This window comes from Pseudomonas sp. 57B-090624 (assembly GCF_003234055.1).
In the GTDB taxonomy this organism is placed as follows: Bacteria; Pseudomonadota; Gammaproteobacteria; order Pseudomonadales; family Pseudomonadaceae; genus Metapseudomonas; species Metapseudomonas tohonis.
Genome location: NZ_QKRU01000006.1, coordinates 1 through 114,591 on the forward strand (window position 1 = coordinate 1; position 114,591 = coordinate 114,591).

97 protein-coding genes, 3 tRNA genes and 1 pseudogene (1 of these 101 only partly in view) are annotated in these 114,591 nt (G+C 67.7%); 69 read left to right on the forward strand and 32 right to left on the reverse strand.

The features are described 5' to 3' along the window. The first annotated feature begins 36 nt into the window (after positions 1-36). Both DMX10_RS04060 and DMX10_RS04065 read left to right on the forward strand, forming a co-directional pair. Complete coding sequence (locus DMX10_RS04060) at positions 37-1,797, forward strand: terminase ATPase subunit family protein (RefSeq protein WP_111260002.1); 1,761 nt, start codon at positions 37-39, stop codon at positions 1,795-1,797. Further along, a complete protein-coding gene (locus DMX10_RS04065) occupies positions 1,794-2,774 on the forward strand; it encodes a phage portal protein (RefSeq protein WP_111259908.1) in 981 nt (326 codons plus the stop codon). Before DMX10_RS04060 ends, DMX10_RS04065 begins: the two co-directional genes overlap by 4 nt. A 15-nt stretch (positions 2,775-2,789) precedes the next feature. Here the strand turns inward: DMX10_RS04065 and DMX10_RS04070 are convergent, their stop codons facing one another. Then, positions 2,790-3,461 (reverse strand): hypothetical protein, encoded by a 672-nt coding sequence (locus DMX10_RS04070; RefSeq protein WP_111259909.1) that lies wholly within the window; start codon positions 3,459-3,461, stop codon positions 2,790-2,792. 24 nt (positions 3,462-3,485) lie between these two features. Then, complete coding sequence (locus tag DMX10_RS04075; RefSeq protein ID WP_158545567.1) at positions 3,486-3,845, reverse strand: energy transducer TonB; 360 nt, start codon at positions 3,843-3,845, stop codon at positions 3,486-3,488. Between the two features lie 1,229 nt (positions 3,846-5,074). Here DMX10_RS04075 and uvrY point away from each other — a divergent pair. The 8 genes from uvrY to DMX10_RS04115 all read left to right on the forward strand — a co-directional run bounded on the left by uvrY (position 5,075) and on the right by DMX10_RS04115 (position 10,145). Next, entirely contained in the window at positions 5,075-5,719 is a 645-nt protein-coding gene (uvrY, locus tag DMX10_RS04080; RefSeq protein WP_111259911.1) for a UvrY/SirA/GacA family response regulator transcription factor, read from the forward strand. 1 nt (position 5,720) lies between these two features. Further along, entirely contained in the window at positions 5,721-7,544 is a 1,824-nt protein-coding gene (gene uvrC, locus DMX10_RS04085; protein WP_111259912.1) for an excinuclease ABC subunit UvrC, read from the forward strand. A 32-nt stretch (positions 7,545-7,576) separates the two neighbouring features. Further along, on the forward strand, positions 7,577-8,137 hold the full coding sequence (pgsA, locus tag DMX10_RS04090; protein ID WP_111259913.1) for a CDP-diacylglycerol--glycerol-3-phosphate 3-phosphatidyltransferase: 561 nt from the start codon (positions 7,577-7,579) through the stop codon (positions 8,135-8,137). A 69-nt stretch (positions 8,138-8,206) separates the two neighbouring features. Then, positions 8,207-8,282: transfer RNA gene (locus DMX10_RS04095), tRNA-Gly, on the forward strand. Positions 8,283-8,325: 43 nt separating this feature from the next. Beyond that, a tRNA-Cys gene (locus DMX10_RS04100) sits at positions 8,326-8,399 on the forward strand. Positions 8,400-8,706: 307 nt separating this feature from the next. Then, a tRNA-Leu gene (locus DMX10_RS04105) sits at positions 8,707-8,793 on the forward strand. Between the two features lie 199 nt (positions 8,794-8,992). After that, positions 8,993-9,352 (forward strand): histone-like nucleoid-structuring protein, MvaT/MvaU family, encoded by a 360-nt coding sequence (locus DMX10_RS04110; protein ID WP_111259914.1) that lies wholly within the window; start codon positions 8,993-8,995, stop codon positions 9,350-9,352. A 331-nt stretch (positions 9,353-9,683) separates the two neighbouring features. Beyond that, positions 9,684-10,145, forward strand: coding sequence for a hypothetical protein (locus DMX10_RS04115; RefSeq protein WP_111259915.1), 462 nt, complete (start codon positions 9,684-9,686; stop codon positions 10,143-10,145). Between the two features lie 44 nt (positions 10,146-10,189). On the opposite strand, the gene DMX10_RS04120 is transcribed toward DMX10_RS04115, so the two are convergent. Next, entirely contained in the window at positions 10,190-10,381 is a 192-nt protein-coding gene (locus tag DMX10_RS04120; RefSeq protein WP_111259916.1) for a carbon storage regulator, read from the reverse strand. 343 nt (positions 10,382-10,724) lie between these two features. On the opposite strand from DMX10_RS04120, the gene DMX10_RS04125 reads away from it, so the two are divergent. The 3 genes from DMX10_RS04125 (at position 10,725) to galU (ending at position 13,347) form a co-directional block, all read left to right on the forward strand. Beyond that, complete coding sequence (locus DMX10_RS04125; RefSeq protein ID WP_111259917.1) at positions 10,725-11,009, forward strand: hypothetical protein; 285 nt, start codon at positions 10,725-10,727, stop codon at positions 11,007-11,009. 87 nt (positions 11,010-11,096) lie between these two features. Continuing rightward, positions 11,097-12,458, forward strand: coding sequence for a UDP-glucose/GDP-mannose dehydrogenase family protein (locus DMX10_RS04130; RefSeq protein ID WP_111259918.1), 1,362 nt, complete (start codon positions 11,097-11,099; stop codon positions 12,456-12,458). 49 nt (positions 12,459-12,507) lie between these two features. After that, positions 12,508-13,347 (forward strand): UTP--glucose-1-phosphate uridylyltransferase GalU, encoded by an 840-nt coding sequence (gene galU, locus DMX10_RS04135; RefSeq protein WP_074972625.1) that lies wholly within the window; start codon positions 12,508-12,510, stop codon positions 13,345-13,347. 104 nt (positions 13,348-13,451) lie between these two features. On the opposite strand, the gene DMX10_RS04140 is transcribed toward galU, so the two are convergent. After that, positions 13,452-13,874 (reverse strand): VOC family protein, encoded by a 423-nt coding sequence (locus DMX10_RS04140; protein ID WP_111259919.1) that lies wholly within the window; start codon positions 13,872-13,874, stop codon positions 13,452-13,454. Positions 13,875-13,969: 95 nt separating this feature from the next. Here DMX10_RS04140 and gorA point away from each other — a divergent pair, with 95 nt between their 5' ends. Both gorA and DMX10_RS04150 read left to right on the forward strand, forming a co-directional pair. Continuing rightward, a complete protein-coding gene (gorA, locus tag DMX10_RS04145; RefSeq protein WP_111259920.1) occupies positions 13,970-15,328 on the forward strand; it encodes a glutathione-disulfide reductase in 1,359 nt (452 codons plus the stop codon). A gap of 7 nt (positions 15,329-15,335) precedes the next feature. Continuing rightward, positions 15,336-15,959 (forward strand): trimeric intracellular cation channel family protein, encoded by a 624-nt coding sequence (locus tag DMX10_RS04150; protein ID WP_111259921.1) that lies wholly within the window; start codon positions 15,336-15,338, stop codon positions 15,957-15,959. Between the two features lie 15 nt (positions 15,960-15,974). Here DMX10_RS04150 and DMX10_RS04155 read toward each other — a convergent pair whose 3' ends face one another. Both DMX10_RS04155 and DMX10_RS04160 read right to left on the reverse strand, forming a co-directional pair. Next, the gene (locus DMX10_RS04155) at positions 15,975-16,445 is read right to left on the reverse strand and encodes a copper chaperone PCu(A)C (RefSeq protein WP_111259922.1); all 471 of its coding nucleotides are present in this window, start codon (positions 16,443-16,445) and stop codon (positions 15,975-15,977) included. 56 nt (positions 16,446-16,501) lie between these two features. Then, positions 16,502-17,515 carry a hypothetical protein gene (locus DMX10_RS04160; protein WP_236205244.1) on the reverse strand — a complete coding sequence of 338 codons (1,014 nt, stop codon included), beginning with the start codon at positions 17,513-17,515 and terminating at the stop codon, positions 16,502-16,504. 174 nt (positions 17,516-17,689) lie between these two features. On the opposite strand from DMX10_RS04160, the gene DMX10_RS04165 reads away from it, so the two are divergent. After that, a complete protein-coding gene (locus DMX10_RS04165) occupies positions 17,690-18,496 on the forward strand; it encodes a dienelactone hydrolase family protein (RefSeq protein ID WP_111259923.1) in 807 nt (268 codons plus the stop codon). Positions 18,497-18,515: 19 nt separating this feature from the next. Here DMX10_RS04165 and DMX10_RS32740 read toward each other — a convergent pair whose 3' ends face one another. After that, the gene (locus tag DMX10_RS32740; protein WP_158545568.1) at positions 18,516-18,680 is read right to left on the reverse strand and encodes a hypothetical protein; all 165 of its coding nucleotides are present in this window, start codon (positions 18,678-18,680) and stop codon (positions 18,516-18,518) included. A gap of 281 nt (positions 18,681-18,961) precedes the next feature. On the opposite strand from DMX10_RS32740, the gene edd reads away from it, so the two are divergent. From edd to DMX10_RS04185, 4 genes are all read left to right on the forward strand, one after another. Next, positions 18,962-20,788, forward strand: a complete 1,827-nt coding sequence (gene edd, locus DMX10_RS04170) for a phosphogluconate dehydratase (RefSeq protein WP_111259924.1) — start codon at positions 18,962-18,964, stop codon at positions 20,786-20,788. Further along, on the forward strand, positions 20,785-21,744 hold the full coding sequence (locus DMX10_RS04175) for a glucokinase (RefSeq protein WP_111259925.1): 960 nt from the start codon (positions 20,785-20,787) through the stop codon (positions 21,742-21,744). The genes edd and DMX10_RS04175 overlap by 4 nt, the downstream gene beginning before the upstream one ends. Before the next feature lie 146 nt (positions 21,745-21,890). Beyond that, on the forward strand, positions 21,891-22,622 hold the full coding sequence (locus DMX10_RS04180; RefSeq protein WP_111259926.1) for a response regulator: 732 nt from the start codon (positions 21,891-21,893) through the stop codon (positions 22,620-22,622). A 16-nt stretch (positions 22,623-22,638) separates the two neighbouring features. Continuing rightward, positions 22,639-24,057, forward strand: coding sequence for an ATP-binding protein (locus DMX10_RS04185; protein ID WP_111259927.1), 1,419 nt, complete (start codon positions 22,639-22,641; stop codon positions 24,055-24,057). A gap of 22 nt (positions 24,058-24,079) precedes the next feature. Here DMX10_RS04185 and DMX10_RS04190 read toward each other — a convergent pair whose 3' ends face one another. Next, the gene (locus DMX10_RS04190; RefSeq protein ID WP_111259928.1) at positions 24,080-25,033 is read right to left on the reverse strand and encodes a phytanoyl-CoA dioxygenase family protein; all 954 of its coding nucleotides are present in this window, start codon (positions 25,031-25,033) and stop codon (positions 24,080-24,082) included. Positions 25,034-25,170: 137 nt separating this feature from the next. Between DMX10_RS04190 and DMX10_RS04195 the strand changes: the two genes are divergently transcribed. From DMX10_RS04195 to DMX10_RS04225, 7 genes are all read left to right on the forward strand, one after another. Beyond that, positions 25,171-26,067, forward strand: a complete 897-nt coding sequence (locus DMX10_RS04195; protein ID WP_111259929.1) for an AraC family transcriptional regulator — start codon at positions 25,171-25,173, stop codon at positions 26,065-26,067. 148 nt (positions 26,068-26,215) lie between these two features. Next, on the forward strand, positions 26,216-27,469 hold the full coding sequence (locus DMX10_RS04200; protein WP_111259930.1) for an ABC transporter substrate-binding protein: 1,254 nt from the start codon (positions 26,216-26,218) through the stop codon (positions 27,467-27,469). Between the two features lie 128 nt (positions 27,470-27,597). Beyond that, complete coding sequence (locus DMX10_RS04205; protein ID WP_111259931.1) at positions 27,598-28,506, forward strand: carbohydrate ABC transporter permease; 909 nt, start codon at positions 27,598-27,600, stop codon at positions 28,504-28,506. After that, positions 28,499-29,344, forward strand: coding sequence for a carbohydrate ABC transporter permease (locus DMX10_RS04210; RefSeq protein ID WP_111259932.1), 846 nt, complete (start codon positions 28,499-28,501; stop codon positions 29,342-29,344). Before DMX10_RS04205 ends, DMX10_RS04210 begins: the two co-directional genes overlap by 8 nt. Before the next feature lie 46 nt (positions 29,345-29,390). Beyond that, positions 29,391-30,551 (forward strand): ABC transporter ATP-binding protein, encoded by a 1,161-nt coding sequence (locus DMX10_RS04215; RefSeq protein ID WP_021222509.1) that lies wholly within the window; start codon positions 29,391-29,393, stop codon positions 30,549-30,551. 83 nt (positions 30,552-30,634) lie between these two features. Then, a complete protein-coding gene (locus DMX10_RS04220) occupies positions 30,635-31,855 on the forward strand; it encodes a maltoporin (RefSeq protein ID WP_371921677.1) in 1,221 nt (406 codons plus the stop codon). Positions 31,856-31,877: 22 nt separating this feature from the next. Beyond that, a complete protein-coding gene (locus tag DMX10_RS04225; protein WP_111259933.1) occupies positions 31,878-32,774 on the forward strand; it encodes a D-hexose-6-phosphate mutarotase in 897 nt (298 codons plus the stop codon). A gap of 314 nt (positions 32,775-33,088) precedes the next feature. On the opposite strand, the gene DMX10_RS04230 is transcribed toward DMX10_RS04225, so the two are convergent. Beyond that, the gene (locus tag DMX10_RS04230) at positions 33,089-33,958 is read right to left on the reverse strand and encodes a MurR/RpiR family transcriptional regulator (RefSeq protein ID WP_111259934.1); all 870 of its coding nucleotides are present in this window, start codon (positions 33,956-33,958) and stop codon (positions 33,089-33,091) included. Positions 33,959-34,132: 174 nt separating this feature from the next. Here DMX10_RS04230 and zwf point away from each other — a divergent pair, with 174 nt between their 5' ends. The 5 genes from zwf to DMX10_RS04255 all read left to right on the forward strand — a co-directional run bounded on the left by zwf (position 34,133) and on the right by DMX10_RS04255 (position 39,164). Continuing rightward, positions 34,133-35,602: a glucose-6-phosphate dehydrogenase gene (zwf, locus tag DMX10_RS04235; RefSeq protein ID WP_111259935.1), complete on the forward strand. Its 1,470-nt coding sequence runs from the start codon at positions 34,133-34,135 to the stop codon at positions 35,600-35,602. Next, positions 35,589-36,305, forward strand: coding sequence for a 6-phosphogluconolactonase (gene pgl / locus DMX10_RS04240; protein ID WP_111259936.1), 717 nt, complete (start codon positions 35,589-35,591; stop codon positions 36,303-36,305). Before zwf ends, pgl begins: the two co-directional genes overlap by 14 nt. A gap of 16 nt (positions 36,306-36,321) precedes the next feature. Continuing rightward, positions 36,322-36,999 carry a bifunctional 4-hydroxy-2-oxoglutarate aldolase/2-dehydro-3-deoxy-phosphogluconate aldolase gene (locus DMX10_RS04245; protein ID WP_236206720.1) on the forward strand — a complete coding sequence of 226 codons (678 nt, stop codon included), beginning with the start codon at positions 36,322-36,324 and terminating at the stop codon, positions 36,997-36,999. 141 nt (positions 37,000-37,140) lie between these two features. Beyond that, positions 37,141-38,763: an NADP-dependent glyceraldehyde-3-phosphate dehydrogenase gene (locus tag DMX10_RS04250; RefSeq protein ID WP_111259937.1), complete on the forward strand. Its 1,623-nt coding sequence runs from the start codon at positions 37,141-37,143 to the stop codon at positions 38,761-38,763. Then, positions 38,763-39,164 (forward strand): DUF4952 domain-containing protein, encoded by a 402-nt coding sequence (locus tag DMX10_RS04255; protein WP_111259938.1) that lies wholly within the window; start codon positions 38,763-38,765, stop codon positions 39,162-39,164. Before DMX10_RS04250 ends, DMX10_RS04255 begins: the two co-directional genes overlap by 1 nt. Before the next feature lie 583 nt (positions 39,165-39,747). Here the strand turns inward: DMX10_RS04255 and cra are convergent. Next, positions 39,748-40,737 (reverse strand): catabolite repressor/activator, encoded by a 990-nt coding sequence (cra, locus tag DMX10_RS04260; protein WP_111259939.1) that lies wholly within the window; start codon positions 40,735-40,737, stop codon positions 39,748-39,750. A gap of 210 nt (positions 40,738-40,947) precedes the next feature. Between cra and ptsP the strand changes: the two genes are divergently transcribed. The 5 genes from ptsP (at position 40,948) to DMX10_RS04285 (ending at position 47,818) form a co-directional block, all read left to right on the forward strand. Continuing rightward, the gene (gene ptsP / locus DMX10_RS04265) at positions 40,948-43,809 is read left to right on the forward strand and encodes a phosphoenolpyruvate--protein phosphotransferase (RefSeq protein ID WP_111259940.1); all 2,862 of its coding nucleotides are present in this window, start codon (positions 40,948-40,950) and stop codon (positions 43,807-43,809) included. Further along, a complete protein-coding gene (gene pfkB / locus DMX10_RS04270) occupies positions 43,809-44,765 on the forward strand; it encodes a 1-phosphofructokinase (RefSeq protein WP_111259941.1) in 957 nt (318 codons plus the stop codon). The genes ptsP and pfkB overlap by 1 nt, the downstream gene beginning before the upstream one ends. Further along, complete coding sequence (locus tag DMX10_RS04275; protein WP_111259942.1) at positions 44,762-46,471, forward strand: PTS fructose-like transporter subunit IIB; 1,710 nt, start codon at positions 44,762-44,764, stop codon at positions 46,469-46,471. Before pfkB ends, DMX10_RS04275 begins: the two co-directional genes overlap by 4 nt. 109 nt (positions 46,472-46,580) lie before the next feature. Further along, the gene (locus tag DMX10_RS04280) at positions 46,581-47,399 is read left to right on the forward strand and encodes a shikimate 5-dehydrogenase (protein WP_111259943.1); all 819 of its coding nucleotides are present in this window, start codon (positions 46,581-46,583) and stop codon (positions 47,397-47,399) included. A 23-nt stretch (positions 47,400-47,422) separates the two neighbouring features. Further along, positions 47,423-47,818, forward strand: a complete 396-nt coding sequence (locus tag DMX10_RS04285) for a GFA family protein (RefSeq protein WP_111259944.1) — start codon at positions 47,423-47,425, stop codon at positions 47,816-47,818. 411 nt (positions 47,819-48,229) lie between these two features. Here the strand turns inward: DMX10_RS04285 and DMX10_RS04290 are convergent, their stop codons facing one another. After that, positions 48,230-49,129, reverse strand: a complete 900-nt coding sequence (locus tag DMX10_RS04290; protein WP_111259945.1) for a hypothetical protein — start codon at positions 49,127-49,129, stop codon at positions 48,230-48,232. Between the two features lie 208 nt (positions 49,130-49,337). Between DMX10_RS04290 and DMX10_RS04295 the strand changes: the two genes are divergently transcribed. Beyond that, positions 49,338-50,561: a hypothetical protein gene (locus tag DMX10_RS04295; RefSeq protein ID WP_111259946.1), complete on the forward strand. Its 1,224-nt coding sequence runs from the start codon at positions 49,338-49,340 to the stop codon at positions 50,559-50,561. A 454-nt stretch (positions 50,562-51,015) separates the two neighbouring features. Then, a complete protein-coding gene (locus tag DMX10_RS04300; RefSeq protein WP_111259947.1) occupies positions 51,016-51,345 on the forward strand; it encodes a hypothetical protein in 330 nt (109 codons plus the stop codon). Positions 51,346-51,447: 102 nt separating this feature from the next. Here the strand turns inward: DMX10_RS04300 and DMX10_RS04305 are convergent, their stop codons facing one another. The 3 genes from DMX10_RS04305 to DMX10_RS04315 all read right to left on the reverse strand — a co-directional run bounded on the left by DMX10_RS04305 (position 51,448) and on the right by DMX10_RS04315 (position 54,651). Beyond that, positions 51,448-52,077 carry a DUF2931 family protein gene (locus DMX10_RS04305; RefSeq protein ID WP_111259948.1) on the reverse strand — a complete coding sequence of 210 codons (630 nt, stop codon included), beginning with the start codon at positions 52,075-52,077 and terminating at the stop codon, positions 51,448-51,450. Between the two features lie 88 nt (positions 52,078-52,165). Continuing rightward, on the reverse strand, positions 52,166-52,795 hold the full coding sequence (locus DMX10_RS04310) for a DUF2931 family protein (RefSeq protein WP_111259949.1): 630 nt from the start codon (positions 52,793-52,795) through the stop codon (positions 52,166-52,168). After that, entirely contained in the window at positions 52,792-54,651 is a 1,860-nt protein-coding gene (locus DMX10_RS04315; protein ID WP_158545569.1) for a phospholipase effector Tle1 domain-containing protein, read from the reverse strand. The genes DMX10_RS04310 and DMX10_RS04315 overlap by 4 nt, the downstream gene beginning before the upstream one ends. 393 nt (positions 54,652-55,044) lie before the next feature. Between DMX10_RS04315 and DMX10_RS04320 the strand changes: the two genes are divergently transcribed. From DMX10_RS04320 to DMX10_RS04350, 8 genes are all read left to right on the forward strand, one after another. Continuing rightward, positions 55,045-55,749: an ABC transporter ATP-binding protein gene (locus DMX10_RS04320; RefSeq protein WP_111260006.1), complete on the forward strand. Its 705-nt coding sequence runs from the start codon at positions 55,045-55,047 to the stop codon at positions 55,747-55,749. Then, positions 55,746-56,957: an ABC transporter permease gene (locus DMX10_RS04325; protein WP_111259951.1), complete on the forward strand. Its 1,212-nt coding sequence runs from the start codon at positions 55,746-55,748 to the stop codon at positions 56,955-56,957. The genes DMX10_RS04320 and DMX10_RS04325 overlap by 4 nt, the downstream gene beginning before the upstream one ends. After that, positions 56,950-58,437 (forward strand): TolC family protein, encoded by a 1,488-nt coding sequence (locus tag DMX10_RS04330; RefSeq protein ID WP_111259952.1) that lies wholly within the window; start codon positions 56,950-56,952, stop codon positions 58,435-58,437. Before DMX10_RS04325 ends, DMX10_RS04330 begins: the two co-directional genes overlap by 8 nt. Next, positions 58,427-59,680, forward strand: coding sequence for an efflux RND transporter periplasmic adaptor subunit (locus DMX10_RS04335; RefSeq protein ID WP_111259953.1), 1,254 nt, complete (start codon positions 58,427-58,429; stop codon positions 59,678-59,680). The genes DMX10_RS04330 and DMX10_RS04335 overlap by 11 nt, the downstream gene beginning before the upstream one ends. A 972-nt stretch (positions 59,681-60,652) precedes the next feature. Continuing rightward, positions 60,653-60,829 (forward strand): hypothetical protein, encoded by a 177-nt coding sequence (locus tag DMX10_RS32745; protein ID WP_158545570.1) that lies wholly within the window; start codon positions 60,653-60,655, stop codon positions 60,827-60,829. Beyond that, positions 60,826-61,314: an alkane oxidation protein activator PraA gene (gene praA, locus DMX10_RS04340; RefSeq protein WP_111259954.1), complete on the forward strand. Its 489-nt coding sequence runs from the start codon at positions 60,826-60,828 to the stop codon at positions 61,312-61,314. The genes DMX10_RS32745 and praA overlap by 4 nt, the downstream gene beginning before the upstream one ends. A 195-nt stretch (positions 61,315-61,509) precedes the next feature. Further along, the gene (locus DMX10_RS04345; RefSeq protein WP_111259955.1) at positions 61,510-62,973 is read left to right on the forward strand and encodes an outer membrane protein transport protein; all 1,464 of its coding nucleotides are present in this window, start codon (positions 61,510-61,512) and stop codon (positions 62,971-62,973) included. A 297-nt stretch (positions 62,974-63,270) separates the two neighbouring features. Further along, positions 63,271-64,626: a sodium:proton antiporter gene (locus DMX10_RS04350; RefSeq protein WP_111259956.1), complete on the forward strand. Its 1,356-nt coding sequence runs from the start codon at positions 63,271-63,273 to the stop codon at positions 64,624-64,626. On the opposite strand, the gene DMX10_RS04355 is transcribed toward DMX10_RS04350, so the two are convergent. From DMX10_RS04355 to DMX10_RS04380, 6 genes are all read right to left on the reverse strand, one after another. Further along, positions 64,613-64,834, reverse strand: coding sequence for a DUF3203 family protein (locus DMX10_RS04355; protein WP_111259957.1), 222 nt, complete (start codon positions 64,832-64,834; stop codon positions 64,613-64,615). The two genes, DMX10_RS04350 and DMX10_RS04355, sit on opposite strands and share 14 nt — an antisense overlap. A gap of 78 nt (positions 64,835-64,912) precedes the next feature. Continuing rightward, positions 64,913-65,683, reverse strand: a complete 771-nt coding sequence (locus DMX10_RS04360; RefSeq protein ID WP_111259958.1) for a S9 family peptidase — start codon at positions 65,681-65,683, stop codon at positions 64,913-64,915. Continuing rightward, complete coding sequence (locus tag DMX10_RS04365; RefSeq protein ID WP_111259959.1) at positions 65,667-66,779, reverse strand: DUF3182 family protein; 1,113 nt, start codon at positions 66,777-66,779, stop codon at positions 65,667-65,669. The genes DMX10_RS04360 and DMX10_RS04365 overlap by 17 nt, the downstream gene beginning before the upstream one ends. A 33-nt stretch (positions 66,780-66,812) precedes the next feature. After that, on the reverse strand, positions 66,813-67,238 hold the full coding sequence (locus DMX10_RS04370; protein ID WP_111259960.1) for a hypothetical protein: 426 nt from the start codon (positions 67,236-67,238) through the stop codon (positions 66,813-66,815). A 41-nt stretch (positions 67,239-67,279) separates the two neighbouring features. Next, on the reverse strand, positions 67,280-67,540 hold the full coding sequence (locus DMX10_RS04375) for a hypothetical protein (RefSeq protein WP_111259961.1): 261 nt from the start codon (positions 67,538-67,540) through the stop codon (positions 67,280-67,282). 24 nt (positions 67,541-67,564) lie between these two features. Continuing rightward, a complete protein-coding gene (locus DMX10_RS04380) occupies positions 67,565-67,942 on the reverse strand; it encodes a termination factor Rho (RefSeq protein WP_111259962.1) in 378 nt (125 codons plus the stop codon). Between the two features lie 309 nt (positions 67,943-68,251). On the opposite strand from DMX10_RS04380, the gene DMX10_RS04385 reads away from it, so the two are divergent. Both DMX10_RS04385 and DMX10_RS04390 read left to right on the forward strand, forming a co-directional pair. Beyond that, on the forward strand, positions 68,252-68,647 hold the full coding sequence (locus DMX10_RS04385) for a DUF2513 domain-containing protein (protein WP_158545571.1): 396 nt from the start codon (positions 68,252-68,254) through the stop codon (positions 68,645-68,647). Positions 68,648-68,715: 68 nt separating this feature from the next. Continuing rightward, positions 68,716-71,184 (forward strand): glycogen/starch/alpha-glucan phosphorylase, encoded by a 2,469-nt coding sequence (locus tag DMX10_RS04390; RefSeq protein ID WP_111259964.1) that lies wholly within the window; start codon positions 68,716-68,718, stop codon positions 71,182-71,184. A gap of 391 nt (positions 71,185-71,575) precedes the next feature. Here DMX10_RS04390 and DMX10_RS04395 read toward each other — a convergent pair whose 3' ends face one another. After that, entirely contained in the window at positions 71,576-72,010 is a 435-nt protein-coding gene (locus tag DMX10_RS04395) for a hypothetical protein (RefSeq protein ID WP_111259965.1), read from the reverse strand. Positions 72,011-72,027: 17 nt separating this feature from the next. Further along, on the reverse strand, positions 72,028-72,264 hold the full coding sequence (locus DMX10_RS04400) for a hypothetical protein (RefSeq protein WP_146602982.1): 237 nt from the start codon (positions 72,262-72,264) through the stop codon (positions 72,028-72,030). A 380-nt stretch (positions 72,265-72,644) separates the two neighbouring features. On the opposite strand from DMX10_RS04400, the gene DMX10_RS04405 reads away from it, so the two are divergent. Both DMX10_RS04405 and katE read left to right on the forward strand, forming a co-directional pair. After that, positions 72,645-72,824: a general stress protein gene (locus DMX10_RS04405; RefSeq protein ID WP_111259967.1), complete on the forward strand. Its 180-nt coding sequence runs from the start codon at positions 72,645-72,647 to the stop codon at positions 72,822-72,824. Between the two features lie 21 nt (positions 72,825-72,845). Beyond that, positions 72,846-75,095 carry a catalase HPII gene (gene katE / locus DMX10_RS04410; protein ID WP_111259968.1) on the forward strand — a complete coding sequence of 750 codons (2,250 nt, stop codon included), beginning with the start codon at positions 72,846-72,848 and terminating at the stop codon, positions 75,093-75,095. A gap of 9 nt (positions 75,096-75,104) precedes the next feature. Here the strand turns inward: katE and DMX10_RS04415 are convergent, their stop codons facing one another. Then, positions 75,105-75,758 (reverse strand): NAD(P)-dependent oxidoreductase, encoded by a 654-nt coding sequence (locus tag DMX10_RS04415; protein WP_158545572.1) that lies wholly within the window; start codon positions 75,756-75,758, stop codon positions 75,105-75,107. 187 nt (positions 75,759-75,945) lie between these two features. On the opposite strand from DMX10_RS04415, the gene DMX10_RS04420 reads away from it, so the two are divergent. The 6 genes from DMX10_RS04420 (at position 75,946) to DMX10_RS04445 (ending at position 81,327) form a co-directional block, all read left to right on the forward strand. Continuing rightward, a complete protein-coding gene (locus DMX10_RS04420) occupies positions 75,946-76,098 on the forward strand; it encodes a PSPA7_2676 family Cys-rich small protein (RefSeq protein ID WP_111260007.1) in 153 nt (50 codons plus the stop codon). Beyond that, on the forward strand, positions 76,095-76,586 hold the full coding sequence (locus tag DMX10_RS04425) for an MgtC/SapB family protein (protein ID WP_111259970.1): 492 nt from the start codon (positions 76,095-76,097) through the stop codon (positions 76,584-76,586). Before DMX10_RS04420 ends, DMX10_RS04425 begins: the two co-directional genes overlap by 4 nt. Positions 76,587-76,654: 68 nt before the next feature. After that, positions 76,655-76,897, forward strand: coding sequence for a hypothetical protein (locus DMX10_RS04430; RefSeq protein WP_111259971.1), 243 nt, complete (start codon positions 76,655-76,657; stop codon positions 76,895-76,897). Positions 76,898-76,917: 20 nt separating this feature from the next. Beyond that, on the forward strand, positions 76,918-77,799 hold the full coding sequence (locus DMX10_RS04435; RefSeq protein ID WP_111259972.1) for a Ku protein: 882 nt from the start codon (positions 76,918-76,920) through the stop codon (positions 77,797-77,799). Between the two features lie 27 nt (positions 77,800-77,826). Beyond that, positions 77,827-80,388, forward strand: a complete 2,562-nt coding sequence (gene ligD, locus DMX10_RS04440) for a DNA ligase D (RefSeq protein WP_111259973.1) — start codon at positions 77,827-77,829, stop codon at positions 80,386-80,388. Between the two features lie 81 nt (positions 80,389-80,469). Next, positions 80,470-81,327, forward strand: a complete 858-nt coding sequence (locus tag DMX10_RS04445) for an SDR family oxidoreductase (protein WP_111259974.1) — start codon at positions 80,470-80,472, stop codon at positions 81,325-81,327. A gap of 560 nt (positions 81,328-81,887) precedes the next feature. Here the strand turns inward: DMX10_RS04445 and DMX10_RS04450 are convergent. The 5 genes from DMX10_RS04450 to DMX10_RS04470 form a co-directional block, all read right to left on the reverse strand. Continuing rightward, the gene (locus tag DMX10_RS04450; RefSeq protein WP_111259975.1) at positions 81,888-82,115 is read right to left on the reverse strand and encodes a hypothetical protein; all 228 of its coding nucleotides are present in this window, start codon (positions 82,113-82,115) and stop codon (positions 81,888-81,890) included. A gap of 586 nt (positions 82,116-82,701) precedes the next feature. Further along, a complete protein-coding gene (locus DMX10_RS04455; RefSeq protein WP_111259976.1) occupies positions 82,702-82,941 on the reverse strand; it encodes a hypothetical protein in 240 nt (79 codons plus the stop codon). Between the two features lie 150 nt (positions 82,942-83,091). Beyond that, positions 83,092-84,075 carry an MDR family oxidoreductase gene (locus tag DMX10_RS04460; protein ID WP_111259977.1) on the reverse strand — a complete coding sequence of 328 codons (984 nt, stop codon included), beginning with the start codon at positions 84,073-84,075 and terminating at the stop codon, positions 83,092-83,094. A 39-nt stretch (positions 84,076-84,114) separates the two neighbouring features. Next, the gene (locus DMX10_RS04465) at positions 84,115-84,747 is read right to left on the reverse strand and encodes a TetR/AcrR family transcriptional regulator (protein WP_111259978.1); all 633 of its coding nucleotides are present in this window, start codon (positions 84,745-84,747) and stop codon (positions 84,115-84,117) included. An 80-nt stretch (positions 84,748-84,827) separates the two neighbouring features. After that, complete coding sequence (locus DMX10_RS04470; protein WP_111259979.1) at positions 84,828-85,475, reverse strand: DsbA family oxidoreductase; 648 nt, start codon at positions 85,473-85,475, stop codon at positions 84,828-84,830. Positions 85,476-85,719: 244 nt separating this feature from the next. On the opposite strand from DMX10_RS04470, the gene fusA reads away from it, so the two are divergent. Together fusA and DMX10_RS04480 are read left to right on the forward strand one after the other, a co-directional pair. Beyond that, positions 85,720-87,822, forward strand: coding sequence for an elongation factor G (gene fusA / locus DMX10_RS04475; RefSeq protein WP_111259980.1), 2,103 nt, complete (start codon positions 85,720-85,722; stop codon positions 87,820-87,822). Positions 87,823-87,997: 175 nt separating this feature from the next. Then, on the forward strand, positions 87,998-88,996 hold the full coding sequence (locus tag DMX10_RS04480) for a GNAT family N-acetyltransferase (protein WP_111259981.1): 999 nt from the start codon (positions 87,998-88,000) through the stop codon (positions 88,994-88,996). 154 nt (positions 88,997-89,150) lie between these two features. Here DMX10_RS04480 and DMX10_RS04485 read toward each other — a convergent pair whose 3' ends face one another. After that, positions 89,151-89,729, reverse strand: a complete 579-nt coding sequence (locus DMX10_RS04485) for an RNA polymerase factor sigma-70 (protein WP_111259982.1) — start codon at positions 89,727-89,729, stop codon at positions 89,151-89,153. Between the two features lie 312 nt (positions 89,730-90,041). On the opposite strand from DMX10_RS04485, the gene DMX10_RS04490 reads away from it, so the two are divergent. The 5 genes and pseudogenes from DMX10_RS04490 (at position 90,042) to DMX10_RS33535 (ending at position 106,261) form a co-directional block, all read left to right on the forward strand. Beyond that, positions 90,042-90,260 (forward strand): MbtH family protein, encoded by a 219-nt coding sequence (locus DMX10_RS04490; RefSeq protein WP_044404743.1) that lies wholly within the window; start codon positions 90,042-90,044, stop codon positions 90,258-90,260. A 1-nt stretch (position 90,261) separates the two neighbouring features. Further along, positions 90,262-91,020, forward strand: a complete 759-nt coding sequence (locus DMX10_RS04495; protein WP_111259983.1) for a thioesterase II family protein — start codon at positions 90,262-90,264, stop codon at positions 91,018-91,020. An 84-nt stretch (positions 91,021-91,104) separates the two neighbouring features. Continuing rightward, on the forward strand, positions 91,105-104,127 hold the full coding sequence (locus tag DMX10_RS04500; protein WP_111259984.1) for a non-ribosomal peptide synthase/polyketide synthase: 13,023 nt from the start codon (positions 91,105-91,107) through the stop codon (positions 104,125-104,127). Between the two features lie 271 nt (positions 104,128-104,398). After that, positions 104,399-105,403 (forward strand): annotated as a pseudogene (locus tag DMX10_RS33530) (cache domain-containing protein); the annotation flags it as partial. 93 nt (positions 105,404-105,496) lie between these two features. Beyond that, the gene (locus DMX10_RS33535; RefSeq protein ID WP_371850563.1) at positions 105,497-106,261 is read left to right on the forward strand and encodes a methyl-accepting chemotaxis protein; all 765 of its coding nucleotides are present in this window, start codon (positions 105,497-105,499) and stop codon (positions 106,259-106,261) included. Positions 106,262-106,475: 214 nt separating this feature from the next. Here DMX10_RS33535 and DMX10_RS04510 read toward each other — a convergent pair whose 3' ends face one another. The 3 genes from DMX10_RS04510 to DMX10_RS04515 are packed head-to-tail and all read right to left on the reverse strand — an operon-like array spanning position 106,476 to position 108,171. Further along, positions 106,476-107,213, reverse strand: coding sequence for an ABC transporter substrate-binding protein (locus DMX10_RS04510; protein ID WP_111259986.1), 738 nt, complete (start codon positions 107,211-107,213; stop codon positions 106,476-106,478). Continuing rightward, complete coding sequence (locus DMX10_RS32750; protein ID WP_158545573.1) at positions 107,210-107,383, reverse strand: hypothetical protein; 174 nt, start codon at positions 107,381-107,383, stop codon at positions 107,210-107,212. Before DMX10_RS32750 ends, DMX10_RS04510 begins: the two co-directional genes overlap by 4 nt. Positions 107,384-107,391: 8 nt before the next feature. Next, entirely contained in the window at positions 107,392-108,171 is a 780-nt protein-coding gene (locus DMX10_RS04515) for an AraC family transcriptional regulator (RefSeq protein ID WP_111259987.1), read from the reverse strand. Between the two features lie 276 nt (positions 108,172-108,447). On the opposite strand from DMX10_RS04515, the gene DMX10_RS04520 reads away from it, so the two are divergent. The 5 genes in view from DMX10_RS04520 to DMX10_RS04540 are tightly spaced (at most 57 nt apart) and all read left to right on the forward strand, a layout consistent with a single transcriptional unit that may run on beyond the window. After that, positions 108,448-110,070: an APC family permease gene (locus DMX10_RS04520; protein ID WP_111259988.1), complete on the forward strand. Its 1,623-nt coding sequence runs from the start codon at positions 108,448-108,450 to the stop codon at positions 110,068-110,070. A gap of 39 nt (positions 110,071-110,109) precedes the next feature. Beyond that, complete coding sequence (locus DMX10_RS04525; protein ID WP_111259989.1) at positions 110,110-111,141, forward strand: Ldh family oxidoreductase; 1,032 nt, start codon at positions 110,110-110,112, stop codon at positions 111,139-111,141. A 12-nt stretch (positions 111,142-111,153) separates the two neighbouring features. Continuing rightward, complete coding sequence (locus DMX10_RS04530; protein WP_111259990.1) at positions 111,154-112,080, forward strand: 4-hydroxyproline epimerase; 927 nt, start codon at positions 111,154-111,156, stop codon at positions 112,078-112,080. A 45-nt stretch (positions 112,081-112,125) separates the two neighbouring features. Next, positions 112,126-113,073 (forward strand): dihydrodipicolinate synthase family protein, encoded by a 948-nt coding sequence (locus tag DMX10_RS04535; protein ID WP_111259991.1) that lies wholly within the window; start codon positions 112,126-112,128, stop codon positions 113,071-113,073. Positions 113,074-113,130: 57 nt separating this feature from the next. Beyond that, positions 113,131-114,591, forward strand: the 5' portion of a protein-coding gene (locus DMX10_RS04540; protein ID WP_111259992.1) for an aldehyde dehydrogenase (NADP(+)). It continues 117 nt past the right edge of the window; the window shows 1,461 of its 1,578 coding nt (coding positions 1-1,461); it begins with the start codon at positions 113,131-113,133; its stop codon lies beyond the right edge, outside the window.

Here is a 114,591-nt window from a genome sequence, read left to right on the forward strand (position 1 = left end):
TACTGATGGGACGGGGTGGGCGGCAGCATCGGGGCCATGAATGCTGCTGTTGAACTCCCGCTCGATAACCGCCGGCGTGCCCGCTTCCTGTATTGGCAGGGGTGGCGCATTACCGAGATCGCCGAGTTTCTGGGCGAGAACGATAAGACCGTTCACAGCTGGAAGAGCCGGGACGGTTGGGACCGTGCGGACAATGTAGAGCGGATCGGGGGCGCGCTGGAAGCTCGCCTGGTGCAGCTGATCCTGAAGGATGTGAAGAGCGGTGGCGATTTCAAGGAGATCGACCTGTTGCACCGCCAGCTGGAGCGGCAGGCGCGCATCCAGCGCTTCCAGGGCGGCGGTACCGAGACGGAGCTGAACCCGGAGCTGGCCAAGCGCAACGCGGGCCCGAAGCGCAAGCCACGGCGCAACGAGATCGACGAGGCGCAGGCTGAGACGCTGGTTTCGGCCTTCCTGGAGGGCTGCTTCGATTACCAGCGGGACTGGTACCGGGCGGGCGACCAGCGTACCCGGGCCATTCTGAAGTCGCGGCAGATAGGGGCGACGTATTACTTCGCGCGGGAGGCGCTGGTGGATGCGCTGCTGACCGGGCGCAACCAGATTTTCCTCTCGGCTTCGAAGAACCAGGCGCACATCTTCAAGGCGTACATCCAGGCGTTCGCGCGGGAGGTGGTGGGCGTCGAGCTGACGGGCGACCCGATCATTCTTTCCAACGGGGCGGAGTTGCATTTCCTGGGTACCAACGCGCGGACGGCGCAGGGCTTCCACGGGAATTTCTATTTCGACGAGTTCTTCTGGACCTACCAGTTCCGCGAGCTGAACAAGGTGGCCAGTGCGATGGCGATGCAGAGGCGCTATCGCCGCACCTATTTCTCGACGCCGAGTTCGATGGCCCATGAGGCGTTCAGCTTCTGGACCGGGGGGCGCTTCAACCGGGGCAAGCCGGCGAGCCAGCACTTCAAGATCGATGTTTCCCACGATGCATTGCAGCAGGGGCGGTTGTGCGAGGACCGCATCTGGCGGCAGATCGTCAACATCCTGGATGCGGAGGCGGGCGGCTGCGACCTGTTCGACCTGGAGGAGCTGCGCCTGGAGTACGACGCGGAGGCCTACGCGAACCTGCTGATGTGCGAGTTCGTGGACGATGGGGCTTCGGTCTTCCCGCTGGCGGTGCTGCAGCCGTGCATGGTGGACAGCTGGGTGGAGTGGGAGGGCGATTTCAAGCCCTTTGCGATGCGCCCCTATGCGGATTGGCAGGTGTGGGTGGGCTACGACCCGGCCGAAACGGGGGATTCCGCCGGCCTGGTGGTGGTGGCACCGCCGAAGGTGCCGGGCGGGAAGTTCCGGGTGCTGGAGCGGCACCAGTTCAGGGGCATGGACTTCGCCGCGCAGGCCGAGGCCATCCGCCGGGTCACTCAACGCTATTGGGTGACCTACATCGGCATCGATACGACGGGCATGGGCTCGGGCGTTGCCCAACTGGTGAAACAGTTCTTCCCGAACCTGACGACCTTCAGCTATTCGCCGGAGGTGAAGACGCGCCTGGTGCTGAAGGCTTACGACGTGATCTACAAGAGCCGGCTGGAGTTCGATGCCGGCTGGACGGACCTGGCGCAGTCGCTGATGGCCATCCGCAAGACGATGACGGCCAGCGGCAGGCATATGACCTACACCGCTGGGCGTACCGAATCCACGGGGCACGCCGACCTGGCTTGGGCCCTGTTCCACGCCCTGCAGAACGAGCCGCTCGAGGGGCAGACGCGGGCGAACACCGGTTTCATGGAGATCCAGCAATGAGCAGTGACGACAAGGCCATCAGCCCGCCGGGCATCGAGGCGTTCACCTTTGGCGAGCCGACGCCGGTATTGAGTGGGCGGGAGGTGTTCGATTACCTGGAGTGCTGGTTCAACGGGCGCTGGTACGAGCCGCCGCTTTCCCTGGATGGACTGTCGCGTTCGATCGGGTCGAGCGTGTATTTGCAGTCGGGCCTGACCTTCAAGCGCAACATGCTGTCGCGGGCGTTCATCCCGCACAGGCTGCTGACGCGCCAGGCCTTCGAGCAGTTCGCCCTGGATTGGTTGTGGTCGGGCAATGCGTACCTGGAGCGGCGGCGTTCGATGCTGGGCTCGGCCCGCACGCTGCAGCCGTGCCTGGCGAAGTACATGCGCCGGGGCGAGGACCTGGAGCGCTACTACCTGGTGCGCGGCTGGAAGGATGAGCACGCCTTCGAGGCGGGGACGGTGTGCCACTTGCGCGAGGCGGACATCCACCAGGAGGTGTACGGGATGCCGGAGTGGCTGGCGGCGTTGCAGTCGGCGCTGTTGAACGAGTCGGCCACGCTGTTCCGCCGCAAGTACTACAACAACGGCTCGCACGCGGGCTTCATCCTCTACATGACCGACGCGGCGCAGAAGGAGGAGGACATCGACGCGCTGCGCGAGGCCCTGCGCAACGCGAAGGGGCCGGGCAACTTCCGCAACCTGTTCGTCTACGCACCCAACGGCAAGAAGGAGGGGCTGCAGCTGATTCCGGTGAGCGAGGTGGCGGCGAAGGATGAGTTCGGCTCGATCAAGAACATCACCCGCGACGACATGCTGGCCGGCCTGCGCATACCGCCCCAACTGATGGGCATCGTGCCGGTGAACGCGGGTGGTTTCGGCTCGATCAAGGATGCGACGGAGGTGTGGGTGCAGAACGAGCTGGAGCCGTTACAGGCGCGGCTCCGGCAGGTGAACGAGTGGGTGGGGGAGGAGGTGGTGAGGTTTGAGGCCTGAATGGGTTGGCCTTCTTTACTCGTAGTGGGTCGTTGATCGCAGGCGCTCTTCCAGCAGGATGACTACGCCTGGGAAATATCTGTTGTCATGCTCGTAATGAGGCTTCCCGAGAGTTGGGAATACATAGGCCATATGGATAGGCCTGCCTCGTTTCGTCGCGATCTCGTGAACTTTGCTGAGCCAGCCTTCCAGATGGTCCCGCAATCGGGTGTTTTCATCATCCAGTAGTTTCGAGGAGATCGAAGGGACTACGAATGTAACGGCGAACCGGCGGTCATAGTGGTGGGACAGCAGGTAGTTACTGTCTTTCCAGGCCGCGTCCATACCATCGATCACGTACTGGTAGCCGCCCACTGGCTGCAGAGCCTGCTTGGCCTCGATGGCGATCTGGGTTCTTTTCGAACTGACAAGCACCAGATCCACTCGCCCTTTCCTCAGCGTGCCATGGTCGACGCCTTCGATCGCAATCTTCAGGCGTTTGACGCTGACATATTCTTCCAGGGCGCTCCAGCCCATCGTCCAGGCTGCACCGGCCAACGTGCTCAGCGTTGCCCGCTCGTTGTACCACCAAGGGTTATCGCGGGCTTGAATGCAGTAGCGCTCTACCGCTGCAATCCAGCTTTTCAGAAGCGCGCGAATCTCAGGATCGCTGCCTGCGACCTTTACTTTGGAGAGGGTTTCGCTCATTTGCCGTCCTTAGGCTTGGTGGTGCTACTTGATTTGCACCTTCGAGGATTTGGGGGAGAACTTGAAAGGCAGGACGGCAGCCTGGGTGTAGCTTTTCCCGTCGCAGATCGTTGGCTGATTGAATACCAGGCCACGTGCGATCTGAAGCGCGGTTTCGTCCAAACGAGGGTCGTCCGTGGCGACGACCCTTGCTCTCTTCACCGTTGCGTCCCTATCAATCAGGATTTCAACCCTGACGGTGCCGTCGATGCCTGGTATGTGCTTCACCTCATCGTGACGAGTCCAGCTAGACGGACGGGTGCATGTTGCGCCTTCGGGTGGAGAGGTGCTGCAACCGGCGATTGCGGAAAGGACTAATAGAACTGCTGCTTTGGGGGCTTTCACCACTGCTCCTTATGGTGTGCTTGTTCGAGGAATGAGACCGTTTATCACTGCCAGAATCATACCTGAGCACGCATCCCCTGGCGCGCAGTCGTCCCCCCGCCACGCCTGCGGGCTAAATGGAGCGATTTTTCTTCAGCGATGCATCCAGCTGCGAACTATTGGGCAACACGCTTGGGCTGTGATTTCAGCGCCGCGAAACTCCCTGCGTATCCCTGCGCTGGTTCTACGAGGGGGAGGCTGGAAATCAGGTTCGATCTTGAAGAACGGTAATTTCGGTCATTCAACCAAGCAGGGTGGCTTGAGGCCCCGAATTCAGTGGGGTTGAGCGATTACCGTGGAGCGGTCGGATGAGGTCATCTCGAAGGTAATTTTTTATAACTATATGATTTTAAAGGTTTTTATTTTTGTCCGTAGTGACGGTGTCAGGGGTCAGGCCATGACCTCGAAATTACCTTGAAATGACTATGAGGTAAATTAAATAAGCTATTGATATGTATAGATATTTTTTTGATTTCAGAGCCGTATGACCGAAATTACCGTGGAATTTTGGGTCAACCGAAAACGGCAGATTCACTGTTCTGGGGCCAGCTTCTGGACTCCATGCAACTTTCGGGCTGGGAACAAACTGGGAACAAAAACTAGAAAAACGCTCCTCTGTAAGCCACGTAGAATGCGGCCTCCGGAGGAGGTGGCCCGATTTTGATGAGTTCGAATCTCACCGCTTCCGCCATATTCCTGCGCAGCAAAGCCCCGTTATGCGGGGCTTTGGCGTTTCTGGTACATGGGGATCTCCGAGTGCTCGCTCGTCAAGCTCATCCATATAACGGTCATACCTTCTGGGTTTGGAGCCTCCTCGGTCGATGGAGAGGCGACGAACTGCCGATAACTGCGTAGGGATCGCTCGACTGCTTGTCGGCGCCACGTGGTTTGGCGAGGCCGGCAGTGCTTTAACTACAACTCATGTCTCAGTCGCTGCGCCGTGGTTGTACGCGGCTTTCGTTCCAGCCATTGGCGTGCCATACCTTTAGATCGGTCCTGTGATGCGGGCTTAGGCGCAGGCGTCTCCTTACCCGGTGCTCGATTGTCAGTCCTCATGGTCTGTGTTTTGCTGGCGCTTGCTATTTGACGGTTATGAATCAAGCTAGGTCTTGTGAACCAGTCTTGATAATGTATCTGCCTTTCCACAATCCAGCCGCCCAGGCGGTCTGCGATGCACTGTGAGGTGTCGCTTGATTAGGGTACTGGTGGTCGATGACCACGATCTGGTTCGAACGGGTATTACGCGCATGTTGGCCGACATCGACGGCCTGCAGGTGATCGGGCAGGCCGACAGCGGCGAGGAGGCCCTGAAGAAGGCGCGCGAGCTCAAGCCGGATGTCGTACTCATGGACGTGAAGATGCCCGGCATCGGCGGTCTGGAGGCCACCCGGAAGTTGTTGCGCAGCCAACCCGATCTGAAGGTCGTAGCCGTTACCGTGTGTGAAGAGGACCCGTTTCCTACACGCCTGCTTCAGGCAGGTGCTGCCGGGTACCTGACCAAGGGCGCGGCGCTGGAAGAGATGGTCCAGGCCATCCGCCAGGTCTTTGGTGGGCAGCGCTACATCAGTCCGCAGATCGCTCAGCAGTTGGCACTCAAGTCATTCCAGCCGCAGACCAGCGGTTCCCCCTTCGATCTTCTTTCGGAGCGTGAGATCCAGATCGCCCTGATGATCGCCAACTGCCAGAAGGTGCAGACCATTTCCGACAAGCTCTGCCTGTCGCCGAAGACCGTGAATACCTACCGCTACCGGATCTTCGACAAGCTTTCCATCTCCAGTGACGTCGAGCTGGCCCTGCTGGCCGTGCGGCACGGCATGGTGGACGCCGTCAGCTAAGATGTCCGACATTTTCGACGCAAGTGATTTCCTTGCCGCCTGCAGTGGGCGTCCGGGTGTTTACCGGATGTTCGACGAGGGCGGCAAGCTGCTCTATGTCGGCAAGGCAAAGAACCTCAAGAAGCGCCTCGCCAGCTACTTCCGCAAGACCGGGTTGGCGCCCAAGACTGCCGCCCTGGTTGCAAAGATCGCGCAGATCGAGACTACCGTCACCGCCAACGAGACCGAGGCGCTGCTGCTCGAGCAGACCCTGATCAAGGAGTGGCGACCGCCTTACAACATCCTCCTGCGTGATGACAAATCCTACCCCTACGTGCATCTCTCGGATGGCCCCTATCCGCGCCTGAGCATTCACCGCGGTGCGAAGAAGCAGAAGGGGCGCTATTTCGGCCCCTATCCTAGTGCGGGGGCGATCCGCGAGAGTCTTGCGTTGCTGCAGAAGGCGTTCCTGGTGCGCCAGTGCGAGGACAGCTATTTCCGTAACCGTACCCGTCCTTGTCTGCAGTACCAGATCAAGCGCTGCAAGGGCCCTTGCGTGGAGCTCGTGGAGCCTGCCGAGTACGCCGAGGACGTTCGCCACTCGGTGATGTTCCTCGAGGGACGCAGCAATGCATTGGCGGCGGAGCTGTCTGCCAGCATGGAGCAGGCTTCCATGCGCCTGGAGTTCGAGCGTGCCGCCGAACTGCGTGATCAGGTCGCGATACTGCGTCGCGTACAGGACCAGCAAAGCATCGAGGGCGGCACCGGCGATGTCGATGTGGTCGCTGCCATCGTCAACCCGGGCGGCGCCTGCGTGCACATGATCAGCGTGCGGGGCGGGCGGGTGCTCGGCAGCAAGAACTTCTTCCCTCAGGTGGCGATAGAAGAGGAGGTGGGTGACGTGCTGGCTGCCTTCGTCGCGCAGTACTACCTCGGCAATCTGGAGCGCGATCTGCCTCAGGAACTGATCGTCAACACCGCCCACGAAGACTTCCCGACGCTGATTGAGGCCATCGCCGAGTTGCGTGGACGCGAGCTGAGCATCAGCCATCGGGTGCGGACCAACCGTGCGCGCTGGCAACAATTGGCCGTCACCAATGCCGAGCTGGCCCTGGCTGCGCGCCTCGCCAATCGTCAGCACATGGCCAACAAGTTCGAGGCACTGGCCGAAGTGCTGGAGCTGGAAGAGCCACCGCAACGGCTGGAGTGCTACGACATCAGCCACTCCAGTGGCGAGGCGACAGTCGCATCCTGCGTGGTCTTCGGCCCCGAGGGCGCTCTCAAGTCGGATTACCGCCGTTACAACATCGAAGGTGTCACGGCGGGGGATGACTACGCCGCCATGCACCAGGCACTCACTCGGCGATTCAGCAAGCTCAAGGACGGGGAGGGCAAGCTGCCTGACATCCTTCTGGTGGACGGCGGCAAGGGGCAGATGGCTATGGCGCAGGAAGTGCTCCAGGAGCTGGCGGTGCCGGACCTGATTCTTCTAGGCGTGGCCAAGGGGGTGACCCGTAAGCCCGGTTTCGAAACCCTCTACCTGAACGACGCCGCCCATGAATTTACGCTGCCTGCGGATTCACCGGCGCTGCACCTCATCCAGCAGATCCGCGACGAGGCTCATCGCTTCGCCATCACCGGCCACCGTGCTCGTCGTGGCAAGGCGAGACGGACCTCGAGTCTCGAAGAGGTAGCTGGTGTCGGTCCGAAGCGCCGTCGCGACCTGCTCAAGCATTTCGGTGGGCTGCAGGAACTGGGGCGTGCCAGCGTCGAGGAGATCGCCAAGGCGCCTGGTATCAGTAAAAAGCTCGCGGAGTCGATTTATGCGGCTCTGCACAGCGAGTAGAATGCCCGCTCATTTCCGGTTCAGCTGTCACGATGAATATTCCAAATCTCCTCACCGTTCTGCGCGTTCTGCTGATTCCCGTCTTCATCCTGCTGTTCTACATGCCGTTCTCCTGGAGCTATCTGGCAGCCAGTGCGGTATTCGCCATCGCAGCGGTGACCGACTGGTTCGACGGCTACCTGGCTCGCCGCTGGGAGCAGAGCACGCCCTTCGGCGCCTTCCTCGATCCGGTCGCGGACAAGTTGATGGTCGCCGTCGCTCTGGTGCTGCTGGTAGAGGAGCACCACAACCTGTGGTTGAGCCTGCCTGCCGCAATCATCATCGGCCGCGAGATCGTCGTGTCCGCTTTGCGGGAATGGATGGCCGAGATCGGCGCCCGTGCGCATGTGGCGGTATCCAACCTCGGCAAGTGGAAGACCGCCGCGCAGATGCTGGCGTTGGTCATCCTGCTGGCCAATCCGCCGCATTTCACCTTCTGGGTGCTGGTGGGCTACGTGCTCTTGATCGTCGCTGCCGGGCTGACCCTGTGGTCCATGCTGCACTACCTGTTGGCTGCCTGGCCGCATCTCAGCACCGAGCCGAAAAAGAAATAAACTATTTTTGAATCAAGGGGTTGACGGGCGCTAATGAATCTATAGAATGGCGCCCGTCACCAAGACAAAGCGGGAATAGCTCAGTTGGTAGAGCACGACCTTGCCAAGGTCGGGGTCGCGAGTTCGAGTCTCGTTTCCCGCTCCAGATTGTCGCGATAGACGCCGCCCAAAGCGGCGTCTTCGTTTGAGGCCGGATGGCAGAGTGGTCATGCAGCGGATTGCAAATCCGTGTACGCCGGTTCGATTCCGACTCTGGCCTCCAATATAAAACCCCGCAGGTTCACGCCTGCGGGGTTTTTTCTTTGGTGCTGTCATGCATCGTTGTGTAACTTCCGGACTCGTTTCCGCAAGACGCCATCAAGTGGTTGGATTCACGACCGCGCCCTGGTGTCGGTAGTTGCGCTTGGTTATCTTCGCTGCTTCGACCAGTCGGTTGAATGTAGATAGCTGATCTGCGTGGTTTTTTTCGGTGCGCTCGGTTTTTTCGTCAGCTTGCGCGAGCGGTGGGGGGTGTATATAGTCCTGCCCTCGCGAATGGAGGGGCTTCCTTTCCAGTGCGCCGCGCTACCGCCCGAATGGCGAAATCGGTAGACGCAAGGGACTTAAAATCCCTCGGGGGAAACCCCGTGCCGGTTCGACCCCGGCTTCGGGCACCATATGAATCAAGGGCTTGCGTGCATCCTGTACGCAGGCCCTTGTTGTTTTTGGTAGGCAATTCAGCGAGTTGGGATGAGCTGGTGTTCGCAATCGGAGTGGGCACTTCCAGGGGTGTTGCGATATAAAATCCGGTGTCTCGTAAACTCCGCTGGTTCCTGTTGGTCAGATTCATCGAAACAACTCAAATAAAGGCCTTACATGTCCAAACTCGCAGAATTCAAAGCCCTCGAAGCCAAACTCGCCGAGCAACTTGCCCAGCTCGATGCCTTGAAGAACGATAAAGAACTCAAGCGTGAAATCGAATTCGAGCAGAAGTTGCGAGCGCTGCTCGGTGAATACGATTACTCCCTGCGCAATATAATCGCGATCCTCGAACCGTCGGCTTCGCGCAGCCCCGCGTCGGTCAAGGCGCGCGGCCAACGCCGTGAGCGTGCCATCAAGATTTACATCAATCCCAAGACCCAGGAGCGTGTGGAAACCAAGGGTGGCAACCATGCCGTGTTGAAAGCGTGGAAAGCCGAGCATGGCGCTGAGGTCGTGGAGTCCTGGCTGCAGTAAAGGACTTCCTCTGTTTCGCAATGAGCCCGCTTCGGCGGGCTTTTTGTCATCTGTGGCGGAAGGCTCTGGCAGCTGTTGACTGTCACGCTGTCAGTCCACGCAGAGCACCTTGAGTAACACCTCTCTTATATTTCCGCGATTGTGGAGCGAGGCCTTATCGCTGCGGTGGATAGGCCGCGCCGAAAGTGTGTATGCACTTCACAGGTTCGATTTTCAAACTCTTGTCCCCCCTTCTTTGGGTCGGTGGCCCCGAAGGTGCGGGTAACTAGCCTCCAGATGCCGATATCCAGGCGCGCGTCGATAAAGACCCGGGATGAGAGGAGTCAAGGAAATGATCAGATATGCCCTAGTTGTCCTGCTGCTGTTCGCTGGCCAGATCGCCCAGGCCGCGACCATCAATGCCAACCTGCAGTTCTACTTCTTCGGGACGCTGGCCCTGAAGCCGAGTGGTCTGGGCACCACCATCACCTGCAATGTGGAGCTCACCGGTATCGCCAACCCGTCGATTGCGACGATCGTGAACGCCAAGTTCACCGGATTGGGCCTGTGCCCGGCCCTGAGCGCCGCCGGGCTGCCCTGGTCCTGGACGCCCACCAGCGTGACGAGTGCCTACTTGGCGGGAGTGAAGCTCTCGCTGGCAGGTACTGCTTGCAGTACATCCCCAGTCACCCTCAACGGTGCCTGGAGCAATTCGAGCACCGCCTTCACCGCATCGCCCTATCAGCCGCTGGGAGGCTGCATCGTGCAGTCGCTGTTCCTGTCTCCGACGCCGTCCTTCACCATCAGCCCGTGACATCCTTGCCCGGCGGCGCGAGTCTCCAGCGCGCCCCGGGCTGGTCAGGCGCTGAGTTTCTTGGGGTGTGGCACGCCCGCCTGGATGCGCTCGTAGACTTCCTTGCGATGCACCGCGACATTCCTCGGCGCGATGATGCCGAACTTCACCTGGTGTCCGTGGATGCTGATCACTTCCACAGTGATGCCGCCTTCAATGACGAAGCGTTCGCCGACCGAATTGATGAGGAGCTGCATGTCGGGTCTCCCTGCAGGGTTGTCGTGAGGCGTTGTGGCAGCACTCCCCGGGACGTTGCCATGGCTCCGTGACTGGCGTGGATTGCAGCTGCCTGATCACCTGACCCATCGCCCGGTTTCGAAGTTCCCGCTATCTCCATGCATGGCCATGCCGTTGCGCTTTCCCGACCAAGGATGGGGGCGGCTCCGCTTGTCCGATTCCCTGTGTGCTGCGTGAACCGCTTCGCCGGGGCGGTGCCAAAGTTGAAATTTTTCTTGCAGTGGCCCGTCTCGCCCGTGCCTCGCGGCACTTTTCAGCTAGCCTCAGTGCTGCCTGAAGGAGTCAGGTTCAAGAGGTCGATGAATGGAATCCAAGGAACAGCAACTGGTTCGCCTGCTCAGTCTCACCACCCGCAGCCTTACCCACCTCACTGCCGCGATGACCGAGATGTCGTTCGAGATGATGCGCAGCGACGACCAGGCCATCAAACAGGCCGGGCAGCGCATGATCGACCACCTGGCGGCCATCGGTGCCGGTCTCGACCAGCATTGGGAAACCCTCGGCACCTACGCTGGCGAGCCCGTGGTCCACGAGGCCACGGAAACCCTGGTCGAGGTCGAACTCAACTTGCCCGCCGACGAGCGCTGAGCGCCATCACGGCGCGGTCATCCCGCTGTCACCGTTCTGCCACCGGAGTCCGCTGCAATCCCCGTATCCATACGGGGAGGGTGAGCCATGCAACTGTGCGTCGTCGGGGCGGGTTATGTCGGGCTGGTGGCGGCGGCCTGCTTTGCCGAAATGGGCAACCGGGTCGTCTGTGTGGAGCGTGATCCCTGGCGCCTCGCGCGCCTGCAGCGTGGCGAACCGACCATCTACGAGCCCGGCCTGGAAGCCATGCTGAAGATGCACCTCGCCAGCGGCCAGTTGAGCTTCAGTGCGCAGTTGGAGGAGGGGATCGACCGGGCGGAGATCATCTTCATCGCCGTCGGCACCCCCAGCGGCGAGGACGGTTCCGCCGACCTTTCCCACGTGCTGGCGGTGGCCGACCAGCTGGGTGCCGCGCTGCGCCGCCCTTGCCTGGTGGTGAACAAATCCACGGTGCCGGTGGGCACGGCGGAGCGGGTGGCCGATCGCATCCAGATGGCGCTCGCGCGGCGCGAGCTGGCGTTCACCGTTCCGGTGGCGAGCAACCCCGAGTTCCTCAAGGAAGGCTCGGCGATCGACGACTTCATGCGCCCGGACCGCATCATCATCGGCTGTGACGACCCGGCCTCGGGCGAGCTGTTGCGGCGCCTCTATGCGCCGTTCTCGCGCAACCACGACCGGGTGCTGGTCATGGCCACCCGCGCCGCCGAGTTCAGCAAGTACGCCGCCAATGCCTTCCTCGCCACGCGCATCTCCTTCATGAACGAGATGGCCGGTCTCTGCGCGCGCCTGGGCGTCGATGTGGAGGAGGTGCGCCGTGGCATCGGCAGCGACCGGCGCATCGGCACCCACTTCATCTATGCCGGTTGCGGTTATGGCGGCTCGTGCTTCCCCAAGGATGTGCGCGCGCTGATCCGCAGTGCCGAGCAGGAGGGCATCGAGCCCGGCATCCTGCGGGCGGTCGAGGCGCGCAACGCGCTGCAGAAGACCCTGCTGTTCCAGTCCGTGCGCGAGCACTTCAACGGCTTCGTGCGGGGCCGCACCGTTGCGATATGGGGGCTTGCCTTCAAGCCTGGCACCGATGACCTGCGCGAAGCGCCGAGCCTGGTCCTGCTCGATGCGCTGCTGGCTGCCGGCGCCCGCGTCCGTGCCTGCGATCCGGTGGCCGCGCCAGCCGTGGCGGCGCGCTACCCGGAGCAGCTCGCCAGTGGCCAGCTACACTTGGGCGACTCGCCGTACCAGGCCGTGGAAAATGCAGACGCCCTGGTGCTGGTGACCGAATGGAAGCAGTTTCGCCAGCCGAACTTCGAGCGGATTCGCGGTCTGATGAAAATGCCGGTCATCTTCGATGGCAGGAATCTCTATGACCCGGCGCAACTGGCCGATCTGGGGTTTCTTTATCGCGGCATCGGACGCCCAGCAGCTGGGCATTGTAAGGCGACTGCGGCCTGATTAGACTGCGCGGCAGTTCGCCCAACACCCCACCTTTTCAAGGTTAAACATGATCAAGAAATGCCTGTTCCCGGCCGCTGGTTACGGTACCCGTTTTCTGCCCGCCACCAAGGCCATGCCCAAGGAAATGCTGCCGGTGGTGAACAAGCCACTGATCCAGTACGGCGTTGAAGAGGCCCTGGATGCGGGTCTCAGCGAGATCTCCATCGTCACCGGCCGCGGCAAGCGCGCCCTGGAAGACCACTTCGACATCAGCTACGAGCTGGAGCACCAGATCAAGGGCACCGACAAGGAGAAATACCTGGTCGGCATCCGTCGCCTGATCGACCAGTGCAGCTTCTCCTACACCCGCCAGGTGGAAATGAAAGGCCTCGGCCACGCCATCCTCAGCGGCCGCCCGCTGATCGGCGACGAACCTTTCGCCGTGGTCCTGGCGGACGACCTCTGCCTCAACCTCGACGGCGACGGCGTGCTGACCCAGATGGTCAAGCTGTACAACCAGTTCCGCTGCTCCATCGTCGCCATCCAGGAAGTGCCGCCGGAGGAAACCTCCAAGTACGGCGTGATCGCCGGCGAGATGATCCGTGACGACATCTACCGCGTGAACAGCATGGTCGAGAAGCCCAAGCCGGAAGACGCCCCGTCCAACCTGGCGATCATCGGCCGCTACATCCTGACCCCGGACATCTTCAAGCTGATCGAAGAGACCGAGCCGGGCAAGGGTGGCGAGATCCAGATCACCGACGCCCTGATGAAGCAGGCCCAGGACGGTTGCGTACTGGCGTACAAGTTCAAGGGCAAGCGTTTCGACTGCGGTGGCGCCGAAGGCTATATCGACGCGACCAACTACTGCTTCGAAAACCTCTACAAGACCGGCAAGGCCTACTGATCAGGCCGCGCTCGTCGCACCCACAAGGCCGCCTCCGGGCGGCCTTGTCGTTTCCGGCATCCACGCGTAGCCCGGGCTTCAGCGGGAGGCGATGTCATCGCGGCTCAGGGAATCACCATCTCCTCCGAGCCCGGTCCCAGCGGCTGACCGTAGCTGAACTCCACGTAGTTGCCCGCCGGGTCCCGCAGCCCGCAGTAGTAGCCCACCGGGTAGGGCTCGTCCCGGGGCGCCCAGACCAGGCAGCCCTCGGTTTCGGCGCGGGCGGCGATGGCGTCCACCGCCTCGCGGCTGTCCAGGGCGAAGCCGAAGTGGCTGTAGTCGTCCGGCGCCAGGTCGCGCGGGCGGCCGCCCGGCATGATCACGAAGATGAAGCGGTGCTCCTGCCCAGGCTCGGCCATCCAGACGATCCTCGAGCCCTTGCCGGCGCGCTCGTGGATCACCCGCATGCCACAGAACTGTTCATAGAAGCGGATGCACGGCTCCAGGTCGGGAACGTGCAGGGCGAGATGGGTGAGGGCAGGGCGCATGACGATTCCTCCTTCGCTGGGTCAAGCATAGGCCTGGCAACTGGTCAGCGGCGTGCGTTCAGGTATGCTGGCCGCCTGTTTCTGGAGACCCTGCCATGGCCTACGATTTCGACCTCTTCGTCATAGGAGCCGGTTCCGCCGGCGTTCGTGCCTCGCGCTTCGCCGCCGGTTTCGGTGCCCGCGTCGCGGTAGCGGAAAGCCGCTACCTGGGCGGCACCTGCGTCAACGTCGGCTGCGTGCCGAAGAAGATGCTGGTCTATGGCGCCCACTTCTCCGAAGACTTCGAGCAGGCCGAAGGCTATGGCTGGAACCTGGGCGAGGCGGGCTTCGACTGGGCCACCCTGATCGCCAACAAGAACCGCGAGATCCAGCGCCTCAACGGCATCTACCGCAACCTCTTGGTCAACAGCGGCGTCACCCTGCTGGAGGGCCACGCGCGCCTGGTGGACGCCCACACCGTGCAGGTGGGCGAACAGCGCTTCAGCGCCGAGCACATCCTCGTCGCCACCGGCGGCTGGCCGCAGATCCCGGAACTCCCCGGCCGCGAACACGCCATCAGCTCCAACGAAGCCTTCTTCCTCGAAGAACTGCCCCGGCGCGTGCTGGTGGTCGGCGGCGGCTACATCGCCGTCGAGTTCGCCTCCATCTTCCACGGCCTGGGCGCCAAGACCACGCTGCTCTACCGCCAGGAGCTGTTCCTGCGCGGCTTCGATGGCGCCGTGCGTACCCACCTGCGTGACGAGCTGACCCGCAAGGGCCTCGACCTGCAGTTCAACGCCGACATCGCACGCATCGACAAGCAAGCCGACGGCAGCCTGCTGGCCACCCTCAAGGACGGCCGCACCCTGGAAGCCGACTGCGTGTTCTACGCCACCGGTCGGCGCCCGATGCTGGATGGCCTGGGCCTGGAGAACACCGGCGTCGAGCTGGATGAGCGCGGCTTCATCAAGGTGGACGACGAGTACCGCACCGCCGAGCCCTCGATCCTCGCCCTGGGCGACGTCATCGGCCGCGTGCAGCTCACCCCGGTCGCGCTGGCCGAAGGCATGGCCGTCGCCCGTCGCCTGTTCAAGCCTGCCGAGTACCGCCCGGTGGACTACGACCACATCCCCACCGCCGTCTTCAGCCTGCCCAACATCGGCACCGTCGGCCTCAGCGAGGAAGATGCCCGTGCGCGCGGCCACAAGGTCAAGGTCTTCGAGAGCCGCTTCCGCCCCATGAAGCTGACCCTCACCGAGAACCAGGAGCGCACCCTGGTGAAGCTGGTGGTCGACGCGGAGAGCGATCGCGTGCTTGGCTGCCACATGGTCGGCCCCGAGGCGGGCGAGATCATCCAGGGCCTCGCCGTGGCCCTCAAGGCCGGCGCCACCAAACGCATCTTCGACGAGACCATCGGCGTGCACCCGACGGCCGCCGAGGAGTTCGTGACCCTGCGCACCCCGGTCGGGAACTGACGGGGCGATGGAGCGGCTCTTCTACCTGGCGGACCTGTTCGGCGTCGCCGTCTTCGCCATCACCGGCGCGCTCATGGCCGGGCGCAAGTCCATGGACCTGTTCGGCGTGCTGGTGATCGCCATCATCACCGCGCTGGGTGGCGGCACGCTGCGCGATGTCATCCTCGGCAACCACCCGGTGAGCTGGATACGCGACGACACCTACATCCTCGTCGCCTCCCTGGCGGCCGTGGGCACGGTGCTCTGGGTCCGCCTGACCCGCCCCATCAACGAAACCGGCCTGCTGGTGGCGGACGCCTTCGGCCTGGCGGTGTTCACCGTCTACGGCACCGAAGTGGCCCTGCAGCACCAGGTGCCGCTGAGCACCGCGGTGATCATGGGTGTGATCACCGGCGTCGCCGGCGGCGTGATGCGCGACGTGATCTGCAACGAGATCCCGCTGATCTTCCAGAAAGAGATCTACGCCATCGCCTGCGTGGCCGGCTCCCTGGTGTTCATCGGCCTGCTGCATTTGGGCCTGCCGCGCTGGTTCGACACCGGCGTGGCCATGCTGGTGGTGCTCGGCACGCGCCTGGCGGCGATCCGCTGGGGGCTGTCGTTGCCACGCTTCCACCTGCTGGACCGGGACTGAGCCCGCCCGGGCTCGCTACCGCGCCTGCTCCGTGGCGGGCCGTTCGGCCCGTACTTCGATCGTCACCTCGCCACCCCGCGCGAAGCGCAGCGTCAGCGGAAAGCGCTCGCCATCCTCCAGGGCACCCTTCAGGCCCACCAGCGTCAGGTGGCTGCCCATAGGCGCCAGCTTCAGCACGCCGCCGGGCGGCACGCCGAAGGACACCAGCGTCATCACCCGCCGTGCCTCGCCGATGCGCACCGTAGTCTGCAGGTCCACCCGCCAGGCGCGAGGCGTACTGGCACCCACCAGGCGATCGCCCTGGGCGCCCGTGTCGGTGATGTCCAGGACGACCACGGCAGCGGTGGCATCCCAGTCGGAGGGCTGCGCCCGCGCATCACCGAGCGACAGCTCGGCGGCCTGGGCGGCGGCCCCGGCCAGCAGCATCAGCACGGCCAGGGCGTGGCGTTTCCAGGGCAGCGAAGTGGGCAGGAGGAGAGGGCGCATGGAGAGGTCCGGAAGGCGGTGGATCGCTGCGTACGATACCACCGCTGGGGGCGCCCTCAGTCCGCCGCCGGCAGGGCGACTTCCGAGAGCGGCACCGGCATCACCACCGGGGTGCCTTGGGGCAGCGCGGCGCGGGTGCGGGCGACCATGCCCTGTTCATCCAGCAGGCGGATGGTCTGCGGCCGCTCGGGGTCGTTGCCGAAGAAATCCTCCCAGTGGCCGAGCACCACGAGGCGCGGTCGGCTGACCTTGAGCAGCGCGTCGGGGTAGTGCTGCACCTGGTTCCACGAGCCGACGCAGAGAATCTCCACGTCGATGCCCTTGCCGTCGGCGAGGATCGGCGGGAAGCCGTAGGGCGGCGTGCTGGCCGAGTCCTGGTAATGGATGCGGTACACCGGCTTGCCGGTCTCATCCAGCAGGTCGACCAGCCAGGCCAGGGTCTGGCCTTCCTTCCAGTTCCATACGGCTGTCGGCAGCTCCGTCAGGTCCTGGTCGTAGCTGCCGCGCAGGAAGGTCATCCCGGCGAAGTGCGGGGCGTGCATGCTCTGGATCGGCATGGCGCGGAAACGTCGGTCCCTGGAGTAGAACCACGTCCCCGGCTGCGCCGTCGTGCCGGGCTCGCCGGCTTCCTTGATGTTGGCCATGGCCGGCTCGGCATTGACGATGCGTGCCGCCGGCAGCGCTGCCCGCAGGATGTGCCCGGCGGTGGCCGAGCCATAGGCGATGGCATTGGGCGCCTGCTTCTGCATCACCCGTGGCACGTCGAGCAGGTGGTCGTAATGGGCGTGGCCGATCAGCAGCATGCTGACGTCATCGGCAGGCGGCATGCGCGCATCGATGGCCGCTTCGTCGGCCTTCACCCGCAGGGGCGGCAGGCCGAGGAAGGCGGGATTGCTGAAGGAGGGGGCGAACAGCAAACCTTCGCCACGCCAGTGCAGCAGGTAACCGCCGACACCCAGGTATTGCAGCTTCGGCGGGGGCGCATCGCGCTCGAACGTAAGCGGCAGGTTCACCGGGTCGCGGGCGCACCCGGCCAGGCTGAGCAGGAGCAAAAAGGCGTATCGGCGCACGTGGGTCCCTCCGGTTGGCATGGTCCGAGTGCACGAGTATGGCGTGCCGCCGCTGCGCTTTCACCCGTCGTTCGGGCGGTTGCCCGGGCGCGCGATTGGCGATTGGCGAATGCCCGGAAAACCGCGACACTGCACGCTGTTTTTGCGCCTCGCTTCATCCAGGGAGAGATCGAAATGCCCAGATTGCCGCTTCTTTTCGCCTTGCTGGCCTGCGCGGGTATCGCCCAGGCGGAAATCAAGACCCAGGAAATCCCCTACAAGGCCGCCGACGGCACTGCGCTGGTGGGCTACTACGCCTACGACGATGCCATCGAAGGCAAGCGTCCCGGCATCGTCGTGGTGCACGAATGGTGGGGGCTGAACGACTACGCCAAGCGCCGCGCGCGCGACCTTGCCGAGCTGGGCTACAGCGCCCTGGCCATCGACATGTACGGCGAAGGCAAGAACACCGAGCACCCCGCCGATGCGCTGGCCTTCATGCAGGCCGCGCTGAAGGATGGCCCCGCCGCCAAGGCGCGCTTCCTCGCCGGGCTCGACCTGCTGAAGAAGCAACCGCAGACCGACGCCACCAAGCTCGCCGCCATCGGCTACTGCTTCGGCGGCAAGGTGGTGCTGGACGCCGCCCGCCAGGGCGTTCCGCTCGCCGGCGTGGTCAGCTTCCACGGCGCCCTGGCCACCGCCACCCCGGCCACCAAGGGCAGCGTCAAGGCCAAGGTGCTGGTCGAGCATGGCGGCCAGGACAGCATGGTCACCAAGGCCGACGTCGCCGCCTTCAAGGAGGAGATGGACAAGGCCGAGGTCGACTACCGCTTCGTGCTCCAGGCCAAGGCCAAGCACGGCTTCACCAACCCGGATGCGGATCGCCTCAGCCACGCCGGCCACGGCAGCGAGAAAGGCCCGGACATCGGCTACAGCCAGGTTGCCGATGAGAATTCCTGGGCCGACATGCAGGGCTTCTTCAAGGACCTCTTCCCCCGCTGACCCCGTTTCCGCGCCGCCCTCAGCGTGACGGGCGGCGCAGGCGCGGCGCATGCCCCTGGCTGTCGTTGCGCTGCCCGGTACGGGCCTGGTCGCGACGCGCTTCCTCCACCAGCACCTGGTGATCGGCGATTTCCGCCGGCGTCTGTTGCGGGTCGTTCAGGTTGTTGCGCTTGCGCTGTGTCATCGACGTGTCCTCGTCATGCCTGGCACGCCCCCCGTGAGTCGGTCGCGGGGGTCCTGTGCATGCCGGTGGAGTACAAGGAGCGGGCCCCGGTTCAACCTATGCTTGAGCGCGGGGCCGATGTGACGCACCTTCGGCCCGGGTGCCTGTCAAAAGCAGAGCCCACACGTCGATATCGCTTAATGTTGTTCTAATAACAAAATAGCGCTTATGAAATGGCGTGATTCCATGATTCTGAGTTATCTTGATGCGATTAAAACAAGATATCGCCTGGAGCCGCTGATATGCATCCCCGCATTATCGAAGTAACCGAACGCCTCATCGCCCGCAGCCGACCCACCCGCGAGCGCTACCTGGCGATGATCCGCGAGGCCGCCGGCAAGGGGCCGCAGCGCGGCAAGCTGCAATGCGCCAACTTCGCCCACGGCGTCGCCGGCTGTGGCGGCGAGGACAAGCAGCGCCTGCGCCTGATGGACGCCGCCAACGTCGCCATCGTGACCGCCTACAACGACATGCTCTCCGCCCACCAGCCCTACGAACACTACCCCGAACGCATCCGCCAGGCGCTGCGTGAAGTCGGCTCCGTCGGCCAGGTCGCCGGTGGCGTACCCGCCATGTGCGACGGTGTCACCCAGGGCGAGCCCGGCATGGAGCTGGGCATCGCCAGCCGCGAGGTGATCGCCATGTCCACGGCCGTGGCGCTGTCGCACAACATGTTCGACGCGGCGGTATTCCTCGGCGTCTGCGACAAGATCGTCCCCGGCCTGATGATGGGCGCGCTGCGCTTCGGCCACCTGCCCACCCTGTTCATCCCCGCCGGGCCCATGCCCTCGGGGCTGTCGAACAAGGAGAAGGCCGACGTCCGCCAGCGCTACGCCGAAGGCAAGGCGACCCGCGACGAGCTGCTGGAATCCGAGATGGCGGCCTACCACGCCCCCGGCACCTGCACCTTCTACGGCACGGCCAACACCAACCAGATGCTGATGGAGATGATGGGCCTGCACCTGCCGGGTGCCTCCTTCGTCAACCCCGGTACGCCGCTGCGCGATGCCCTCACCGAGGAGGCCGCGCGCCAGGTCACCCGGCTCACCCGGCAGGCCGGCGCCTTCACGCCCATCGGAGAGCTGATCGACGAGCGTGTGCTGGTCAACTCCATCGTCGCCCTGCATGCCACCGGTGGCTCCACCAACCACACCCTGCACATGCCGGCCATCGCCCAGGCCGCTGGCATCCAGCTCACCTGGCAGGACATGGCCGACCTCTCCGAGGTGGTGCCGACCCTGGCCCACGTCTATCCGAACGGCAAGGCCGACATCAATCACTTCCACGCGGCGGGCGGCGTGGCCTTCCTGGTGCGCGAGCTGCTCGATGCCGGGCTGATGCACGAGGACGTCAACACCGTCGCCGGTCGCGGCCTGCGCCGCTACACCCGGGAACCCTTCCTCGAGGACGGCCGCATCGCCTGGCGCGACGGCCCGGCGAAGAGCCTGGACGAGAGCATCCTGCGTCCCGTCTCCAACCCCTTCTCGCCGGAAGGCGGGCTGCGGGTGATGGAGGGCAACCTCGGGCGCGGCGTGATGAAGGTCTCCGCCGTGGCGGCCGAGCACCAGGTGGTGGAAGCCCCAGCGCGGGTGTTCCATGACCAGCAGGCCCTCGCCGACGCCTTCGCCGCCGGCGAGCTGGAGCGCGACATGGTGGCGGTGATGCGCTTCCAGGGTCCGCGCTGCAACGGCATGCCCGAGCTGCACAAGATGACCCCCTTCCTCGGTGTGCTGCAGGACCGCGGCTTCAAGGTGGCGCTGGTCACCGACGGGCGCATGTCCGGCGCCTCCGGCAAGATCCCGGCGGCCATCCACGTCTGCCCCGAGGCCTACGACGGAGGTCCACTGGCGCGCGTGCGCGACGGTGACATCATCCGCGTCGATGGCCAGGCCGGGACCCTGCGGGTGCTGGTGGACGCCGACGCGTTCGCCGCCCGCGAACCGGCGCCGATCCAGCACAACGCCGAGGTCGGTTGTGGCCGCGAGATGTTTGCCTTCATGCGGGCCGCGTTCAGCACGGCGGAGCAGGGGGCGAGCGCCTTTACATCCAGCCTGGAGAACCTGAAGTGAAGCTGGCGCTGGTCGGCGACATCGGAGGCACCAACGCGCGTTTCGCCCTGTGGCGCGATGAGCGGCTGGAAGCGGTCAAGGTCCTGGCGACGGCGGATTTCGCCACCCCGGAGCTGGCCATCCAGCATTACCTGGCGGGCCTCGGCCTGGCACCGGGCGCCATCGCCGCCGTCTGCCTGGCCTGTGCCGGGCCGGTGGGCGGCGAGGATTTCCGCTTCACCAACAACCACTGGCGCCTCAACCGCCGCACCTTCTGCGAAGCGCTGGGCGTCGAGCGGCTGCTGCTGATCAACGACTTCTCCGCCATGGCCCTGGGCATGACCCGCCTGCACCCCGGTGAGCGCATGACCATCTGCGAAGGCGAGGCCGAAACGGATCGCCCGGCGGTGGTCATCGGCGCCGGCACCGGCCTTGGCGTCGGCACCCTGCTGCCCCTTGGCGAGGGGCGCTGGGCCGCATTGCCGGGGGAGGGCGGGCATGTCGACCTGCCCATCGGCAGCGTCCGCGAAGCCGAGCTGTGGCGCTACCTGCACGAGCGCCAGGGCCACGTCAGCGCCGAGAACATCCTCAGCGGCGGCGGCCTCCTGCAGCTGTACCGCGCCAGTTGCGCCCTCGACGGCGTCGAGCCGCACCTGGACAGCCCGGCCGCCATCACCTCGGCGGCACTGGCCGGCGACAGCGAGGCGAAGGCGGTGCTGGAGCAGTTCTGCGTCTGGCTCGGCCGCGTCGCCGGCAACAACGTGCTGACCCTCGGGGCCCGTGGCGGGGTCTATGTGGTCGGTGGCGTGGTGCCGCGTTTCGCCGAGTTCTTCAAGGCCAGCGGCTTCGCCCGCGCCTTTGCCAGCAAGGGCTGCATGAGCGATTACTTCAGTGGTGTGCCGGTCTGGCTGGTCACCGCCCAATACCCGGGCCTGGAAGGCGCGGGCGTGGCGCTCCAGCAGGCCTTGCAGGCCTGAGGCGCAAACACGGGAAGCAGACGCGTTGCACGTTCCCGGCACGGCGCCTGATGTAGGGTGGGCCACGCTTCACCGGTCCACCGATGGCGCTCGCCGGGTGCGCGACCCCGAACGGACATGACCCATAACAACAAGGGAAGGCCCACGTGAGCCAAGCCGGTAAAACCATCCTCCTGGTCGATGACGACGAGGAAATCCGCGACCTGCTGCACACCTACCTGAGCCGCGCCGGCTTCCAGGTGCGCACCGTGGGCGACGGCGCTGCCTTCCGCCAGGCGATGGGCGAAGTGGCCGCCGACCTGGTGATCCTCGACGTGATGCTGCCCGACGAAGACGGCTTCAGCCTGTGCCGCTGGGTGCGCGAGCACCAACGCCTGGCCCATGTGCCGATCATCATGCTCACCGCCAGCTCCGACGAGGCCGACAGGGTGATCGGCCTGGAACTGGGCGCCGACGACTACCTCGGCAAGCCCTTCAGCCCCCGCGAGCTGCAGGCGCGCATCAAGGCGCTGCTGCGCCGTGTCGGCTTCGCCCAGGAGCGCGGTGCCGGCGAGGCCCAGGTGCTGGCCTTCGACGAGTGGCGCCTGGACATGGTCAGCCACCGCCTGTTCCACATCGATGGCGAGGAGGTGATCCTCTCCGGCGCCGACTTCGCCCTGCTCAAGCTGTTCCTCGACCACCCGCAGCAGATCCTCGATCGCGACACCATCGCCAACGCCACCCGTGGTCGCGAGGTGATGCCCCTGGAGCGCATCGTCGACATGGCCGTGAGTCGCCTGCGCCAGCGCCTGCGCGACACCGGCAAGGCGCCGCGGCTGATCCGCACCGTGCGCGGCTCGGGCTACCTGCTGGCGGCCCAGGTCTCGCCCCATGCCTGAGCGCCGCTGGAACCCGATGCCGCGTTCGCTGCTCGGGCGCATGCTGTTCCTCACGCTGCTGGTGGTGCTCCTGGCCCAGGCGCTGTCCAGCGTCATCTGGGTCTCGCAACTGCGTGCCAGCCAGATGGAGGGCCTGCTCACCAGTGCGCGCAGCCTGGCCCACTCCATGGCCGCCAGCGTCGCCTACTTCCGCTCGCTGCCGCTGGGCTACCGGCCACTGGTGCTGGACCAGCTGCGCAGCATGGGCGGCACGCGCTTCTTCGTCTCGCTCAACGACAAGCCGCTGAACATGCAGGTGCTCCCCGCCACCCCGCGCAAGGCGGCCGTGCTGGACGTGGTGGACGCCGTCCTGCGTGAGCGCCTGGGCAAGCAGGTGGACCTCTCCGTGCAGTTCGTCAGCCCGGACGACCTGCGCATCTTCAATGGCGAGCTCAAGCTCGACGAACTGCCGCGCTCCTGGGCCCACTACGCGCTGAGCCTGGAGCCGCTGAACCCGCCGGTGCTGGTGACCCAGATCCAGATCGCCCCCAATGAGTGGCTGTACCTCGCCTCGCTGATGCCGGCGCCCTACGTCAGCCTCGAGGACCAGGGCCTGCCGGCGCAGCAGCTGTGGTTCATCATCCTCACCAGCAGCTTCCTGCTGCTGTTCATCGGCCTGCTGGTGCATTGGCAGAGCCGGCCGCTCAAGCGCCTGGCCGCCGCCGCACGGGACATGTCCCTGGGCGCCGACGTGGAGCCGCTGGCGGAGGCGGGGGGCAGCGAGGTGGTGGAGGTGAGCCGTGCCTTCAACAGCATGCGCGAGCGCATCAGCCGCTACCTCAACGAGCGCAGCCAGCTGTTCAGCGCCATCTCCCACGACCTGCGCACCCCCATCACCCGGCTGCGCCTGCGCGTCGAGCTGCTGGAGGACGAAGCGCTGCAAGCCAAGTTCGGCCGCGACCTCGACGACCTGGAGCTGCTGGTCAAGGGCGCCCTGCAATGCGTGAAGGACACCGACATCCACGAGAACATCGAGCCGGTGGACCTCAACCACCTGCTGCACTGCCTGGTGGACCCCTACCTGGGCAACGGCCGCGTCACCCTCGAAGGCACCGCGCGCCGGCCCTTCCCGGGCAAGCCCCTGGCGTTGCGGCGCTGCATCGGCAACCTGGTGGACAACGCCCTGAAGTACGGCCAGCGTGCCCACCTGCACATCGAGGACGGCCGCGACGCCTTCGTGCTGCACGTGGATGACGAAGGCCCCGGCGTACCCGAGCAGCGCCTGGAGCAGGTCTTCGAGCCGCACTTCCGCCTCTCCGGCCAGCAGCAGGGCTACGGCCTGGGCCTGGGCATCGCGCGCAACATCGCCCACAGCCATGGCGGCGAGGTCAGCCTGCGCAACCTGCGCGAGGGCGGCCTGCGGGTGACCCTGGAGCTGCCCCGCGTCGCCGACTGAGCCCCGCTCGCACCCGCGCCCATCAGGGCCAGGGCTCCAGTCCCAGCAGCCGGCGCCCGTGCTGGCTGAGTTCGGCGCGGGCGAAGTGGCGGCGCTCGTACTCCCTCGGGTCGCCAGGGAAAGGGTCGCCCAGCGGGTGGGTCTGCGCAGCCCAGGTGTGGATGCGCGCCTGGCGCAGCGGTTGATTGTCGAAGTCCGCCGGGAACATCGAGATGTACTGCGCCAGGCGCACGCGGTCCTCCGAGCGGTTGGGGCGCACGCCGTGGGCCAGCAGGCTGTTGAAGATCAACAGGTCGCCTTTCTCCAGGCTGACGTTCTCGATGCGGTGCTCGCCGATATCCGGCTTGAACGGGTTGGCGCCTTCGGGCTGGCGTGCCCACCACTGCTCGATCTCCGCGAAGATCCCGGGCACGCACTGGAAGCCGCCGACCTCGTCGTCCTGCGCCGCCAGCGACAGCACGCCCTGGGCCGCGATGGGCAAGGGCCGCTGGGACACGTCGACGTCGAAGTGGATGAAGCCGTCCTTCCTGCCCGCCGCGCGAGCCGCCTTGTTCGGCGGGTTGAGGTTGGCGCGGTCGATGGCCACCCACAGGTCCTCGCGGTCCCAGATGTCGACGAAGGCGTCGTAGATGCGCCGGTTCTGACGGGTGTCCCATAGGCTCTGGTGGTTGTAGACCTCGACCATGCCGGTGTTGTTGAGCTCGGTCATGCGGTGCTCGCGCAACTGCGGGCGGTACCAGGTGGCCGGGTCGTGCGGGTCCATCTCCTGGAAGCGCCAGAGCATCTCCACCACCGCATCGGCCTCGGCGGCACTGACCGCGTTGCGCACGATCACATAGCCCTTGCGGGTCCAGTGCTGCCAGTCGGCCTCGCTCAGCACCCGCAGCGGGCGGCGCTTGTCGATGGCCTGCAGCGGCGTGGCGGAGCTGCCCGCACCAGGGTGGTTGCCGTGCCCGTCGGTGTAGAGGGTCGCCATGTCGGTCTCCTGCGTCGTCGTTATGGGAACGGTTCGCAGGCTACCCAGCGGTGCAGGGCGACGCTGCCGCGGTTAAAGGCCAAAACCGATACTTTTATGGCGTGATGCCAGGCCCGGGTTCGGCTATCGTGCCGTTCATGCGCGCATTCCTCGAAACCATCACCCCCGACGACGGAGCCTCCTGGGCCCTGCTGAACCGTCGCCTGGAGGAGGGCATCCCGTTCGAATGGCACCACCACCCGGAGTACGAGCTGACCCTCACCCTCAACAGCCGTGGCCATCGCTACATCGGCGACGACATCGAGCCCTACGACGATGGCGACCTGGTGCTGGTCGGCCCCGGCGTGCCCCACAGCTGGTGCTCAAGCGAGAAGGTCGATGCCGCCCGGCCCCACGTGGCGCTGGTCATCTGGTTCCACCGCGACTGGGCCAACGGCCTGCTGGCCATGTTCCCCGAGCTGCGAGATATCGGCGTGCTGCTGGCGGGTGCCGAGCAGGGGCTGGGCTTCGGTGCGGCGACCCGCGCCGGCGTGCGCCCGCTGATCGAGGCGATGCCGGGGGCGGAGCCGGGCCGGCGCCTGATGCTGCTGCTGGACGTCCTGTTGCTGCTCTGCCGCGACCCGGAGATGCAGCCGCTGGCCAACGCCCCGGCCACGCCCGCCAGCCTGCCCACCGCCGACCCGCGCATCCAGCGGGTGCTGGACCGGCTGCACCAGGGCTTCGCCGCGCCGGTTTCCATTCCCGAACTGGCCGAGCTCGCCTGCGTCAGCGTCTCGGCTTTCCATAGGATGTTTCGCCGCCACACGCGGATGACCGCCGTGCAGTACGTCACGCGGCTGCGCATCGGTCGCGCCTGTTCGCTGCTCATCGCCACCGACCTGCCGGTGGTGCGCATCGCCGAGCAGGTGGGCTACGCCAACCTCTCGCTGTTCAACCGGCAGTTCCTCGCGCTCAAGGCCAGCACCCCGAGGGACTTCCGCCGCGTCCACCGCAAGGCAGCGAACCGGCCCCCGTCGAGGTCGGCAGTGGAGTGAGCCCCGTGACGTGTTTTCCGCCCTGTGTAACCGAACCGTGACCTTCGGACATCCCTTTGTTACCCGGCGCCCCGACCATCCTGTTTAGACTTCCGGCAAGCGCAAGCACCGACTTGCACAGCCATAAAAACAAAAAGGTGATCCCCTCATGAATGCTCTCTCTCGCCTGGCCGTTGTCGTATCCCTCGCTTCGCTCTTCCCCCTTTCCGCCCTCGCCGGTGAAGTGGAGGTCCTGCACTGGTGGACCTCCGGTGGCGAGAAGCGCGCCGCCGAAACCCTCAAGGAACTGGTCGAGAAGAAGGGCCACACCTGGAAGGACTTCGCCGTCGCCGGCGGTGGCGGCGAGGCCGCGATGACCGTGCTCAAGACCCGCGCCGTTTCCGGCAATCCGCCTTCGGCCGCACAGATCAAGGGGCCGGACATCCAGGAATGGGGCGAGCTCGGCCTGCTCACCGAGATGGACAACGTGGCCGAGGAGGGCAAGTGGGACGCGCTGCTGCCCAAGCAGGTCGCCAGCATCATGAAATACGAGGATCACTACGTCGCCGTGCCGGTCAACGTGCACCGGGTCAACTGGCTGTGGATCAACCCCGAGGTGTTCAAGAAGGCCGGCGCCACGCCGCCCACCACCCTCGATGAATTCTTCGTCGCCGCCGACAAGCTCAAGGCCGCCGGCTTCATCCCCGTCGCCCACGGTGGCCAGCCCTGGCAGGACGGCACCACCTTCGAGAACATCGCCCTCAGCATTCTCGGCCCGCAGGACTACCACAAGGCCTTCGTCGAGCTCGACCCGGCGACCCTTTCCGGCGAGAAGATGGTCAAGGTCTTCGCCACCCTGCAGAAGCTCCATGGCTACATCGACGCCAACGCCGCCGGCCGCGACTGGAACTCCGCCGCCGCGCTGGTCATCAACGGCAAGGCCGGCATGCAGATCATGGGCGACTGGGCCAAGGGCGAATGGACCGCCGCCGGCAAGGTGGCGGGCAAGGACTACGTCTGCGTGCCGTTCCCCGGCACCCAGGGCAGCTTCGACTACAACATCGATTCGCTGACCCTGTTCAAGCTCAAGGACGACGCCAACCGCAGCGCCCAGGAAGACCTGGCGCGCATCGTCATGGGCACCGAGTTCCAGACCCTGTTCAGCCAGAACAAGGGCTCCATCCCGGTGCGCCAGGACGTCGACATGAGCGGCTTCGACAGCTGCGCCCAGGCCTCCATGAAGGACTTCAAGGAGGCCGTCGGCAACGGCGGGCTGCAGCCGAGCATGGCGCACCTGATGGCCTCCTCGGGCTACGTCCAGGGCGCGGTGTTCGATGTGGTCACCAACTTCTTCAACTCGCCCTCGGCGGACCCGAAGAAGGCCGCCCAGCAACTGGCGGCCGCCATCCAGGCCGTGCAGTAAGCACCCGGGCCGCCCCGGCGGCCCGCTCCTTTCCCTGATTCGCAACGGTGCCGGCAGGCGCCACGGCTTCCTGCTGCCCGGTTTTGCCTTCCCGGGGCGTCCGGGCGACCTGCCATACGGAGTGATCCATGAGTTCGACCGCCGTCTTCGCCAAGGCTTCACCGCTGGATGCGCTGCAGCGCTGGCTTCCCAAGCTGGTCCTGGCGCCGAGCATGCTCATCGTGCTGGTGGGCTTCTACGGCTACATCCTCTGGACCTTCCTGCTGTCGTTCACCAACTCGCGCTTCATGCCCAGCTACAAGTGGGTGGGCCTGCAGCAGTACGAGCGCCTGTGGGACAACGACCGCTGGTGGGTCGCCAGCCACAACCTGCTGGTCTATGGCGGGCTGTTCATCAGCATCAGCCTGGTGATAGGCGTATTCCTCGCCGTGCTGCTGGACCAGCGCATCCGCCGCGAGGGCTTCATCCGCACCGTCTACCTGTACCCCATGGCGCTGTCGATGATCGTCACCGGCACCGCCTGGAAGTGGCTGCTCAACCCCGGCCTGGGGCTGGACAAGCTGCTGCGCGACTGGGGCTGGGAGGGCTTCCGTCTCGACTGGCTGGTGGACCCGGACCGCGTCGTCTACTGCCTGGTGATCGCCGCCGTGTGGCAATCCTCCGGCTTCGTCATGGCGCTGTTCCTCGCCGGCCTGCGCGGGGTCGACCAATCCATCGTCCGCGCCGCCCAGGTGGACGGCGCCAGCCTGCCGACCATCTACCTGCGCATCGTCCTGCCGAGCCTGCGCCCGGTGTTCTTCAGCGCGCTGATGATCCTCGCCCACATCGCCATCAAGAGCTTCGACCTGGTGGCGGCGATGACCGCCGGCGGCCCCGGCTACTCCTCCGACCTGCCGGCGATGTTCATGTACGCCAGCACCTTCACCCGTGGGCAGATGGGCCTGGGCGCTGCCAGCGCCATGCTCATGCTCGGCGCCGTGCTGGCGATCATCGTGCCCTACCTGTATTCCGAACTGAGGAACAAGCGCCATGACTAGCCTGGCCGGAAAACCCCCGTTCAGCCTCAGCCGCCTGGCCATCCACGCGACCCTGATCGTCGCCTGCGCCCTGTACCTGGTGCCGCTGGTGGTGATGCTGCTGACCAGCTTCAAGACCCCCGACGACATACGCACCGGCAACCTGCTGTCGCTGCCGGACGTGTTCACCCTGATCGGCTGGGCCAAGGCCTGGACCCAGGTCGGCGGCTACTTCTGGAACTCGGTGATGATCACCGTGCCGGCGGTGCTGATCTCCACGCTGCTCGGTGCGCTCAACGGCTATGTGCTGTCCATGTGGCGCTTCCGGGGCTCGCAGCTGTTCTTCGGCGCGCTGCTGTTCGGCTGCTTCCTGCCGTTCCAGGTGGTGCTGCTGCCGGCGTCCTTCACCCTCGGCAAGTTCGGCCTGGCCAACACCACCGCCGGCCTGGTGCTGGTGCACGTGGTCTACGGCCTGGCCTTCACCACGCTGTTCTTCCGCAACTTCTACGTCAGCATCCCCGATGCCCTGGTGCGTGCGGCGCGGCTCGACGGCGCAGGGTTCTTCACCATCTTCGGGCGCATCCTGCTGCCCATGTCGGTGCCCACCGTCATGGTCTGCCTGATCTGGCAGTTCACCCAGATCTGGAACGACTTCCTCTTTGGCGTGGTGTTCGCCAGCGGCGACAGCCAGCCCATCACCGTGGCCCTCAACAACCTGGTCAACACCAGCACCGGGGCCAAGGAATACAACGTCGACATGGCCGCCGCGATGATCGCCGGCCTGCCGACCCTGCTCGTCTACGTATTCGCCGGCAAGTACTTCCTCCGGGGTTTGACCGCCGGCGCGGTCAAGGGCTGAACGCCGTTGCGCGTGCCCGCGACGCTACTCATTTGTGGAGATTGATATGGCAACCCTCGAACTGCGCAACGTCAACAAACGCTACGGCAGCGGCCTGGCCGACACCCTCCGGGACATCGAACTGTCCATCGACTCGGGCGAATTCCTGATCCTCGTCGGCCCCTCGGGCTGCGGCAAATCCACCCTGATGAACTGCATCGCCGGGCTGGAAGACATCACCGGTGGCGCCATCCTCGTCGACGGCGCCGACATCAGCGGCATGAGCCCCAAGGACCGCGACATCGCCATGGTGTTCCAGTCCTACGCCCTGTACCCGACCATGAGCGTGCGCCAGAACATCGCCTTCGGCCTGAAGATCCGCAAGCTGCCTGCCGCCGAGATCGAGGCCGAAGTCAGTCGCGTGGCCAAGCTGCTGCAGATCGAGCACCTGCTCGAACGCAAGCCCGGCCAGCTCTCCGGCGGCCAGCAGCAGCGCGTGGCCATGGGCCGGGCCCTGGCGCGGCGGCCGAAGATCTACCTGTTCGACGAGCCGCTCTCCAACCTCGACGCCAAGCTGCGGGTGGAGATGCGCACCGAAATCAAGCTCATGCACCAGCGCCTCAAGACCACCACCGTCTACGTCACCCACGACCAGATCGAGGCCATGACCCTGGGCGACAAGGTGGCGGTGATGAAGGACGGTGTCATCCAGCAGTTCGGCACCCCGCAGCAGATCTACAACGACCCGGCCAATCTCTTCGTCGCCGGCTTCATGGGCTCGCCGCCGATGAACTTCATCCCCCTGCGCCTGCAGCGCCGCGACGGCCAGCTGTGGGCCCTGCTGGACAGCGGCCAGGCCCGCTGCGAGCTGCCCCTGGGCGAGCTGGGGGAGGGCATCGAAGGGCGCGAGGTGATTCTCGGCGTGCGCCCCGAGCAGATCCTCGCCAGCGCGCCGGCCGACGCCAGCCTGCCGAGCATCCGCGCCGAGATCGAAGTCACCGAGCCCACCGGCCCCGACACCCTGGTGTTCACCAGCCTCAACCAGACCAAGGTCTGCTGCCGCCTGGCGCCGGACGCCGCGCCGCAGATAGGTGAAACCCTCTCGCTGTATTTCGATCCCAGCAAGGTATTGCTCTTCGACGCGCAGAGCGGTGAACGGCTGGGTGGGCTGGGAAAGTCACGAACCGTTGAGCGCGCGGGCAATGTCGCGCAGTTCAAGGGGCGTTGAAAGGAAGGCCGCCCCGGCTGCCATCCGAGCCCAGGGACGGCCCTGATATCCAAGGCAATACAACAATAAAAACTGGAGTGGATATGAACGTGAAGAAGAGTTGGTGGATGCTGCCCTGCGCCATGCTGGCGCTGCCCGGAGCGGCCAATGCACTGGAATTCACCGGCTACATGCGCAGTGGCGCCGGCAGCTCCACCGACGGCGGCACCCAGTCGTGCTTCCAGCTGCCGGGGGCGCAGTCCAAGTACCGCCTCGGCAACGAGTGCGAGCAGTACATCGAGCTGGACCTGCGCCAGGACGTGTTCAAGCTCGACGACGGTTCGGTGATCAGCCTCGAAGGCATGGCCCAGCTGTACAACCAGTACGGCCATACGCCCAAGTTCACCGGCGACTACGGCTTCGCGCGGATGAACCAGATGTACGCCGAGTGGAGCAACATGCCCGCGCTCAATGGCGGCTCCTTCTGGGCGGGGCGTCGTTTCTACAAGCGTAACGACATCCACATCTCCGACTTCTACTACTGGAACCAGAGCGCCACCGGCTTCGGCTTCGACGAAGTGGCCATCGGCGACCTGAAGTACAGCTACGTCTTCTCGCGCAAGGACAACTACGACCAGAAGCCCTACATCAACCGCCACGACTTCAACGTCGGCGGCTTCCAGACCAACCCCGGCGGCGAGATGGAAGTGGGCTTCAGCTACATCGACAAGCCCGACAGCACCGACGCCCACAGTGGCTGGGCGGTGACCGCGCAGCACAAGCAGAAGCCCTTCGCCGGCGGCGCCAACACCTTCGCCCTGCAATACGGCCGCGGCCCGGGCACCGGCCTGGGCTACACCGGCGACCCGACCCTGGACAACAGCGCCTCCAGCTGGCGCGCCGTGGAGTTCTTCGACTGGCAAATCACCCCGCGCTTCGGTGGCCAGTTCGAGGTCGTCTACCAGAAGGACAAGCGCCCCGACGGCGCCGACCAGAACTGGCTGTCGGTCGGCGTGCGCCCGGTCTACGCCATCACCGAGCAGTTCAAGCTGGTCACCGAGCTGGGTCGCGACCAGGTGGAAGCCCCCGGCGGCACCCGCAAGCTGACCAAGTTCACCATCGCCCCTACCTGGTCGCCTGCCGGCCCGGGCTTCTGGGAGCGCCCGGAAATCCGCCTCTACTACACCTACGCCAGCTGGAACGAAGCGGCGCAGCGTTCGGCCAGCCTGCTGGCGGCCGGCTCGGCGCTCTCCGACACCGGCGCCTACGGCACCGACCTGCACGGCTCCAACGTCGGCGTGCAGATCGAGTACTGGTGGAAGTGAGCCTGCGCGGCGCGGCCCTGCGATGAGTCGTGGCGAACCGCGCCGCCATGGCCTGGAACTGGCGACCGAGCCCGTGGAGCATCCGCTCGCCGGGCTCTTCGTCCCCGGTGTGCGCCAGGTCTTCCGCTGGGGCAGCGAGCAGGGGCGCGAGCTGCTGCTGATCGATCACCCGCGCTGCCGCGCCATCTTCGCCCGCCAGGGCGGCCAGCTGCTGCACTTCCAGCCGCGCGGCGAACGCCCGCTGCTCTGGTGCGCCGCGCGCTGGCCCAGGCTCGGCGCCATACGCGGCGGCGTGCCGGTGTGCTGGCCCTGGTTCGGTCGCCACCCGCAGGAAAGCGGCTGGCCCCACCACGGCTGGGCACGCCTCACCGACTGGCGCCTGCAGGAGCGCGAAAGCTCGGACGCCGGCGTGCGCCTGCGCTGGCGCCTGGCCCTGCATGACTGGGAGGTGGAGCTGCAGGCGGAGCTGGGCGATGAACTGGCGCTGACCCTGACCACCCGCCATGGCGACCAGGAACCCTGCGTGCTCAGCCAGGCGCTGCATGCCTATTGGCGCATCAGCGACATCGCCCGGGTCGCCGTGCTGGGGCTGGAGGGTGCCAGCGGGCAGGACCTGCTCAACCGCCAGCGCTTCACTCAGCAGGGCGAATTGCGGCCGATGGAAGGCTGCCACCGCGTCTTCGACCACACCGGCCCGCTGCACCTGCAGGACGCTGGCTGGCAGCGCCGTTTGCGCATCGACACCGGCGGCTCGCCCAATACCGTGGTCTGGCACCCCGGCGGCCGCCCCCTGGCCGACGTTGGTTGGAAGGAAGGCCTCGGCTTCGCCAGCATCGAAGCCGCCGCCTGCGGCACCGGCAGCCAGGTCCTCGCGCCCGGGGAAGAAGCGCGCATCCAACTGCGAGCAAGGGTGGAGTGAATCGGCAGGTAGCCCGGGCTTCAGCCCGGGAGCGGGCATTCCCGGGCTACGAAACTCGACAGGATGAACGCGTGCCGTAGGGTGTGCCGTGCGCACCTCCGCTCGGTGCTTCCGGCGAGTCCGAGGTGCGCGCAGCACACCCTACGTCCGGAGTGAACGGCGGCTGCATGCTCCGAGGCCTGGCTGTGCTCACTCCTGGGGGGCAAAAGCAACGCCATGCTCCAGGAACGTGGATGTTTACTCGCGAACGCGCCATCCCCCGACCACCGGCCCCGAATCAATCCCGCCACCCTGGGTCTGCCTTTTAAAGGGCCTCAGCCCGGCTCTTCGTCCGATGGGTAGCGGCTGGCGTTGAGGCTTTCCTTGATCTTGCGCAGGTGCGGCTGGAAGTCGACGCCGCGGCGCAGGGTCACGCCGGTGGCCAGCACGTCGAGCACGGTGAGCTGGATGATGCGCGAGGTCATCGGCATGTAGATGTCGGTGTCCTCCGGCAGGGGGATGTCCAGGCTCAGGGTGCTGGCGCGGGCCAGCGGCGAGCCGGCGGCGGTCAGGCCGAGCACCGAGGCGCCGTTCTGCCGCGCCAGGCGCGCCACTTCCACCAGCTCGCGGGTGCGGCCGGTGTAGGAAATGATCACGAACAGGTCGCCGGTGTGGGCTACCGAAGCCAGCATGCGCTGCATCAGCACATCGGCATGGGCCGACACGGCGAGGTTGAAGCGGAAGAACTTGTGCTGGGCGTCCAGGGCCACCGGTGCCGAGGCACCCAGGCCAAAGAAATGGATCTGCCGGGCCTGGATCAGCAGGTCCACGGCGCGGCTGATCAACTGTGGGTCGAGGGCGTTGCAGGCGCTGTCCAGGGAGGCGATGGCGCTGCCGAAGATCTTGCGCGTGTAGGCCTCGGGGCCGTCGTCCGCCTCTACCGCGCGGCTGACGTAGGCGGCGCCGCTGGCCAGGCTCTGCGCCAGCTGCATCTTCAGCTCCGGGTAACCGTTGACGCCGAAGGAGCGGCAGAAGCGGTTCACCGTCGGCTCGCTGACGCTGGCGGCCTGGGCGAGGGCGGCGATGCTGAAGCGCGTCGCCTGCTGTGGGTCCTGGAGAATGACTTCGGCGACCTTGCGTTCGGCCTTGTTGAGGTCTTCGAGTCGTCCCTGGATCTGCTCCAGAAGATTGCGTACGCGGTCCATGTAGGTTCCTTGCAAGGGGCCTGCAAAATCGGTGGCCTATCGTAATGAGGGGCACCGGCCAGAGCCAGAGGTAACAGGAGGGTGACAAAATGTTGTTCTTATTACTACATTTATTCTTGATATGGCCATTATCACCGTGTATTTCTAGTTCAACCTCGTAAAAGAACAATCATTATGGCTTCCTTATCCGTAGAACCCTGCACCTTCGCCCTGTTCGGCGCCCTCGGCGACCTGGCCTTGCGCAAGCTGTTCCCGGCGCTCTACCAACTGGACCGCGCCGGCCTGCTGCATGGCGACACGCGCATCCTCGCCCTGGCCCGCGAAAGCGAGGAGGGCGGCGCCCGCCTCGTATCCATCGAGGAACACCTGCGTGGCTACGTGCCGGAGCGGGAGATCGACGCAGCCGTGCTGCAGCGCTTCATGGCGCGGCTGAGCTACCTGCCCATGGACTTCCTCCACGCCGAGGGCTACCAGGTGCTGGCCGAGCGCGTCGGCCCCGAGGAACGGCTGATCGCCTACTTCGCCACGCCGGCTTCGGTCTATGGCACCATCTGCGAGGGCCTGGCCCGCGTCGAGCGCGCCCGCCACACCCGCGTGGTGCTGGAGAAACCCATCGGCCACGACCTCGAATCCTCGCGCCGGGTCAACGACGCGGTGGCCGTGCATTTCCCCGAGAACCGCATCTACCGGATCGACCACTACCTGGGCAAGGAGACGGTGCAGAACCTCATCGCCCTGCGCTTCGCCAACAGCCTGTTCGAAACCCAGTGGAACCAGCACCACATCTCCCACGTGGAAATCACCGTGGCCGAACAGGTGGGCATCGAGGGCCGCTGGGGCTACTTCGACGAAGCCGGCCAGTTGCGCGACATGATCCAGAACCACCTGCTGCAGCTGCTCTGCCTGATCGCCATGGACCCGCCCAGCGACCTTTCCGCCGACAGCATCCGTGACGAGAAGGTCAAGGTGCTCAAGGCCCTGGCGCCCATCACCGCTGCCCAAGTGGCGCAGCAGGTGGTACGCGGCCAGTACATCGCCGGCAGCAGCCAGGGCAAGGCGGTGCCGGGCTACCTGGAAGAGGAGAACTCCAACACCCAGAGCGACACCGAGACCTTCGTCGCCCTGCGTGCCGACATCCGCAACTGGCGCTGGAACGGCGTGCCCTTCTACCTGCGCACCGGCAAGCGCATGCCGCAGAAGCTGTCGCAGATCGTCATCCACTTCAAGGAGCCGCCGCACTACATCTTCGCCCCCGAGCAGCGCCCGCTGATCAGCAACCGGCTGATCATCCGCCTGCAGCCCGACGAGGGCATTTCCCTGCAGGTGATGACCAAGGACCAGGGCCTGGACAAGGGCATGCAGCTACGCAGCGGCCCGCTGCAGCTGAGCTTCTCCGACACCTACCGCAGCGCGCGGATCCCCGATGCCTACGAACGCCTCCTGCTGGAGGTGATGCAGGGCAACCAGAACCTCTTCGTGCGCAAGGACGAAATCGAGTACGCCTGGCAATGGTGCGACCAGCTGATCGACGGCTGGAAGCAACTGGGCGACTCCCCCAAACCCTACGCGGCCGGCACCTGGGGGCCGGTCGCATCCATCGCATTGATCACCCGTGACGGCAGGAGCTGGTATGGCGATCTGTAATCTCGACCTGCCCACGCAGGTCACCGGGGTCAGCCTCGGCAGCCCCGAACAACTGGCCGGCGAACTGGCCCTGCACGTGGCCGGCGCCTTGCGCTCGGCCATCGAATCCCACGGCGTGGCCTCCCTGGTGGTTTCCGGCGGGCGCAGCCCCATCGCCTTCCTCGAGCGGTTGTCCGCCCAGGAGCTGGACTGGTCCCGCGTCGCCGTCAGCCTCGCCGACGAGCGCTGGGTGCCGGTGGGCCACGCCGACAGCAACGAAGGCCTGGTGCGTCGCCACCTGCTGCGCGGCCCGGCGGCCAAGGCACGCTTCATCGGTCTCTATCACTCCGCCGCCAGCCTGGACGAGGCGGCGCGCCTGGCCGATGCCGCGCTTGCCGAGTTGCCGCAGCCCATCGACGTGCTGGTGCTGGGCATGGGCGAGGACGGCCACACTGCCTCGCTGTTCCCCAGGAGCCCCGGCCTGGACGACGCCTTGAGCCACGCCTGCACCCGGCGCTGCGTGCCCATGCAGGCGCCGAGCGTGCCGCGCCAGCGCCTGTCCATGCCGTTGCCGCTGCTGGCCGGCGCGCGCCTCACGCTGCTGGCGGTGCAGGGCCAGGCCAAGCTCGACACCCTGGCCGCCGCGCTGGCCGGTGAAGACGTGGCGGCGATGCCCATCCGCGCCTTCCTGCGCCAGCCCCTCGAGATCTACTGGTGCCCCTGAGCCCGAAGGACCTGTCATGACCGCGAATCCCTCCCCAGCGCGCAGCGTGCCGAGCATGGCCGAGAAGGTCGAGATGATCGACCGGCTCTGCGCCGAAGCCCGCATCCTCCCGGTGATCACCATCGAGCGCGAGGAACACATCCTGCCCCTGGCCGATGCCCTGGCCGCCGGCGGCCTGCGCGCCCTGGAAATCACCCTGCGATCCGAGCACGGCCTCACCGCGATCCGCCTGCTGCGTGAACAGCGCCCGGACCTGCTGATCGGTGCCGGCACCGTGCTGGATGAACAGATGCTCGCCGACGCCGAGGCCGCAGGCGCGCAGTTCATCGTCACCCCCGGCTGCACCGCCGAGCTGCTGGATGCCGGCCGGCAAAGCCCGTTGCCGCTGCTGCCGGGTGTCGGCAGCGCCTCGGAAATCATGCTCGGCCACGCCCGCGGCTACCGGCGCTTCAAGCTGTTCCCGGCGGAAGTGGTGGGCGGTGCGGCGGCCCTCAAGGCATTCGCCGGGCCCTTCCCGGGCATCCGCTTCTGCCCCACGGGCGGCGTCAAGCCGGACAACGTGCGTAATTACATGGCCCTGCCCAACGTCATGTGCGTGGGCGGCACCTGGATGATGGAAAGCGCCTGGGTGCGCGCCGGCGACTGGGCGCGCATCGAAGCCACCACCGCCGAAGCGCTCAGGCTGCTGCAGTGATGCCGCGTTTCGCGCGGGTGTCGGTGGTGTCCACCGTCATTCCCGCGAACGCGGGAACCCACTGAACGAGCGGAACCCACTGAAAAGCACAGTGCAGCGACGCCCCCAACAAGCAACACAGACCCCAGCGAGGATCGCCCCATGTCCCGTTTCGCCCCCGAAACCCTGTTCCCCCACGCCGACGACATCCCCGAAGCCTGGCGCCTCGGCGCGCCGGTGGAACAGCGCGAATACCTGGTGGACGGCGAGCTGCGTCGCTGGGACGGCCCGCTGGCCACGGTGCGCAGCCCGATCTTCCTCAAGGGCGAGCGGGGCGAGGAACAGGTCATCCTCGGCAGCACGCCGCTGCTCGATGCCGATGCCGCGCTGCAGGCGCTCGACGCCGCCGTGCGTGCCTACGACAACGGCCAGGGCGCCTGGCCCAACCTGCGTGTAGGCGAGCGCATCCACCATGTCGAGCTGTTCCTGGCGCGCATGCGCGAGCGGCGCCACGAGGTGGTGCGCCTGCTGATGTGGGAGATCGGCAAGAACCTCAAGGATTCCGAAAAGGAGTTCGACCGCACCTGCGACTACATGGTCGACACCATCAACGCCCTGAAGGAGCTCGATCGCCGCTCCAGCCGCTTCGAACTGGAGCAGGGCACCCTCGGCCAGATCCGCCGCGTGCCCCTGGGCGTGGCGCTGTGCATGGGCCCCTACAACTACCCGCTGAACGAGACCTTCACCACGCTGATCCCGGCGCTGATCATGGGCAACACCGTGGTCTTCAAGCCGGCCAAGTTCGGCGTGCTGCTCATGCGCCCGCTGCTGGAAGCCTTCCGCGACAGCTTCCCGGCCGGCGTCATCAACATCATCTATGGCCGTGGCCGCGAGACCGTCAGCGCGCTGATGGCCAGCGGCAAGGTCGACGTCTTCGCCTTCATCGGCACCAACAAGGGCGCCAGCGACCTGAAGAAGCTGCACCCGCGCCCGCACCGCCTGCGCGCCGCCCTGGGGCTGGACGCCAAGAACCCCGGCATCGTCCTGCCGCAGGTGGACCTGGACAACGCCGTCAACGAGGCCGTCACCGGTGCGCTGTCGTTCAACGGCCAGCGCTGCACCGCGCTGAAGATCCTCTTCGTCCACGAGGACGTGCTCGAACCCTTCCTCGCGCGCTTCAGCGCCAAGCTTGCCGCGCTCAAGCCGGGCATGCCCTGGGAAGACGGCGTGGCGCTGACACCGCTGCCGGAACCGGGCAAGGTCGACTACCTCGCCACCCTGCTGCAGGACGCCACCGCCAAGGGCGCCCAGGTGGTCAACGACGGCGGCGGCCAGAGCCGCGAGAGCTTCTTCTACCCGGCGCTGCTGTGCCCGGTGAGCCCGGACATGCGCATCTACCAGGAAGAGCAGTTCGGCCCGCTGGTGCCGGTGGTGCCCTACCGCGACGTGCAGGTCGCCATCGACTATGTGCTGGATTCCGACTACGGCCAGCAGCTGTCGATCTTCGGCAACGACCCCGCCGAGGTCGGCCGCCTGGTGGACGCCTTCGCCAATCAGGTGGGGCGCATCAACATCAACGCCCAGTGCCAGCGCGGGCCGGACACCTTCCCCTTCAACGGGCGCAAGAACTCCGCCGAGGGCACCCTGTCCGTGCATGACGCGCTGCGCACCTTCTCCATCCGCACCCTGGTGGCCACGCGCTTCCAGGAAGACAACAAGACGCTGATCAGCGAGATCATCCGCAATCGCGAATCCAGCTTCATCAGCACCGACTACATCTTCTGATGCGCCTGGCCCCGATCCTCGCGCTGCTGCTCCTGGCCGGCACCGCACACGCGGCGGAACCGGCCTGCGGGGACTTCCTCGAACAGCTCGGGGTCGAGTCGCCCGGGCTGCACTTCGAGGGCTGCAAGCTGGAGGAGGGTGGCCAGCTGCGCCAGCTGGTGGCCGAGTACCTGGTGCCCGGCCCCCAGGCCCATGGCGTTGAAAAGTTGCTGCACCAGCGCTTCGGCCTGCAGCCGCTGCGCTTCATGTGTTGCGGCTGGGACACCCGGCCCGCCAGCGCGCCCCACGCCAGCGGCCGGCCCTACGAAATCCGCATGAGCTCAGGGGAAACCCTGGAGAAGGACTGGGCGCGCATCGACCGCTTCCACGTCAGCGTCACCCTCTACCTCGAAGACCCATAGTCAGCCGCCGAGCATCGCTGCGTTGGGCTTCGCAACGCTCGGCGCCAACCTCCGGAGCAGATCCGTGCGTAGGGTGGATGACGCTTTTTTCATCCACCAGCGGTGTTGGTTTGTGACACCGAGTTGGGGCAGCCCTGCGGTCTGTTTGGCGACTGAAGTCGCCCCTACGTCGCCCCTACAAGGTCGTGCCAAGGGGATTTCTTGTGGGAGCGAATTCATTCGCGATGGGGCGTTTGGGCAGCCGCAGCCACGTGCCGGCTGCGGGTCTTCGCGGCTGAAGCCGCTCCCACAAGGAGAGCCCGCTGCGACGCCAACCTCGGGAGGTGGTCCGGGCGTAGGGTGGATGACGCTCTTTTCATCCACCGGCGGTGTGGTCGGGAAGCGCGGAGTCAAGGCAGTCCTGCGGCCTGCTTGGCGACTGAAGTCGCCCCTACGTCGCCCCTACGAGGTCGTACCACGGTGGGCGGTTTCTTGTGTGCGAATTCATTCGCGATGGCCCCGTCCCGGGCTGAAGCCCGGGCTACGGCAATCGTGCAGGGCGGATGAGCCCCGCGACACCACACCGGGTAACGCGATGCGTCCTTCAGTTTCCGCGCCGCACCTGCAACCGTCGCGGTATCGCCAGCACCCCTGGCTGGTAGTCCCCGGCGATGGCCTGCAGCGCCCGATCCAGCACCTGCTCGGCGATCAGCTCGTGCTGCTGGCGCATGGAGTTCACCGGCAGCGGCAGGAAGTCCAGCAACTGGGTGTCGCCGAAGGTGCCGAGCTGCAGGTGCTGCGGCCAGGCGCCGTTCTCGCGCAGCACATCCAGCACGCCGGCCAGCAGCACGTAGGCGGTGGTCACCAGTGCATCCGGCAGGCGGCCCTGGCGCTCCAGCAGTTCCTGCATCATGCGCCGCCCGCACTCACGGCTGAATTCGGCGCCGCATTGCACGAGTGTCTCGCCGCCAAAGCCGGCCAGCGCGGCTCGGAAGCCCGCCTCGCGGTCGCGGCTGATGGGCAGCTCCGGCCGCGCGCCGAGCAGCGCCACCTGGCGCGGCAGCGGGTTCAGCAGGCTGCGGGTGAGCAAGTGGGCGGCCTGGTGGTCATCGCTCACCACCGAGCAGAAGCGCGCCGGGTCCAGCTCGCGGTCGACGGCGATCACCGGCAGCCCGGCGTCCAGCAACGCGCCCAGGCCCGGGTCCTGGGGCGGCAGGCAGCTGGCGACGATCAGCGCATCGCAACGCCGCGCGCTGAAGAGCTCCAGCAACTGGCGCTCGCTCTGCGGCTCGTCGTCGGAGCTGGCGATCAGCAACTGGTAGCCCCGCGCCCGCGCCTGCTGCTCCAGCAGCTTGGCCAGGCGCGCGTAGCTGGGGTTCTCCAGGTCCGGGAGGATGAAGGCCAGGGTGCGGGTCTGCCCACGGCGCAAGCCGGCGGCATGGGGATCGGGGCGGTAGCCGTGGGCATCGACCACCGCGCGCACCCGCTCCACGGTGGCGGGGGAGATGCGTTTCTCCTCGGCCTTGCCGTTGACCACGTAGCTGGCGGTGGTGACCGAAACCCCGGCCAGCCGGGCGATGTCACTGAGTTTCAAGGGGCGACTCCTCGTGGGGTGCGCGTTTCATCGGTCGGGCTTCAAGCGGCGAAGAATATCGAGTAACGTGCCGCCCTGGATTAGTGAAACGATTCAGCACGGCTTTTGTCCAGATAGCAACCACCCTCTGCCAAGGGTTGGGCAGCGCCTAAGCTGAAGATTCATCGCACAACGACAACAGGGCCTGAAGGCCCGCGTGGAGGAAACGGCATGCTCGAACTCACCCCGGCATTGGTGTCCATGGGCCTGGCGGCGGCGGACAAGGGCGCCGCCCTGCAACGGGTGGCCGACCGGCTGGTTGGGGATGGGCTCGCCGCCGAGGGCTACCTGGCCGCGCTGCAAGCGCGTGAAGCGCAGGGCTCCACCTACCTGGGCCAGGGCCTGGCCATTCCCCACGGCACGCCGGAAACCCGGCATATGGTCCATGCCACCGGCGTGCGCCTGCTGCACTTTCCCGACGGGGTGGACTGGGGCGATGGCCAGCGCGTGTACCTGGCCATCGGCATCGCCGCGAAATCCGACGAGCACCTGCGCCTGCTGCAACTGCTCACCCGCGCCCTGGGCGAAGGCGACCTGGGGGACGCACTGCGCCGCGCCGAATCCGCCGATGCCATCATCGCGCTGCTCCAGGGTGGCCCTGGCGAGCTGGCGCTGGATGAGCAACTGGTGGCGCTGGGCAGCACCGCCGAAGACTTCGACGAACTGGCCCTGGAAGGCGCGCGCCTGCTGCGTCGCGCCGGCTGTGTCGACAAGGGTTACGCCAACCAGCTGTTGCAGGGCGAAGCGCTGCCCCTGGGCGAAGGCCTTTGGTGGCTGGACAGCGATCAGGCGGTGAGCCGCCCCGGGCTCGCCTTCGTGGCGCCGCGCACGCCCCTGCGCCATGAGGGCCAGCCCCTGGCCGGGCTGTTCTGCCTCGCCAGCCGGGGCGATGCCCATGTGGCGCTGCTGGAGCGTCTCTGCGCGCTGCTGATCGAAGGCCGTGGCGCCGAGCTGGCCCGTGCCGCCGATCGCCGCCGGGTGCTGGAGACCCTGGCGGGCGACGCCACGGCCGACTGGCCGAGCCTGCGCGTGCCCCTGGCCAACGCCCACGGCCTGCATGCCCGCCCGGCCAAGGAGCTGGCACAGCTGGCCAAGGGCTTCGCCGGGGAGGTCCGCGTGCGCGTCGCCGACAGCGGCCTGCCGGCTGTCAGCGCGCGCAGCCTGAGCAAACTGCTGGGCCTGGGCATCCGCCGCGGCCAGGTGCTGGAGCTGCTGGCCGAGCCGGGCATCGCCGACCTGGCCCTGCCGGTGCTGCGCCAGGCGGTGGAGCAGGGCCTGGGCGAGGAGGTGGAGCCCCTGGCGGACGGTGCCCCCGAACAGCCCGAAGCCGAGCAGCCGGAAGCCGCCCCCGCCGCGCCGCCGCCCGGCAGCCTGCTCAACGCCGTGCCAGCCGCGCCCGGCATCGCCATCGGCCCGGCCCATGTGCGGGTGGTGCGGGCGTTCGACTACCCCGCCCGGGGCGAGACGCCCGCCAGCGAGCGCAAGCAGCTGCACCAGGCACTGGCCCAGGTGCGCGCGGAGATCGAGGTGCTGGTGCAGCGCAGCGAGGTGAAGGCCATCCGCGAAATCTTCGTCACCCACCTGGAAATGCTCGCCGATCCGGGCCTGGGCGATGAGGTGGAGGCCCGGCTGCAACGCGGCGAAAGTGCCGCTGCCGCCTGGGCCGGCGTGATCGCCGCCGCCGCCGCCCAGCAGGAATCCCTGCAGGATGCGCTGCTGGCCGAGCGCGCCGCCGACCTGCGCGACGTCGGCCGCCGCGTACTGGCCAAGCTCTGCGGCGTCGAGGAGCAGGCCGAGCCCGAACGCCCCTACGTGCTGGTGTTGGACGAAATGGCGCCCTCCGACGTCGCGCGGCTGGACCGTACCCGCGTGGCCGGCATCCTCACCGCACGCGGCGGCGCCACCTCCCACAGCGCCATCGTCGCCCGTGCCCTTGGCATTCCCGCCCTGGTCGGCGCCGGTGCCGGGGTGCTGGCCCTGGAGCCGGGCACGCCGCTGCTGCTGGACGGCGGCCGTGGGCGCCTGGTGGTGGCACCCGAACAGGCGCTGCTGGAGCGCGCCCGTGCCGAGCACCAGGACCGCGAGCGCCTGCTGCGCGAGGCCGAGGCGCACAAGCTGGAGCCGGCCCGGACCCGTGACGGCCACAGCGTCGAGGTCTGCGCCAACCTGGGCGACGCCGCCGGCGCCGTGGCGGCGGTGGAGCAGGGCGCCGAGGGCGTCGGCCTGCTGCGCACCGAATTCATCTTCATGGCCCATTCCCAGGCGCCCGACCTGGCGACCCAAGAGGCCGACTACCGCAAGGTGTTCGACGCCCTCGACGGCCGCCCGCTGGTGGCGCGCACCCTCGATGTGGGCGGCGACAAGCCCTTGCCCTATTGGCCCATCGCCCACGAGGAGAACCCCTTCCTCGGCCTGCGTGGCGTGCGCCTGACCCTGCAGCGGCCCAAGGTGATGGAAACCCAGTTGCGCGCCTTGCTGCGTGCCTCCGAAGGCCGGCCGCTGCGCATCATGTTCCCCATGGTCGGCAGCGTCGGCGAGTGGCGCCAGGCCCGCGACATGGCCCTGCGCCTGGCCGAGGAGATCCCCCAGGCCGACCTGCAGCTGGGGATCATGGTCGAGGTGCCGTCCGCCGCGTTGCTGGCGCCGGTGCTGGCGCGCGAGGTGGACTTCTTCAGCATCGGCACCAATGACCTGACCCAGTACGCCCTGGCCATCGACCGTGGCCACCCGACGCTCTCGGCCCAGGCCGATGGCCTGCACCCGGCCGTGCTGCAACTGATCGAACTCACCGTGCGCGCCGCCCACGCGCGGGGCAAATGGGTGGGCGTGTGCGGCGAACTGGCCGCCGACCCGCTGGCGGTGCCGCTGCTGGTGGGGCTGGGGGTGGACGAGCTCAGCGTCGCGGCACGCAGCGTGCCCGAGGTCAAGGCGCGCATCCGCGAGCTCAGCCTGGCCGACGCCCAGGAACTGGCGGGCGTGGCGCTGGCGGCGGAAAGCGCCGAAGCGGTGCGGGCCCTGGCGGAGAAATTCTGATGGCGCGCATCCTCACGCTCACCCTCAACCCGGCGCTGGACCTCACCCTGCGCCTGCCGCGTCTTGAGCCCGGCGCGGTGAATCGCGGCCAGGCGCTTGTCAGCCACGCCGCCGGCAAGGGCCTCAACGTCGCCCAGGTGCTGGCCGACCTGGGCCACTCCCTCAGCGTCAGCGGCTTCCTCGGCGCCGGCAATGCCCAGCCCTTCGAGGCGCTGTTCGCCCGGCGCGGTTTCCACGATGCCTTCGTCCGTGTCGAGGGCGAGACCCGCAGCAACCTCAAGCTGGCCGAAGACGACGGCCGCATCACCGACATCAACGGCCCCGGCCCGGACGTGGACGCCGCCGCGCGGGACGAACTGCTGCGCCGCCTCGACGCCCTGGTGCCCGGGCACGACCTGGTGGTGGTGGCCGGCAGCCTGCCACGGGGCGTGGACGCCGACTGGTTCGCCACGCTGCTGCAGCGCCTGCATGGGCTGGGCGCACGGGTGGCGCTGGACAGCAGCGGGGCGGCCCTGCGCGCCGGGCTCGCCAGCGCGCCCTGGCTGGTCAAGCCCAACGCCGAGGAGCTGGCCGACGCCTGTGGCCGCCCCCTCGACGAGTTGGCCGAACAGGCCGAGGAGGCCGCGCGCCTGCAGGCCGCCGGCATCGAGCACCTGGTGCTGTCCATGGGCGCCGAGGGCGTGCGCTGGTTCAACCGGGGGCAGGCCCTGCAGGCGCGCCCGCCCAGGGTGAAGGTGGCCAGCACCGTAGGCGCCGGCGATTCGCTGCTGGCGGGCATGGTCCACGGCCTGCTGGCCGGCTGGCCCGCCGAGCGCACCCTGGCCCATGCCACCGCCATCGCCGCCCAGGCGGTGACCCAGATCGGTTTCGGCATCAATGACCGGGCGCAACTGGCGTCGCTGGAAAGCGGCGTCGTCGTGCAGCCCGCAGAAGAACGACACGAGGTTCCCCGATGAGATTCGTCCTTGTCACCGCCTGCCCCAATGGCGCGGTCAGCAGCCTGATCAGCGCGCGCCTGCTGGAGGCCGCCGCCCGCCGCCTGGGCTGGACACCCGGGGTGGAAATGCCCGGCGGCGAGCCCCTGTCCGCCGAGGCCGTGGCCGATGCCGACTGGGTGCTGGTGGTGAAGACCGGCCCGCTGGACCTCGCGCGTTTCGCCGGCAAGCGCCTGTACCTGGCGACGCCGGCCGAGGCCCTGCACGAGCCGCAAGCCTTCCTCCAGCGTGCCGAGCGCGAAGCGCAGGTGCAGGACACCGCGCCGGCAGCGGCCGTGGCCAGTGAGCGACCGCGCCTGGTGGCCGTCACCGCCTGCCCCACCGGCGTCGCCCACACCTTCATGGCCGCCGAGGCGCTGAAGCAGGCCGCCGCGCGCCTGGGCATGGAACTGCAGGTGGAAACCCAGGGCTCGGTGGGCGCCCGCGACCCGCTGTCGACGGAGGCCATCGCCGCCGCTGACGTGGTGTTGCTGGCCACCGATATCGAGGTGGACACCGCCCGCTTCGCCGGCAAGCGCGTCTACCGCTGCGGCACCGGCGTCGCCCTCAAGCAGGCCGACGCCACCCTGCGCAAGGCCCTGGCCGATGCCCAGGTGCAGCAGGCCGGCAAGCCCGGCAGCACCCAGGCCGAGGGCCAGGGCGAAGCGAAAGGCGTGTACAAGCACCTGCTCACCGGTGTGTCGTTCATGCTGCCGATGGTGGTGGCGGGCGGCCTGCTGATCGCACTGTCCTTCGTCTTCGGCATCGAGGCCTTCAAGGAGCAGGGCACCCTGGCGGCCGCGCTGATGCAGATCGGCGGCGACACGGCCTTCAAGCTGATGGTGCCGCTGCTGGCCGGCTACATCGCCTATTCCATCGCCGACCGCCCGGGCCTGGCGCCGGGGATGATCGGCGGGCTGCTGGCCGCCACACTGGGCGCAGGCTTCATCGGCGGCATCATCGCGGGCTTCCTCGCCGGCTACTCGGCCAAGGCCATCAGCCGCTGGGTGAGGCTGCCGCAGAGCCTGGAGGCGCTCAAACCCATCCTCATCATCCCGCTGCTGGCCAGCCTGATCACCGGCCTGGTGATGATCTACGTGGTCGGCAAGCCGGTGGCCGGCATGCTCGCCGCGCTGACCCAGTTCCTCGACGGCATGGGCAGCACCAACGCCATCCTCCTCGGCGTGCTGCTGGGCGGGATGATGTGCGTCGACCTCGGCGGGCCGATCAACAAGGCCGCCTACGCCTTCTCCGTCGGCCTGCTGGCCTCCCACAGCTACGCGCCCATGGCCGCCACTATGGCGGCCGGCATGGTGCCGCCCATCGGCCTGGGCATCGCCTGCCTGCTGGCCCGGCGCAAGTTCGCCCAGAGCGAGCGCGAGGCCGGCAAGGCGGCGCTGGTGCTGGGGCTGTGCTTCATCTCCGAGGGCGCCATCCCCTTCGCCGCCAAGGACCCGCTGCGGGTTATCCCCGCCAGCATCGCCGGCGGCGCGCTCACCGGTGCGCTGTCGATGTACTTCGGCTGCAAGCTCATGGCGCCCCACGGCGGGCTGTTCGTGATGCTCATCCCCAACGCCATCAACCACGTGCTCGCCTACCTGCTGGCCATCGTCGCCGGCAGCCTGGTCACCGGCCTGCTCTATGCCGCGCTCAAGCGCGGCGATAGCCAGGAGTTAGTGCCCTCGTAGGATGGGTAGATCGGAGTGAAACCCATGGGGTGGTGCCTCGCACCCGATGGGTTTCGCCGGGCTCTACCCATCCTACGGACTCGCCCACCTTCCCCAACGGAGCCACGCAATGCCCCGCACCCTGAACAAGGACACCCGCCTGTGCATGTCGCTGTCGGGCCGCCCCGGCAATTTCGGTACGCGCTTCCACAACTCGCTCTACGAGCAACTGGGCCTGGACTACGTCTACAAGGCCTTCACCACCACCGACCTGCCGGCGGCCATCGGCGGCATCCGCGCGCTGGGCATCCGGGGTTGCGCGGTGTCGATGCCGTTCAAGGAAGCCTGCATCGCCCATCTCGACGAGCTGGATGCCTCGGCGGCGGTGATCCAGTCGGTCAACACCCTCGTCAACGACGACGGCCACCTCAAGGGCTACAACACCGACTACCTGGCGGTGGCCAGCCTGCTGCGCAGCCACGGCGTCGACCCGCAGGCGGACTTCGCCCTGCGCGGCAGCGGCGGTATGGGCAAGGCGGTGGCCTTCGCCCTGCGTGACAGCGGTTTCGCCAACGGCACCCTGGTGGCACGCAACGAGGCCCGTGGCCAGGCCCTGGCCGCGACGTGCGGCTACGAATGGCAGGCGGAGCAGGGCGAGCTGCGCCCGCGCCTGCTGGTGAACGTCACCCCCATCGGCATGGACGGCGGCCCCGAGGCCGGGCAGCTGGCCTTCGACGAGGCCGCCATCGAGGCCGCCGAGGTGATCTTCGACGTGGTCGCCATCCCCGTGGAAACCCCGCTGATCCGCGCCGCCCGCGCCCTTGGCAAGCGGGTGATCACCGGTGGCGAAGTCATCGTGTTGCAAGCGGTGGAGCAGTTCGTGCTCTATACCGGCATCCGCCCCAGCGCCGAACAGATCGCCCAAGCGGCGGCCTTCGCGCGCAGCTGAGGGCATCCTCCAGGAGCACACCGATGATCAAGCAGGTAGGCGACACCCCGATCCTTCCCCTTCACCGCGCCAGCTGCCACTGCGGCGCGGTGGTGCTGGAACTGACCCTGCCCGACGGGCTGGTGAACCCGCGTCGCTGCGACTGTTCCCTGTGCCGGCGCAAGGGCGCCATCGTCGCCAGCGTGCCGCTCGCCGGGCTGCGTGTGGTGCAGGGCGCCGAACTGCTTAGCCTCTACCAGTTCAACACCCGCACCGCGCGGCACTACTTCTGCTCGCGCTGCGGCATCCACACCCACCACCAGCGCCGCTCCAGCCCGGACCAGTACGGCTTCAACGTCGGCTGCCTGGACGGGGTCAACCCCTTCGACCTGGGCGAGGTGCCCACCAGCGACGGGGTCAACCATCCGGCCGATCGCTGAATGGGACCGTCGGCTGTGCCTGCGATGATTCGAGCTGAGGGCTCGGCAGGATGAGCTCGTGCCGTAGGGTGTGCCGTGCGCACCTCCGCTCGGTGCCCCCGGTGAGTCTGTACACCGGCATCCGCCCCAGCGCCGAACAGATCGCCGAGGCCGCCGCCTACGCGCGCAGCTGAGGTAGGACGTCCCCGCAAGCGCGAACCGTAGGATGGCGTAGAGCGCAGCGAAACCCATCACCACGGCGTATCCGGCGCACACCCCGCCCCACGCACAAAACACAAAGGCCGCTGTCCTCCCGGAGCAGCGGCCTTTTCGTTTCATCCCGGCTCAGGTGAGCAGGGCGATGAGGATGATGATCGGGATCGGTACACCCAGGAACCAAAGCAGCAGCGAACGCATGGTCAATCTCCTCGTTCAGCGAAGGGGGGCGGTGCGGTGGTAGGCGAGGCCGTCGGTCACCGTGTCGCGGCTGCGACCGCCACGGGTGGCGGCGAAGCTGGCGGTGAAGGCACCGATGAGCAGGGCGACGAACATCCACAGCGAGGCATGGATGCCGGCCTTGCGGGCCGCGTCGGCGGCCTGGCGGGCATCGTTCACGGCCTGCTGCGCCATGGCGTGGACCTGTTCGACGCGGGCCTGGGCTTCGGCCTGGGTCAGGTTGGTGCGTTGGGCCACCAGGCGCACCAGGTAGTCGTGGTCCTCGGGGCTCAGCTGGCCACCGTCGGCCAGGCTGCGCACGAAGATGCGCGCCACCACGCCGTGGGCGGCATCGTCGACGGTGGGGGCCGGCCGGTCGTCACGGAACAGCGTGTCGATGTAGTAGCCGTAGGGGTTCTGGGCATCGTCGCTGGCGCCGGGCGCGGTTCCGGCGCTGGCACCGGCGGCGATCGCCGCACCGGCCTGCACGCCACCGCCCACCAGGTTGCCGACGGTGCCCACCAGCAGCGCGGCGGTGACCAGCGTGGCGACGGCCCAGGCGAGGAAGCCATGGGCGGTGTCGCGGAAGAACACCTCGTCGCCGTGCAGGCGGCTCCAGCGCAACCTCAGGCGCCCGGCGAGGTAACCGCCGAGGCCCGCAGCGGCCAGCTGGGTGAAGGCCAGCCAGGCGATGCCGGCGAAGCCCAGGCCCTCGGCACCGATGCCCTCGTGCTGCCAGGGCGAGATGGCCGCGAAGCCGAGGCCGAAGCCCAGCAGCACGAGGATCAGGGACAGCGCGGCGGCGGCCGCCGCGCCAGCGAATACCGCGCTCCAGGAGACGCCCGAAGCGTCGGTGACGTCCAGGGCGGTTGCGTAGGCATCAGAAGTGGTGTTCATCATCGTGTCCTTGTTCGGAGGCTCAACGCCGTGACCGCCAGGGGCAGCGGTCGCCGTACCTTTTTGTATGGCACTCATGGCGTTGGGTGCCGGAAGGCGAACAAAGGTTCAGGGATTATCTTGCGTGCGCCCCGTGCACCGGCGCGCTGGTGCGGCGGCATCCGCTCCTCTAAAGTTCGGCGACGCGTTTTCATCGTTTGGTATCGCCATGGGATTTCTGGATTTCCTGTTCAACCGCAAGCCCTCCCCGGATGACTTCGCCGTGCTCTTCGAGTCCGCTGCGCGCAAGGCCGGCTTCAAGGGCGAACTGACCTACCGCCCCCGGGAATTCCGCCTGGTGTATGGCGACAGCGCCTTCTTCAACCTGCACAACGCCTACCGTGAATACTGCGGGCAGCGCGGCGCCAAGCGCCGGCAGGCGTTGCAGAGCTACATCACGGCGCTGTGCGAGAACCAGCGCAGCCTGGCGTTGCCGCTGGACGAGGCGCGACCGTTGCTGTTGCCGGTGGTGCGCAGCCGCGGAATGATCGAGGACCTGCGCCTGCACCACCTGCGCACCGAGGGCAACGACCTCGAATTCGATCCGGTCTACCTGCCCATGGGCGAGGACGCCGTGGTGCTGCTGGCCATCGACCACCCCGAGTCCACCGCCACCCTGGTGCAGGGCCCCGACAAGAGCTGGGGCATCACCCTCGAAGAGGGGATGGCCATCGCCCTGACCAACCTGCGCGACAGCACCGGCGACAGCTTCGTCGAGGTGGTGCCGGGGCTGTTCCGGGGCAACTGGAACGACAGCTACGACATCAGCCGCATCCTCCTGCCCGACGTGCTCGAGCGCCTGCCGCTCAAGGGCCGGCCGCTGTTCATGGTGCCCAGCCGCGAGACCCTGCTGGTGACCGGCGACCGTGACGGCCACGGCCTCGCGGCGATGGTCGAGCTGAGCCTGGAGGCCGCGACCGAGGGTCGCGCGATCTCCTCCGGGCTGTACTGCTACCAGGACGGCAAGGTGGCGCCCTACACCGTGCACAATCCGCTGCTGCAAGCCCGCCTGGAGCGCATGCGTCGTCTCGCCACCAAGGCCGAGTACGACACCCAGAAGCACGCGCTGGACCTGATCCACGAAGAGAACAGCACCGACATCTTCGTCGCCAACTACCAGCTGTACGCCGCCCAGGAAGATCCCGACCTGCTGTTCTCCGTCGCCAGCTGGACCGAGGGCGTGGACAGCCTGTTGCCCCGTGTCGACCGCCTGGTGCTGGTGCGCCCCAACGAAGACTGCAGCGACGCCGAGACCCGCGCCGTCTCCTGGGATCAGGCCATGGCGCTGCTGGGCGACCTGCTCGAAGAAGCCCCCGGTTTCTACCCGCCGCGCTACCGCACCCTGGGCTTCCCCGAACCCAGCCGCGCCGAGCTGCTGGATGAGGTGAACTAGCCGGCCTGGCCCAACACTGCTGCGCTCGATGTGGGGGCGCGCCGCGGCTGGCGGCTTTCGTAGGATGGTGTAGAGCGAAGCGAAACCCATGCGGCGGCGGCAGAAACCCCAGGGCGACCGAACAGCACCGTGCTTGAGGGCAGGCGTCACAACCAACAGCGAACGCAGAAAGCGCCTTATGGAAAACGCCTACAAGGCAACGCTGTTGCGAGCCTACAAGGGGCTTGGATAGGGTTCCGCCGCTGCTTTCCACAGAAAGCGGTCGGGTGTGGAAGCCCGGTGTTCTTCGAAGTCCACACGCCATAGCGACGCCTCGCGTCGGCAGTCTATGGCGGACCGTGTGAGTGGGCTCGCGCCCAGCCGGTTTTGTGTGACTTCCCGGTACTTCCACCTCGCACGGTCCGCCACCCTTCATGCAGTGGGTGGCGGCTCTATCACAGGATGGAGTACTGCCATGACCCTTCCCGAGATCACCCCTCGCACCTTCCTGCGTCACCAGCGTCAACTGCGCGCTTTCCTGATGGGCCACGAAGCCTGGTTTTCCACCCGCGACCTGCGCCGCCTGCTCAACACCGATATCAACCGCCGGACCCTGTTCCGCCTCTGTGACGACCAACACCGCCGCGTGCGCCTGCGCACCGCCAACGGCTGGTTCGAGGAGGAAGCTGTGGTAAGCGAATCCGGCCTGCATGATCTGCTCAGCGTCTACTGCTTCCACCCGGAAAACCGCCTGTTGCGGCGCTGGGTCAGCCAGGAGGTGGTGGCGGTGTTGCGCGTCGGTTGAGGGCCTCCCGGGCAACGCACCCACCGGTGCGTTGCCAGGCCTGCCCCGGGCTGAAGCCCGGGCTACGTCGCTGCCAGCCGGCCCCCTGCCCAGGCGTGACGATTACCAGGACTCATAAGGGATGCCGTGTTGCTTGATATAGGCCTGCGCGGCATCAGTGGGTGGGCGGTAGTAGCGCCCATTGGAGTGGCCCTCGTAGGGGCCCCTCGTATCGACCTTGGCCCGGTAGCGCCCGATCTCGATATTCGACAGGCATGGCCCACCCACCCAGGCCTTGGCGATGCCACCGGGGGCCATGCCGATGGAGACGATCTTGCGGTAGTCGGTCTCCCAGCTTTTGGAGCCTTGGCAGTAGGTGCGCTGCGGCTGGAGCATCTCGTCACGCACCCACTGCGGGATATCGATGCGAAGCTTGTAGGTCTGGGGTTCCACCAGGGACTGCCAGCGCACGAACAGGGTTTCGGGCAAGTCGACATTGCTGACCGGCATCATCTTCCCGCCACCGTCGTACCAGCCGGGCGTCTTGTCGTTGTAGGCCACTACACCGCCGTGGATATCGAAGTACGCATAACCACGGCGATCGATGACATCCACGCTTTCCACCCAGACCTCCATGAAGCGGGGGGCGCCTATCCCGACATACCAGTAGTCATAGGGCAGCCTCGGCCGGCCGGAGCCTGCCGCGCAACCGGCCAGGGCAAGGATGACAAGGGCCAGCAACAGGCGCTTCATTGCGGGTACCCCGCTTGCGGTTTGTTGTCGAGGATGAAGCGGGCGTCGGGGAGCCGGTCTGCCAGCCGGCCCCCTGCCCAGGCAGCGATTACCAGGACTCATAAGGGATGCCGTGTTGCTTGATATAGGCCTGCGCGGCATCAGTGGGTGGGCGGTAGTAGCGCCCATTGGAGTGGCCCTCGTAGGGGCCCCTCGTATCGACCTTGGCCCGGTAGCGCCCGATCTCGATATTCGACAGGCATGGCCCACCCACCCAGGCCTTGGCGATGCCACCGGGTGCCATGCCGATGGAGACGATCTTGCGGTAGTCGGTCTCCCAGCTTTTGGAGCCTTGGCAGTAGGTGCGCTGTGGCTGGAGCATCTCGTCACGCACCCACTGCGGGATATCGATGCGCAGCTTGTAGGTCTGGGGTTCCACCAGGGACTGCCAGCGCACGAACAGCGTTTCGGGCAAGTCGACATTGGATGCCTGCTTCATGGCACCGCCGCCGTTGTGCCAGCCAACCGGGTTGCCGGTGTAGCTGACGACTCCACCGTGGATATGGAAGTACGCCAGTCCTCGGCGATCGATGACATCCACGCTTTCCACCCAGACCTCCATGAATCGTGGCGCGGCAAGACCGACGTACCAGTAGTCATAGGGCAGCCTCGGTCGGCCGGAGCCTGCCGCGCAACCGGCCAGGGCGAGGATGACGAGGGCCAGCAACAGGCGCTTCATTGCGGGTACCCCGCTTGCGGTCGGTTGTTGAAGACCAGCCGCTGGTTGGGTGCGGGTTTGCTGATCAGCAGCCCCTTGCTCGGTGTCCAGTGGGCTGACAGGTGGATATAGCGCGCCCACAGGTGGCGCAGGTCGTCCGGGCTCAGCTTGGACGGGGCGCCTTGTACATAGGCGAGGATTTTTTCGGCAATTGGGCGTAGATCGGCAGGCAGTCCAAAACGCGGGTCATTGTCGTTGATCACATCGAACGGCACGCCATGCTTCGTCCCTAGCTCACGCATGGTGCGCAATGCCACCCGCGATAACTCGCCACGCACCTTTCGCTGTAGCACGACACCGACCAGGGCTTGCATGCCGGTTCGCTCCTGAATGGGGTGGGTGCCCTGGACCGGCCAGGCATTGATCCGGATTTCGCCATCGCCGGGCAGGCCGAGGGACTGGAGGCGGCTGACTTCGTGCTGGGCCTCCAGCCACGCCGGGGTGGCGTCCAGCGGCTGGCCGGGGCGTTCCGTTGCCGTGCGCGGTTGGGAGGCCAGCAGGCGCTCTTCCATCAGCGGCGGGTAGCCGCCACCGATATCCGAATGAACGCCTGGCAGGCTGATTTCCTGGTGGTGCGGGGCCACGCTGTTGAGCGCGAAGTTCCAGCGCCGCTCGGAGCCTGCCACCAACTGGACTACCTTGCGCGCGCAACCGGGAGGCAAGTAGAGATTGATGCCGGGGTTGTCGGCGTTGGCCGGGCTCCAGTCGCCCCGCAGCGGGTCGACCGTCGCCGCCACGGTATCGAACAGGCCGATGAAGTTGAGGCGGCTATCGCGCCGCCAGTCGAAGCTTGAGGCCAAGCCGAACCGGCCGCCCCGGAGCACCTCGGCGAGCAGGCCTCCATCGGGTTTGAGCACTTCGTTGGCGAAGTGCCGAGCTGCCGCCGCGCCGCGACTGAAACCGAAGAGGTCGAACTCCAGCGTACGTATCTGTATGCCTGGGTGGGTTTGAATGAACAGGTTCAGTTGGTCTTTGATCTTGTCCGGGCTCTGTGCCACCCGATACAGGATGCCGGTATCGCCCCGCCCGCTGGCCTGGGCCGGCAGTACGGAGTCCGAGCCGCCACTGGTTGTGCCGATGCCTTCAAAATAAAGGCGTGCGAAGCCTGTGGCGCTGTCTGCAGAAGCAGGTGTGGCGGTGTTGTCCGGATACAGCGCATAGAGATACGCCACATTGCTCGGCGCATTGCCGTAGCTGTTGTCAGGCACTTGGCGGAAGAGGCCACCCTCGTCCGGGTCACGGTAACCGTAGCGGGCGCAGTGGCTGATGAGGGCGCTCAGTGCTTCTTCGTCGAACTGCTGGCGATCCTCGCGCCGGCACTGTTCGGTGAGTGCCGAGTTGGCCTGGTTGTTACCGGTGCCATCGAAGAACAGGCCCAGGCGCAGCGTGATGCCGATGTCCTCTTTCTTCTCTTCCTCGCTTTTCTGCCCATGCCCTTGCAGGTTGTTCCTGGTGGGCTCTGATGTGTGTGCGGGGCGTGTGGCGGCAAATGGTGTTGCGGTGGCTGTGGGGGCCGCGTTGGCGGTGGTGGCGCTTCGATTGGAGTTGTACGTTGCGCTGGATAGCGAGTGGATCAAGAGCGAGCCGCAGGGGCAGCTGCTGGCGCTGTCCAGCGTACCTGCCATCTTTCGTCCTCGGCTGCGCATGTGCGCGATGCCGCCGACGATCAGGTAGACCTTGCCATCCTTGCCACAGGTGACACGGTCGCCCTCCCGGGCGTGGACGACTCCGCGCCATTTGACCTGGTTGTCGCCCTCCAAAACCGTTCCCCCGCAGGTGGTTTTGTCGCCTGCGTGAATGAAATGCCCAATAGCCATGTCGATTCCCCATCCCCTGTCGTTGAGCGGAGCCCAAGCGCCTGGAGCGCCCGGCCGTGAACCGCGCCAGCAGCCCGCAATCAGGGCAGGGCGCGAGGCCTCAAGGCTCGGGATGTGGCAAGGGAAAGGAAATCGGAAAGGGCTGAAGGTGGGGCGTGTCCTGTCCGTAAAGGCTCGACGCATCCGGCCGGGCCTGGAAGGCACGCAATGCGCTGAAGGGTTGGCTGTCACGCGGCGTGGGGCAAGTGAGACCCTTCGCCAAACTAAAGATTGGCTATACCTGCTGTGGGTTCCTGGCCTTACTGGCGGGTGTTAATTATCTGACTCACGGCTTCCCGATTTCGGGGCCGGGTATCGGTCCGCTAAAGGATGCAGGTCAGCGGAAACATGGACATGTTGAACAACAATAACGAGCGGCTCATCCGCCTGCGGGACATCGACAAGCGCTATCGGCTCGCCGAGCAGGAGCTGCGCATCCTCGGCGGCGTCTCCCTGGAGATCGCCCGGGGCGAGAGCTGCGCCATTCTTGGCAGTTCCGGCTCGGGCAAGAGCACGCTGCTGAACATTCTCGGCCTGCTCGACCTGCCCACCAGCGGCTTCTACCACCTCGCTGGGCACGATGTGTTCACGGCCAGCCCGGATGACCTGGCGGCGCTGCGCAACCGCCTGATCGGCTTCGTCTTCCAGAGCTTCAACCTGCTGCCCCGGCTCAGCGCGCTGGACAATGTCGCGCTGCCGCTCAGCTACCGCGGCGTGGCCCTGCGCGAGTCCCGCGAGCGGGCTCACGCCATGCTCGAACGGGTGGGGCTCGCGGCCCGCGCCGGGCACTTGCCGGCGGACCTTTCCGGCGGCCAGCGGCAGCGGGTGGCCATCGCCCGCGCGTTGGTGGGCGAGCCGGCGCTGATCCTCGCCGACGAGCCCACCGGCAACCTCGACGCCGCCACCGCCGAAGACATCATGCAGCTGCTGCTGGAGCTCAACCGCGCCAGCGGCGTGACCCTGGTGATCGTCACCCACGACCCCGGCATCGCCGCGCGGCTGGAACGGCGCATCCGCGTGCGCGAGGGCAGGGTGGTGGACGAGGCGGTCCCGGCATGACGCTGCTGGACGCCGCTCCGGCCCCATCGCTGTCGCAGCTGCTGCACGAGGCGCTGGGCAGCCTGCGCAACCTCGGGCGGCGCTCGTTGCTGGCGCTGCTGGGGATCGTCATGGGCAGTTGCTCGGTCATCGCCCTGCTGAACATCGGGCAGAACGCCGCCGACCAGGCCATGAGCGTGTTCCGCGAGATGGGCACCGAGGCGGTGGTGGTGCAGCTGCCTTCATCCCCCCGGGGCGCCGATGGCCTGCCGCTGGCGCTGGACGGCCCGACGCTGGAGGCGGACGTACCCGGCATCGAGCACGCCAGCCCGCTGGTGCTCTACAGCAGCCAGGTGGTGTTCCACGGGCGTACCCGCAACCTGGCGCTGGTCGGTGCCGACGCGTCGCTGGGCGAGGCCGCGCGGTTGCGGGTGGCGCAGGGACGCTACCTGTCGGTTTTCGATGCCCGCCAGACTTTCGTTGTGGTCGGTGCCGAAGCGGCCCTAGCGCTGGGGGTTTCCGGTGATCCGCTGGAGGTGGGCGATAGCCTGCGCATCGACGACTACCAGTTCCAGGTGATCGGCATCCTCAAGCCCCAGGGCGCGGGCGGCATCATCCCCTTCACTGCCGATGAGTCGCTGTTCCTGCCGTTGGCGGGGATGGTGCGGGTCAACCCGGCGCCGAACATCGGCACGCTGATCGCGCGGGTGGTGCCGGGGCGGGACGTGCCCAGCACCGGCGAGCGGCTGCTGCAGCGGATCAATCGCGAGATCGCCGGCGAACAGAAGGGCACGCTGCAGGTGGCCCAGCAGATGATCGATGCCATGCAGCAGCAGACCCGCACCTTCACCTACCTGCTGGCGGCCCTGGGCGGCATCTCCCTGGTGGGTGGCGGGGTGGGGGTGATGAACGTGATGCTGATGAACGTCAGCGAGCGCCGCCGCGAGATCGGTGTGCGCATGGCGCTCGGCGCGCGGCGGCGGGACATCCGCAACCTGTTCCTGGTGGAGGCGGTGGCACTGACCGCCGCCGGCGCGGTATCCGGGGCGCTGCTCGGCGTGGCCGCCGCCTGGGGCTATGCGCGTATCTCCGGCTGGGAGTTCGCCATGGCGGCCTCGGCGTTGCCGCTGGGCATGGGCAGCACGCTGCTGGTGGGGCTGTTCTTCGGCCTGTACCCGGCCATCTCGGCGGCGCGCCTGCAACCGGTGGAGGCGTTGCGCGATGCCTAGTCGCCTGTTCGCCGCGATCCTCCTGGCCCTGGTCCTGCCCGCCCAGGCCAAGCCCTGGGGCGAGGAGCGCCTGGACCCTTCCGCGCCGACCATGGAGCGCCAGGGCAACGGCCCGTTGCTCAGCGAGCAGATGGCCGACCTGACGCTGCTGGACGCCGTGTTCCTCGGCCTGCGCAACAACCGCAGCATCCAGAGCGGCTACCTGCGGCGCATCGCCGAGAAGTTCGACCTGCGCGTCGCCGAGGACGTGTTCAACCCCAAGCTCTACATCACCGGCAGCTACCGGGCCAACCGCAACCACCAGGACCGCTACCGTGATGGCCGCATCGGCCCCACCGCGACCGTCCTCAACGAATACGGCACCCAGTTCGCCCTGGGCTGGAGCAAGGGCTACAACGATGCCGACCGGGCAGGGCGCACGCGCAACGACGGCGTCGACCTGAGCATCATCCAGCCGCTGCTGCGTGGCGCCGGGCGCGAGGTGAACACCGCGCCGGTGCGCCTGGCCCAGCTGTCGGAGCAGGCCAACCGGCTCAACCTCAAATCCAGCGTGTCGCAGACGGTCACCGCCATCATCAGCGCCTACCGCAACCTGCTGCGCGCCCAGGAGCAGCAGCGCATCGCCCGCGCCGCGCTGGAGCGCACCCAGCAGCTGGTCTCGGTCAACCGCTCGATGATCGAGGCCGGGCGCATGGCCGAATTCGAGATCGTGCAGACCGAGGCCGACCTCGCCACCCAGGAGCTGAGTGTGGAGGAGGCCGCCAACCAGCTGGACTCCGCGCGCCTGGAGCTGCTGCGCCTGCTGGCCCTGGACCTGTCCTCGCAGGTGCGCGCCAGCGACGCCCTGGAAGCCGAGCGCATCGAGGTCAACCGTGAACAGGCGGTGCGGCTCGCCGAGCAGCAGCAACCGGACTACCTGCGCCAGCTGATCAACCGCCAGCAGGCGGACATCAACCTGGTGGTGGCGAAGAACCAGCGGCTCTGGGATGTGTCTCTGGAAGTGGGTGGCAGCCAGACGCGGGACCGCTACGACTACCCGTACAGCAGCGGCAGCGACCGCTCCTGGGACAGCTACGCCGGGGTGCGCGTGGACATCCCCATCGGCGACCTGACGCGGCGCCAGGGCGAGGTGCAGGCACGGGTCAACGTCGAGGACCAGGAGCTGCAGGTGGCCGATGCGCGCCAGGCCCTGGAGCGCAACGTCACCGATGTGGTGCGCGACGTGGGCACGCGCTGGCGCCAGCTGGAGATCGCCAACCGTGCGCTGGAGCTGTCGCGGCGCAAGCTGGACATCGAGCGTGACAAGCTCAACGCCGGGCGCTCCAGCAACTTCCAGGTGCTCAGCTTCGAGAGTGACCTGCGCAACGCCGAGAACGCCCGCCTCAATGCGCTGATCGCCTACCTCGAGGCGCAGACGCAACTGGACCTGGCCCTGGGCATGACGCTCGACAGATGGGACATCTCGCTCAATGACTACTGACCGCTCCCCGCTGGCCCGCCGTGGCCTGCTGCTCGCCGTCGCCGTGCTGGTCATCGCCGGCATCACCTGGGGCCTGCGCGAGGCGCCCGGGGCGGCGCCGACGGCCATGCACTGGCAGCGCGTGGACCCGGCGCCGCTGGAGCACAGCATCGGCCTGGTGGGGCGCATCGAACCGGACAGGACCCTGGCGCTGGGCGCGCCTTTCGCCGGCATCGTGGCCGAATCCCTGGTGGAGCCGGGGCAGCGGGTCCAGGCCGGGCAGTTGCTGCTGCGCATGGACGCGGCCGAGACCGAGGTGCAGCAGCGCGATGCGCTGTCGGCCCTGCTCAAGGCGCGGCGCGCGGTGCAGGAGCTCAAGGACTGGGACAGCGGCGAGGAAATGTCCCGCGCCCGCCGTACCCTGCGCAGCGCCCAGCTGGCCCTGGCCAGCACCGAGAAGAAGCTCGGCCAGACCCGCGCGCTGTTCGACCGCGGCATCATCCCGCGCAACGAGCTGGAGGACCTGGAGCAGCAGGCGCGCCTGCAACGCATGGACCTGAGCGCCGCCGAGCGCGACCTGGCCCGCTCCCAGGCGCGCGGCGGTGGCGAGTACCTGCAGATCGCCGAAATGGAGCTGGCCAACGCGGAGGTCAAGCACGATGCGCTGCGCAAGCTGCTGGAGGCACGGGAGATCAGGGCGCCCTTCGCCGGCATCGTGGTGCCGGCCCCGGGGTTGAGCCTGGATGACGCCGCGCGCGGGCCGGTGCAGGCCGGCTCCCAGGTGACCCAGGGCGCGCCGCTGTTCGGCCTGGCCAGCATCGAGCGGCTGAAGATCGTGGCACGGGTTTCCGAGCTGGACGTCAACCAGCTGCGCGAAGGCATGGCGGTGGACGTGCAGGGCGACGGCTTCGAGGGCGAGGCGCTGCACGGGACGGTCAGCGTGGTGGGCGGCCAGGCGCTGCCGAGCACCCAGGGTGGCGCGCAGTTCGAAGTGATGGTCGCCATCCCCGACCTCAACGAGGAGCAGATGCGCCGTGTACGGCTGGGCATGAGTGCACGCCTGTCGATCCTCGCCTACCGCAACGAGTCCGCCATGGTCGTGCCCCCCGGCGCCCTGCGCAGCGTGGATGGGCGCTGGCTGCTGGACTATCGCCCCAGCCTGGAGCAGCCCGCGCGGGAAGTGCAGGTCCGCACAGGCCGTGCGACGCCGGCGGGTGTCGAGGTATTCGGGCTGGAGCCCGGGTTCGTCGGCATCTCCGGCTGAGCCTCCGCGTTTCGCCATCCGCGCCGGGTTCACCCGGCCTGTGCTGCATCCCCCGCAATCCCCGTAGGTTGGCGCCGAGCGTAGCGAGGCCCAACGCCGTGCGGCCCATTGAGACGCCGATGCGTTGGGCTTGGTGCCTAGGCCCAACCTGCGGCGTGCAGCGGTTTTCTGCTTCCAGTTCGCACGATCGCGCGCATTACCCGGCTTTCTGCCGGCAGATTCGCCGTGGATGGGCGCGGATTAATTTTTCGAACAATCAATTCATGCACCAGAACGATGCGCGTGGAGGAGGGGTGTCCGTTATGGAAACACCCGTCAAGCCCCGAGTTGTCGGGACAGTCAGCTATATGGCGAACGACCTTTGACGCAGGTGTGTAGGAAGTTCACGTTTTTGCGGCTCCGCTGGCAGGCTCTGGGGCGGGGGTGCCCAACCTTTTGCTAGGTATGAAATGCGGTCCAGCGACCTAATCTCGTTCCCGGCGCTACCCACTGGGAAGTCACCCACGAACGGCACGAGCCCGGGTCCCACAGGTAAGACGCCGATGAGTAACAACCCCTGGCGAGTCGGTAAAGATCGCTACGCATTGGAACGCAGCAGGGAGGTGGCAACGGATGCTCCATTTTTCGCCTGTTTCAGGCATCGCCCCTATCACTTGCCGGGAATCTGCCGCCCGGCTCCCTCGCCTCGTATCGAGCCTCGTGCCCGACCCGATGCGTCCTCTCCGCCCCGGTGGCGGAAGCGGTGGAAACCTTCTCGCAGGCCGTCGAATGTCCGTGGCCCTGCATCGAAACGAGCGTGATTGAACGACAGCGTTGAGGAACTCGTCCGGCACTTGCTTCGGCAGGTACCGGCCCGATCAGTGCCATGCGGACGTTGTTGGATGGATGACATGACGCAGCCTGGATAGCTGCACTTCGATTGTTATTCCTCTGCAACGGAAGTTGGCCTGGGAACTTGCCCGGAAACAGTGTGTGTCGTTGTTGATCGTTATCGGAGTTGGAATGATTTCCGCCGGTAATTCTAACAGCGGGTTGATGGGCAAGTTTGAAAAGCGGTCATGGGTTAAACAGGAAGGTCTTCGTGGTGTATTCCCAGTGACCAAAAACAAAACCATGTTTTGCTTATCAACCAAGGAACGAAAACAATGAAAATGTCCAAACTCTCCGTTGCTACCGCTGCTCTGGCCCTGTGCATGGGCGCCTCCTCGGCCATGGCCGTGACCATCACTCCGGCCAACACCGCCTTCTCCGCCAAGGGTGTTTCGGTGGTCAAGCCCGGTCTGCTGATCCCCGCAGTGACCTGCAACGTTGAATTCATCGGCACCACCTCCGTGGGCGGCGCTGACAAAGCCACCATCACTGCCGTGAACATCACCGGCGGCACCCTCTGCAGCGCAGCAAGCGCCGCTGGCCTGCCCTGGACCCTGACCGCATCCAGCCTCACCGCTGGCAATGTCAGCGGCGTCAAGTTCACCGTGGCCGGTATCAACTGCAGCAGCTCCCCGGTCACCGTGAATGGTGTCTGGAGCAACGCTGACAACAAGCTCACCCTGAACCCGAACCAGCCGGTTGGCTCCTGCACCATCCAGAGCCTGTATGTGAATCCGACCCCGGCATTCACGCTGGTTCCGTAAGCGTGAGCGGCCTTCCCATCCCAGGGTGGAAAGGCCGCTTTCATTCTGATTGGAATACTGTCGCGATATGGGTTCAGCACATTCGGCAAGTAAGAAACGTTTCGAGCCATTAGTGAGGAAGTTTGATTTCCTGAACTATTAGTTGTGCAGGATGCGCCCCGTGAGGCAGAAAATTATAATAAGCAAGGAGTTGTCATGAAGACGTATTCGAAGCGCCCCTCTTTATTCAATTTCACGTGCAAACGCAGTTTGCTGAGCCTGGCCATCCTCGGTGCCGTGATCGGTGCCCAGCAAGCCGAAGCCGGTGCCTTTGCCGTACCCACCTATGGCACGCCCGGTTGGGGCCGCGCCTTCGCCGGTGGTTCTGTCTGGAAGAACGACCCCAGCGCCGCTTTCAACAACCCGGCCGCCATGGCCTTCATCGAGCGGCCCATCGGCCAGGTGTCGGCGATCTATGCCGATATCGACATGAAGTTCAAAGGGCAGGCCTATGACTACCAAGGCAAACCGCGCGTCGAATACGACGACGTGAACGATGTCAACGGCCCCAACGCTCGGGCATTGGGCGATGGGGGCAACGGTGGCTTCAGCAAGTGGCTGCCTACGCAGTTCCTGGTGATCCCGGTCGGTGATCGTTTCGCTTTCGGCCTCGCGCAGGTCGTACCCATGGGCATGCGCAGCACCTGGGACAAGAACTTCGTCGGCAAGGACTTCGCCCTTGATACCAAGATCGAGACCGCAGCCTTGGCAGGTTCGTTGTCGTTCAAGATCGATGATCAGTGGGCCGTGGGCGGGGGCGTGGTGATCCAGCGCACCCAAGGCTTCGTCGGGCAGAACGTCGACCTGCTGGCCGCTGCCGGCGCTGCGCCCAACTCGCCATTGAACGGCGTGCCGGCAGGTGCGTCGAAGGCGACGATGCGGGTCAAGGTCGATAACATTTCGCCCGGCTGGTTCGCCAGCGTGGCCTGGAAGCCGACCGCGCGGGACACCCTGGGCCTTGCCTATCACGCCAAGATCAAGAATGAGCTGGATGGTGACTACAACTGGCATTTCAACGATGCCACCGGCATGGCTCCCTTCGACTCCATCGGCCTGATGAACCCGGACGCTCTTGCCCTCGTCTATCCGGGCCTGGTGTTGAATCCCAATGGCGACCATGCCGAATCGCGCATGGACATCCCGGCCATGGCCACCCTGGACTGGGTGCATGACTTCAACGACAGCTTCAGCCTGGGCGCCAGCGTGACCTGGACCGAGTGGTCGTCCTTCGAGTCCCTGAAGCTGACCTCCCACGGCAACCTGATCGTCGACATCCCCTACAACTACAAGGACACCTGGATGTACTCGGTGGGCGGTGACTACCGCTTCAACGACCAGCTGACCCTGCGTGCAGGGGTCGCGATGGACCAGACGCCGACCCGCAACTCCACCCGCGATGCGCGCATCCCCGACGGCGACCGCACCTTCGTCTCCCTGGGCGGCAGCTACCGCTTCGCCTCCGACCCGAACCTGAGCGTGGATGTGGCCTATTCCCGCCAGTTCGTCGACGAGGGTCGCCTGCGCACCCAGAACCAGGATCGCCTGGGTGGTGGCCGTATCGACGGCAAGGTGGAATCCAAGGGGCAGATCTTCAGCGTCTCGGCCACCTACATGTTCTAAGGCTGGAAATTCCCCACCTGTGTCCTCGATCGTCACCCGGTTCCCGGGGCATCGGGCCGATCAGAACAGGCGGGGAAGTTGGGGCGGGTCCGGGCTCGTGTCCTCACCACGGGTGGGCCTGCCCCCTTTTTACGTCGGCCGCCGGAAGGAATCAGCGGCCCTTCTCTTTCCCCCGGCAGGGCTGTCGCCTGTGCCGGAACCCTCGCGCCGCAAAGTCTGAACCCTTGGCCCATCCGGCCCTCTGGATAAAGAGGCGACCGAACGGGGACGGGGGATGAGACGAATGGGCCGGCGACCATGAGCTTCCTGCTGTGGATGGCAGTGCTCGGCGTGCTGCTGCTGATCCTGGCGCTGGCCTCGGCCTACCTGCGCTGGCTGCCGGTCACGTCCTCCTTGCTCTATCTCGCCTGCGGGCTGGCCATCGGGCCCCTGGGGCTGAACCTGTGGCGGGATGATTTTCTCGACATCGTCCCCTGGCTCGAACACCTCACCGAAGTCGCCGTGCTGATCTCCCTGTTCATCGGCGGCCTCAAGCTGCGCCTGCCCTTGCACCATCCGAGCTGGATCAAGGCCTGGGTCCTGGCCGGGCCGGTGCTGATGCTGACCATCGCCCTGGGCACCTGGATCGGCCACCAGGGGCTGGGGTTCGGCCTGGGTGCGGCGCTGCTGTACGCCGCGATCCTGTCGCCCACCGACCCGGTGCTGGCCAGCCTGGTGCAGGTCAACCATGCCCGTGACGATGACCCCCTGCGCTTCAGCCTGTCCGGCGAGGCGGGGCTGAACGACGGCATGGCGTTCCCCTTCGTGGTCGGCGCGCTGGTGCTGCTGGGGCTGGGGCATCAAGGGCCCTGGGAATGGGCGTTGCTGTCCTTCGCCTGGGCCGTGCCCGTGGCACTGGTGCTGGGGTTCTTCCTGGGCAACCGGGTGGGTCGCCTGGCCATCAGTGCGCGGGTGCGCAATGCCGATACGGCGATCTCCGCCAACGTATTCCTGGGCATGGCCCTGGTGTCCCTGTCCTATGTCGGGGCGGAGCTGCTGGAGGCCTGGGGATTTCTCGCCGCCTTCGCCGCCGGGGTGGGCCTGCGTCATGCCGAGATCCGCTCCAGCGGCGGCTCCGAGGTGCCGGCGGAGGAGGGCACGGTGCTCAAGGCCGGGCTGTCCGACGACGGCCTGCCGGTGAGCATCGAGTACGGCGAGGATCGCCGCGAGCACCGCAAGATCGCCGCCGGCACCCTGATCGTCGACATCCTCTCCTTCGGCGGATTGCTCGAACGGGCGCTGGAGGTGGTGCTGGTGATGCTCCTGGGCGCCGCGCTCAGCGCCTGCTGGGACTGGCGCGGTGTGTGGCTGGCCCTGGCGCTGTTCTGCCTGGTGCGGCCGCTGGCCTGCTGGCTCCTGTTGCCGCGCACGGGCCTGGATCGCTGGCAGCGCCTGCTGGTGGGCTGGTTCGGCGTGCGCGGCATCGGCAGCCTCTACTACCTGTGTTTCGCCCTCGATCACGGCCTGGAAGGCGCGGCGGCACGCGAGGCCATGGGCATCAGCCTCACCGTGGTGGCCTGCAGCCTGCTGCTCCACGGGCTCAGCACCCAGCCGCTGCTGGACCTCTACGAGGCCCGGCAGCGAAGGGCGGGGGCCGGGCTCAGTCGGCGATGAGGTTGCGGCGGTCGTCCCTGGCGCCGGCGCCCACCAGCACCTGCGCCTCGTCCTCGCTGATCAGCGCGTTGCCGGCCGGGCAATGGATCACCGAGGCGCGCAGGTCGGCGTCGGTGGTGATGACGATGTCGCGGATCGGCATTTCACTGTGGTTGCCGTCCAGTTCGATGGCGCAGATGCCGCCATCCAGGTCGATGGTCACGGGCATGTCGGTGTCCTCGTGTGGCTGGGCTCGCTCGGTAGAAGCGCGGCCGCCCGCAAAGGTTCAGGCGGGGCGACCGCAGGCTCAGGAGTAGAAGGCCGAGTGGTGGGGAAAGTCGCCCACCCGCTCGCCGATGATCATTTCCGCCACCCAACTCGTCAGCAGGCTGGTGTAGGCCTTCTGGCTGCGGTCGCTGCTGAGCGCGTGGTCGGCACCATCGAGGATGCGGTGGGTCAGCGAATGGGCCCGTTCGAAGGCCGAGCGGTAGCTCATGATGGTCGGGTGCGGCACGTAGTCGTCGTGCTCGGACTCGACGATCAGCACATCCCCTTCGAATGCCGCGCAAGCGGCCAGGGCCCGGTTCTCCGAGGGGCGCACGGCGGTGAGCCTGTAGCTCGCCAGGCGCTGGCGGTCGAGGGCGTCCTTGGGGCGTTGCCACTCGTCGTCCCAGTACAGGGCCGGCACCCGCAGGGCCAGCCAGCGCACCGCGCGCAGGGTGCTGAGGAGGGTGGCCAGGTAGCCGCCGTAGCTGCTGCCGATCACGGCGATGGCCGAGGTATCGGTGGCCGGGTGGCTGGCCAGCAGGTCGTAGGCGGCGACGAGGTCGGCGAGGTTGTCCTCGCGGGTCACCGTCTTCTTCTGCACCTCGGTCTTCTCGTGGCCGCGCAGGTCGAAGGTCAGGCATACGCAACCCAGGCCGGCGATGCCCTTGGCGCGTGCCAGGTCGCGTTGCTGGCTGCCGCCCCAGCCATGGACGAAGAGGATGCCCGGCACCTTGGCCGCCGGGGTCAGGAAGGTCCCGGCGATCTGTTCGTTGCCCACCTGGATATCCACGCTTTCACTGCGCGTCGCCATAAGGTTCCACCCGTGCGAATTTGACGATGGGGCCGACCTCGGCGTCGTGCCCCCGATAGAGCAGTGCCGCGCCGCCGGGCACTTCGAAGTCGCCGTAGCGCTCGACCGTCGCGGTGCGGATGCGGGTCAGCGCCGGGTCGGCGGCGAAGGCCTCGATGGCCAGCACCTCCGCCGCGCTGGCACCGCCGATGCGCCAGGATTGCTCCAGCACGCCCGAGCGCAACTGGCCGCGTGCATTGATGCCCTGGGCGATGTCGTAGTTGCGTCGCGAGGCGATGAAGCCCGGGAAGCAGGCCTGGGCCGCCTGCTCGTACGCCCGCGCCTGCTCGATGGCCAGGCGCACCGGCTCGTTGCCGGCGAGGCTCAGCAGGTCCTGCCAGCCACCGCGAGCCACCACCAGCTCGGAGCCGCCATAGACGCAGGTGCCGGCGTTGTCCTCGGTCTGCGACTGGGTGCCGAAGTAGCTGGCGGTGATCCCGGCCAGTTGCACCTGGCCGACGCTGTAGGTGACGACGTCCTCGAGCTGCTCCTCCAGCACCAGGCCCCAGGTGGCGATCTCGTCCAGGTCCTGGAGAGCGATGGCGTCGCGCAACTGCTCGTCGTCGGTCACCCGGCACTGGCCACGCCCGGCGGTGGCGCGCACCGGCTTGACCCGCAGCGGCCCGTTCAGCAGCAGGCGGATGCCGGCCTGCATGGCGTCGTCGATGTTGAAGGCGCTGTAGCCGCCGAGCACGGCGCGCCCGGCCAGGTGGGCGAAGCCTTCCGACCAGCCCGGCGGCGCATGGGCCGATGGGCCGGGCAGCGGATGGGTGATGGCCTTGGTGGCCATGAAGGGCTCGGCGACCAGGCCGCCGAAGAAGTCCGCGTCGGAGCGGATGCCCAGCTCGCGTGCCGTGGCGCGGCCGATCAGGGTGTCGTTGGGAATGATGTAGTGCGCCCGGGCGTCGCCGTCCCGGTGCAGGCCGAGCAAGGGCGTGCCGAGCAGGGCGGCGATGCGCTCGCCGAGCCATTGGTGGGTACGGCGCTCGTGCTCGGGGGCGTCATGGCGCAGATCGAGCAGGGCCACGCCCTGGCGGTTCGATGGGGCATCTGGCATGGGTGGCTCCTCGTGAGGGGCGAGAGGGGCAGGTCAGGGCGTCTGCCAGGTACCGCCACCGTTCTCGCAATCGATCTTCGCCTGCGCGGGGTCACTGGCCTGGTAGTGGTAGGTGACCACCTTGGCATCGGCGGGGATGTTCACCGGGTCGTTGCCTTCCTCGCCGCTGGAGCCGGGGTTGGCCAGGGCCTCCTGGGTCAGGGCGCCGGTGCAGCGGCCGAACCAGCCGCTCTTGCAACTGGCCACCTTGTGTTTTTCGCTCTGCAGCATGCCCTTGCTCTCGTTGCTGCAGGACCAGTCCACCGAGCCGGCCGGCATGCCCCGATGCTCGTAGCAGGTCTGGGCTTCGACACCCGGGACCTGGCTGCTCGCCGAGCGGGTCTGCACCTGGCAGGCATCGGCCAGCGCCAGGGAGGAGGCCAGGCAGCCGGCCAGCAGCAAGGGCATCCTGAGGGTCATCGCATCGCTCCTCGCGCACCGTCGGCGCGCCATCTGTACGACTACTGCTGGAAGGGGGTCTTCACCAGGCTCGCCGGGCTGACCAGTTGCCGGCCCGGGGGCACCCGCTCCACCACCGGAAGGGGGTGGAGCTGATGCACGCTGGCACGCGGGCGGGCAGGAGCGATGCCGCGGTAGATGGCGGCGGCGCCGACCAGGATGTCGGCGAGCCCCAGCAGGCCGCGGGTGGCGACGCCCTTGCGGATGAGCAGGAGGCCGCCACCGATGGCGACCAGGCGTTGCAGGTTGGAGGGTTCGGCCATGGGATTCTCCTTGCGGCGAGCGTGTCAGGACGCCTGTTTCAGTGCTTGCACCAGCTCGTCCTTGCGCATGCTGGAACGACCGGGAATCTTCTTCGCCCGGGCGCGGATCATCAGGTCCGCCTTGCTGGCATCCTCCAGGCGGGTGCCGGGGCGCGGTGCCCCGTGCCGGGTCGCCACCGCCTGGCGTGCCGAGGATTTGCGCGCGGCCGCCTTGCTCGCCGAGGAGGTGCTGCGGCCCGAGCCGCCGGCCTTCTCGCCGCCGCCCGACTGCTTGTTCACCGTGGCCCAGGCCCGGGCTTCGGCTTCGCCATGGGCGATGCCCTTCTGCTCGTAGCTCGCCTCGATATGGGCGGCCTTGCGCTTCTGTTCTTCGGTGTATTTGTCCTTGCTTCCGCGTGGCATGGGAAACCTCCTTGCATCGCGTTCGTCTCGCCCCGCCGGCTGTGTCGCTGCGGAGCCCTCAGGATTTCTGAATGGCGGCACGGGGCAGAGTTCAGGTTTTTTGCCCCCCGAGCATGACCGGCGGTCGCGGTGCGGCGTGCGTAATGCACGATTAGGTTGAACTCCCGGCGCCTCCCGGCGGACTCACTCCCTATGAGGAAATCGCGGCCCGGCGTGCACCTGCACGCTCCTTGCGTGGGCCGCTCCGGGTTTCGGCGCAGGCCGCTTTCCCGTATCCGATCAGCAGACTGGGCAGAAGGACGAGGTGACATGAAAAGAGATTGGGAGCTGATCCGCGCATTGCTGCTGGAGATCGAGGCGCTCGGCCATGGCCAGCACTTCCACCCGCAGCCGCTCGCCGGCCATGGGCTGGAGATGGTCAGCCACAACCTGCACCTGATGTGCCAGGCGGGGCTGGCCGAGTGCACGCCGCACCACCCCTGGAACGGCGATCCGGTGATGATCGCCAAGGGGCTCACCCTCGCCGGGCACGACCTGCTCGACCTCATCCGCGATGAAGGCGCCTGGCGCGCGAAGCGGCAGTTCATCGAGCAGCGCATGGGCGGCGTGAGCCTGGAGACCCTGCGCTCCACCGCCATCCCGCCCGCCGTGGGAGACGTGGCGCGCCAGCTGCGCCTGGCGCAGAACGACGCCCAGTTCAGCTGAAGGGCACGGGGCGCCGGGCACGCCGCCCGTGCCACGCCCGCCATCCACCACCGGGCAAGGAGCAACACATGTCCACCGAGCAAACCCGCGCAGCGGCCGGCCCGACCCCGGTCGAGGCGTTCAAGCAGAACATCCTCGCCAAGCTCAAGTACGCCGTGGGCAAGGACCCGCGCAATGCCTACAGCCATGACTGGTTCGAAGCCGTCGCCCTGGCCGCGCGCGACCACCTGGTGGACAACTGGGAAGAGACCGAGGCGCAGGTCGACCGCAAGCAGCACAAGCGCGTGTACTACCTGTCCCTGGAGTTCCTCATCGGCCGCCTGCTGGTGGATTGCCTGAGCAACCTCGGCCTGCTGGAGACCGCCCGCGCGGCACTCGCCGAACTGGACGTGGACCTGGAGACCGTCCGCCAGGTCGAGCCCGACGCGGCCCTCGGCAACGGCGGCCTCGGGCGCCTGGCCGCGTGCTTCATGGAAAGCATGGCGACCCTGGGCCTCGCTGCCCACGGCTACGGCATCCGCTACGAGCACGGCCTGTTCAAGCAGGTGGTCAGCGATGGCTGGCAGCAGGAGCACACCGAGACCTGGCTGGATTTCGGCAACCCCTGGGAGTTCGAGCGCCCCGAGGTCAGCTACAACATCGGTTTCGGCGGCAGCGTGCGCACCGAGGATGACGGCGGCGAGATGCCGCGGCTGACCTGGGAGCCCAACGAGACACTGCGCGCCATCGCCTACGACACCCCCGTGGTGGGGTGGCGCGGTTCCAGCGTCAACACGCTGCGGCTGTGGCGCGCCCGCGCCATGGAAGACCTGCAGCTGGAGCGCTTCAACGCCGGTGACCACTTCGGCGCCGTGGCCGACGTGGTGCGCGCCGAGAGCATCTCGCGCGTGCTGTACCCGGCCGACAGCACCGAAGCCGGCCAGGAACTGCGCCTGCGCCAGGAATACTTCTTCGTTTCCGCCTCGCTGCAGGACCTGCTGCACCGCCACATGGCCGCCCATGGCGACATCCGCTCGCTGCCGGACAAGGCCGCCATCCAGCTCAACGACACCCACCCGGCCATCGCCGTGGCCGAGCTGATGCGCCAGCTGGTCGACGTCTACCGCATCGATTGGAACGAAGCCTGGGGCATGACCGTGGCGACGCTGTCCTACACCAACCACACGCTGCTGCCGGAGGCCCTGGAATCCTGGCCGGTATCGCTGATGGAGCGCCTGCTGCCGCGGCACATGCAGATCATCTACCTGATCAACGCCTTCCACATCGACTCGCTCCGGGCGCAGGACATCCATGATTTCAACCTGCTGCGCTCGGTGTCGCTGATCGAAGAGGACCACGGTCGCCGCGTGCGCATGGGCAACCTGGCCTTCCTCGGCTCCCACAGCATCAACGGCGTCTCGGCGCTGCACACCGACCTGATGCGCGAAACGGTGTTCCGCGACCTGCATCGGCTCTACCCGCAGCGCATCAGCAACAAGACCAATGGCGTGACCTTCCGCCGCTGGCTCTACCAGGTGAACCCGCTGCTCACCGGCTCCCTGGTCGATGCCCTGGGCGAGGACCTGCTGGATGCGCCGGAGGAGCGCCTTCGCGATCTCGAACCGCACGCCGACAAGGCCGGCTTCCGCAAGCTGTTCGCCGCCCACCGCCAGCACAGCAAGCGCGCCCTGGCGAGCCTGGTGCAGGAGCGCCTGGGCATCCACCTCGACACCGAGGCGATCTTCGACGTGCAGGTCAAGCGCATCCACGAATACAAGCGCCAGTTGCTCAACCTGCTGCACACCGTGGCGCTGTACCAGGCCATCCGCAACGAGCCGACCACCGACTGGGTGCCCCGGGTGAAGATCTTCGCCGGCAAGGCCGCCGCCAGCTACCACCAGGCCAAGCTGATCATCAAGCTGGCCAACGACATCGCCCGCACCATCAACGCCGACCCGACCGTGCGCGGGCTGCTCAAGGTGGTGTTCATCCCCAACTACAACGTCAGCCTGGCGGAGGTGATCATCCCGGCGGCGGACCTCTCCGAGCAGATCTCCACCGCCGGCCTGGAAGCATCCGGCACCAGCAACATGAAGTTCGCCCTCAACGGCGCGCTGACCATCGGCACCCTGGATGGCGCCAACGTCGAGATGAGCCAGCTGATCGGTGCCGAGCACATGTTCATCTTCGGCATGACCGCTGCCCAGGTGGAGCAGCGCAAGCGCGCCGGCGAGCTGGACATGAGTGCCGTGGTGGCCGGGTCCGAACGCCTGGCCGGCGCCCTGGAGGCGGTGCGGCGTGGCGTCTTCTCGCCGGACGACCCGCAGCGCTACGAAGCCCTGGTGGAACACCTGGTGCGCGATGACCGCTTCATGGTCTGCGCCGACTTCGACGCCTATTGGCACGCCCAGCGCCGCGTCGACGCCGCCTGGCAGAAGCCCGCGCAATGGTGGAAGTCCGCGGTGCTCAACACCGCCCGCGCCGGCTGGTTCTCCTCGGACCGCACCATCGGCGAATACGCCGCCGACATCTGGAAGGTGCCCACCAACCGGGATTGACCGGAGCAGAGCAGGGGGCTGACTCGTAGGGTGGACGATGCTCCACCCGTCCACCATTCGCTGCTCGAACATGCCCTGGCAGGTGGATCACGCTGTCTGTGTAGGGACGACGTCAGTCGCCAGGCGACGCGCAGCGCCGCCGCTCTGTGTAGGAGCGAATTCATTCGCGATCGAGAGGGCACCGCGCGCCGGGTTCACCCGACCTAGCTGTCGCTCAACCATCGGGCTCACCTGCGACACCGCCTGGTGGAGGTAAAAAGCGACCTCCACCCTACACCCCTGTGTGAGAGCGAGCTCATGGGTGAGACGCAGCGGTAGGGTGGACGACGCTTCACCCGTCCACTACGCGGACCACCCGCAGGCAGGTTGCTTGGCGGGCGGTGCGACGGCCCTACCAGAACCCCGCCTGGCGGCGTTCGGTGACGTAGTCCAGGGACAGGGCGAAGGCCTTGAGGAAGAAGGCGGCGAGGCGGGTGTCGATCACCGTTTCGTTGATCGAGGCCAGTTGGGCGGGGAGGGTGCGGGTCTCGTCGTTGCAGGCGTAGAACTCCTCGTGCACCACGCCCCGGTTGCCCACGTCGGCGATGATCCGGTAGCTGCTGGTGCGCGTCCCCGGGTTGCTTGCGGCGAGGCGCAGCTGGGGTTGCAGCGGGTCGCTGCTGTCCATCTCCACGGTCACTTCGATGCCGCCACGGCGGGCGTGGCGCGCCGCTTCCTCGAACAGCGGCAAGGCCTGGTCGACCAGGGCCGCCTCGACGTCGCGGAGGAAGTGGCGGGCGTCCTCGGGCAGAGGGGAGCTGATCGGTTCCGGGGCGGCTGGATTCATGGTCGGGCTCCGACGGGTCATGGCCTGAGGGCCTGCCACTCTTTGAGCAGCGTGGGCCCCAGTTCGAATAGAGCCTCGCGGTCGGCATAGGTTTCACGCGTGATGCCCACCACCGTCAGCTGGCGGTCGCCGTCCTGCAGGCGGATGGTCAGGGTGCCGTCCGCTTCCACCACGCAGTGGCCATGGTGGAACGGCTGCAGGCGCTGGTTGAAGCGCTTTTCGATTTCCTGGGCACTGGGCTGGCTTCTAGGCACGGCAGCCACCTCGGATCGCTGGAGTGAATGGGATTTCCGTCGCGGTGTCTCGATGCGTTTCACCTTAAACCCTCAGTGCCGCGCGTAAATGCTGGCCAACGGCCCAGTGCCCCGGGGCGACCCGAAATCGCCCCTGTTTACATCGGCTTGCGCGGGTGAAAAAAAGCCTGGCGGTTATTTGGCGGCAGCGCCGGTGATTGCACATGCCTATCGGCCTCTCCTGGCGCGCCATTGAGCCGCTCAATCGGCGCCTGCGCCCCGGCGCCGCGAGGCGCAAATAGATAGAACCTCTGCGCAGTGGTGCCCTCAGACCTAGTAGGCGCCGGACTGGCGTCTGCTCCACGACAACGTCAGATCAATGACCAGAGAGGACTCGTGCAATGGCTCAACACCGAGGTGGCAAAGGCAACTTCGCAGAAGACCCGCAACGCGCATCCGAAGCCGGCAAGAAGGGCGGACATGTAAGTGGCGGCAATTTCAGGAACGATCCGGCGCGCGCATCCGCGGCCGGCCGCAAGGGAGGACAGCGCAGCCACAGCAATAGCAGCAGCAGTGACTGACGCCCAACGGGGAGCGGCGGCATGCGGCCGCCGCTCCCCACCCTGCTGCACCACGCCGTGATTCACCGAGCACGCGCAACGCGTTGCCAGATTGGGCGCCTGAATGGGCGCCATATGTCGCCAGGAGACAGCCCCATGCCCACCGAAAAGAAGACCGGCAGCCAGCTCGCCGGTACCGACACCCCCGACCGTGAGAACAGCAACCGCAAGCTCGAGCAGCTGGACGAGTTCCGCGAGGACGCCACCGACGAGGCGCTGACCACCAACACCGGCACGCGCATCGCCGACAACCAGAACAGCCTGAAGGCCGGCGAACGCGGCCCCTCGCTGCTGGAAGATTTCATCCTGCGCGAGAAGATCACCCACTTCGACCACGAGCGCATCCCCGAGCGCATCGTCCATGCGCGTGGCGCAGCGGCCCACGGCTATTTCCAGGTCTACGAGCCGCTGGCCGAGCTGACCAAGGCCGACTTCCTCAACGAGCCGGGGAAGAAGACCCCGGTGTTCGTGCGCTTCTCCACCGTGCAGGGCCCGCGTGGCTCCGCCGATACCGTGCGCGACGTGCGCGGCTTCGCAGTGAAGTTCTACACCGACGAAGGCAACTTCGATCTGGTGGGCAACAACATGCCGGTGTTCTTCATCCAGGACGCCATCAAGTTCCCCGACTTCGTCCATGCGGTGAAGCCCGAGCCGCACAACGAGATCCCCACCGGCGCCTCGGCCCACGACACCTTCTGGGACTTCGTCTCCCTGGTGCCCGAGTCCGCGCACATGGTGCTCTGGACCATGTCCGACCGCGCCATCCCGGTGGCCTACCGGGGCATGCAGGGCTTCGGCGTGCACACCTTCCGCCTGATCAATGCCGAAGGGCGCAGCGTGTTCGTCAAGTTCCACTGGCGGCCGGTGTCGGGCGTCTATTCGCTGGTCTGGGACGAGGCGCAGAAGCTCGCCGGCAAGGACCCGGACTTCCAGCGTCGCACCCTCTGGGAAGACATCGAGAAGGGCGACTACCCGGAATGGGAGCTGGGCCTGCAGGTGATCCCCGAGGAGGACGAGCATAAGTTCGACTTCGACCTGCTCGACCCCACCAAGCTGGTGCCCGAGGAGCTGGTGCCGGTGCGCAAGGTGGGGCGCATGGTGCTCAACCGCAACCCGGACAACTTCTTCGCCGAGACCGAGCAGGCCGCTTTCCACCCGGGCCACCTGGTGCCCGGCATCGACTTCAGCAACGACCCGCTGCTGCAGGGGCGGCTGTTCTCCTACACCGACACGCAACTCTCACGGCTCGGCGGGCCGAACTTCAACGAGCTGCCCATCAACCGCCCGTTGTGCCCGTTCCACAACAACCAGCGCGACGCCCAGCACCGGCAGACGGTGAACAAGGGGCGCGCCGCCTACGAGCCCAACTCCATCGACGGCGGCTGGCCGAAGGAGACGCCGCCGGCGCCGCGCCATGGCGGTTTCAGCAGCTACCCCGAACCGCTGTCGGGCACCAAGCTGCGCAAGCGCGCCGACTCATTCGCCGACCACTTCTCCCAGGCCCGGCTGTTCTACAACAGCCTGAGCGAGACGGAGAAAGGCCATGTGGTCGCCGCCTACAGCTTCGAGCTGGGCAAGGTGGATCGGGTGCACATCCGCGAGCGCCAGGTGAAGGAAATCCTCGCCAATATCGACCTCGACCTGGCCCGGCAGGTGGCGGAGAACCTGGGCCTCACGCCGCCCCAGGGGCCCACGGTGCAGGTGCCGGAGATCGGCCTCAAGGCCTCGCCCGCACTGAGCCAGATGAACCTGCTGCCCGGCAATATCAAGTCGCGCAAGGTGGCGATCCTGATCGCCAACGGCGTGCAGGGCAGCGATGTGAAGTTCATCCAGGGCGAGCTGAAAAAGGCCGGCGCCAGCGCCAAGTTGCTGGCCCCCAGCTCGGCGCCGGTTAAAACGGCGGAGGGCAAGCAGCTGGTGCCCGACGCCACCATCGCCGGCTTGCCCTCCATCGCCTTCGATGCGGTGTTCGTGCCGGGGGGCGACAGTGCGGCGAAAACCTTCGGCGGGGATGGCGATGCGCTGCACTACCTGCAGGAGGCCTACAAGCACCTCAAGGCCATCGCGCTGTGCGGGGCGGCGGGCGACCTGGCCAGCCAGCTGCACCTGGAGGCGGACGAGGGCCTGCTCAGCGGTGCCGCCGCCAAGGATGTCGCCAAGCCGCTGTTCGAGGCCATCGCCAAGCACCGGGTCTGGGCACGGGAACCCAGGGCCAAGGCGGTGCCGGCCTAGCACCGGCCATCACGGGGCGGCGCGAGTCGCCCCGTGTTCCAGCTGGACGTGCACGCGCTGGCGCAGGTGCGCGGCCAGGCGCGCTTCATCCAGTACCGCAGCGGCGAAGCGGCGCAGGGCGCTCACGGCATCCGGCTCGCTGCCGTGGGCGGGCTCGAGGAAGTCGTCCAGGCCGAACAGGTCGTCGCCACCGATGCCTGGTGCGTCCACCAGGGTCCAGTCGATGTCGCTGTCCATCAGGCGCCGTTGCAACTGCTCGCCGGGCTCGGCGGGGTGGCCCGATTCCTCGTCGAGCCAGTGGAAGTCGGCGATCACCACCAGGCGCTTGACGCCGGCCACGGCCAGGCCGTCGAGCAGGGCGGTGATGGCGCTGAACTCCACATCGAAGCCGGGGCCATGGCGGCGTGCGGCGAGCAGCGGCTGGCTGCACAGGTTGCACAGCACCAGGTCCATCCCCGCCACCGCGTGGCTGACGCCGAGGGCGTCGAACGGATCGACGGGCTTGGCGCGGATGCCGGGCCGCGAGGGGATGGCGTTGAGGTCGTCGAGCAGCGCCATCGTTTCCCATTGACGGCCCAGGGCCTCGACCATCAGTGCGCTGCCCAGGCTGCCGAGCGCGCCGAACAGGGCGACCTTGCAGGCGGGGGTTTCGAGGTTCTTCATCAGGGGTCCTCGTTGGGTGGCGGGGGGCGTTGCATCTAGACCCCGCCCCCCGCTGCATTGGTTCAGCCAATCGCCCCGTGCGGCATGTGTCGTGGCCTGGCGGGAAAAAAGAGCAAACCTTTCGAGGGTCAGCCCCGTCGAAAAAGATGAGTCCGGTTTCATACGGCACCCTGCCGGTGGAGGTGACATGACGCTCTTCTGTCTGATCGGTGGTTGTTCCTGGTCGCCCAGCACCTCGGTGCACATCGGCAAGGAAGACTTGCTGTGCCAGGTCTGCGCACGTTGCGGTGCCTGCCGCTACACGCCCGCCAATGCCGTGCTGGAGCGCGTTGGGTCGTGACCTGGTGGGACCAGGTGCTGACGACGCTGGCCAACGAGTTCTCCGACCTCGACGACCCGACCCAGGCGACCCGCGTGACACTGCGGGTGTTGCTGGCCGCGCTGCTGGGCGGCCTGCTCGGCTTCGAGCGCGAGCAGCACGGCAAGGCCGCCGGCATCCGCACCCACATGCTGGTGGCACTGGGCGCCGCACTCTTCGTCCTGGCGCCGCAGATGGCGGGGGCCGAATCCGATGCGCTCAGCCGGGTGATCCAGGGCATCGTCGCCGGCATCGGCTTCCTCTGTGCCGGCACCATCCTCAAGCGCGACAGCGTGGCCGAGGTGAAGGGCCTGACCACCGCCGCCGGCCTCTGGCTGACCACGGCCATCGGCGTCACGGTGGGCCTTGGGCGTGAAGCCACGGCGGTGCTGGCGACGCTGGTGGCGCTGGTGATCCTCAACTTGGTTCCGCACCTGGTGTCGCGTCTGGAACGACGCTACAGGCGATAGGCGAAACTCTTTTCCGTCGTCGCGACTCAGAATCTTGTGTGGCAGCCAGCAACAAGGAGCCTTTCGCCATGTTCCGAGACTTCAAGCACTGCACCGCGTGGACCGATGCCATGAAGGAAGGGCAGAGCTACATCGGCCTGATCGAGTACCAGCCCAAGCGCGAGGGCGCCGGCGTGCGGGTGCTCTGGGTGGTGGCACCGGGCTGCGTGTGCGAGAACGAGGCGGAGACCGCCGCCGACAACATGCTGCGGCAGATCCGCGACATCACCGTGGAAGGCAGCGTGATCTACAGCGACGGCGTGGCGCTCTGACCGCGCCCGCGAGGTGACCCATGGCACGTGCGATCTGGAAGGGCGCCATCAGTTTCGGCCTGGTGCATATCCCCGTGGGGCTGGTTTCGGCCACATCCTCCCAGGGGGTGGACTTCGATTGGCTGGACAAGCGCAGCATGGACCCGGTGGGCTACAAGCGCATCAACAAGCGCACCGGCAAGGAAGTGACCAAGGACGACATCGTCAAGGGCGTGGAGCTGGAGAAGGGCCGCTACGTGGTGATCAGCGAGGAGGAGATCCGCGCCGCCCACCCGGAAGCGACCCAGACCATCGATATCTTCGCCTTCGTCGACAGCGCCGCCATCCCCCTGCAGAACATAGATACCCCCTATTACCTGGCGCCGGTCAAGCGTGGCGAGAAGGTCTACGCCCTGCTGCGCGAGGCGCTCGCCGGCACCGGCAAGGTGGCCCTGGCCAACGTGGTGCTGCATACCCGCCAGCACCTGGCGGCGCTGATGCCGCTGGAGTCGGCCCTGGTGCTGGTGATGCTGCGCTGGCCCGCCGAGGTGCGCGGCCTGGAGAGCCTGGAGCTGGGCAGCGCGGTGACCGAGGCCAAGCTGGCCAAGGCCGAGCTGGACATGGCCAAGCGCTTGATCAAGGACATGAGCGCGGACTGGCAGCCGGAGGACTACGTGGACACCTTCACCGACCGCATCATGGAGCTGGTGGAGCGCAAGGCCAGCCAGGGCCATATCGAGGCGGTGGAAGCGGCGGGCGGCGAGGAGGAGCGGCGCAGCGCCGACGTCATCGACCTCACCGACCTGCTCAAGCGCAGCCTGGACGGCAAGCCCGACGCCAGGGCCAAGGCGACCAAGGGCGCTGCCAAGCCGTCGCGCAAGACCCGAGACAAGCCCACGCGGACCAAGGCCAAGGCCGGTTGAGTCCGCATCCCTGCCGAGGTGTCCGCCATGGCCCGCCGTTCTAGCGACTACAACCGCAAGCGCAATTTCGACCTCACCTCCGAACCTCGCGAAGAGGCGCGGCCACGTGGGCGCAGCAAGGCCGGCGCCCTCGGCTTCGTGATCCAGAAGCATGACGCCCGTCACCTGCACTACGACTTCCGCCTCGAGCTGGACGGCACCCTGAAGAGCTGGGCAGTGCCCAAGGGCCCGAGCCTCGACCCCAGGGACAAGCGCCTGGCCGTGCACGTCGAGGACCATCCGCTGGGCTATGCCGATTTCGAGGGCAGCATTCCCGCCGGGCAGTACGGCGCGGGGGATGTGATCGTCTGGGATCGCGGCATCTGGCAGCCCCATGGCGATCCCAGGGCCGCCTACGAGGCCGGCAGGCTGACCTTCACCCTGGTGGGCGAGAAGCTCGGTGGCGACTGGAGCCTGGTGCGCACCCGCCTGCGCGGCAGCGGCGACAAGGAGCAGTGGCTGTTGATCAAGCAGGACGACGAGGTGGCGCGCCCGGCGGAGGAGTACGACATCGTTTCCGCCGAGCCGGCCAGCGTGCTCAGCGGGGCCGACGTCGGCAGCGACGCGCCGGCCGCCCGGCCGGGTGCCACCCGGCGCGCCGCGAAGGCTGGCGGCAAGGCACGCAAGGCTGCGGCGAGCGAGGAGCGCATGCCCGACAGCCTGGCGCCGCAATTGGCGACGCTGGTGGATGCGCCGCCCTCGGGGGACTGGCGCTACGAGATCAAGTTCGACGGCTATCGCATCCTCGCCCGCATCCGTGACGGCGAGGTGCGGCTGTTCACCCGCAACGGCAACGACTGGACCGCGCGCCTGCCCCTGCAGGCCCGCGACCTGGCGGCGCTGGAACTGGGCGACAGCTGGCTGGACGGCGAGGTGGTGGTGCTCGACGAGGACGGCCTGCCGAGCTTCCAGGGCCTGCAGAACGCCTTCGATATCGGCCGCAGCCACAGCATTCTCTACTATCTGTTCGATGCGCCTTTCCTCGATGGCCGTGACCAGCGCCAGCTGCCCCTGGAGGAGCGCCGTGCCGCCCTGGAGAAGGCGCTAAAGGGCCAGCGGCGCAGCCTGCTGCGCTTCTCCGAAGCTTTTTCCGCCAGCCACGAGTCGATCCTGGAGAGTGCCTGTTCCATGTCCCTGGAAGGGGTGATCGGCAAGCGCGCGGGAAGCCCCTATCGCTCGGCGCGCAGCCCGGACTGGATCAAGCTCAAGTGCCGCCGGCGCCAGGAGTTCGTGATCGTCGGCTACACCGCGCCCAAGGGCAGCCGCAGCGGGTTCGGCGCCTTGCTGCTGGCCATCCATGACGAGCCGGGTGGTGAGGAGCTGCGCTATGCCGGGCGCGTCGGCACCGGCTTCGACGAGGCGCGGCTGGCCGATATCCATGGCCGCCTGCAGGCCATCGCCCGGGATGACAGCCCGCTGACCAGGGCCCTGCCGGCGGCCCAGCGCCGGGGCGTGCGCTGGGTGGAGCCGCAACTGGTGGCCGAGGTGGAGTTCGCCGAGTGGACGGGCGATGCCATCGTGCGCCAGGCCGCGTTCGTCGCCCTGCGCAGCGACAAGCCGGCGGAGCAGATCGTCCGCGAGCAGCCACGCAGCGCGGCCTCGTCGAAGATGGCGCCCGAGCCCGCCGCCGAAAAGGCCGGCAAGGGCGGGCGCCAGACACTGGCCAAGGTCTCCATCAGCCACCCGCAGCGGGTCATCGATGACCAGAGCGGCACCCAGAAGCTGGAACTGGCGCGTTACTACGCGGATGTCGCCGAGTGGGTGCTGCCGCACCTGAAGGGGCGCCCGGTGTCGCTGCTGCGGGCGCCGGAGGGTGTCGGGGGCGAGCTGTTCTTCCAGAAGCACGCCGAGCGCCTGGCGATCCCCAATATCCGTCACCTCGACCCGGAACTGGACCCGGGGCACGCGCGGTTGATGGAGATCGACACGCTGGAGGCCCTGGTGGGCGCGGTGCAGATGGGCGCCATCGAGCTGCACACCTGGGGCGCCACCAGCGACCGCATCGAACGGCCGGACCGCCTGATCCTCGATCTCGACCCGGACCCCAAGCTGCCCTGGAAGACCATGCAGGAGGCCACGCGGCTGACCCTTTCCGTGCTCGACGAACTGGGCCTCCAGGCCTGGCTGAAGACCAGTGGCGGCAAGGGCATGCACCTGATCGTCCCGTTGGCGCGGCATGCCGGCTGGGACGAGGTGAAGGGTTTCGGCAAGGCCATCGCCTCCTTCCTCGCGCGCCAGTTGCCGGAGCGCTTCGTCGACAGGATGGGGCCGAAGAACCGTGTCGGGCGCATCTTCGTCGACTACCTGCGCAACCAGCGTGGCGCCAGTACCGTCTGTGCCTATTCGGTTCGGGCGCGGCCGGGCCTGCCGGTGTCGGTGCCCATCGAGCGCGATGAACTGGAGCGCCTCAAGGGATCGGCGCAATGGACCCTGGCCACGCTGCGCCAACGCCTCGACAGCCTGCAGCGCGACCCCTGGCACGACTACCTCGCCCGTCAACGCATCACCCGCGCCATGTGGGACCGCCTGCAAGCCGAGCCCGGGGATTGACGCCGCTGGGTGGATTTTCCTGAACCGCCTGGCGCGGGGCCAGTCCTGTTGAATAACAGGCCACCGACTCGGGAGACGACCATGAGCGACGAACAGACCCTTCCACCCCAGCACCAGGACCGGCAGCCGGGCCAGGAGACGGAGATGCGGCCGCAGCCGCTGACCATCGGCGAGTACTACCAGGCGGCCGGCAAGCTGGAGGGCATGACCGCGATCGTCACCGGCGCCGACAGCGGCATCGGCCGCGCCGTGGCGGTGCACTACGCCCGTGAAGGCGCCAATGTCGCGGTGCTTTACCTGGACGAGGTGGAGGATGCCGAACAGACCCGCCTGGAAGTGCAGGCGGCAGGGCGCGAGGCGTTGCTGTTCGCCGGCGACGTGGCCGATGGCGGGTTCTGTCGCACGGTCCTGGAGGCGGTGATCGCCAAGTGGGGCCGGGTGGATGTGCTGGTCAACAATGCCGGCGAGCAGCACCCGCAGGAGCGCCTGGAGGACATCAGCGAGGCGCAGTGGGAGAAGACCTTCCGCACCAACATCTTCGGCATGTTCCAGTTGACCAAGGCGACGCTGCCGCACCTGCGCCCGGGCGCCAGCATCATCAACACCACCTCGGTGACGGCCTACAAGGGCAACCCGACCCTGCTGGACTATTCCTCCACCAAGGGGGCGATCACCTCCTTCACCCGCTCCCTGGCGCTGAACCTGGCCAAGCGCGCCATCCGCGTCAACGCCGTGGCCCCGGGGCCGATCTGGACGCCGCTGATCCCTTCCACCTTCGATGCCGAGAAGGTCGGCCATTTCGGTGCCGACACCCCGCTGGGCCACCCCGGCCAGCCGGCGGACGTGGCACCGGCCTACGTCTACCTGGCGAGCGCGGACTCGGCCTACGTCAGCGGCCAGGTGCTGCACGTGAATGGCGGCATCGTGGTGAACGGGTAGGGCACTGCGTGTAGGTTGGCGCCGCGAGGCCCAACGCAGCGACATCCGCAATTGCAGGCCCTGTGGGAGCGGCTTCAGCCGCGAAAGACCTGTCGCATGCATTGGGCCGCGAGCTGGCCGGGTACTCCATCGCGAATGAATTCGCTCCCACAAATTGGCACCGCGTGTAGGTTGGCGCCGCGAGGCCCAACGCATCGACATCCGCAGTTGCAGGCCCTCCCCGTGGGAGCGGCTTCAGCCGCGAAAAGCCTGACGCAGGCACTGGGCCGCGAGCTGGCCGGGCACTCCATCGCGAATGAATTCGCTCCCACAGGCTGGCACCGCGCGTAGGTTGGCGCCGCGAGGCCCAACGCAGCGACATCCGCAGTTGCAGGCCCTCCCCGTGGGAGCGGCTTCAGCCGCGAAAAGCCTGACGCAGGCACCGGGCCGCGAGCCGGCCAGATGCGCCATCGCGAACGAATTCTCCCTCAAGATGCACCACGCCGACGACTCCGAGCGTGGTAAATCGCAGGCAAGAAAAAGCCCCGCTCATGCGGGGCTTTGGGTCGACGTGCCGGGCGTCAGGCGGTGAGGGCGCGCTGGGCGCGGTCGATCACCTGCTGGAGCTGGCTGGAGTTGCTGTACTGCTCCGGGTAGATGCGCTGGCTGTGGCAGGCGACACCGTACTCGCTGACGATGGTGAAGCTGAAGCCACCCTTGCGGGAAGGCGCGTTGATCTGGCACTGGAGCGGTGCAAAGGCGCGGGTGAGTGCGCTGATGGCTTGTTCTGCCTGGTGATGGATAGTCATGTTGTTAGGTCCTGCAAAATGCGGCAATCGGGCCGCGAAATAAAACTCCGAATCCGTCGCCCACCGTGGGCACACAGGATGATCCTTATCGGAGCGAATGAGCTGGTGGAAAGTTCCGCCTGTCAGCGGAGCGAGCCAGCCAAGTACTTTGGATGCCAGGTTGTAATCGTGGGCAAGGTTCTGGCCCGGTGATTGTCCTGATCAGACTTCTGGATGGGAGGCCAGGACGGATGCGTTGCCAGTGGGTGGCGGGGGCATCGGTCAGGTAACCATCGAGGAGACCGGTATCGCGTTGCGCCTGGGTGGCGCTGCCTGCGAGTGGCCGGATTGACTTACAGCTAGGTACTAGGTGCGCGATCATACGGCATGCTCCGATGATTGGATAGGGCCACCGGGGCCTGGATGTATCCGAATCTTTCTGTTTTCTAACGCTTGTTCATGACAATCCGTCGATTCTGCTTGCGGCGTCCCGTGCCGCCCATCGGACCTGTCCGATTCGCGGGCAAAAAAAAGCAGCTCGGGGGGCGAGCTGCATATTGGCCAAAGGGGGGGATGGCCATGGGAGGAGCATGCAATCTGGGGTGACTCAGCCTTTGCTGGGCTGCACGTCGCGGATGGCGTTGGACATCCGCTGGTCCTGTTTCAACAGTGCCCGCCGTACCTTGGCCAGCTGCTCGGGCGGCAGGCCGCTCTTGCCGAACATCTCCAGGGCGAACTGGCGGATCTGCGCATCGGTGTAGGGCGTCTCCCCGCTGTATTGCGGCGAGGCGCAGCCAGCCAGGGCGAGGGTGGCGAGCAGTGCGATGACTGCGATCGGTGTGTGCATCCGGCCCTCCTGTTCGGCTGTCTGCGTGGCGATGGGCGCAGATTAGCCAAGCGGCGGTCGAGGCAGAAATCATCAGGCTTGATAGTGATTATCGGGGTGGCGCATCGCGCGCCGGGGAGGGTGCCGCCGGGGCGGCGGCACCCGGCTGGATCAGCGGTTGACGTCCACCACCACACGGCCGCGCACCTGGCCGTCCAGCAGCTCGCGGGCCACCTGCAGGGCTTCCTCCAGGCCGATCTCGCGGGTGATCTCGTCCAGCAGCGCCAGGTCGAGGTCACGGGCCAGGCGATCCCAGGCCTCGATGCGGTCGGCGCGCGGGCGCATCACGCTGTCGATGCCGGCCAGGGTCACGCCGCGCAGGATGAAGGGCGCGACGCTGGCGGGAAAGTCCATGCCCTGGGCCAGCCCGCAGGCGGCGACGGCGCCACCGTAGCGGATGCCGGCGCAGACGTTGGCCAGGGTGTGGCTGCCGACCGAGTCGATGGCGCCGGCCCAGCGCTCCTTGCCCAGCGGGCGGCCGGGTTCGGCGAGGCTGGCACGGTCGATGATCTCGCTGGCACCCAGGCGCTTGAGGTAGTCCGCTTCCTGCGGTCGGCCGGTGGAGGCCGCCACCTGGTAGCCGAGGCGGGCGAGCAGGGCGATGGCGAAGCTGCCGACACCGCCGTTGGCGCCGGTCACCAGCACCTGGCCCTTGTCCGGGGTCACGCCGTTGCGCTCTATGGCCAGCACCGAAAGCATCGCGGTGTAGCCGGCGGTGCCGATGGCCATCGCCTGGCGCGGGGTGAAGCCGGCCGGCAGCGGGATCAGCCAGTCGGCCTTGAGACGCGCCTTCTGAGCCAGGCCGCCCCAGTGGGTCTCGCCCACGCCCCAGCCGTTGAGCAGCACCTTGTCGCCGGTCTTGAAGGCGGAGCTGTCGCTGGCCTCCACGGTGCCGGCCAGGTCGATGCCGGCGACCATGGGGAAGCTGCGCACCACCGGGCCCTTGCCGGTGATGGCCAGGCCGTCCTTGTAGTTCAGGGTGCTGTAGTCGACCTTCACGGTGACCTCGCCCGCGGGCAGTTGCGCCTCGTCCAGCTCGGCCAAACTGGCGCGGTAGCCGCTGTGGTCCTTGTCGATCAGGATGCCTTTGAACATCGGGTGTCTCCTCGTGCAGAACCTATGGAAAGAGAGGGGCTAGCGGGGCAGCCCGGCGAGAAATCCCTGGATGAAGCAGTCCAGCGGCGCATTGCCGCGTACCAGCCGGGCGCGCAGCACGGCGCCTTCCCAGCCGATCCAGAAAAATGCGGCCCAGCGCTCGCAATCCGTGTCCGGAGCCAGCTCGCCCTCGGCCTTGGCCGCCTCCAGGCACAGCGCCAGGCGCTGCTGCCAACTGAGCAGGATGGCCTCCAGGGACTCGCGGAAGGCCTCCGGCAGCTGGGTCACTTCCTGGCCCAGGTTGCCCACCAGGCAGCCACGGCGGTACTCGAAGCGCTGCATGCCGGCCTTGGCGTCCTCGACGAAGGCCGCGATGCGCGCCAGCGGCGGTCGCGATGCGTCCAGCAGGCAGCGGTCGAGCTTGCGCGCGAAGTAGCCGGCGTAGTTCGCCAGCACCGCGTGGCCGAAGTCCTCCTTGCTCTGGAAGTAGTGGTAGAACGAGCCCTTGGGCACGCCGACGCGGCTCAGCACCGTATCGATGCCGGTGCTGAGGAAGCCCTGCTCGGTGAGGATCTCGGTGCCGCAACGCACCAGGGCGTCACGGGTGTCGGGGTTGTCGCGATTGACCTTGGGCGGTCGGCCGCGACGGGGCGTGGGTGTGGAATCGGTCATGGCGGGGGATATTAGACCGACTGTCTAGAAAATCAATGGCGGGTGCGCCGCATTGCTCGCACCCGCCTCGCGCTGCCCCTTTATTCGGCGGCGACGAGCTGGCGGATCGCCTGTTCGAAATACTCCGCCGGCTGGCCACCGCTGATCAGGTGGCGGCCGTTGAGGATCACCGACGGCACCGAGCGGATGCCGTGGCTGGTGTAGAAGTTCTCCTCCTCGCGCACCTCCTCGGCGAAGCGGCCGGACTCCAGCACCTCGCGCGCCGCCTCGGCGTCCAGCCCGGCGGCTGCGGCCACCTCCACCAGCACCGCGCGGTCGCTGGGGTTGCGCCCCTCGCTGAAGTAGGCGGCCAGCAGGCCCTGCTTGAGCGGCAGCTGGCGGCCTTCCAGCTCGGCCCAGTGCAGCAGGCGATGGGCGTCGAAGGTGTTGTAGATGCGCCCGCGTGCCTGCATGTCGAAGCGGAAGCCCACCTCGGCGCCGCGCTGGCGGATGTGCTCGCGGTTGGCCGCCACCTGCTCCGGCGTGCTGCCGTACTTCTGCTGGATGTGCTCGACGATGTCCTGGCCTTCCGGCGGCATGTCCGGGTTCAGCTCGAAGGGCTTGAAGGCGAGCGTGACCTCCACCTCCTCGCCGAGGTTGGCGATGGCCTGCTGCAGCGCGCCCAGCCCGACCGCGCACCAGGGGCAGACCACGTCGGATACGAAGTCGATGCTGATGGCCTTGCTCATGGGAAATGCTCCGTGATGGGGGAAGGCGCCCAGTCTATGCCTCGAAAGCGTGCACCGCGACGTATCGCACGACTGTCATCGGCCGGCGGTAAAAAAACAGCGGCCTGACGACGCTTCGCGGCTTGCGTCGGCGGCATCTTCAACCATGCTTGGTAATCCGCCCCGGCTGCTTCGCCGCTCGCGTCCCCGAGCGGCCGTGCCGTTCCCGTTCCGAACCCATCCCGACCATTACGAGGTGTAGACAATGGCCCGCGCGACCCCCATCAACCGCTACCGCAACATCGGCATCGTGGCCCACGTGGATGCGGGCAAGACCACCACCACCGAGCGGATCCTGTTCTACACCGGGGTCAACCACAAGATGGGCGAAGTGCACGACGGCGCCGCCACCATGGACTGGATGGTGCAGGAGCAGGAGCGCGGCATCACCATCACTTCGGCCGCCACCACCGCCTTCTGGTCGGGCTCGGCCAAGCAGTTCGACAAGTACCGCTTCAACATCATCGACACCCCCGGGCACGTCGACTTCACCATCGAGGTGGAGCGCTCCCTGCGCGTGCTCGACGGCGCCGTGGTGGTGTTCAGCGGCGCCGACGGCGTCGAGCCGCAGTCGGAAACCGTCTGGCGCCAGGCCAACAAATACGGCGTGCCGCGCATCGCCTACGTCAACAAGATGGACCGCGCCGGCGCCAACTTCCTCTGGGTGGTCGGGCAGATCAAGCAGCGCCTCGGCCACACCCCGGTGCCCATCCAGCTGCCCATCGGTGCCGAGGAGAACTTCGAAGGCCAGATCGACCTGTTGAAGATGAAGGCCATCTACTGGAACGACGCCGACCAGGGCACCAGCTTCCGCGAGGAAGAGATCCCCGCCAACCTCCTGGCCGAAGCCGAGGAGTGGCGCGAGAAGCTGGTGGAGGCCGCCGCCGAGGCCAGCGAAGAACTGATGAACAAGTACCTGGAGGGCGAGGAACTCTCCATCGAGGAGATCAAGGCCGGCCTGCGCCAGCGCACCATCGCCTGCGAGATCGTCCCCGCCGTGCTCGGCTCCTCCTTCAAGAACAAGGGCGTGCCCCTGGTGCTGGACGCGGTGATCGAACTGCTGCCGGCGCCCATCGAGATCCCCGCCATCAAGGGCACCCACCCGGACGACGAAAACCGCCACGACGAGCGCCATGCCGACGACGACGAACCCTTCTCGGCGCTGGCCTTCAAGATCGCCACCGACCCCTTCGTCGGCACCCTGACCTTCACCCGCGTGTACTCCGGCGTACTCAGCTCCGGCGACTCGATCCTCAACTCGGTCAAGGGCAAGAAGGAGCGCGTCGGCCGCATGGTGCAGATGCACGCCAACACCCGCGAGGAGATCAAGGAGGTACGCGCCGGCGACATCGCCGCGCTGATCGGCATGAAGGACGTCACCACCGGCGACACCCTCTGCGACCTCGACAAGCCGATCATCCTCGAACGCATGGACTTCCCCGAACCGGTGATCTCGGTGGCGGTGGAGCCCAAGACCAAGGCCGACCAGGAGAAGATGGGCATCGCCCTCGGCAAGCTGGCCCAGGAAGACCCGTCCTTCCGCGTGCGCTCGGACGAGGAATCCGGCCAGACCATCATCTCCGGCATGGGCGAGTTGCACCTGGACATCCTCATCGACCGCATGAAGCGCGAGTTCAACGTCGAGGCCAACATCGGCAAGCCCCAGGTCGCCTACCGCGAGAAGATCCGCAACAAGTGCGAGATCGAAGGCAAGTTCGTCCGCCAGTCCGGCGGTCGCGGCCAGTTCGGCCACTGCTGGATCCGCTTCGAACCGGGCGAGGACGGCAAGGACACCCTCGAGTTCGTCAACGAAGTGGTGGGCGGCGTGATCCCGCGCGAATACATCCCGGCGATCCAGAAGGGCATCGAGGAGCAGATGAAGAACGGCGTGCTCGCCGGCTACCCGCTGCTCGGCCTCAAGGCCACGGTGTTCGATGGCTCCTACCACGACGTCGACTCCAACGAGATGGCGTTCAAGATCGCCGCCTCCATGGCCACCAAGCAGCTGGCGCAGAAGGGCGGCGCGGTGCTGCTGGAGCCGATCATGAAGGTCGAGGTGGTCACCCCCGAGGACTACATGGGCGACGTCATGGGCGACCTCAACCGCCGCCGCGGCCTGATCCAGGGCATGGACGAAGCGCCGGCCGGGCGCATCATCCGCGCCGAGGTGCCGCTGGGCGAGATGTTCGGCTACGCCACCGACGTGCGCTCCATGTCCCAGGGCCGCGCCAGCTACTCCATGGAGTTCTCCAAGTACGCCGAAGCCCCCGCCAACATCGCCGACGCCATCGTCAAGAAACAGGGCTGATCCCTGCGCGGCCCTCTCTACCAGGGAGAGGGCCGCCGTAGCCCGGGCTTCAGCCCGGGACCTTCACACGCCGAAAACCCGCGCCAACCGCCACGACCACCGGCGAAATTCCCCTAATTTTCCCTCGCGCCCCGACGTCATCTGTTGCACAGACCTCCCACTTCGCGAGCCGCCCATGTCCCAGCATCCCCTCCTGTCGAACCTCCCGCTGCCCGGTGGGCAGAGCCTCGGTGCCGACGAAACCGATACCCGCCTGCACCTGACCCTCGATGGCCAGCCGCTGATCGACCTGGCGCTGCAGCGCGGCGCCGAACCGCGCCTGCAGGTGCTCGGCGCCCAGCCTTCCGCGCAGGCCCTGCACGCCGCCTGCTACTGGTTGCTGGCCCGTGACCCGGCCTGCCAGCGCCTGCACTGGCAACTGCCCCAGGTGCCCGCCGAGGCCCTGGCCAGCGGCCTGCTGGTGGCGGCCGGGGCAGGGGAGTACCGCTGCGAGCGCGGCCAGTTCTGGCAACTGCCGGCACCCTGGATCACTGCTGCCAGTCCTTACCCGGAGCGCATGGTCATCAGCGACGGCAAGCGTCACCCGCAGCGCCCGCCCAAGCCCACCGGCGAGCTCTACCGTCGTTTCGATGCGCGCCTGGGCAGTTGGATCTCCCTGCGCGCGCTGGATATCGACAGTGACCTGGAGCGCTTCAACCGCTGGCAGAACTCGCCCCGCGTGCTGGCGTTCTGGCAGGAGGGCGGCGACCTCGACCAGCATCGCGCCTACCTGCAGAAGCTGCACGACGACCCCCATGCGCTGACCCTGATCGGCTGCTTCGACGACCAGCCCTTCGCCTACTTCGAAGCCTACTGGGCCAAGGAAGACCGCATCGCGCCGTTCTATGCGGTGGACGACTACGACCGCGGCATCCACATGCTGGTGGGCGAGGAGAGCCATCGTGGCCCGCACAAGGTGGCCAGCTGGCTGGCGGCGCTGACCCACTTCCTGTTCCTCGACGACCCGCGTACCCGCCGCGTGGTGGCCGAACCCCGTGCCGACAACGCGCGGATGATCGGCCACATGCAGAGCCTGGGTTACTACCGGGAGAAGGAATTCGACTTCCCGCACAAGCGCGCCGCGCTCATGGCCATCGGCCGCGAACGCTTCTTCGAACATTGCGTGCTGGCCTGAGGCCGAACCGCGCTCTCAATGGGTAGCCCGGGCTTCAGCCCGGGCTTCAGCCCGGGACCCGCGTCGAGGAAATCCCCGGACTGAAGTCCGGGCTACCGGTTAGAGATTTGCCCCGGGCACGAGTCGCGCCCGGGGCGGAAAACGGGGGAGGGGATCAGGCGGATTTTTCGCGGCGTTCCCCATCGTTGCCGGCGGCCTTCTCGGCTTCGGCGCGGGTCACCTTGCGGCAATGCACCAGGGCATCGCGAATCATGAAGTTCACCAGGGTCGGGGAGACGCCCAGCTCCTTGGCGATGTCCTTCTGCGGCACGCCGTGCAGGCGGTACATCTCGAAGGCGTAGCGGGTGCGCGCCGGCAGTTCGGCCAGGGCATCGGCGATGTGTTCGAGGGTCGCGTAGTTGATGTGCGAAGCCTCGGGCGAAGCCCCCAGGGTCACCACCACGTTGAGGCCCTCCTCCTCGGTGCCGGAATATTTCTGCTCCAGGGCCTGCTTGCGGTAGTGGTCGATGGCCAGGTTGCGCACGATCTGGAACAGGTAGCTGAGCTGCGCCTTGAACGACGAGGTGATCTGCGGGGCCGAATGCAGCCTGAAGAACGCATCCTGCACCACATCCTCGGCGCGGGAACGGCATCCGGTGATACGCGCGGCGATCTTCACGAGGATCGAGCGGTTATCGATGAATGCCTGGAGTAAGGGTGAATCGCACCTGCTTGTGGACAGTTGATCCGTCATGGAAATCACCTTGCGCTTGGGGAGGCAGAGGGCGCCGGGAAGGGGGCGGCCTGTTCAGCGGGGTAACAAATTATGTCCAATGATAATCATTGTCAAATGCGATGGATAATTAATATTCGACTTTCTGCAGGAGATCACGGGCAGGCTTCAGCTCTGTTGCAGCGCCGCTCTGCGTCGGCGCTTCCGATCAACGGCGCAGCGCGGTTCCGGGGCGGGGCGATCCGCTAATTATTTTCGTGCTCCATCCGTTCTCCTCTGTGAAAGCGCGGGCAGGTGGCCCCGCTGCATGGGTTTCGCAGACAGGAGACAGACATGGTGTTCGATCGTGATGACGTGGTGTTCCAGGTGGTCATCAACCACGAGGAGCAGTACTCGATCTGGCCGGACTACAAGGCCATCCCCGCCGGCTGGCGCGCCGCCGGCAAGAGCGGACTGAAGCAGGAGTGCCTGGCGTACATCGAGGAGCACTGGACCGACATGCGCCCGCTGAGCCTGCGCAAGCAGATGGAACAGGCCGAAGGGGTGGCCTGAGGTGAGCGCGCCGATCAGCCTGCGTCTGTTCTGCCTGCCGTATTCCGGCGCCAGCGCCATGACCTACAACCGCTGGCGGCGCATCCTGCCCGCCTGGCTGGTGGTGCAGCCGCTGGAACTGCCGGGGCGCGGCATGCGCATGGACGAGCCGCTGCACACCCGCCTCGACACGCTGGTGGCGCAGCTCGCCCGCGAGGTCGCGCCCCAGGTGCAGCAGCCCTACGCGCTGTTCGGCCACAGCCTTGGCGGGCTGCTCGCCTTCGAGCTGGCCCACGCCCTGCGCGAGAAGGGGCTGCCCGAGCCCCTGGCGCTGTTCCCCTCGGCCACCGCCGGCCCGGCCCGGCGCAATGTCGATGACTACCGCGAAGCCAAGAGCGACGCCGAGCTGATCGCCAGGCTGCGCAGCCTCCAGGGCACCCCCGAGGAGGCCCTCGCCAACGAGGAGCTGCTGCGCCTGACGCTGCCCATCCTGCGCGCCGACTTCCTCGTCGCCGGCAGCTACGCCTACCGCCGGCGCGAGCCGTTGCAGGCGCCCATCCATGTGCTCGGCGGCAAGGCCGACGAGTTGCGCGTGGATGAGCTGCTGGACTGGCAGGACGAGACCGCCACCGGCTTCTCCCTCGACCTGTTCGAGGGTCACCACTTCTTCCTCCAGCAACAGGAGGCCGCCGTGCTGCGCACCCTCAAGCGTTACGCCGAGCAGCACCTGCTGCGCCTGCACGCCCGCACCTCGCGCCAGGTTCCGCTGGCGGCCGGCTGAGCCGCCCGGCGCGGCCGTCGTGCCGGGCGCGCCCCTTCGCTTCAACGAACCCCGAATTCAAGCCGCATCAGGCAGGACGACAACATGATGGACGCCTTCGAACTCCCCAGCACCCTGGTCCAGGCCCTGCAGCGCCGCGCTGCCGAACAGCCGGAACGCCTCGCCCTGCGCTTTCTCGAAGGCGAGGGCGACAGCGTGGTCATCAGCTACCGGGAGCTGGACCGGCGCGCCCGGGTGATCGCCGCCGCCCTGCAGGCGGAAGCGGAGTTCGGCGACCGCGCGGTGCTTCTGTTCGACAGTGGCCCCGATTACGTCGCCGCGTTCTTCGGCTGCCTCTACGCCGGCGTCATCGCCGTGCCCGCCTACCCGCCGGAGTCCGCACGCCGCCATCACCAGCTGCGCCTGCTGTCGATCATCGACGACGCCGAGCCGGCCCTGGTGCTGACCAGCGCCGCCCTGCGCGAACCCCTGCAGCAGCTGAGCACCGACCTGGGCACTGCCGGCCCGGCGCTGCTCTGCGTCGAAGACCTGCAGGACGCGCTGGCCGACGCCTGGTGCGAGCCGGTGCTGGCCGCCGACGACATCGCCTTCCTGCAATACACCTCCGGCTCCACCTCGCTGCCCAAGGGCGTGCAGGTGAGCCACGGCAACCTGGTGGCCAACGAGCTGCTGATCCGTCGCGGCTTCGGCATCGGTGCCGATGACGTGATCGTCAGCTGGCTGCCGCTCTACCACGACATGGGCCTGATCGGCGGCCTGCTGCAACCCATCTTCAGCGGCGTGCCCTGCGTGCTCATGTCGCCGCGCTACTTCCTCGAACGCCCGGTGCGCTGGCTGGAAGCCATCGCCCAGTACGGCGGTACCGTCAGCGGCGGCCCCGACTTCGCCTACCGCCTGTGCTGCGAGCGGGTCAGCGCCGCGGCCCTGGCGCGGCTGGACCTCAGCGGCTGGCGCGTGGCCTTCTCCGGCTCCGAGCCGATCCGCCAGGACAGCCTCGAACGCTTCGCCGGCCAGTTCGCCGCCTGTGGCTTCGACGCCGCCAGCTTCCTCGCCTGCTACGGCCTGGCCGAGGCCACCCTGTTCGTCACCGGCGGCGTGCGTGGCCAGGGCATTCCCGCCCTTGGCGTGGACGGCGCCGCGCTGGCGCAGAACCGCATCGAACCGGGCGCCGACAGCCTGCTGCTGAGCTGTGGCTTCGGCCAGCCCGAGCACGGCGTGATGATCGTCGAGCCGGCCACCGGCGCCGCACTCGGCGAGAACCAGGTGGGCGAGATCTGGGCCAGAGGGCCGAGCATCGCCCACGGCTACTGGCGCAACCCTGAAGCCACCGCCAAGGCCTTCGTCGACCGCGAGGGCACCAGTTGGCTGCGCACCGGCGACCTGGGCTTCAAGCGCGACGGCGAGCTGTTCGTCAGCGGCCGCCTCAAGGACATGCTCATCGTCCGTGGCCACAACCTCTACCCGCAGGACATCGAGCGCACCGTCGAAACCGAGGTGGCGCTGGTGCGCAAGGGTCGCGTCGCCGCCTTCGCCGTGGAGCAAGACGGCGAGGAGGGCATCGGCATCGCCGTGGAGATCGGCCGCAGCGTGCAGAAGGCCCACGCACCGGAAACCCTGATCCGCATGATCCGCCAGGCCGTGGCCGACGCCTGCCAGGAGGCGCCGCGCGTGGTGGTGCTGCTCAACCCCGGCGCGCTGCCCAAGACCTCCAGCGGCAAGCTGCAACGCTCCGCCTGCCGCAGCGGCCTGGAAGACGGCAGCCTCGACGCCTACGCCAGCTTCCCCGATGCCGCCGCCAGCGCCACGCCGGTTGCCAGCAACGAGGCGGTCGGTGACCTGCAACAGCGCATCGCCGCCCTCTGGGCCGAACAGCTGCAGGTGCCGGCGGTGCACGCCGACGACAGCTTCTTCCTGATTGGCGGCAACTCCATCGGCGCCGCCCAGGTCATGGCGCGCCTGCGCGACGAACTGGGCCTGGAGCTGGAACTGCGCCAGCTCTTCGAAGCCCGCTCCCTGGCCGAATTCACCGCCGCCGTGCAGGCCCAGCAGGCCGCCGGTGCACCTCGCCAGGGCGCCATCCCGCGCCTGCCGCGCAACCAGGACCTGCCGCAATCGCCCGCACAGAACCGCCTCTGGTTCCTCTGGCAGCTGGACCCGCAGAGCGCCGCCTACAACATCCCTGGCGGCCTGCGCCTGCGGGGTGAGCTGGACGAAGGCGCCGTGCTGCGCAGCTTCCAGCAACTGGTGCAGCGCCATGAGGCGCTGCGCACGCGCTTCCTCGAACGGGACGGCGTCGCCCTGCAACGCATCCTGCCGTCCCAGGAACTGAGCCTCTCGCGCCTCGACCTCAGCCACCTCGACGGCGCCGAGCGCGACGCCCGTGCCGCCCAGCTGCGCGAAGAGGAAGCCCAGGCGCCCTTCGACCTGGAGCAGGGCCCGCTGCTGCGCCTGACCCTGGTGCGCCTGGACGATGAGCAGCACCAGCTGTGGCTGACCCTGCACCACATAGTCGCTGACGGCTGGTCGCTGAACCTGCTGCTGGACGAATTCTCCCGCCTCTACGGCGCCGCCTGTGGCGGCCCGGCGGCGGACCTGGCGCCCTTGCCCCTGGGCTACGCCGACTTCGCCGCCTGGCAGCGCCAGTGGCTGGCCGAAGGCGAGGCCGAGCGCCAACTGGCCTGGTGGCGCGAGCAACTGGGCGACGAAGCCCCGGCCCTGCAACTGCCCACCGACCGCCCGCGCGCCGCCCAGCGCAGCCACGGCGCCGCGCGACACAGCCTGCGCCTGGACGACGACCTGGCCAAGGCCCTGCGCGCGCTGGCCCAGGCCGAGCATTCGACCCTGTTCATGGTCCTGTTGGCGGCCTTCCAGGGCCTGCTGTTCCGCCTCAGCGGGCAGGCGGACATCCGCATCGGCGTGCCCGGCGCCAACCGCCAGCGCCTGGAAACCCAGGGCCTGGTCGGCTTCTTCATCAACACCCTGGTGCTGCGTGGCCAGCTCGACGGCCGCCGCACCTTCAGCGCACTGCTGGCCCTGGCCCGCGAAGCCACCCTTGGCGCCCAGGCGCACCAGGACCTGCCCTTCGACCGGCTGGTGGACGCCCTCGGCGGCGAGCCGTTCCAGGTCATGTTCAACCACCAGCAGCGCGACCTTTCGGCGCTGCGCCGCCTGCCGGGCCTGCTCGCCGACGAGCTGCCCTGGCACAGCCGCGAGGCCAAGTTCGACCTGCAGCTGCACAGCGAGGAAGACGCCCGTGGCCGCCTGACCCTGGCCTTCGACTACGCCACCGAACTGTTCGACGCCGGCAGCGTGCGCCGCCTGGCCGAGCGCTTCGTCAGCCTGCTGCGCCAGGTGGTCGAGCAACCTGAGCGGGCCCTGGGCGATATCCAATTGCTGGACGAGGCCGAGCGCAGCCAACTGGCCGGCTGGGCCCGCGCACCACAACCCGCCGCCAGCCGCTGGCTGCCCGAGCTGCTGGAACGGCAGGCTGCCGCCACCCCGCAGCGCATCGTGCTGCACTGGGCCGAGGGGCAACTGGACAGCGCCACGCTGCACCGTCGCGCCAACCGCCTGGCCCACCGCCTGCAAGCCCTCGGCGTCGGCCCCGACGTGCCGGTGGCCATCGCCGCCGAGCGCTCGCCCGAACTGCTGGTCGGCCTGCTGGCCATCATCAAGGCCGGCGGCGCCTATGTACCGCTGGACGTCGACTACCCCCGCGAACGCATCGCCTACATGCTGCAGGACTGCGGCGCGCGCCTGCTGCTGACCCAATCGCACCTGGTGGAGCGCCTGCCCATCCACGACGGCGTCAGCGCCATCGCCCTGGACCGCGAGGAGGGCGGCTGGCCCGAGCGCGCGCCGACCTCCGGTGTGCACGGCGATAACCTCGCCTACGTCATCTACACCTCCGGCTCCACCGGCCAGCCCAAGGGCGTCGGCAACACCCACGCCGCCCTGGTCGAACGCCTGGCCTGGATGCAGGCGCAGTACCGCCTGGATGCCAGCGACGTGCTGCTGCAGAAGGCGCCGGTGAGCTTCGACGTCTCCGTCTGGGAATGCTTCTGGCCGCTGATCACCGAGGCACGCCTGGTGCTGGCCGCCCCCGGCGAGCACCGCGACCCGCGCCGCCTGGTGCAGCTGGTGCGCGAGCACGGCGTGACCACGCTGCACTTCGTGCCGCCGCTGCTGCAGCTGTTCATCGAGGAGGAGGGGGTTGGCGAATGCACCTCCCTGCGCCGCCTGTTCTCCGGTGGCGAGGCGCTGCCCGCGGTCCTGCGCGACCGGGTGCTGCAGCGTCTGCCGGCGGTACGCCTGGACAACCGCTACGGCCCCACCGAAACCGCGATCAACGTCACCCACTGGCAATGCCGCAGTGATGACGGCGAGCGCTCGCCCATCGGCCAGCCCCTGGGCAATGTCCTCTGCCACGTACTGGATGCCGAACTCTCGGCGCTGCCGGTCGGTGTGCCGGGCGAGCTGTGCATCGGTGGCGCGGGCTTGGCCCGTGGCTACCTGGGCCGCGCGGCGCTGACCGCCGAACGCTTCGTACCCGACCCCTTCGGCGAACCGGGCGCACGCCTGTACCGCACCGGTGACCGTGCCCGCTGGGGCACCGATGGCGCGCTGGACTACCTCGGCCGCCTCGACAGCCAGGTCAAGCTGCGCGGCTTCCGCGTCGAGCCCGAGGAGATCCGTGCCCGCCTGCTGGCCCAGCCGGGTGTCGGTCAGGCCGTGGTGGTGCTGCGCGACGGCCCCGGCGGCCCGCGCCTGGTGGGCTACTACTGCGCCAATGGCGCTGCCGAAGATGAAGCCCGGCAGACCGAGCGCCTGCTGCAGGCCCTGCGTGACGAGCTGCCGGAGTACATGGTGCCGGCGCAGCTGATGCGCCTGCAGGCACTGCCGGTCGGCCCCAGCGGCAAGCTGGACCGCCGCGCACTGCCCGAGCCCGCCTGGCAGCAGGCCGAGCACCGCGAGCCGGCCACTGAGCTGGAGCGACGGGTCGCCGCCATCTGGCGCGAGGTGCTGGGCATCCAGCGCATCGGCCTGGACGACGACTTCTTCGCCCTGGGCGGCCACTCGCTGCTGGCCACCCAGATCGTCTCCCGCACCCGCCAGGCCTGCGATGTCGAGCTGCCGCTGCGCGCGCTGTTCGAGGCCAGCACCCTGGCCGGTTTCTGCGCCGAAGTGGCGCGCATCCAGGCCAGCGGCCAGGTGGACAGCCAGGGCGTGATTGCCCGCGTCGACCGCAGCCGCCCGGTGCCGGTGTCCTATTCCCAGCAGCGCATGTGGTTCCTCTGGCAGCTGGAGCCGGACAGCCCCGCCTACAACGTCGGCGGCCTGGCGCGCCTCAGCGGCCCGCTGGACGTGGCCCGCTTCGAGGCCGCCTTGCAGGCCCTGGTGCAGCGCCACGAGACCCTGCGCACCACCTTCCCCAGCGAGAACGGCGTGCCGCGCCAGCAGGTGGCCGAGCAATCGTCCCTGGTGATGGGCTGGGAGGATTTCTCCGCCCTGGATGCCGACACCCGCCAGGCGCGCCTGCAGGCGCTGGCCGATGACGAGGCCCACCGGCCCTTCGACCTGGAGACCGGCCCGCTGCTGCGGGTGGTGATGGTCAAGGGCGGCGAGCGCGAGCACCACCTGGTGGTGACCCTGCACCACATCGTCACCGAAGGCTGGGCGATGGACATCTTCGCCCGCGAGCTGGGCGCGCTCTACGAGGCCTTCCTCGACGACCGCGAATCGCCCCTGGCGCCCTTGCCCGTGCAGTACCTCGACTACAGTGCCTGGCAGCGCCAGTGGCTGGAAGGCGGCGAGCGCCAGCGCCAGCTGGACTACTGGACGGCCCAGCTGGGCCACGAGCACCCGCTGCTGGAGCTGCCGACGGACCGCCCACGCCCGCCGGCCCAGAGCCACCGGGGCGAGCTGTACCGCTTCGACCTGCCGGCCGCACTGGCCGAGCGCGTGCGCGCCTTCAACGCGGCCAACGGCCTGACCCTGTTCATGACCATGACCGCCACCCTGGCCGTGCTGCTGCACCGCTACAGCGGCCAGCAGGACTTGCGCATCGGCGCGCCGGTGGCCAACCGCATCCGCCCGGAAAGCGAGGGGCTGATCGGCGCCTTCCTCAACACCCAGGTGCTGCGTTGCCAGCTCGACGGGCAGATGAGCGTCGCCGCGCTGCTGGAGCAGGTGCGCCACACCGTGATCGAGGGCCAGTCGCACCAGGACCTGCCCTTCGACCAGCTCGTCGAGGCCCTGCAACCGCCGCGCAGCAGTGCCTACAACCCGCTGTTCCAGGTGATGTGCAACGTGCAGCGCTGGGAGTTCCAGCAGACCCGCGAGCTGGCGGGCATGAAGGTCGAGTACATCGCCAACGACGCCCGCGCCACCAAGTTCGACCTCAACCTGGAAGTCACCGACCTCGACCATCGCCTCGGCTGCTGCTTCACCTACAGCTCCGACCTGTTCGACGAGCCGCGCATCGCGCGCATGGCCACCCACCTGTGCAACCTGCTGGAAGCGCTGCTGGGCGACCCCGAACAGCGCCTCGCCGAACTGCCGCTGCTGAGTGACGACGAGCGCCTGGCGCAGCTCGAAAGCCTCAGCGAGGAGCCCGGCGAGCACCGCCTCGATGGCAGCATCCATCATCTCTTCGCCGAGCAGGCCGCGCGCACGCCCACGGCACCGGCGCTGATCTTCGCCGGCGAAACCCTCGACTACGCCACCCTGGACGCCCGCGCCAACCGCCTGGCCCACCTGCTGCGCGAGCGCGGCGTCGGCCCCGAGGTGCGCGTCGGCCTGGCCCTGGAGCGTTCGGCGGCGATGGTGGTCGGCCTGCTGGCCATCCTCAAGGCCGGCGGCGCCTACGTGCCGCTGGACCCGGAATACCCCACCGAACGCCTGCACTACATGATCGAGGACAGCGGCATCGTCCTGCTGCTGGGCCAGGCCGCGCTGTTCGACACCCTCGGCGAGCTGCCGGCCGGCGTCGGCCGCTGGTGCCTGGAAGAGGACGAAGCCGCGCTGGCCGCTTACCCCGCCAGCGCGCCGGTGGACCTCACACGGCCGCAGCACCAGGCGTACCTCATCTACACCTCCGGCTCCACCGGCAAGCCCAAGGGCGTGGCGGTCAGCCACGGCGAGATCGCCATGCACTGCCAGGCGGTGATCCGCCGCTTCGGCATGCGCGCCGACGACTGCGAGCTGCACTTCTATTCCATCAACTTCGACGCCGCCAGCGAGCGCCTGCTGACGCCGCTGCTGTGCGGCGCGCGTCTGGTGCTGCGCGCCCAGGGCCAGTGGGGCGCCGAGGACATCTGCCAGCTGATCCGCGAGCAGGGCGTCACCATCCTCGGCTTCACCCCCAGCTACGGCAGCCAGCTGGCCCAGTGGCTCGGCGCGCGGGGCGAAACCCTGCCGGTGCGCCTGGTGATCACCGGGGGCGAGGCGCTGACCGCCGAGCACCTGCAACGCATCCGCGCGGGCTTCGCGCCCCAGGCCTTCTTCAACGCCTACGGCCCCACCGAGACGGTGGTGATGCCCCTGGCCGCCCTGGCCCCGGCGCAGCTGGAGGAGGGCGCCGCCAGCGTGCCCATCGGCCGCATGGTCGGCGCGCGGGTGGCCTGCATCCTCGACGCTGATCTCGCCCTGGTGCCCCCGGGTGCGATCGGCGAGCTCTATGTCGGCGGCGCCGGCCTTGCCCGTGGCTACCACCAGCGCCCGGGCCTCACCGCCGAGCGCTTCGTGCCCAACCCCTTCGCCACCGATGGCGGGCGCCTGTACCGCACGGGCGATCTCGTGCGCCAGCGCGACGACGGCCAGCTGGAATACCTCGGCCGCATCGACCAGCAGGTGAAGGTGCGCGGCTTCCGCATCGAGCTGGGCGAGATCGAAGCGCGCCTGCTGGAACACCCGGCGGTGCGCGACACTGTGGTGCTGGCCCTGGACAGCCCCAGCGGCAAGCAGCTGGCCGGCTATATCGCCTGCGCGGCGGCGGAAGAGGGCGCCGATGCGCAACACGCGCTGCGCGAAACCCTCAAGGCGCACCTGCGTACCCAGTTGCCGGAGCACATGGTGCCTGCGCATCTGGTGCTGCTCGCCAGCCTGCCGCTGACCCCCAACGGCAAGCTCGACCGCCGTGCGCTGCCCGCACCGGACCCGGAGCACAACCGCCAGCAGTACCTGGCACCGACCAGCGAGCTGGAGCAGAGCCTGGCGGCCATCTGGCGCGAGGTACTCAACGTCGAGCAGGTCGGGCTCACCGACAACTTCTTCGAACTGGGTGGCGACTCCATCCTCTCCATCCAGGTGGTCAGCCGTGCGCGCCAGCAGGGCATCCACTTCAGCCCGCGCGACCTGTTCCAGCACCAGACGGTGCAGACCCTGGCCGCCGTCGCCAGCCGCGAGGCGCTGACCCAGGTGGACCAGGGCCCGGTGACCGGCAGCATGCCGCTGACGCCCATCCAGCATTGGTTCTTCCAGCAGGCGCCGGAGAACGTCGCCCACTGGAACCAGTCGCTGCTGCTGGAAGCCGGCGAACGCCTGGACGCCGCCCACCTGGAGCAGGCCCTGCAGAGCCTGGTGCAGCACCACGACGCCCTGCGCCTGTCCTTCACCCGCGACGGCGATGCCTGGCACGCCGAACACCGTGCATCCGCCAGCGAGGCCGACGGCCTGCTGTGGCAAGCGCAGGTCGCTGATTCCACCGAGGCGGAAACCCTGCTGGCCGATGCCCAGCGCAGCCTCGACCTAGCCCAGGGCCCGCTGCTGCGTGCCCTGCTGCTGGAAGGCCCGGACGGTCGCCAGAAGCTGCTGCTGGCCATCCACCACCTGGTGGTGGACGGCGTCTCCTGGCGCGTGCTGCTGGACGACCTGCAAACCGCCTATCGCCAACTGCAGGCCGGGCAACCCCTGGTGCTGCCGGCGCGTACCAGCGCCTTCAAACACTGGGGCGAACGCCTGGCGGCCTACGCCGGCAGCGAGCCGCTGCGTGAAGAGCTGGGCTGGTGGCAGGCGCAGCTCGGCGGCCAGGACGCGCCGCTGCCCTGCGACCGCGACGCCGAACAGGACCTGGAGCGCGACGCCCAGCGCATCACCCTGCGCCTGGACGCCGAGCGCACCCGCCAACTGCTGCAACAGGCGCCCGCCGCCTACCGCACCCGCGTCGACGACCTGCTGCTCACCGCCCTGGCCCGCGTGCTGTGCCGCTGGGCCGCGCGTGATTCGGTGCTCGTGCAACTGGAAGGCCACGGCCGCGAGCCGCTGTTCGACGACATCGACCTGAGCCGCACCGTCGGCTGGTTCACCAGCGCCTACGCGCTGCGCCTGGCGCCGGCCGAAGGGCTCGGCGCTGCCGTCAAGGCGATCAAGGAACAGCTGCGCCAGGTGCCTCACAAGGGCCTGGGTTACGGCGTGCTGCGCCACCTGGCCGACCCGGCCACCCGCGCCGCCATGGCCGCGCTGCCGCCGGCGCGCATCACCTTCAACTACCTGGGCCAGTTCGACGGCAGCTTCGCCGAGGGCGCGCTGCTGCGCCCGCTGGAAGAGAGCGCGGGCCCGGCCCACGACGCCGACGCCACGCTGCCCAACTGGCTGAGCGTGGACGGCCAGGTGTTCGGCGGCGAGCTGCTGCTCAACTGGACCTACAGCCAGGCGCGCTACGACCGCGCCACGGTGCAGGGCCTGGGCGAAGCCTTCATCGCCGAGCTGCAGGCGCTCATCGCCCATTGCCTGGAGGAGGGCGCCGGTGGCCCGACGCCGTCGGACTTCCCCCTGGCGCACCTGAGCCAGGAGCAGATCGACCAGCTGCCGGTGCCGGCCGCCGCCATCGACGACATCTACCCGCTCACGCCGATGCAGGAAGGCCTGCTGCTGCACACCCTGCTGGAGCCGGGCACCGGCATCTACTACATGCAGGACCGCTACCGCATCAACAGCGCGCTGGACGTGGAGCGCTTCACCCGCGCCTGGCGCGCGGTGGTGGCGCGGCACGAGGCGCTGCGCGCCTCCTTCGTGTGGAACGCCGGCGAAACCATGCTGCAGGTCATCCACAAGCCCGGCGCCACCGAGGTGGACGTGCTGGACTGGAGCGACCTGCCCGAGGAGGGCCACGAGGAGCGCCTGCAGGCGCTGCACCGCACCGAGCGCGAGGCCGGCTTCGACCTGCTGCACCAGCCGCCCTTCCACCTGCGCCTGATCCGCCTGGGCGAGGCGCGCTACTGGTTCATGATGAGCAACCACCACATCCTCATCGACGCCTGGTGCCGTGGCCTGCTGATGAGCGACTTCTTCGAGGTCTACGCCGCCCTGGGCGAGGGCCGCGAGCCGCAGCTGCCCCTGGCGCCGCGCTACCGCGACTACATCGGCTGGCTGCAGCGCCAGGACCTGGGCCAGGCCCGCGCCTGGTGGCAGGGCAACCTGGCGGGCTTCGAGCGCACCACGCACCTGCCGAGCGACCGGCCGATCCTCCGCGAGCACGCCAACGACAGCGGCGGCATGCAGGTGGGCGACCGCATCACCCGCCTGGACGCCACCGATGGCGCCCGCCTGCGGGAGCTGGCGCAGCGTCACCAGCTCACCGTCAACACCCTGGCCCAGGCCGCCTGGGCCCTGGTGCTGGCGCGCTACAGCGGCGAGCGCGACCTGGTCTTCGGCGTCACCGTGGCCGGGCGCCCGGTGGGCCTGCCGGAGATGCAGCGCACCGTCGGCCTGTTCATCAACAGCATCGCCCTGCGGGTGAAGCTGCCCGCACCGGGCCAGCGCCTGGGCGTGCGTGACTGGTTGCAGGGGCTGCTGGCCAGCAACCTGGAGCTGCGCGAGCACGAGTACCTGCCGCTGGTGGCGATCCAGGAATGCAGCGAGCTGCCCAAGGGCCAGCCGCTGTTCGACAGCCTCTTCGTGTTCGAGAACGCGCCGGTGGAAGTCGCGGTGCTGGACCGTGCGCAGAGCCTCTCGGCCAGCTCGGATTCCGGCCGCACCCACACCAACTTCCCGCTCACCGTGGTTTGCTACCCGGGGGATGACCTGGGCTTGCACCTGTCCTATGACCAGCGCTACTTCGAGGAAGCGACCATCGACCGCCTGCTAGGCGAGTTCAAGCGCCTGCTGCTGGCCCTGGGCGAGCGCATCGAAGGCGACATGAGCGCGCTGCCGCTGCTGGGCGATGCCGAGCGCGAGCTGCTGCTTGATGGCGTTAACCAGAGCGCCCGCGACTACCCGCTGGAGCAGGGCTACGTGCGCCTGTTCGAGGCCCGCGTCGCCGCGCACCCGCAGCGCATCGCCGCCCGCTGCCTCGACCGCCAGTGGAGCTACGCCGAGCTGAACCGCCACGCCAACCGCCTGGGCCACGCCCTGGGCACCGCCGGCGTCGGCCTCGACCAGCCGGTGGCGCTGCTGGGGGAGCGCGGGCTCGACCTGCTGGGCATGATGGTCGGCACCTTCAAGGCTGGCGCCGGCTACCTGCCGCTGGACCCGGCGCTGCCCACCCCGCGCCTGACGCGCATCCTCGAACTCAGTCGCGCCCCGGCGCTGGTGGCCACCCGTGCCTGTCGCGACCAGGCCATGCTGCTGCTGGAGGAGCTCGGCTGCGGCCAGCGTCCGCGCCTGCTGGTGTGGGAGGACGTGCTGCAAGGCGCCTGGCCGGAACAGGACCCGGGCATCCACAGCGGCCCTGAGAACCTCGCCTACGTGATCTACACCTCCGGCTCCACCGGCCTGCCCAAGGGCGTGATGGTCGAGCAGGCCGGCATGCTCAACAACCAGCTGAGCAAGGTGCCGTACCTGGCGCTGACCGAGGCGGACGTGATCGCCCAGACCGCCTCGCAGAGCTTCGACATCTCGGTCTGGCAGTTCCTCGCCGCGCCCTTGTTCGGTGGCTGCGTCGAGATCGTCCCCAACGCCATCGCCCACGACCCGCAGGCGTTGCTGGCCCATGTGCGCGAGCGCGGCATCACCGTGCTGGAGAGCGTGCCGTCGCTGATCCAGGGCATGCTCGCCGAGGAGCACGCCGCACTCGGTGCCCTGCGCTGGATGCTGCCCACCGGCGAGGCCATGCCGCCGGAGCTGGCGCGCCAGTGGCTGGAGCGCTACCCGCAGGTGGGGCTGGTCAACGCCTACGGCCCGGCCGAGTGCTCGGATGACGTGGCCTTCTTCCGCGTCGACGCGGCCTCCACCGAGGGCACCTACCTGCCCATCGGCAGCCCCACCGACAACAACCGCCTGTACCTGCTGGACGACGCCTTCGAGCTGGCGCCCCTGGGCGCCGTGGGCGAACTCTGCGTCGCCGGTACCGGCGTCGGCCGTGGCTACGTCGGCGACCCGCTGCGTACCGCCCAGGCCTTCGTGCCCAACCCCTTCGGCGCGCCGGGCGAGCGCCTGTATCGCACCGGCGACCTGGCCCGCCGCCGCGCCGACGGCGTGCTGGAGTACGTCGGCCGTGTCGACCACCAGGTGAAGATCCGTGGCTACCGCATCGAGCTGGGCGAGATCGAAGCCCGCCTGTTCGAGCGGCCGGACGTGCGCGACGCCGCCGTCAGTGTGCAGGAAGGCCCCACCGGCAAGTACCTGGTGGGCTACCTGGTGCCGCGCGAGGCCGAGCGCTTCGCCCGCGCCGCCTCGCCGGCCAGCCGCCTGGCGGAAGAGGGCGCCTGGTTCGAAGCCATCAAGCAGCAGCTACGTGGCGACCTGCCGGACTACATGGTGCCGCTGCACTGGCTCGTGCTCGAGCGCCTGCCGCTGAACGCCAATGGCAAGCTCGACCGCAAGGCCCTGCCGCCCCTGGAATTCGGCCCGCTGCAGGCCCAGGACTACCTGGCCCCGCGCAGCGAACTGGAAGCCACCCTGGCCGGCATCTGGGCCGAGGTGCTCAAGGCCGAGCGGGTCGGCGTGCGCGACAACTTCTTCGAACTCGGAGGGCACTCCCTGCTCGCCACCCAGATCGCCTCCCGCGTGCAGAAGACCCTGCAACGCAACGTGCCCCTGCGGGCCATGTTCGAGTGCAGCACGGTGGAGGAGCTGGCGAGCTACATCGAGTCGCTGGAAGGCAGCGTCGTCACCGAGGAGAAGGCCGCACGGCTGGAGGACCTGATGGCCAGGCTGGAGATGCTGTAACGAAAGCGGCGCACGCGGAGCGGGGAGGGCTCCGCGTGCCCCGGCTGCAGGGGGTGGCGCAGCGGCATTTCACCCAATCCCTGAACGCACGCACATAAAGGCCTGAAAAACCTACTTAAGTAGAACCCGCCGCCGCCGATACCAGAGGACGGCCCAGCGTTCGTGTCCGGTCCATTGCCGACCGGGCCGACAACGCCTGTGGCCACCTCATGCCTTTGCACCTTTTTGAGCGAGTTCCTCCATGCGAACCCTGAAATTCAGCCACAAGATCATGGTGGCAGCCTCCCTGGTGGTGATCGCTGCCTTCGCGTCCTTCGCGCTGTACAACGACTACCTGCAGCGGAACGCCATCCGCCAGAACCTTGCCAACTACCTCAACGATGTGGGCCAGGTCTCCACGGGCAACATCCAGCACTGGCTGGTGGGCCGCATGCAATTGCTGGAGAACCTGGCCGAATCCATCGAGGACGACGCCAGCGAGGCGGCGTTGGCCAAGAGCCTGCAGCACCGCAGCATCGCCGCCGCCTTCCTCTATGCGTACTACGGCCAGGCGAGCGGCACCTATACCCAGTTCCCGCCCAGCGAACTGCCCGCCGGCTACGACCCGCGCCAGCGGCCCTGGTACAAGCAGGCGGCGCAGACCAGCGGCCCCGGCCTGACCGAGCCCTACCTGGCCGCCGACCCGCGCGACGGCCTGCTGATCACCATCACCCGCCCGGTGAACGCCTCGGGCGCCCTGCAGGGCGTCGTCGGCGGTGACCTCAAGCTGAAGACGGTCGACGAGATCCTCAACTCCTTCGACCTGGGCGGCATGGGCTACGCCTTCCTGGTGGACGACAAGGGCACGGTGCTGGTCCACCCCGACCAGCAGCTGGTTCTGAAGAAGCTGCCGGACCTGTTCGCCGGCACCGCGCCGCGCCTGGAGTCCGCCCTGCAGAGCGTGAACGACCGCAACGGCGAGGCGCGGATCGTGACCTTCCTGCCGGTGGAAGGGCTGACCGGGGTGCGCTGGTACGTGGGCCTGTCCGTCGACGAGTCCAAGGCCTTCGCCGCCCTGCAGGAGTTCCGCGTTTCCGCCCTGATGTCCACCATCATCGGCGTGGTCGCCATCCTCCTGCTGCTGGGCGGGCTGATCCGCATCCTGCTGCGCCCGCTGCACGTGATGAGCCACGCCATGAGCGGCATCGCCGAGGGTGAGGGCGACCTGACCCAGCGCCTGTCGATCGACTCCCGTGACGAGTTCGGCGAGCTGGCCGATGCCTTCAACCGCTTCGTCGAGCGCATCCACAAATCCATCCGCGAAGTGGCCTCCGCCACGCGCGAGGTGCACGAGCGGGTGAGCACCGTGGTGCAGGCATCGAACGCCTCCATGACCAACTCCAGCGAACAGGCCGCCCGCACCGACAGCGTGGCCGCCGCCATCAACGAACTGGGCGCTGCCGCCCAGGAGATCGCCCGCAACGCCGCCGACGCCTCGGAACAGGCCAGCGACGCCCGCCGCGACGCCGAGGAAGGGCAGGGCATGGTCGAGCGCACCCTGGTGGCGATGGGCGAGCTGTCGGAGAAGATCCAGGCGTCCAGCAACCACATCGAAGTGCTCAGCCAGAAGAGCAACGACATCGGTCAGATCCTCGACGTGATCAAGGGCATCTCCGAGCAGACCAACCTGCTGGCACTCAACGCCGCCATCGAAGCCGCCCGCGCCGGCGAGGCGGGTCGCGGCTTCGCCGTGGTGGCCGACGAAGTGCGCAACCTGGCCCAGCGCACCCAGAGTTCGGCGCTGGAGATCCAGCAGATGATCGAACAGCTGCAGACCGGCGCCCGCGACGCCGTGGCGACCATGGGCGAAAGCCGCCACTTCAGCGACGACAGCGTGCGCATCGGCGGCCAGGCCGGCGAGAACCTGCGCGGTGTCACCCGCCGCATCGGCGAGATCGACGGCATGAACCAGTCCGTAGCCACCGCCACCGAGGAACAGACCTCGGTGATCGAAAGCCTGAACATGGACATCACCGAGATCAACGTCCTCAACCAGGACGGCGTGCACAACCTGCAAGCGAGCCTGAAGGCCTGTACCGAGCTGGATCAGCAGGTCAGCCGGCTCAAGCAGCTGGTGGATACGTTCAGGATTTGATGGGGTGGTACCGCTGGGGTGTGATGCAGGGAATCACGCCTGGAGCGTGTTTGTGCATACGTCCTGGTGGGTAATGTCTGGCCGTTGCTGCCACGCAATGCTTTCCATGCATGACGGCAGCGGCCTTCCTTCACCAGAGAGATAACAAGTCGGCGAAAGGATCGCGTGTCTTGATGTCCTCATGGCCTGGGTGAAGAGGTCGTAATGGCCACCTTTACCTGCCCCCACCCAGCCACTTCCTCTCCAGCGCCACCAGCCGTCCATTCGCCCGCATCGTCTCCAGCGCCTGCTGCCAGCGGGCGACGATGCTGGCGTCGGTCTGTCGGGAGAAGGCGATATAGCTGCCCTGGTGCATCACCGGCGCGGTGTAGCGCAGTTGCTGCGGGGCGAGGCCTTCCTCGCGGGCCAGGGTGTCGACGCTGAGGGTGTCGGCGGCCACCAGGTCGGTTCGGCCCAGGCGCAGCAGGCGCATCATCTGTTTGGGCGTGTCGACGCCGTAGAGGTTGGCGAAGCCCATCTCCTGCAGGCGGCGATAGACCAGCCACTTGCGCGGGGCGGCGATGCGCTGCACCTTGCGCGCCTCGTCCAGGCTGGTGATGGCGGGGGTGTGGTCGGCGTGGGCGTAGAGTGCGGTCTCGACCTCCAGCAGCGGGCCGACCAGTTGGTAGTCGGCCTCGCGCTCCGGGGTGCGCAGGATGGTGAAGACGGCCACGTCCGGGCTTTCGCGGGCGATCACCAGGGCACGCAACAGCGGTACTCGCTCCAGCTGGAGCCTGTCGCCGGTTTCCTCGGCGATCGCGTGCAGCAGGTCGACGTCGAAGCCCTCCAGCTCGCCATCGCGCTCGAAATGCAGGGGCGGGTGGTTGTCGGTGAGCATGCGCAGCTCGGTGGCCCCCAGGGGCTTGGCAGCGAACGCGGCGTACAGCAGCAAACGGGTGAAAAGGCCTTTCATGACACGGTCTCGAAAACGCTCGGGTTCAGCGTAGCGGGAGCGGCGTCACTTGACGTGGTCGAGCACCACGGAGCCCAGGTCGGCTCGATCATCTGCTTCTCCTCCCCGCGTTTGTAGCGGAAGACGTCCAGCTCGTGGACCAGCGACAGCCGGTTGCCTTTGCGGTCCATGCACACGCTCACGAATCCCCGCCCATCGCCTGCCGGTACTGCCGTGGCGTGAAGCCGGTGAGCTGCTTGAACTGGCGGCTGAAGGCGCTGTGGTCGGTGTAGCCGCATTGCAGGGCGACGTCGGTGATGGGCAGGTCGGTCTGCAGCAGGCGGTGGGCGTGTTCCAGGCGCGCCTTGCTGATCATCTGCCGGGGCGTGAGGTGGAACACCCGCTTGCAGTGGCGCTCCAGCTGGGCGACGGAGAGCCGGGCGATGCGGGTGAGGGTCTCCAGGGTGATGGGCTCGTGGAAGTGCATGCGGATGTATTCGTCCACGGCGGCCAGGCGTTCGTAGGCGGGGTGGCTGGCGCTGGCCGATTGCAGGTCCACCGAGATGCCCACCAGGCCGATCACCTGCCCGGAGCGGTCGTGCAGGGGGCGTTTGTGGGTCAGGCACCAGCCGGGTTCGCGGCTGCCGTAGAGGTGCAGCTCCAACTGGTCTTCCAGCACCTGGCCCTGTTCCAGCACGCGGCGGTCCTGCTCGGTGTAGCCGGGGCCGAGCTGGGCGGGGAAGACCTCGGCGCTGGTCTTGCCCAGCAGCGGTTGCAAGGCCTTCAGGCCGCAGCGCTGGACCAGGGTGCGGTTGGCCAGCAGGTAGCGCGCCTGGGTGTCCTTGATGAAGATCGCCGCATTGGGGATCGCATCCAGCATCGGCAACAGCAGCCGTGCGCTGGCCAGCAGCGCGTCCATGCTCTCGGGGCGTTCCAGCCCATCGTCGGCGAACAGTCCTTCCAGCGGGTTCTGCGGCATCGTCCTGCCTCCCAGTGCGCGGCGAGCCGGCAGGTTGCCGCAGGCGGCCAGGGCCTGTCGAGCCTTGCCCGGCCATTCCGCCAACTGTGCCGATTTCGTCATGGGAACCGAGGAAATGCATCAAGCCCGCAGGCGCCCGGGCGGGCCAACCTATGGCCGTTGCAGACCTCGGGGCGCCGTCGCACCGGTTCGTCTCCGTGCCTGATTCGTCGCCAGGCCCCGGTGCTGCACAGGGATCTCTCCAGCCCATCCAATAACGCACAAGAAGGCTACGCCATGTCTGGAAAGTTCAAGAAACAGCTGTCCCTGACGGACCTCACCTTCATCGGCCTGGGGGCCATCTTCGGCTCCGGCTGGCTGTTCGCGGCCAGCCACGTCTCCGCCATCGCCGGCCCTGCGGGCATCTTCTCCTGGCTCCTCGGCGGCTTTGCGGTGCTGCTGCTGGGCATCATCTACTGCGAGCTGGGGGCGGCACTGCCGCGTGCCGGCGGGGTGGTGCGCTACCCGGTGTTCTCCCACGGCCCGCTGCTGGGCTATCTGATGGGCTTCATCACGCTGATCGCCTTCTCCAGCCTGGTGGCGATCGAGGTGGTCGCCTCCCGGCAGTACGCGGCGGCCTGGTTCCCGGGCCTGACCGAGACGGGCTCCAGCGACCCGACGCTGATCGGCTGGCTGGTGCAGTTCGGCCTGCTGTGCCTGTTCTTCTGGCTCAACTACCGCAGCGTGAAGACCTTCGCCCGCGCCAACAACCTGGTGAGCGTGTTCAAGTTCATCGTGCCGCTGCTGGTCATCGGCGTGCTCTTCACCTTCTTCAAGCCCGAGAACTTCCAGGTGCAGGGCTTCGCGCCGTTCGGCCTCTCGGGCATCGAGATGGCGGTGTCGGCGGGCGGCATCATCTTCGCGTACCTGGGGCTGACGCCGATCATCTCGGTGGCCAGCGAGGTGAAGAACCCGCAGCGCACCATCCCCATCGCGCTGATCCTCTCGGTGCTGCTCTCCACCGCCATCTACGTGCTGCTGCAGGTGGCCTTCCTCGGTGCGGTGCCGACCGAGCTGCTGGCCAACGGCTGGGCCGGGATGTCCAAGGAGTTCGCCCTGCCGTACCGCGACATCGCCCTGGTGCTCGGCGTGGGCTGGCTGGCCTACCTGGTGGTGGCCGACGCGGTGGTCTCGCCCAGCGGCTGCGGCAACATCTACATGAACGCCACGCCGCGGGTGATCTACGGCTGGGCGCAGACCGGCACCTTCTTCCGCCTCTTCACCCGCATCGATGAGCAGTCCGGCATCCCGCGCCCGGCGCTGTGGCTGACCTTCGGCCTGTCGGTGTTCTGGACCCTGCCGTTCCCCTCCTGGGAGGCGCTGATCAACGTGGTGTCCGCCGCCCTGGTGCTGAGCTACGCGGTGGCGCCGGTGACGGTGGCGGCCCTGCGCCGCAACGCGCCGGACATGCCGCGCCCGTTCCGCGTGCGGGGCCTGGCGGTGATGGGGCCGCTGTCCTTCGTGATCGCCGCGCTGATCGTCTACTGGTCCGGCTGGGGCACCGTGTCCTGGCTGCTGAGCCTGCAGATCCTGATGTTCGTGATCTACCTGCTGTGCCGCCGCTTCGTGCCCACCGAGCACCTGGGCATCGCCCAGCAGGTGCGTTCGTCCGCCTGGCTGATCGGCTTCTACGCCGTGACCCTGCTGCTCTCCTGGCTGGGCAGCTTCGGCGGCCTGGGCGTGCTCGGCCACCCCTACGACACCCTCGCCGTGGCCGCCTGTGCCCTGGGCATCTACCACTGGGGCGCCACCACCGGCGTGCCGGCCGAGCTGATCCGCCTCAGCGGCGAGGACGAAAGCGAGGAGGGCACCGACGCGGACGTCGCGCCTTCCGCCACGGCCTTCCCCGGCCGCGCCTAGCCCACTGTCTGCAACCCGATGACCGGAAGGAGTCTGGCCATGAACGACCTCATCAACCTCAGCCTCGACCAGGTGCACGCCCTGGCACTGCGTGCGCTGACCGTCAACGGCATGGGCGAGGACCATGCCCGCGCCATCGCCGACACCATCACCCGGGGCCAGCGTGACGAATGCCACTCCCACGGCCTGTACCGGGTGCTGGTGTGCGTGCACTCGCTGCGCAGCGGCAAGGTGGACCCGCAGGCCCAACCAAGGGTGAGCCGCCCGGCGCCGGCCATCGTCCGCGTCGATGCGCAGCGGGGCTACTCGCTGCTGGCCCTGCAGACCGGCCTGCCGCTGCTGGTGGAGCAGGCCCGCGAGCTGGGCGTCGCCGCCCTGGTGATCCGCAACTGCTTCCACTTCTCCGCGCTGTGGCCGGAGGTGGAGGCCATCGCCGCCGAAGGGCTGGTTGGGCTGGCCATGACCCCCAGCCACGCCTGGGTGGCCCCGGAAGGCGGCCGCCAGGGGGTGTTCGGCACCAACCCGCTGGCCTTCGCCTGGCCCCGCGAGGGGCGCGAGCCCTTCGTCTTCGACTTCGCCACCAGCGCCATCGCCCGGGGCGACATTGAGCTGCATGCCCGCCAGGGCAAGCCGATTCCCCTGGGCTGGGGGCTGGATGCCGAAGGGCGGCCCAGCACCGATGCGCGGGCCGTGCTGGAGGGCGCCATGCAGACCTTCGGCGGCCACAAGGGCTCGGCCCTGGCGGCGATGATCGAGCTGATGGCCGGCGCGCTGATCGGCGACCTCACCAGCGCCGAATCCCTGGCCTTCGACAGCGGCGCCGGTGCCACGCCGCTCCATGGCGAGCTGCTGCTGGCCTTCGACCCCGCGCGCTTTCTCGGCAGTGAGCTGGAGGCCGGCCGGCAGCGGGCCGAGGCGCTGTTCGCCGCCATCACCGACCAGGGCGCACGGCTGCCGTCGCAGCGGCGTTTCGTCGCCCGCCAGCGCAGCGAACGCGAAGGCGTCTGGGTCGGCCGGGCGCTGCTGGACGACATCCAGCACCTGATCGACCACCCCCATTCCCCGACCTGACGGAGCCGCCCCATGAAGCGCATCCATGTCATCGATTCCCACACCGGCGGCGAACCCACGCGCCTGGTGATGGACGGCTTTCCCGAACCCGCCGGCCGCACCCTGGCCGAGCAGCGCGACAGCCTGCGCGAGCAGCACGACCACTGGCGCCGCGCCTGCCTGCTGGAGCCGCGCGGCAACGACGTGCTGGTGGGCGCGCTGTACCGCCCGCCGGTGACGCCGGGCGCCACCTGCGGGGTGATCTTCTTCAACAACGCCGGCTACCTCGGCATGTGCGGCCACGGCACCCTCGGCCTGGTGGCGTCCCTCCGGCACCTGGGGCTGATGGCCCCCGGCGAGCACCGCATCGACACCCCGGTGGGCACCGTCAGCGCCACCCTCCACGAGGATGGCCGCGTCACCCTCGGCAACGTGCTGGCCTACCGCCATCGCCGGCAGGTGCCGGTGGAGGTGCCCGGCCATGGCGTGGTCCACGGCGACATCGCCTGGGGCGGCAACTGGTTCTTCCTGGTCAACGACCACGGCCAGCGCCTGGAGCTGGACAACGTCGAGGCCCTGACCGCCTACACCTGGGCGATGCTGCGGGCCCTGGAGGCCCAGGGCATCCACGGTGAGGGCGGGGCGCTGATCGACCACGTCGAGCTGTTCGCCGCCGACGCCGAGGCCGACAGCCGCAACTTCGTCATGTGCCCCGGCAAGGCCTACGACCGCTCCCCCTGCGGCACCGGCACCAGCGCCAAGCTGGCCTGCCTGGCGGCGGACGGCAAGCTCGCCCCCGGCCAGCGCTGGGTGCAGGCCAGCATCACCGGCAGCCGCTTCGAGGGGCACTACCAGTGGGAGGGCGAGCGCATCCGCCCCTTCATCACCGGGCGTGCCCACCTCACCGCCGACAGCACCCTGCTCATCGACGAGCAAGACCCCTTCGCCTGGGGCATCTGAGCCCCGTTTTCCCGAACCCTGAATCCCTGCTCAAGGAGCGACAGCATGAACATCGACATCTACCGTGGCTGCATCCCCGCCCTCATGACCCCCTGCACCGAGGCGCGCCAGCCGGACTACGACGCCCTGGTGGCCAAGGGCCGCGAACTGGTCCAGGCCGGTATGAGCGGCGTGGTCTACTGCGGCTCCATGGGCGACTGGCCGCTGCTCAGCGAGGCCCAGCGCCAGGAAGGCGTGGCGCGCCTGGTGAAGGCCGGCGTGCCCACCATCGTCGGCACCGGTGCGGTGAGCACCCGCGAGGCGGTGGCCCATGCCGCCCATGCCGCCAAGGTCGGCGCCCAGGGGCTGATGGTGATTCCGCGGCTGCTGTCCCGTGCGGCCTCGCCGGCGGCGCAGAAGGCGCATTTCACTGCCGTGCTGCAGGCCGCGCCGGAGCTGCCGTCGGTGATCTACAACAGCCCGTACTACAGCTTCTCCACCCGCGCCGACCTGTTCTTCGAACTGCGCGGGCAGCACCGCAACCTGATCGGCTTCAAGGAATTCGGCGGCGCCGACGCCATGCGCTACGCCGCCGAGCACATCACCTCGCGGGATGACGAGGTGATCCTCATGGCCGGCGTCGACACCCAGGTGTTCCACGGCTACGTCAACTGCAACGCCACCGGCACCATCACCGGCATCGGCAACGTGCTGCCCCGCGAGGTGCTGCAACTGGTCTCGCTGAGCCGCCAGGCCGCCCAGGGCGATGCCCGCGCACGCCGCCAGGCCCTGGAACTGAGCGCCGCCCTGGACGTGCTCTCGTCCTTCGACGAGGGCTGCGACCTGGTGCTGTTCTACAAGTACCTGATGGTGCTCAACGGCGACCGCGAGTACCGCCTGCACTTCAACGAGAGCGACGCCCTGAGCGATTCCCAGCGCCGCTACGCCGAACAGCAGTACGGCCTGTTCCGCCAGTGGTACGCCAAGTGGACCGCCGAGCAGAACCTCGCCTGAACCCGCCCGCCCCGTCGCCCGTGGGCGGCGGGGCCCACCTGCCATCCAGGATGCCCCATGACCCTCACAGGCAAGATGCTGATCGGCGGCGCAGCGGTACCCGGCACCCGCGACGCCCTCCACGCCATTGACCCGGCCACCGGCCAACCCCTGCAACCCGCCTACCCGGGCGCCAGCCGCCAGCAGGTGGAACAGGCCTGCGCCCTGGCCTGGGCCGCCTTCGACCCGTACCGGGAAACCACACCGGCCGCCCGCGCGGCCTTCCTCGACGCCATCGCCGATGCCATCGAAGCCCTGGGCGAGGCGCTGATCGAGCGCGCCATGGCCGAGACGGGCCTGCCCCAGGCGCGCCTGCAGGGCGAGCGCGGCCGCACCTGCCAGCAACTGCGTACCTTCGCCCGCACCCTGCGTGCGGGTGAGTGGCTGGACGTGCGCATCGACCGCGCGCAGCCCCAGCGCCAACCCCTGCCCAGGCCCGATCTGCGCCAGCGCCAGGTGCCCCTGGGGCCGGTGGCGGTGTTCGGTGCCAGCAACTTCCCCCTGGCCTTCTCCGTGGCCGGTGGCGACACCGCCTCGGCCCTGGCCGCCGGCTGCCCGGTGGTGGTCAAGGCCCATGGCGCCCACCCCGGCACCAGTGAGCTGGTGGGGCAGGCGGTGGCCCGCGCGGTCGAGCGCTGCGGCATGCCCGAAGGCGTGTTCTCGCTGCTGTTCGGCTCCGGCCGGGAAGTGGGCCTTGGCCTGGTGACGGACCCGCGCATCAAGGCGGTCGGCTTCACCGGCTCGCGCAGCGGTGGCCTCGCCCTGTGCCAGGCAGCCCAGGCGCGGCCGGAGCCGATCCCGGTCTATGCCGAGATGAGTTCGATCAACCCGGTGCTGCTGTTTCCCGCCGCCTTGCAGGCCCGTGGCGAGGCCCTGGCGCAAGGCTTCATCGCCTCGCTGACCCTGGGCGCCGGGCAGTTCTGCACCAACCCGGGCCTGCTCATCGCGCCTCGCGGTGCGGCGCTGGATGCCTTCCTCGCCCACGCCGCCGAACAGCTGCGCCCGTGCAAGGCCCAGGTGATGCTCACCCCCGGCATCCACCAGGCCTACGCGGCCGGGGTCGCAACCCTGGCCCGCCACCCGCAGGTGCGCCGGATCGCCAGCGGCGAACCCGGGGACGGGCCGAACCGCTGCCAGGCGCAGCTGTTCGTCACCGATGCCGAAGCCTTCCTCGCCGACCCGCAGTTGCACGGCGAGGTCTTCGGCGCGGCGGCGCTGGTGGTGCAATGCGAAGGCGCAGAGCAGGTGTCCCGCATCCTCGATGCCCTGGAGGGCCAGCTCACCGCCACCCTGCACCTGGACGGCGCCGACTTGGATGCCGCCCACGCGCTGTTGCCGACCCTGGAGCGCAAGGCCGGCCGCGTGCTGGTCAATGGTTGGCCCACCGGGGTGGAGGTGTGCGATGCCATGGTCCACGGCGGGCCGTTCCCGGCCACCTCGGATGCCCGTTCCACCTCGGTGGGCACCGCCGCCATCCAG

Coding starts and splice junctions, on each gene's coding strand:
- DMX10_RS04530 (WP_111259990.1), top strand. CDS start 111,154: ATGAAGCGCATCCATGTCATCGATTCCCACACCGGCGGCGAACCCACG.
- DMX10_RS33535 (WP_371850563.1), top strand. CDS start 105,497: ATGACCAACTCCAGCGAACAGGCCGCCCGCACCGACAGCGTGGCCGCC.
- DMX10_RS04350 (WP_111259956.1), top strand. CDS start 63,271: ATGAGCTTCCTGCTGTGGATGGCAGTGCTCGGCGTGCTGCTGCTGATC.
- fusA (WP_111259980.1), top strand. CDS start 85,720: ATGGCCCGCGCGACCCCCATCAACCGCTACCGCAACATCGGCATCGTG.
- DMX10_RS04215 (WP_021222509.1), top strand. CDS start 29,391: ATGGCAACCCTCGAACTGCGCAACGTCAACAAACGCTACGGCAGCGGC.
- edd (WP_111259924.1), top strand. CDS start 18,962: ATGCATCCCCGCATTATCGAAGTAACCGAACGCCTCATCGCCCGCAGC.
- DMX10_RS04435 (WP_111259972.1), top strand. CDS start 76,918: ATGGCACGTGCGATCTGGAAGGGCGCCATCAGTTTCGGCCTGGTGCAT.
- zwf (WP_111259935.1), top strand. CDS start 34,133: ATGGCTTCCTTATCCGTAGAACCCTGCACCTTCGCCCTGTTCGGCGCC.
- DMX10_RS32750 (WP_158545573.1), bottom strand. CDS start 107,383: ATGGACCGCAAAGGCAACCGGCTGTCGCTGGTCCACGAGCTGGACGTC.
- DMX10_RS04405 (WP_111259967.1), top strand. CDS start 72,645: ATGGCTCAACACCGAGGTGGCAAAGGCAACTTCGCAGAAGACCCGCAA.
- DMX10_RS04460 (WP_111259977.1), bottom strand. CDS start 84,075: ATGTTCAAAGGCATCCTGATCGACAAGGACCACAGCGGCTACCGCGCC.
- DMX10_RS04310 (WP_111259949.1), bottom strand. CDS start 52,795: ATGAAGCGCCTGTTGCTGGCCCTCGTCATCCTCGCCCTGGCCGGTTGC.
- DMX10_RS04515 (WP_111259987.1), bottom strand. CDS start 108,171: ATGCCGCAGAACCCGCTGGAAGGACTGTTCGCCGACGATGGGCTGGAA.
- DMX10_RS04445 (WP_111259974.1), top strand. CDS start 80,470: ATGAGCGACGAACAGACCCTTCCACCCCAGCACCAGGACCGGCAGCCG.
- ligD (WP_111259973.1), top strand. CDS start 77,827: ATGGCCCGCCGTTCTAGCGACTACAACCGCAAGCGCAATTTCGACCTC.
- DMX10_RS04255 (WP_111259938.1), top strand. CDS start 38,763: ATGCGCCTGGCCCCGATCCTCGCGCTGCTGCTCCTGGCCGGCACCGCA.
- DMX10_RS04220 (WP_371921677.1), top strand. CDS start 30,635: ATGAACGTGAAGAAGAGTTGGTGGATGCTGCCCTGCGCCATGCTGGCG.
- DMX10_RS04390 (WP_111259964.1), top strand. CDS start 68,716: ATGTCCACCGAGCAAACCCGCGCAGCGGCCGGCCCGACCCCGGTCGAG.
- DMX10_RS04465 (WP_111259978.1), bottom strand. CDS start 84,747: ATGACCGATTCCACACCCACGCCCCGTCGCGGCCGACCGCCCAAGGTC.
- DMX10_RS04285 (WP_111259944.1), top strand. CDS start 47,423: ATGATCAAGCAGGTAGGCGACACCCCGATCCTTCCCCTTCACCGCGCC.
- DMX10_RS04420 (WP_111260007.1), top strand. CDS start 75,946: ATGACGCTCTTCTGTCTGATCGGTGGTTGTTCCTGGTCGCCCAGCACC.
- DMX10_RS04200 (WP_111259930.1), top strand. CDS start 26,216: ATGAATGCTCTCTCTCGCCTGGCCGTTGTCGTATCCCTCGCTTCGCTC.
- DMX10_RS04250 (WP_111259937.1), top strand. CDS start 37,141: ATGTCCCGTTTCGCCCCCGAAACCCTGTTCCCCCACGCCGACGACATC.
- DMX10_RS04430 (WP_111259971.1), top strand. CDS start 76,655: ATGTTCCGAGACTTCAAGCACTGCACCGCGTGGACCGATGCCATGAAG.
- DMX10_RS04065 (WP_111259908.1), top strand. CDS start 1,794: ATGAGCAGTGACGACAAGGCCATCAGCCCGCCGGGCATCGAGGCGTTC.
- DMX10_RS04210 (WP_111259932.1), top strand. CDS start 28,499: ATGACTAGCCTGGCCGGAAAACCCCCGTTCAGCCTCAGCCGCCTGGCC.
- DMX10_RS04140 (WP_111259919.1), bottom strand. CDS start 13,874: ATGCGCCCTGCCCTCACCCATCTCGCCCTGCACGTTCCCGACCTGGAG.
- DMX10_RS04290 (WP_111259945.1), bottom strand. CDS start 49,129: ATGAACACCACTTCTGATGCCTACGCAACCGCCCTGGACGTCACCGAC.
- DMX10_RS04525 (WP_111259989.1), top strand. CDS start 110,110: ATGAACGACCTCATCAACCTCAGCCTCGACCAGGTGCACGCCCTGGCA.
- gorA (WP_111259920.1), top strand. CDS start 13,970: ATGGCCTACGATTTCGACCTCTTCGTCATAGGAGCCGGTTCCGCCGGC.
- DMX10_RS04115 (WP_111259915.1), top strand. CDS start 9,684: ATGATCAGATATGCCCTAGTTGTCCTGCTGCTGTTCGCTGGCCAGATC.
- DMX10_RS04355 (WP_111259957.1), bottom strand. CDS start 64,834: ATGCCCGTGACCATCGACCTGGATGGCGGCATCTGCGCCATCGAACTG.
- DMX10_RS04510 (WP_111259986.1), bottom strand. CDS start 107,213: ATGAAAGGCCTTTTCACCCGTTTGCTGCTGTACGCCGCGTTCGCTGCC.
- DMX10_RS04415 (WP_158545572.1), bottom strand. CDS start 75,758: ATGAAGAACCTCGAAACCCCCGCCTGCAAGGTCGCCCTGTTCGGCGCG.
- DMX10_RS04165 (WP_111259923.1), top strand. CDS start 17,690: ATGCCCAGATTGCCGCTTCTTTTCGCCTTGCTGGCCTGCGCGGGTATC.
- DMX10_RS04070 (WP_111259909.1), bottom strand. CDS start 3,461: ATGAGCGAAACCCTCTCCAAAGTAAAGGTCGCAGGCAGCGATCCTGAG.
- DMX10_RS04490 (WP_044404743.1), top strand. CDS start 90,042: ATGGTGTTCGATCGTGATGACGTGGTGTTCCAGGTGGTCATCAACCAC.
- DMX10_RS04500 (WP_111259984.1), top strand. CDS start 91,105: ATGATGGACGCCTTCGAACTCCCCAGCACCCTGGTCCAGGCCCTGCAG.
- DMX10_RS04195 (WP_111259929.1), top strand. CDS start 25,171: ATGCGCGCATTCCTCGAAACCATCACCCCCGACGACGGAGCCTCCTGG.
- DMX10_RS04120 (WP_111259916.1), bottom strand. CDS start 10,381: ATGCAGCTCCTCATCAATTCGGTCGGCGAACGCTTCGTCATTGAAGGC.
- pfkB (WP_111259941.1), top strand. CDS start 43,809: ATGGCGCGCATCCTCACGCTCACCCTCAACCCGGCGCTGGACCTCACC.
- DMX10_RS04370 (WP_111259960.1), bottom strand. CDS start 67,238: ATGACCCTCAGGATGCCCTTGCTGCTGGCCGGCTGCCTGGCCTCCTCC.
- DMX10_RS04375 (WP_111259961.1), bottom strand. CDS start 67,540: ATGGCCGAACCCTCCAACCTGCAACGCCTGGTCGCCATCGGTGGCGGC.
- DMX10_RS04335 (WP_111259953.1), top strand. CDS start 58,427: ATGACTACTGACCGCTCCCCGCTGGCCCGCCGTGGCCTGCTGCTCGCC.
- DMX10_RS04380 (WP_111259962.1), bottom strand. CDS start 67,942: ATGCCACGCGGAAGCAAGGACAAATACACCGAAGAACAGAAGCGCAAG.
- ptsP (WP_111259940.1), top strand. CDS start 40,948: ATGCTCGAACTCACCCCGGCATTGGTGTCCATGGGCCTGGCGGCGGCG.
- DMX10_RS04325 (WP_111259951.1), top strand. CDS start 55,746: ATGACGCTGCTGGACGCCGCTCCGGCCCCATCGCTGTCGCAGCTGCTG.
- DMX10_RS04360 (WP_111259958.1), bottom strand. CDS start 65,683: ATGGCGACGCGCAGTGAAAGCGTGGATATCCAGGTGGGCAACGAACAG.
- DMX10_RS04230 (WP_111259934.1), bottom strand. CDS start 33,958: ATGGACCGCGTACGCAATCTTCTGGAGCAGATCCAGGGACGACTCGAA.
- DMX10_RS04300 (WP_111259947.1), top strand. CDS start 51,016: ATGACCCTTCCCGAGATCACCCCTCGCACCTTCCTGCGTCACCAGCGT.
- DMX10_RS04345 (WP_111259955.1), top strand. CDS start 61,510: ATGAAGACGTATTCGAAGCGCCCCTCTTTATTCAATTTCACGTGCAAA.
- DMX10_RS04280 (WP_111259943.1), top strand. CDS start 46,581: ATGCCCCGCACCCTGAACAAGGACACCCGCCTGTGCATGTCGCTGTCG.
- DMX10_RS04275 (WP_111259942.1), top strand. CDS start 44,762: ATGAGATTCGTCCTTGTCACCGCCTGCCCCAATGGCGCGGTCAGCAGC.
- DMX10_RS04150 (WP_111259921.1), top strand. CDS start 15,336: ATGGAGCGGCTCTTCTACCTGGCGGACCTGTTCGGCGTCGCCGTCTTC.
- DMX10_RS04535 (WP_111259991.1), top strand. CDS start 112,126: ATGAACATCGACATCTACCGTGGCTGCATCCCCGCCCTCATGACCCCC.
- DMX10_RS04470 (WP_111259979.1), bottom strand. CDS start 85,475: ATGAGCAAGGCCATCAGCATCGACTTCGTATCCGACGTGGTCTGCCCC.
- DMX10_RS04305 (WP_111259948.1), bottom strand. CDS start 52,077: ATGAAGCGCCTGTTGCTGGCCCTTGTCATCCTTGCCCTGGCCGGTTGC.
- DMX10_RS04365 (WP_111259959.1), bottom strand. CDS start 66,779: ATGCCAGATGCCCCATCGAACCGCCAGGGCGTGGCCCTGCTCGATCTG.
- DMX10_RS04385 (WP_158545571.1), top strand. CDS start 68,252: ATGAAAAGAGATTGGGAGCTGATCCGCGCATTGCTGCTGGAGATCGAG.
- DMX10_RS04130 (WP_111259918.1), top strand. CDS start 11,097: ATGCAACTGTGCGTCGTCGGGGCGGGTTATGTCGGGCTGGTGGCGGCG.
- DMX10_RS04485 (WP_111259982.1), bottom strand. CDS start 89,729: ATGACGGATCAACTGTCCACAAGCAGGTGCGATTCACCCTTACTCCAG.
- DMX10_RS04330 (WP_111259952.1), top strand. CDS start 56,950: ATGCCTAGTCGCCTGTTCGCCGCGATCCTCCTGGCCCTGGTCCTGCCC.
- DMX10_RS04190 (WP_111259928.1), bottom strand. CDS start 25,033: ATGGCGACCCTCTACACCGACGGGCACGGCAACCACCCTGGTGCGGGC.
- DMX10_RS04225 (WP_111259933.1), top strand. CDS start 31,878: ATGAGTCGTGGCGAACCGCGCCGCCATGGCCTGGAACTGGCGACCGAG.
- DMX10_RS04320 (WP_111260006.1), top strand. CDS start 55,045: ATGTTGAACAACAATAACGAGCGGCTCATCCGCCTGCGGGACATCGAC.
- DMX10_RS04520 (WP_111259988.1), top strand. CDS start 108,448: ATGTCTGGAAAGTTCAAGAAACAGCTGTCCCTGACGGACCTCACCTTC.
- DMX10_RS04060 (WP_111260002.1), top strand. CDS start 37: ATGAATGCTGCTGTTGAACTCCCGCTCGATAACCGCCGGCGTGCCCGC.
- galU (WP_074972625.1), top strand. CDS start 12,508: ATGATCAAGAAATGCCTGTTCCCGGCCGCTGGTTACGGTACCCGTTTT.
- pgsA (WP_111259913.1), top strand. CDS start 7,577: ATGAATATTCCAAATCTCCTCACCGTTCTGCGCGTTCTGCTGATTCCC.
- DMX10_RS04395 (WP_111259965.1), bottom strand. CDS start 72,010: ATGAATCCAGCCGCCCCGGAACCGATCAGCTCCCCTCTGCCCGAGGAC.
- DMX10_RS04110 (WP_111259914.1), top strand. CDS start 8,993: ATGTCCAAACTCGCAGAATTCAAAGCCCTCGAAGCCAAACTCGCCGAG.
- DMX10_RS04455 (WP_111259976.1), bottom strand. CDS start 82,941: ATGCACACACCGATCGCAGTCATCGCACTGCTCGCCACCCTCGCCCTG.
- DMX10_RS04185 (WP_111259927.1), top strand. CDS start 22,639: ATGCCGCGTTCGCTGCTCGGGCGCATGCTGTTCCTCACGCTGCTGGTG.
- praA (WP_111259954.1), top strand. CDS start 60,826: ATGAAAATGTCCAAACTCTCCGTTGCTACCGCTGCTCTGGCCCTGTGC.
- pgl (WP_111259936.1), top strand. CDS start 35,589: ATGGCGATCTGTAATCTCGACCTGCCCACGCAGGTCACCGGGGTCAGC.
- uvrC (WP_111259912.1), top strand. CDS start 5,721: ATGTCCGACATTTTCGACGCAAGTGATTTCCTTGCCGCCTGCAGTGGG.
- DMX10_RS04450 (WP_111259975.1), bottom strand. CDS start 82,115: ATGACTATCCATCACCAGGCAGAACAAGCCATCAGCGCACTCACCCGC.
- DMX10_RS04245 (WP_236206720.1), top strand. CDS start 36,322: ATGACCGCGAATCCCTCCCCAGCGCGCAGCGTGCCGAGCATGGCCGAG.
- DMX10_RS04480 (WP_111259981.1), top strand. CDS start 87,998: ATGTCCCAGCATCCCCTCCTGTCGAACCTCCCGCTGCCCGGTGGGCAG.
- katE (WP_111259968.1), top strand. CDS start 72,846: ATGCGGCCGCCGCTCCCCACCCTGCTGCACCACGCCGTGATTCACCGA.
- DMX10_RS04205 (WP_111259931.1), top strand. CDS start 27,598: ATGAGTTCGACCGCCGTCTTCGCCAAGGCTTCACCGCTGGATGCGCTG.
- DMX10_RS04315 (WP_158545569.1), bottom strand. CDS start 54,651: ATGGCTATTGGGCATTTCATTCACGCAGGCGACAAAACCACCTGCGGG.
- DMX10_RS32740 (WP_158545568.1), bottom strand. CDS start 18,680: ATGACACAGCGCAAGCGCAACAACCTGAACGACCCGCAACAGACGCCG.
- DMX10_RS04155 (WP_111259922.1), bottom strand. CDS start 16,445: ATGCGCCCTCTCCTCCTGCCCACTTCGCTGCCCTGGAAACGCCACGCC.
- DMX10_RS04125 (WP_111259917.1), top strand. CDS start 10,725: ATGGAATCCAAGGAACAGCAACTGGTTCGCCTGCTCAGTCTCACCACC.
- DMX10_RS04295 (WP_111259946.1), top strand. CDS start 49,338: ATGGGATTTCTGGATTTCCTGTTCAACCGCAAGCCCTCCCCGGATGAC.